The 115,343-nt window shown below is 37.6% G+C and carries 110 protein-coding genes, 2 pseudogenes and 1 riboswitch (2 of these 113 cut by a window edge); of the genes and pseudogenes, 30 read left to right on the top strand and 82 right to left on the bottom strand.

Features of this window, described 5'->3' with window-relative positions; translation table 11 throughout:
* The 3 genes from CWO92_RS13395 to CWO92_RS13385 all read right to left on the bottom strand — a co-directional run.
* A protein-coding gene (locus CWO92_RS13395) for a M20/M25/M40 family metallo-hydrolase (RefSeq protein WP_101354732.1) crosses the window boundary here: on the bottom strand, positions 1 to 1,053 show its 5' portion. 597 nt of this gene lie to the left of the window's left edge; the window shows 1,053 of its 1,650 coding nt (coding positions 1-1,053); the start codon lies at positions 1,051 to 1,053; its stop codon lies beyond the left edge, outside the window.
* 144 nt (positions 1,054 to 1,197) lie between these two features.
* Positions 1,198 to 1,641 (bottom strand): DUF2512 family protein, encoded by a 444-nt coding sequence (locus CWO92_RS13390; RefSeq protein WP_101354716.1) that lies wholly within the window; start codon positions 1,639 to 1,641, stop codon positions 1,198 to 1,200.
* A 114-nt stretch (positions 1,642 to 1,755) separates the two neighbouring features.
* Positions 1,756 to 2,148, bottom strand: coding sequence for a hypothetical protein (locus tag CWO92_RS13385; protein ID WP_101354715.1), 393 nt, complete (start codon positions 2,146 to 2,148; stop codon positions 1,756 to 1,758).
* A 580-nt stretch (positions 2,149 to 2,728) separates the two neighbouring features.
* Here CWO92_RS13385 and CWO92_RS13380 point away from each other — a divergent pair.
* Positions 2,729 to 3,244: a ferritin family protein gene (locus CWO92_RS13380; protein ID WP_321207802.1), complete on the top strand. Its 516-nt coding sequence runs from the start codon at positions 2,729 to 2,731 to the stop codon at positions 3,242 to 3,244.
* Between the two features lie 199 nt (positions 3,245 to 3,443).
* On the opposite strand, the gene CWO92_RS13375 is transcribed toward CWO92_RS13380, so the two are convergent.
* The gene (locus tag CWO92_RS13375; RefSeq protein WP_101354714.1) at positions 3,444 to 3,713 is read right to left on the bottom strand and encodes a hypothetical protein; all 270 of its coding nucleotides are present in this window, start codon (positions 3,711 to 3,713) and stop codon (positions 3,444 to 3,446) included.
* A 604-nt stretch (positions 3,714 to 4,317) separates the two neighbouring features.
* Here CWO92_RS13375 and CWO92_RS13370 point away from each other — a divergent pair.
* Together CWO92_RS13370 and CWO92_RS13365 are read left to right on the top strand one after the other, a co-directional pair.
* Entirely contained in the window at positions 4,318 to 5,355 is a 1,038-nt protein-coding gene (locus CWO92_RS13370; protein ID WP_101354713.1) for an alpha/beta fold hydrolase, read from the top strand.
* Positions 5,356 to 5,416: 61 nt separating this feature from the next.
* Positions 5,417 to 6,007 carry a TetR/AcrR family transcriptional regulator gene (locus CWO92_RS13365; protein ID WP_101354712.1) on the top strand — a complete coding sequence of 197 codons (591 nt, stop codon included), beginning with the start codon at positions 5,417 to 5,419 and terminating at the stop codon, positions 6,005 to 6,007.
* 72 nt (positions 6,008 to 6,079) lie between these two features.
* Here the strand turns inward: CWO92_RS13365 and CWO92_RS13360 are convergent, their stop codons facing one another.
* Positions 6,080 to 6,997, bottom strand: coding sequence for a DMT family transporter (locus tag CWO92_RS13360; RefSeq protein WP_101354711.1), 918 nt, complete (start codon positions 6,995 to 6,997; stop codon positions 6,080 to 6,082).
* Positions 6,998 to 7,123: 126 nt separating this feature from the next.
* Here CWO92_RS13360 and CWO92_RS13355 point away from each other — a divergent pair, with 126 nt between their 5' ends.
* Together CWO92_RS13355 and CWO92_RS13350 are read left to right on the top strand one after the other, a co-directional pair.
* Positions 7,124 to 8,554, top strand: coding sequence for an aminotransferase-like domain-containing protein (locus tag CWO92_RS13355; protein WP_101354710.1), 1,431 nt, complete (start codon positions 7,124 to 7,126; stop codon positions 8,552 to 8,554).
* A 797-nt stretch (positions 8,555 to 9,351) separates the two neighbouring features.
* A complete protein-coding gene (locus CWO92_RS13350; protein ID WP_101354709.1) occupies positions 9,352 to 9,816 on the top strand; it encodes a DinB family protein in 465 nt (154 codons plus the stop codon).
* A 141-nt stretch (positions 9,817 to 9,957) separates the two neighbouring features.
* On the opposite strand, the gene CWO92_RS13345 is transcribed toward CWO92_RS13350, so the two are convergent.
* Positions 9,958 to 10,467: a DinB family protein gene (locus tag CWO92_RS13345; RefSeq protein ID WP_101354708.1), complete on the bottom strand. Its 510-nt coding sequence runs from the start codon at positions 10,465 to 10,467 to the stop codon at positions 9,958 to 9,960.
* A 185-nt stretch (positions 10,468 to 10,652) separates the two neighbouring features.
* A riboswitch (SAM riboswitch) is annotated at positions 10,653 to 10,756 on the top strand.
* A gap of 67 nt (positions 10,757 to 10,823) precedes the next feature.
* On the opposite strand from CWO92_RS13345, the gene CWO92_RS13340 reads away from it, so the two are divergent.
* On the top strand, positions 10,824 to 11,027 hold the full coding sequence (locus CWO92_RS13340; RefSeq protein WP_101354730.1) for a Fur-regulated basic protein FbpA: 204 nt from the start codon (positions 10,824 to 10,826) through the stop codon (positions 11,025 to 11,027).
* A gap of 57 nt (positions 11,028 to 11,084) precedes the next feature.
* Here the strand turns inward: CWO92_RS13340 and CWO92_RS13335 are convergent, their stop codons facing one another.
* Positions 11,085 to 11,984, bottom strand: coding sequence for a 3-hydroxyacyl-CoA dehydrogenase (locus CWO92_RS13335; protein ID WP_101354707.1), 900 nt, complete (start codon positions 11,982 to 11,984; stop codon positions 11,085 to 11,087).
* A gap of 138 nt (positions 11,985 to 12,122) precedes the next feature.
* Here CWO92_RS13335 and CWO92_RS13330 point away from each other — a divergent pair, with 138 nt between their 5' ends.
* Both CWO92_RS13330 and CWO92_RS25460 read left to right on the top strand, forming a co-directional pair.
* Complete coding sequence (locus tag CWO92_RS13330; RefSeq protein WP_101354706.1) at positions 12,123 to 13,016, top strand: LysR family transcriptional regulator; 894 nt, start codon at positions 12,123 to 12,125, stop codon at positions 13,014 to 13,016.
* 184 nt (positions 13,017 to 13,200) lie between these two features.
* Positions 13,201 to 13,338 carry a hypothetical protein gene (locus tag CWO92_RS25460; RefSeq protein WP_165786683.1) on the top strand — a complete coding sequence of 46 codons (138 nt, stop codon included), beginning with the start codon at positions 13,201 to 13,203 and terminating at the stop codon, positions 13,336 to 13,338.
* Positions 13,339 to 13,904: 566 nt separating this feature from the next.
* On the opposite strand, the gene CWO92_RS13325 is transcribed toward CWO92_RS25460, so the two are convergent.
* Entirely contained in the window at positions 13,905 to 14,603 is a 699-nt protein-coding gene (locus tag CWO92_RS13325; protein ID WP_101354705.1) for a YjjG family noncanonical pyrimidine nucleotidase, read from the bottom strand.
* A 261-nt stretch (positions 14,604 to 14,864) separates the two neighbouring features.
* Here CWO92_RS13325 and CWO92_RS13320 point away from each other — a divergent pair, with 261 nt between their 5' ends.
* A complete protein-coding gene (locus CWO92_RS13320; RefSeq protein ID WP_101354704.1) occupies positions 14,865 to 15,620 on the top strand; it encodes a class I SAM-dependent methyltransferase in 756 nt (251 codons plus the stop codon).
* 74 nt (positions 15,621 to 15,694) lie between these two features.
* On the opposite strand, the gene CWO92_RS13315 is transcribed toward CWO92_RS13320, so the two are convergent.
* From CWO92_RS13315 to CWO92_RS13280, 7 genes are all read right to left on the bottom strand, one after another.
* Positions 15,695 to 16,417, bottom strand: a complete 723-nt coding sequence (locus tag CWO92_RS13315) for a DsbA family oxidoreductase (RefSeq protein ID WP_101354703.1) — start codon at positions 16,415 to 16,417, stop codon at positions 15,695 to 15,697.
* A 126-nt stretch (positions 16,418 to 16,543) separates the two neighbouring features.
* A complete protein-coding gene (locus CWO92_RS26060; RefSeq protein ID WP_233270083.1) occupies positions 16,544 to 16,705 on the bottom strand; it encodes a VOC family protein in 162 nt (53 codons plus the stop codon).
* A complete protein-coding gene (locus CWO92_RS26055; RefSeq protein WP_233270080.1) occupies positions 16,702 to 16,899 on the bottom strand; it encodes a VOC family protein in 198 nt (65 codons plus the stop codon). Before CWO92_RS26055 ends, CWO92_RS26060 begins: the two co-directional genes overlap by 4 nt.
* A gap of 1,373 nt (positions 16,900 to 18,272) precedes the next feature.
* A complete protein-coding gene (locus CWO92_RS13295; protein ID WP_101354701.1) occupies positions 18,273 to 18,608 on the bottom strand; it encodes an ASCH domain-containing protein in 336 nt (111 codons plus the stop codon).
* Entirely contained in the window at positions 18,601 to 18,936 is a 336-nt protein-coding gene (locus CWO92_RS13290) for a rhodanese-like domain-containing protein (protein WP_101354700.1), read from the bottom strand. Before CWO92_RS13290 ends, CWO92_RS13295 begins: the two co-directional genes overlap by 8 nt.
* 117 nt (positions 18,937 to 19,053) lie before the next feature.
* Entirely contained in the window at positions 19,054 to 19,428 is a 375-nt protein-coding gene (locus CWO92_RS13285) for a nucleotide excision repair endonuclease (protein ID WP_101354699.1), read from the bottom strand.
* A gap of 66 nt (positions 19,429 to 19,494) precedes the next feature.
* Positions 19,495 to 20,016 (bottom strand): dihydrofolate reductase family protein, encoded by a 522-nt coding sequence (locus tag CWO92_RS13280; RefSeq protein WP_101354698.1) that lies wholly within the window; start codon positions 20,014 to 20,016, stop codon positions 19,495 to 19,497.
* A 308-nt stretch (positions 20,017 to 20,324) separates the two neighbouring features.
* Between CWO92_RS13280 and CWO92_RS13275 the strand changes: the two genes are divergently transcribed.
* On the top strand, positions 20,325 to 21,449 hold the full coding sequence (locus CWO92_RS13275; RefSeq protein ID WP_101354697.1) for a GerAB/ArcD/ProY family transporter: 1,125 nt from the start codon (positions 20,325 to 20,327) through the stop codon (positions 21,447 to 21,449).
* A 312-nt stretch (positions 21,450 to 21,761) separates the two neighbouring features.
* Here CWO92_RS13275 and CWO92_RS13270 read toward each other — a convergent pair whose 3' ends face one another.
* The gene (locus tag CWO92_RS13270) at positions 21,762 to 22,043 is read right to left on the bottom strand and encodes a hypothetical protein (protein ID WP_101354696.1); all 282 of its coding nucleotides are present in this window, start codon (positions 22,041 to 22,043) and stop codon (positions 21,762 to 21,764) included.
* Between the two features lie 288 nt (positions 22,044 to 22,331).
* Here CWO92_RS13270 and CWO92_RS13265 point away from each other — a divergent pair, with 288 nt between their 5' ends.
* Positions 22,332 to 23,594: a WD40/YVTN/BNR-like repeat-containing protein gene (locus tag CWO92_RS13265; protein ID WP_101354695.1), complete on the top strand. Its 1,263-nt coding sequence runs from the start codon at positions 22,332 to 22,334 to the stop codon at positions 23,592 to 23,594.
* Positions 23,595 to 23,853: 259 nt separating this feature from the next.
* Positions 23,854 to 25,122, top strand: a complete 1,269-nt coding sequence (locus CWO92_RS13260) for a metal-dependent hydrolase family protein (protein ID WP_101354694.1) — start codon at positions 23,854 to 23,856, stop codon at positions 25,120 to 25,122.
* A gap of 188 nt (positions 25,123 to 25,310) precedes the next feature.
* Here CWO92_RS13260 and CWO92_RS13255 read toward each other — a convergent pair whose 3' ends face one another.
* From CWO92_RS13255 to CWO92_RS13200, 13 genes and pseudogenes are all read right to left on the bottom strand, one after another.
* Entirely contained in the window at positions 25,311 to 26,474 is a 1,164-nt protein-coding gene (locus CWO92_RS13255) for a hypothetical protein (RefSeq protein ID WP_101354693.1), read from the bottom strand.
* An 822-nt stretch (positions 26,475 to 27,296) separates the two neighbouring features.
* Positions 27,297 to 27,914 carry a transposase gene (locus CWO92_RS13250; RefSeq protein ID WP_101354692.1) on the bottom strand — a complete coding sequence of 206 codons (618 nt, stop codon included), beginning with the start codon at positions 27,912 to 27,914 and terminating at the stop codon, positions 27,297 to 27,299.
* A 191-nt stretch (positions 27,915 to 28,105) separates the two neighbouring features.
* Positions 28,106 to 28,594 (bottom strand): hypothetical protein, encoded by a 489-nt coding sequence (locus CWO92_RS13245; protein WP_101354691.1) that lies wholly within the window; start codon positions 28,592 to 28,594, stop codon positions 28,106 to 28,108.
* 40 nt (positions 28,595 to 28,634) lie between these two features.
* Positions 28,635 to 29,099 carry a hypothetical protein gene (locus tag CWO92_RS13240; protein ID WP_101354690.1) on the bottom strand — a complete coding sequence of 155 codons (465 nt, stop codon included), beginning with the start codon at positions 29,097 to 29,099 and terminating at the stop codon, positions 28,635 to 28,637.
* 151 nt (positions 29,100 to 29,250) lie between these two features.
* Positions 29,251 to 30,111, bottom strand: a complete 861-nt coding sequence (locus tag CWO92_RS13235) for a proline iminopeptidase-family hydrolase (protein ID WP_101354689.1) — start codon at positions 30,109 to 30,111, stop codon at positions 29,251 to 29,253.
* A gap of 43 nt (positions 30,112 to 30,154) precedes the next feature.
* Positions 30,155 to 30,907 (bottom strand): Cof-type HAD-IIB family hydrolase, encoded by a 753-nt coding sequence (locus CWO92_RS13230; RefSeq protein ID WP_437177547.1) that lies wholly within the window; start codon positions 30,905 to 30,907, stop codon positions 30,155 to 30,157.
* 146 nt (positions 30,908 to 31,053) lie between these two features.
* On the bottom strand, positions 31,054 to 31,566 hold the full coding sequence (locus CWO92_RS13225) for a DinB family protein (RefSeq protein ID WP_101354687.1): 513 nt from the start codon (positions 31,564 to 31,566) through the stop codon (positions 31,054 to 31,056).
* 2 nt (positions 31,567 to 31,568) lie between these two features.
* Positions 31,569 to 32,117 carry a DUF1697 domain-containing protein gene (locus tag CWO92_RS13220; RefSeq protein ID WP_101354686.1) on the bottom strand — a complete coding sequence of 183 codons (549 nt, stop codon included), beginning with the start codon at positions 32,115 to 32,117 and terminating at the stop codon, positions 31,569 to 31,571.
* A 1,241-nt stretch (positions 32,118 to 33,358) separates the two neighbouring features.
* Positions 33,359 to 33,580, bottom strand: a complete 222-nt coding sequence (locus CWO92_RS13215; RefSeq protein ID WP_207767799.1) for a hypothetical protein — start codon at positions 33,578 to 33,580, stop codon at positions 33,359 to 33,361.
* A 43-nt stretch (positions 33,581 to 33,623) separates the two neighbouring features.
* A pseudogene (locus tag CWO92_RS13210) lies at positions 33,624 to 34,470 on the bottom strand (class I SAM-dependent methyltransferase).
* Positions 34,467 to 34,619, bottom strand: a complete 153-nt coding sequence (locus CWO92_RS26050; RefSeq protein WP_235851607.1) for a 30S ribosomal protein S6 — start codon at positions 34,617 to 34,619, stop codon at positions 34,467 to 34,469. The pseudogene CWO92_RS13210 and the gene CWO92_RS26050 overlap by 4 nt, the downstream one beginning before the upstream one ends.
* A gap of 92 nt (positions 34,620 to 34,711) precedes the next feature.
* The gene (locus CWO92_RS26045) at positions 34,712 to 34,909 is read right to left on the bottom strand and encodes an NUDIX domain-containing protein (protein ID WP_235851606.1); all 198 of its coding nucleotides are present in this window, start codon (positions 34,907 to 34,909) and stop codon (positions 34,712 to 34,714) included.
* Between the two features lie 11 nt (positions 34,910 to 34,920).
* On the bottom strand, positions 34,921 to 35,466 hold the full coding sequence (locus CWO92_RS13200; protein WP_235851605.1) for a class I SAM-dependent methyltransferase: 546 nt from the start codon (positions 35,464 to 35,466) through the stop codon (positions 34,921 to 34,923).
* Positions 35,467 to 35,573: 107 nt separating this feature from the next.
* Between CWO92_RS13200 and CWO92_RS13195 the strand changes: the two genes are divergently transcribed.
* The gene (locus tag CWO92_RS13195) at positions 35,574 to 35,837 is read left to right on the top strand and encodes an excalibur calcium-binding domain-containing protein (RefSeq protein ID WP_101354683.1); all 264 of its coding nucleotides are present in this window, start codon (positions 35,574 to 35,576) and stop codon (positions 35,835 to 35,837) included.
* A gap of 146 nt (positions 35,838 to 35,983) precedes the next feature.
* Here the strand turns inward: CWO92_RS13195 and CWO92_RS13190 are convergent, their stop codons facing one another.
* Together CWO92_RS13190 and CWO92_RS13185 are read right to left on the bottom strand one after the other, a co-directional pair.
* Positions 35,984 to 36,442, bottom strand: a complete 459-nt coding sequence (locus tag CWO92_RS13190; protein ID WP_101354682.1) for an inorganic phosphate transporter — start codon at positions 36,440 to 36,442, stop codon at positions 35,984 to 35,986.
* A gap of 5 nt (positions 36,443 to 36,447) precedes the next feature.
* A complete protein-coding gene (locus tag CWO92_RS13185) occupies positions 36,448 to 37,236 on the bottom strand; it encodes a hypothetical protein (RefSeq protein ID WP_101354681.1) in 789 nt (262 codons plus the stop codon).
* A gap of 852 nt (positions 37,237 to 38,088) precedes the next feature.
* On the opposite strand from CWO92_RS13185, the gene CWO92_RS13180 reads away from it, so the two are divergent.
* Positions 38,089 to 39,006 carry a DMT family transporter gene (locus CWO92_RS13180; RefSeq protein WP_101354680.1) on the top strand — a complete coding sequence of 306 codons (918 nt, stop codon included), beginning with the start codon at positions 38,089 to 38,091 and terminating at the stop codon, positions 39,004 to 39,006.
* Positions 39,007 to 39,193: 187 nt separating this feature from the next.
* Here the strand turns inward: CWO92_RS13180 and CWO92_RS13175 are convergent, their stop codons facing one another.
* The 11 genes and pseudogenes from CWO92_RS13175 to CWO92_RS13125 form a co-directional block, all read right to left on the bottom strand.
* The gene (locus tag CWO92_RS13175; RefSeq protein WP_101354679.1) at positions 39,194 to 40,054 is read right to left on the bottom strand and encodes a nuclease-related domain-containing protein; all 861 of its coding nucleotides are present in this window, start codon (positions 40,052 to 40,054) and stop codon (positions 39,194 to 39,196) included.
* 330 nt (positions 40,055 to 40,384) lie between these two features.
* Positions 40,385 to 41,560, bottom strand: a complete 1,176-nt coding sequence (locus CWO92_RS13170) for an MFS transporter (protein ID WP_101354678.1) — start codon at positions 41,558 to 41,560, stop codon at positions 40,385 to 40,387.
* A gap of 754 nt (positions 41,561 to 42,314) precedes the next feature.
* Positions 42,315 to 43,144: pseudogene (locus tag CWO92_RS13165) on the bottom strand (phosphotransferase).
* Between the two features lie 35 nt (positions 43,145 to 43,179).
* Positions 43,180 to 43,665 (bottom strand): hypothetical protein, encoded by a 486-nt coding sequence (locus CWO92_RS13160; RefSeq protein WP_101354677.1) that lies wholly within the window; start codon positions 43,663 to 43,665, stop codon positions 43,180 to 43,182.
* Positions 43,666 to 43,857: 192 nt separating this feature from the next.
* Positions 43,858 to 45,324, bottom strand: coding sequence for an N-acetylglucosamine-specific PTS transporter subunit IIBC (gene nagE, locus CWO92_RS13155; RefSeq protein WP_101354676.1), 1,467 nt, complete (start codon positions 45,322 to 45,324; stop codon positions 43,858 to 43,860).
* Between the two features lie 264 nt (positions 45,325 to 45,588).
* The gene (locus tag CWO92_RS13150; RefSeq protein WP_101354675.1) at positions 45,589 to 46,416 is read right to left on the bottom strand and encodes a PRD domain-containing protein; all 828 of its coding nucleotides are present in this window, start codon (positions 46,414 to 46,416) and stop codon (positions 45,589 to 45,591) included.
* Between the two features lie 40 nt (positions 46,417 to 46,456).
* Entirely contained in the window at positions 46,457 to 46,948 is a 492-nt protein-coding gene (locus CWO92_RS13145) for a PTS sugar transporter subunit IIA (protein ID WP_101354674.1), read from the bottom strand.
* Between the two features lie 206 nt (positions 46,949 to 47,154).
* The gene (locus CWO92_RS13140; protein ID WP_101354673.1) at positions 47,155 to 47,679 is read right to left on the bottom strand and encodes a P-loop nucleotide/nucleoside kinase family protein; all 525 of its coding nucleotides are present in this window, start codon (positions 47,677 to 47,679) and stop codon (positions 47,155 to 47,157) included.
* A 12-nt stretch (positions 47,680 to 47,691) separates the two neighbouring features.
* Positions 47,692 to 48,603: an aminoglycoside phosphotransferase family protein gene (locus CWO92_RS13135; protein WP_101354672.1), complete on the bottom strand. Its 912-nt coding sequence runs from the start codon at positions 48,601 to 48,603 to the stop codon at positions 47,692 to 47,694.
* A gap of 12 nt (positions 48,604 to 48,615) precedes the next feature.
* Positions 48,616 to 49,155 (bottom strand): GNAT family N-acetyltransferase, encoded by a 540-nt coding sequence (locus tag CWO92_RS13130; protein ID WP_199256861.1) that lies wholly within the window; start codon positions 49,153 to 49,155, stop codon positions 48,616 to 48,618.
* A 235-nt stretch (positions 49,156 to 49,390) separates the two neighbouring features.
* Positions 49,391 to 49,996 (bottom strand): TetR/AcrR family transcriptional regulator, encoded by a 606-nt coding sequence (locus CWO92_RS13125; RefSeq protein ID WP_101354670.1) that lies wholly within the window; start codon positions 49,994 to 49,996, stop codon positions 49,391 to 49,393.
* 170 nt (positions 49,997 to 50,166) lie between these two features.
* Between CWO92_RS13125 and CWO92_RS13120 the strand changes: the two genes are divergently transcribed.
* On the top strand, positions 50,167 to 50,928 hold the full coding sequence (locus CWO92_RS13120; protein ID WP_101354669.1) for an SDR family oxidoreductase: 762 nt from the start codon (positions 50,167 to 50,169) through the stop codon (positions 50,926 to 50,928).
* Between the two features lie 204 nt (positions 50,929 to 51,132).
* Here the strand turns inward: CWO92_RS13120 and CWO92_RS13115 are convergent, their stop codons facing one another.
* Positions 51,133 to 54,195, bottom strand: coding sequence for an efflux RND transporter permease subunit (locus CWO92_RS13115; protein WP_101354668.1), 3,063 nt, complete (start codon positions 54,193 to 54,195; stop codon positions 51,133 to 51,135).
* 52 nt (positions 54,196 to 54,247) lie between these two features.
* On the bottom strand, positions 54,248 to 56,608 hold the full coding sequence (locus CWO92_RS13110; RefSeq protein ID WP_101354667.1) for a bifunctional YncE family protein/alkaline phosphatase family protein: 2,361 nt from the start codon (positions 56,606 to 56,608) through the stop codon (positions 54,248 to 54,250).
* A gap of 407 nt (positions 56,609 to 57,015) precedes the next feature.
* On the opposite strand from CWO92_RS13110, the gene CWO92_RS26540 reads away from it, so the two are divergent.
* Together CWO92_RS26540 and CWO92_RS13100 are read left to right on the top strand one after the other, a co-directional pair.
* Positions 57,016 to 57,144 carry a DUF3951 domain-containing protein gene (locus tag CWO92_RS26540; protein ID WP_101354666.1) on the top strand — a complete coding sequence of 43 codons (129 nt, stop codon included), beginning with the start codon at positions 57,016 to 57,018 and terminating at the stop codon, positions 57,142 to 57,144.
* Positions 57,145 to 57,245: 101 nt separating this feature from the next.
* Positions 57,246 to 57,683, top strand: coding sequence for an SRPBCC family protein (locus tag CWO92_RS13100; RefSeq protein ID WP_101354665.1), 438 nt, complete (start codon positions 57,246 to 57,248; stop codon positions 57,681 to 57,683).
* Between the two features lie 260 nt (positions 57,684 to 57,943).
* Here CWO92_RS13100 and CWO92_RS13095 read toward each other — a convergent pair whose 3' ends face one another.
* From CWO92_RS13095 to CWO92_RS13065, 7 genes are all read right to left on the bottom strand, one after another.
* Positions 57,944 to 58,399, bottom strand: coding sequence for a GNAT family N-acetyltransferase (locus tag CWO92_RS13095; RefSeq protein ID WP_101354664.1), 456 nt, complete (start codon positions 58,397 to 58,399; stop codon positions 57,944 to 57,946).
* 158 nt (positions 58,400 to 58,557) lie between these two features.
* Complete coding sequence (locus tag CWO92_RS13090) at positions 58,558 to 59,496, bottom strand: alpha/beta fold hydrolase (protein ID WP_233269750.1); 939 nt, start codon at positions 59,494 to 59,496, stop codon at positions 58,558 to 58,560.
* 30 nt (positions 59,497 to 59,526) lie between these two features.
* Entirely contained in the window at positions 59,527 to 59,970 is a 444-nt protein-coding gene (locus CWO92_RS13085; RefSeq protein WP_101354662.1) for an NUDIX hydrolase, read from the bottom strand.
* A gap of 37 nt (positions 59,971 to 60,007) precedes the next feature.
* On the bottom strand, positions 60,008 to 60,703 hold the full coding sequence (locus tag CWO92_RS13080; protein WP_101354661.1) for a Type 1 glutamine amidotransferase-like domain-containing protein: 696 nt from the start codon (positions 60,701 to 60,703) through the stop codon (positions 60,008 to 60,010).
* Positions 60,700 to 61,368, bottom strand: a complete 669-nt coding sequence (locus CWO92_RS13075) for an HAD-IA family hydrolase (protein ID WP_101354660.1) — start codon at positions 61,366 to 61,368, stop codon at positions 60,700 to 60,702. Before CWO92_RS13075 ends, CWO92_RS13080 begins: the two co-directional genes overlap by 4 nt.
* Positions 61,369 to 61,382: 14 nt before the next feature.
* Positions 61,383 to 61,955 (bottom strand): nucleotidyltransferase family protein, encoded by a 573-nt coding sequence (locus CWO92_RS13070; protein ID WP_101354659.1) that lies wholly within the window; start codon positions 61,953 to 61,955, stop codon positions 61,383 to 61,385.
* Complete coding sequence (locus tag CWO92_RS13065; RefSeq protein ID WP_235851604.1) at positions 61,942 to 62,646, bottom strand: class I SAM-dependent methyltransferase; 705 nt, start codon at positions 62,644 to 62,646, stop codon at positions 61,942 to 61,944. The genes CWO92_RS13070 and CWO92_RS13065 overlap by 14 nt, the downstream gene beginning before the upstream one ends.
* 318 nt (positions 62,647 to 62,964) lie before the next feature.
* Between CWO92_RS13065 and CWO92_RS13060 the strand changes: the two genes are divergently transcribed.
* The 3 genes from CWO92_RS13060 (at position 62,965) to CWO92_RS13050 (ending at position 65,282) form a co-directional block, all read left to right on the top strand.
* Complete coding sequence (locus CWO92_RS13060) at positions 62,965 to 63,594, top strand: class I SAM-dependent methyltransferase (RefSeq protein WP_101354657.1); 630 nt, start codon at positions 62,965 to 62,967, stop codon at positions 63,592 to 63,594.
* Between the two features lie 135 nt (positions 63,595 to 63,729).
* Positions 63,730 to 64,563: a UDP-3-O-acyl-N-acetylglucosamine deacetylase gene (locus CWO92_RS13055; protein WP_101354656.1), complete on the top strand. Its 834-nt coding sequence runs from the start codon at positions 63,730 to 63,732 to the stop codon at positions 64,561 to 64,563.
* 35 nt (positions 64,564 to 64,598) lie between these two features.
* Entirely contained in the window at positions 64,599 to 65,282 is a 684-nt protein-coding gene (locus CWO92_RS13050; protein ID WP_101354655.1) for a WbqC family protein, read from the top strand.
* 225 nt (positions 65,283 to 65,507) lie between these two features.
* Here the strand turns inward: CWO92_RS13050 and CWO92_RS13045 are convergent, their stop codons facing one another.
* A complete protein-coding gene (locus tag CWO92_RS13045) occupies positions 65,508 to 65,981 on the bottom strand; it encodes a GNAT family N-acetyltransferase (RefSeq protein ID WP_101354654.1) in 474 nt (157 codons plus the stop codon).
* A 201-nt stretch (positions 65,982 to 66,182) separates the two neighbouring features.
* On the opposite strand from CWO92_RS13045, the gene CWO92_RS13040 reads away from it, so the two are divergent.
* The 4 genes from CWO92_RS13040 to CWO92_RS13020 all read left to right on the top strand — a co-directional run bounded on the left by CWO92_RS13040 (position 66,183) and on the right by CWO92_RS13020 (position 71,078).
* Entirely contained in the window at positions 66,183 to 66,656 is a 474-nt protein-coding gene (locus CWO92_RS13040) for a MarR family winged helix-turn-helix transcriptional regulator (RefSeq protein ID WP_101354653.1), read from the top strand.
* A 14-nt stretch (positions 66,657 to 66,670) separates the two neighbouring features.
* Positions 66,671 to 68,170 (top strand): MDR family MFS transporter, encoded by a 1,500-nt coding sequence (locus CWO92_RS13035; protein WP_101354652.1) that lies wholly within the window; start codon positions 66,671 to 66,673, stop codon positions 68,168 to 68,170.
* Positions 68,171 to 68,707: 537 nt separating this feature from the next.
* On the top strand, positions 68,708 to 70,159 hold the full coding sequence (gene pdxR / locus CWO92_RS13025) for a MocR-like pyridoxine biosynthesis transcription factor PdxR (protein ID WP_101354650.1): 1,452 nt from the start codon (positions 68,708 to 68,710) through the stop codon (positions 70,157 to 70,159).
* A 1-nt stretch (position 70,160) separates the two neighbouring features.
* Positions 70,161 to 71,078 carry a D-alanine--D-alanine ligase gene (locus tag CWO92_RS13020; RefSeq protein WP_101354649.1) on the top strand — a complete coding sequence of 306 codons (918 nt, stop codon included), beginning with the start codon at positions 70,161 to 70,163 and terminating at the stop codon, positions 71,076 to 71,078.
* 653 nt (positions 71,079 to 71,731) lie between these two features.
* On the opposite strand, the gene CWO92_RS13015 is transcribed toward CWO92_RS13020, so the two are convergent.
* The 3 genes from CWO92_RS13015 to CWO92_RS25455 all read right to left on the bottom strand — a co-directional run bounded on the left by CWO92_RS13015 (position 71,732) and on the right by CWO92_RS25455 (position 74,841).
* Positions 71,732 to 72,439, bottom strand: a complete 708-nt coding sequence (locus CWO92_RS13015) for a DUF2161 domain-containing phosphodiesterase (protein WP_101354648.1) — start codon at positions 72,437 to 72,439, stop codon at positions 71,732 to 71,734.
* A 20-nt stretch (positions 72,440 to 72,459) separates the two neighbouring features.
* Complete coding sequence (gene abc-f / locus CWO92_RS13010) at positions 72,460 to 74,247, bottom strand: ribosomal protection-like ABC-F family protein (RefSeq protein ID WP_101354647.1); 1,788 nt, start codon at positions 74,245 to 74,247, stop codon at positions 72,460 to 72,462.
* A 324-nt stretch (positions 74,248 to 74,571) separates the two neighbouring features.
* Positions 74,572 to 74,841, bottom strand: a complete 270-nt coding sequence (locus CWO92_RS25455) for a hypothetical protein (protein WP_101354646.1) — start codon at positions 74,839 to 74,841, stop codon at positions 74,572 to 74,574.
* A gap of 199 nt (positions 74,842 to 75,040) precedes the next feature.
* On the opposite strand from CWO92_RS25455, the gene CWO92_RS13000 reads away from it, so the two are divergent.
* Complete coding sequence (locus tag CWO92_RS13000; RefSeq protein ID WP_101354729.1) at positions 75,041 to 75,541, top strand: DinB family protein; 501 nt, start codon at positions 75,041 to 75,043, stop codon at positions 75,539 to 75,541.
* A 484-nt stretch (positions 75,542 to 76,025) separates the two neighbouring features.
* On the top strand, positions 76,026 to 76,478 hold the full coding sequence (locus CWO92_RS12995; protein WP_101354645.1) for a hypothetical protein: 453 nt from the start codon (positions 76,026 to 76,028) through the stop codon (positions 76,476 to 76,478).
* 245 nt (positions 76,479 to 76,723) lie between these two features.
* Here the strand turns inward: CWO92_RS12995 and CWO92_RS12990 are convergent, their stop codons facing one another.
* The 3 genes from CWO92_RS12990 to CWO92_RS12980 all read right to left on the bottom strand — a co-directional run bounded on the left by CWO92_RS12990 (position 76,724) and on the right by CWO92_RS12980 (position 80,438).
* Positions 76,724 to 78,691: a methyl-accepting chemotaxis protein gene (locus tag CWO92_RS12990; protein ID WP_101354644.1), complete on the bottom strand. Its 1,968-nt coding sequence runs from the start codon at positions 78,689 to 78,691 to the stop codon at positions 76,724 to 76,726.
* A gap of 170 nt (positions 78,692 to 78,861) precedes the next feature.
* Positions 78,862 to 79,830, bottom strand: coding sequence for an alpha/beta fold hydrolase (locus CWO92_RS12985; RefSeq protein WP_101354643.1), 969 nt, complete (start codon positions 79,828 to 79,830; stop codon positions 78,862 to 78,864).
* A gap of 218 nt (positions 79,831 to 80,048) precedes the next feature.
* The gene (locus tag CWO92_RS12980) at positions 80,049 to 80,438 is read right to left on the bottom strand and encodes a GNAT family N-acetyltransferase (protein WP_158175553.1); all 390 of its coding nucleotides are present in this window, start codon (positions 80,436 to 80,438) and stop codon (positions 80,049 to 80,051) included.
* A 439-nt stretch (positions 80,439 to 80,877) separates the two neighbouring features.
* Between CWO92_RS12980 and CWO92_RS12970 the strand changes: the two genes are divergently transcribed.
* On the top strand, positions 80,878 to 82,680 hold the full coding sequence (locus CWO92_RS12970) for a S9 family peptidase (protein ID WP_101354640.1): 1,803 nt from the start codon (positions 80,878 to 80,880) through the stop codon (positions 82,678 to 82,680).
* Between the two features lie 209 nt (positions 82,681 to 82,889).
* Here CWO92_RS12970 and CWO92_RS12965 read toward each other — a convergent pair whose 3' ends face one another.
* The 21 genes from CWO92_RS12965 to nagA form a co-directional block, all read right to left on the bottom strand.
* Complete coding sequence (locus tag CWO92_RS12965) at positions 82,890 to 83,285, bottom strand: VOC family protein (RefSeq protein WP_101354639.1); 396 nt, start codon at positions 83,283 to 83,285, stop codon at positions 82,890 to 82,892.
* Positions 83,286 to 83,349: 64 nt separating this feature from the next.
* Positions 83,350 to 84,027 carry a phosphatase PAP2 family protein gene (locus tag CWO92_RS12960; protein ID WP_101354638.1) on the bottom strand — a complete coding sequence of 226 codons (678 nt, stop codon included), beginning with the start codon at positions 84,025 to 84,027 and terminating at the stop codon, positions 83,350 to 83,352.
* 347 nt (positions 84,028 to 84,374) lie between these two features.
* A complete protein-coding gene (galU, locus tag CWO92_RS12955; RefSeq protein ID WP_101354637.1) occupies positions 84,375 to 85,250 on the bottom strand; it encodes a UTP--glucose-1-phosphate uridylyltransferase GalU in 876 nt (291 codons plus the stop codon).
* A 29-nt stretch (positions 85,251 to 85,279) separates the two neighbouring features.
* Entirely contained in the window at positions 85,280 to 86,446 is a 1,167-nt protein-coding gene (gene tuaH / locus CWO92_RS12950; RefSeq protein WP_101354636.1) for a teichuronic acid biosynthesis protein TuaH, read from the bottom strand.
* Positions 86,447 to 86,454: 8 nt separating this feature from the next.
* Positions 86,455 to 87,213 carry a teichuronic acid biosynthesis protein TuaG gene (tuaG, locus tag CWO92_RS12945; protein WP_101354635.1) on the bottom strand — a complete coding sequence of 253 codons (759 nt, stop codon included), beginning with the start codon at positions 87,211 to 87,213 and terminating at the stop codon, positions 86,455 to 86,457.
* Between the two features lie 15 nt (positions 87,214 to 87,228).
* Positions 87,229 to 87,915, bottom strand: a complete 687-nt coding sequence (locus tag CWO92_RS12940) for a hypothetical protein (protein WP_101354634.1) — start codon at positions 87,913 to 87,915, stop codon at positions 87,229 to 87,231.
* Positions 87,902 to 89,362, bottom strand: coding sequence for a teichuronic acid biosynthesis protein TuaE (gene tuaE / locus CWO92_RS12935; protein WP_101354633.1), 1,461 nt, complete (start codon positions 89,360 to 89,362; stop codon positions 87,902 to 87,904). The genes CWO92_RS12940 and tuaE overlap by 14 nt, the downstream gene beginning before the upstream one ends.
* A gap of 24 nt (positions 89,363 to 89,386) precedes the next feature.
* Complete coding sequence (locus CWO92_RS12930) at positions 89,387 to 90,331, bottom strand: NAD-dependent epimerase/dehydratase family protein (RefSeq protein WP_101354632.1); 945 nt, start codon at positions 90,329 to 90,331, stop codon at positions 89,387 to 89,389.
* 13 nt (positions 90,332 to 90,344) lie between these two features.
* Positions 90,345 to 91,679: a UDP-glucose 6-dehydrogenase TuaD gene (gene tuaD / locus CWO92_RS12925; RefSeq protein WP_101354631.1), complete on the bottom strand. Its 1,335-nt coding sequence runs from the start codon at positions 91,677 to 91,679 to the stop codon at positions 90,345 to 90,347.
* A gap of 46 nt (positions 91,680 to 91,725) precedes the next feature.
* A complete protein-coding gene (tuaC, locus tag CWO92_RS12920; protein WP_101354630.1) occupies positions 91,726 to 92,910 on the bottom strand; it encodes a teichuronic acid biosynthesis protein TuaC in 1,185 nt (394 codons plus the stop codon).
* Positions 92,911 to 92,912: 2 nt separating this feature from the next.
* Positions 92,913 to 94,370, bottom strand: coding sequence for a teichuronic acid biosynthesis protein TuaB (gene tuaB, locus CWO92_RS12915; RefSeq protein WP_101354629.1), 1,458 nt, complete (start codon positions 94,368 to 94,370; stop codon positions 92,913 to 92,915).
* Positions 94,371 to 94,388: 18 nt separating this feature from the next.
* On the bottom strand, positions 94,389 to 95,048 hold the full coding sequence (locus CWO92_RS12910) for a sugar transferase (RefSeq protein ID WP_101354628.1): 660 nt from the start codon (positions 95,046 to 95,048) through the stop codon (positions 94,389 to 94,391).
* A 574-nt stretch (positions 95,049 to 95,622) separates the two neighbouring features.
* Complete coding sequence (locus CWO92_RS12905; RefSeq protein ID WP_101354627.1) at positions 95,623 to 96,438, bottom strand: lipid II flippase Amj family protein; 816 nt, start codon at positions 96,436 to 96,438, stop codon at positions 95,623 to 95,625.
* Positions 96,439 to 96,556: 118 nt separating this feature from the next.
* A complete protein-coding gene (locus tag CWO92_RS12900) occupies positions 96,557 to 98,167 on the bottom strand; it encodes an FMN-binding glutamate synthase family protein (RefSeq protein ID WP_101354626.1) in 1,611 nt (536 codons plus the stop codon).
* A gap of 144 nt (positions 98,168 to 98,311) precedes the next feature.
* Positions 98,312 to 99,088, bottom strand: a complete 777-nt coding sequence (locus CWO92_RS12895; RefSeq protein ID WP_101354625.1) for an alpha/beta fold hydrolase — start codon at positions 99,086 to 99,088, stop codon at positions 98,312 to 98,314.
* Positions 99,089 to 99,119: 31 nt separating this feature from the next.
* The gene (locus CWO92_RS12890; protein WP_101354624.1) at positions 99,120 to 99,944 is read right to left on the bottom strand and encodes an MBL fold metallo-hydrolase; all 825 of its coding nucleotides are present in this window, start codon (positions 99,942 to 99,944) and stop codon (positions 99,120 to 99,122) included.
* A 532-nt stretch (positions 99,945 to 100,476) separates the two neighbouring features.
* The gene (hflX, locus tag CWO92_RS12885) at positions 100,477 to 101,736 is read right to left on the bottom strand and encodes a GTPase HflX (RefSeq protein ID WP_101354623.1); all 1,260 of its coding nucleotides are present in this window, start codon (positions 101,734 to 101,736) and stop codon (positions 100,477 to 100,479) included.
* 458 nt (positions 101,737 to 102,194) lie between these two features.
* The gene (locus CWO92_RS12880; protein WP_101354622.1) at positions 102,195 to 103,907 is read right to left on the bottom strand and encodes a methyl-accepting chemotaxis protein; all 1,713 of its coding nucleotides are present in this window, start codon (positions 103,905 to 103,907) and stop codon (positions 102,195 to 102,197) included.
* Positions 103,908 to 104,076: 169 nt separating this feature from the next.
* Complete coding sequence (locus CWO92_RS12875; RefSeq protein WP_101354621.1) at positions 104,077 to 104,787, bottom strand: GntR family transcriptional regulator; 711 nt, start codon at positions 104,785 to 104,787, stop codon at positions 104,077 to 104,079.
* Positions 104,777 to 105,505 carry a glucosamine-6-phosphate deaminase gene (gene nagB, locus CWO92_RS12870; RefSeq protein WP_101354620.1) on the bottom strand — a complete coding sequence of 243 codons (729 nt, stop codon included), beginning with the start codon at positions 105,503 to 105,505 and terminating at the stop codon, positions 104,777 to 104,779. Before nagB ends, CWO92_RS12875 begins: the two co-directional genes overlap by 11 nt.
* A 5-nt stretch (positions 105,506 to 105,510) precedes the next feature.
* Positions 105,511 to 106,656, bottom strand: coding sequence for an N-acetylglucosamine-6-phosphate deacetylase (gene nagA / locus CWO92_RS12865; protein WP_101354619.1), 1,146 nt, complete (start codon positions 106,654 to 106,656; stop codon positions 105,511 to 105,513).
* A 286-nt stretch (positions 106,657 to 106,942) separates the two neighbouring features.
* Here nagA and tagU point away from each other — a divergent pair, with 286 nt between their 5' ends.
* Positions 106,943 to 107,869, top strand: coding sequence for a polyisoprenyl-teichoic acid--peptidoglycan teichoic acid transferase TagU (gene tagU, locus CWO92_RS12860; protein WP_101354618.1), 927 nt, complete (start codon positions 106,943 to 106,945; stop codon positions 107,867 to 107,869).
* A 139-nt stretch (positions 107,870 to 108,008) separates the two neighbouring features.
* Entirely contained in the window at positions 108,009 to 108,830 is an 822-nt protein-coding gene (locus tag CWO92_RS12855) for a DODA-type extradiol aromatic ring-opening family dioxygenase (protein ID WP_101354617.1), read from the top strand.
* A gap of 18 nt (positions 108,831 to 108,848) precedes the next feature.
* Here the strand turns inward: CWO92_RS12855 and CWO92_RS12850 are convergent, their stop codons facing one another.
* Both CWO92_RS12850 and CWO92_RS12845 read right to left on the bottom strand, forming a co-directional pair.
* Positions 108,849 to 109,418, bottom strand: a complete 570-nt coding sequence (locus CWO92_RS12850; RefSeq protein ID WP_235851603.1) for a uracil-DNA glycosylase — start codon at positions 109,416 to 109,418, stop codon at positions 108,849 to 108,851.
* 72 nt (positions 109,419 to 109,490) lie between these two features.
* Positions 109,491 to 110,438, bottom strand: coding sequence for an aldo/keto reductase family protein (locus tag CWO92_RS12845; RefSeq protein WP_101354616.1), 948 nt, complete (start codon positions 110,436 to 110,438; stop codon positions 109,491 to 109,493).
* A 129-nt stretch (positions 110,439 to 110,567) separates the two neighbouring features.
* On the opposite strand from CWO92_RS12845, the gene CWO92_RS12840 reads away from it, so the two are divergent.
* Positions 110,568 to 111,497, top strand: a complete 930-nt coding sequence (locus CWO92_RS12840) for a nuclease-related domain-containing protein (RefSeq protein ID WP_158175564.1) — start codon at positions 110,568 to 110,570, stop codon at positions 111,495 to 111,497.
* Between the two features lie 674 nt (positions 111,498 to 112,171).
* Here CWO92_RS12840 and CWO92_RS12830 read toward each other — a convergent pair.
* Positions 112,172 to 115,343: the 3' portion of a S8 family peptidase gene (locus CWO92_RS12830; RefSeq protein WP_101354613.1), read on the bottom strand. 1,178 nt of this gene lie beyond the right edge of the window; the window shows 3,172 of its 4,350 coding nt (coding positions 1,179-4,350); its start codon lies beyond the right edge, outside the window — the gene reads right to left on this strand; the stop codon is at positions 112,172 to 112,174.

The following is a 115,343-nucleotide window of genomic DNA, read 5'->3' as shown; positions in this document are numbered from 1 at the left end:
TGGTAATTCACGATAACTTTCCCCGCTTCGTTCACAAAAAGTTCGATGACGTTGCGTTAGCGTATTCAAGGCATTATCAAAAGCAATGTCAGCTTGTTCCTTCATTTTTTCTAAAACATCTTTGGGTGACCAGGACTGGATGAAAAAATTATAGTATACATAAGCAGACAGGGCAGTTTGTATCGTGTAACTCGGCTTAAAATCTGTCTGTTTTAGTGATACAGGAGGCGCCGGGAATTCACCAAATGCATCATCTACTAAATCAGGATTGTAACTAATTTGCCTTGTCAATTCTGCCGCAAGAAAATTAGGATCAAGTCCCTCAAACGCTGAACCAGCATGTGTTTCATGGCCTGTTATAAAAAATGACGGCAATAGCTTTCCAATGGATCCCTTATAAATATAACGATTCTCATCCCCTTCAAAACGCGGTGCAACAAAATCAGAATTAATAAGCGCTATATAATCAAAGTTTTGCTCATCACGGAGTCTCTTCAAATCTTTCAAAGCGGATAAAACACCATGTGAACTGTCTTCCTCATCACATTCAGCCAACAATAATAAGTTTCCTGCTAACTCTTCGGGATGCTCAGAATAATATTTTAATAGAGAAAAGTGACTTGCTACCCCGCACTTCATATCAAGCGCTCCACGTCCAAAATGCCATTCGCCTGATTTTAATTGAGATTTCACTAATTCAGGCAATGATTCATCCTGTAGAGCCTGCATCAATTCATTCGGTTTACACGCGATATCTTTTAAATGGGCATAATCATCGATACCAACAGTATCCAGATGCCCCATCAAGATGACCGTTTTATTACTTTTTGTCTTCGTACCCTTAACAAAAGCCAACACATTATAACGTTCCACCTCGTCCTGTATTGTTTGCGATTTAACAACAAAGGAAGGGTGCTGTTGAAAATATGGAAGAGACGCTATTTTCTTATTTAAAAAGTCAGCAATCTCCATTTCCCCTTTGGTGTTCACTACACTTTCCACAGCAACTAACTCATTAGTCATACTTAAAATTTCTTCACGGTTTGAGACAATCGACTCCACAATTTAACACTCCCTTTCTCAGAACAGAAGAAAACCCTTACATAATATAAAAGCTTACTTGGTTGTTCGAGCTTTTACAACTTAAAAAGTAATAAAAAAGTGAATCGATTTGAAATCGACCCACTTTTTGCAGACTTACTTCTCATTATCCTTATCACTTGGATTATCTAGTTCTTCACTAAATTCAGTACTATATCGTGAGGTATTGATTGGAGTAGGACGGTTATTGTCATCCTCCTCAAAATAGCGATGAATAACAAATCCGTGATACAAAGCCTCGGCGCCTGTAATAAAAACAGAGGTAAAAAAGGCAGAATACAGTGTCCTGCTCAAGGGTAGCTGAAAATAGAAGTACTCAATTACAGCAAGCATACCGAAATAAAGTATAAAATCTGCAACAACAGCTGTTACACTTCCTAATCGATAGATCAATAAATCCCCAATAAGATAGGATGCAAGCGTTAGAACGAGGGCAGTTGTGAAAATAGAGGCAATGGAGAAATTAAAAATTCCTAATACAGAAAAGGTAAAAATAGCAACAAAGATAAATTTAATGATAAGCGAAATAATATGTCTCATTCTAGTCTCCTTAAAAAATAGATTTTATCTATTTTTTATGATGTTCACTAAATGAGAAAATATGTAAGGAATAGGAAAAGAATATTTCTGATATAGACAGGTTAATATTAAAAACTATCTCCTTCTATATGCCAAATATCCTAGTAAAAGATACAGCATTCCCATACATAGGATAAACAGTTCATATCTAGTTCCTAGTGCACCAATGGAAATAAAAAAGCTGATAACAAGACCAAACCCAATCAGATAACAATATCCGATAAAAAAGCCTCTTCCTGCTTTCTTTTTTAACCAAAAGCTGCCGATGAGTGTGATGATACCCAAAAGAAGGCAAATAAAAGCGATAATAATTGGTAAACCATCGTGGACGGAATACTCATATTCTGTGTTTAGCGCATTTGCTAAACCTATTCCTAATAGTGATAGTAGTCCATATCCAATAGCACCAATAATGGTTAATACGCTCATAAAAATGCCTAGTAGTTTTGTATATGTGTAGTCTTTCATTGGTTCCTCCTCTAGAGAATGTCGCTGCCTTGAAAATGTTACATTTTTACACCAAAAATTGTGGAGGGTATAGCGTCATTTATCAAGAGTATAAAAAGGATAATAACAGCTGCTTCGAAAGGCGGCTCCTCTTGATATCCACAACTCCTTTACGCTTTTACCAATCCGCATTATAAAAATAATAAAATTTGTCTGCAACACGATACAGCATTATTGCTCATTCAGTAATGGCATTATGAATCTCTTAGCACTTGCCATGTTTAACCGTTCTAAGCCTGATTCATACTTTTATCCAGCACCTAAAAACTATCACTTCTGAAGTTAGCATCCTTTTCAAAATTCTATGCAGACATGTTCTTTCCCATTCTCTTGAATACTCTAGTATAAACGTTCTATATATAATAGAAAAATTCCTTTTGGCATAAACTAGCTTCTTCATGGATGAAATACCTAATCTAATATATGCTGACGGGTACATGTTTTATATCGATATCAGTCATCCCTTGGTTTCAGTAAGAAAGGAACGAAACCACCCATTCGTCATATTATAACCCAAAGCATATTTAGGAGGTGTGAACCTTTGGTTACCCACTCAATTATAATGAGACCATATAAAGATTATCCTAGGGCTTACATCGCAAAGCATGATAATAATACTTTCGAATCTCATAGCGATCCGGGACATGACACGTCTACTGTCACAATGGAAGTAATCTCAGATATTTCGAAGGCAATTAATGGTGAGTATGACGCCATTCACTGTTATGAATTTTTAATTTATCAAACTGCTAATTCTGAAATGCGAAAGCAAATAATTGAAATCAGAAAGGATGAAATTAGGCATTACCAAACTTTCTACAATCTCTACCTTACTCTCACCAACACTTATCCCCAAGTAACCCTTAGCAAACAATGCCCTCCCAATGTAAAAAGCGGAACGGTTGCTGCATTTACAGACGAACAGGAAACAGTGGATTTTTACCATGAGATTGCAAGAAAGACCAATGATCCACATATACAGGAAGCTTTTCTGCAGGCTGCCTTAGACGAACAAAATCATGCCGTTTGGTTCCTATATTTCATGAAGGATTTGTAATGGTGGTGACAGCACACCATTTTTTTGTGCCTAGCACCACTAAAAAAAGCCCAATTCTTAATAGAATCGGGCTTTTTTTCTAGTGAATTTATCCACATTACTCCCCAAAATTGAGTTTGGATAAAATTTTTGTCACACCTAATCGGCATTCCAAATAAACATAGTAATGAGAGTGAAAATCAATATTTTTTATACCACATTAATTGTGCATCATCCCTGGCGCCATCATGTTAAGAGACATGGATTGAGCTTGCATCTGTGTATTTTGTGGATGCCAATGATGGTGGTGTCCATGATAATGCGCGTGTGGATAATGTACATGTGGGTAGCAGCCACAGTAAGGATCGTACATCATGCCATAGGAAGGATATCCCATCATATGGTGCCCCATACCGTAAGTTGGATATCCATATCCCATCATATAATGACTTCCCGCCATTCCATGGTCATTTCTAAAATCAGGATACATGTTTTCACCTACTTTTTAAGAAGTTTCTAGCCAATTACATGCTATGCCATTTACCTAGGAAAGGAGCTTATTTTTATTAAAATGGGTATTCACCTAACTGACATTACTAATAATCATTGCTTTTATATACAAAAACCCCCTGAAGTAGGATATATCTGTCCAACTTAGGGTATTACTTCATTATGGTGATTTTTGTCCATGTGGAGTGGACACTTTTGCGTTTTGTCCACGAGTGGTGCCTGGCACCACTTTAAGATTCAATTTCTTGTAGATTTTAAAATAAACGCGGATTGTGTTTATTAGGAATAATGCACTGGTAGTAAAAAAACACTGATTTTATCCGACAATATGCTCCCGATAGTCCTCCTATAGTGGAACCTCTAAATACGCCCAATAACTTGCTGACATTGTAAACCCAAAGACTCTCCCCGAAAGAAAATCCGGGTAAGCGATTATCTTCAATTGTGCAATCCAACCCCTATAAAAATATTTTTCTATTTTTTTGTTTATCACAAATCCTCCTATTGACTCCAACTTAAAAATACCTTACGCTAACATTGAGTGAGTTACTCACTCATAAATATACGAAAGAGGGTAAGTAAAAATGGGAGAAAACAATATCCTTCAGCAAATCATTATGAGAAAGCATTATCAAAATAAAAATGCAAAATTACTTCAGATTAATGCACCTAACAGCATTGTTGAAAGCAGTTTTGTTAAAATTGGCGGCATTGACCAGTGGATTACCATCCGCGGTGAGAATCGGAACAACCCCGTTTTACTATTGATACATGGCGGACCGGCTTCTACCTATTCCATTTTTAATCCATTATTGCGTTCATGGGAAAAACATTTCACGGTTGTTCAATGGGATCAGCGTGGAGCAGGAAAGACTTTTGGTAAGAATGGAAAAGACGGCTGTGGAACTATCACTTTTGAACGCCTTGCCAAGGATGGGATAGAGGTGACGGAATACTTGATTGCAAAGCTTGGCCAGCCAAAAGTCGTTCTCATCGGAAGCTCTGCAGGTAGTCTAATTGGTATCATGATGGCAAAACTTCGTCCAGAACTTTTTCATGCATATGTCGGCACAGATCAAAATGCCCCGGACTCCCAAAATCTTTTGCATAAAATAACCATAAATGCTGTCCAGGCATCCGGAAATACGAAGGGTGTTAAATTACTTGAAAAAATGGGAGCGAATCGATCCCAGATAAGTCGTAAGGATGTCGATAAGCGTAACCGAATTCTTGTAAAGGCTATTAGAGATGTGCCTAATATGATTACAGACATAATATTACCTTCTATGATTTCATCCCCAGAACATAAAATACGTGATATTATGGATATTTTTAAAGGCATGAGTTATTCTCTTGACCACCTATATACCGAATTAATCAACTTTGATTTTAAAAAAATCGGAATGATATTTGAACTTCCTGTCTTTATTATCCATGGAGATAATGACATTATCACTCCAACCCAATTGGCAAAACTTTATTTCAACGAAATAGAAGCTCCTTATAAGGAATTTGTTCTCATCAAGAACGCCGGCCATTTAGCATGCTTTGCCCGTGCCGATCAATTCCTTGAAGAGCTGTTAACGAGAGTTCGACCTCTAGCTGCCCCAACTTCAAACTAATCCTTTTTTGATTAATGGTATAATGAATATAATATTTTTAATGATTTGGAGGTTGGTATGATTGTCTCCATTAAGCAAACAGCAGCTTAATCAAATTCGTGATGAGCGCAGAGATCAAATTAAGCAGGCGGCTCTTAAAGTGTTTGCCCGTCGTGGATATACAGGAACGAAAACCAGCGCCATTGCAGAAGAAGCAGGTATTAGCGAGGGACTAATTTACCGCTATTTTCAATCTAAAAAGGAGCTCTACACCACCATTGTCCAAGAATTAATGGAGGAAGCAAAAAGGGAACTTGCGCAAGCTCCATCCTTGCCTGGAACACCCTTTGAGCAAATTAGAAACTTAACTAGGAATATGATGGATGAAAACAATATGTACGCTTTTATGCTGATGGAAAGGGCTCGAACGGCGAATGATGTCCCGGATAAGGTTAAGCAGATTTTTTCACAGGTTTCCACAAGCGTTCTGATTGATCCGCTCATTCCGACCTTTGTTAAAGGTCAGGAATCCGGTGTGTTTTCACCTGGGGATCCGAGAAAGATGCTGTCCTGGTATTTCACCATCATTAACAGTCTTCTCACTCAAGATGAGGTGGATGAAGAGTATGGGCTGCCAGACGTGGATGTGTTGATGCGGATATTGACAAAGTAATTTTTTTATCTTTCATAGAATTTCCCTCAAAGAAAAATGCTCTAGCCCCTAGAGCATTTTTTAATCCTCTTTTCATAAATTGCTTTCTTTCGTTCTCCTGCCTATCAGGTGCTTTAAATTATTTATATTGACCATAATGGTTCCAATAATAATGATGATGCCCCCAATTACAGACAAGAGAGTTATAGGCTCATGATATAACACCGCTCCAAGACAAAGGGCAATTAATGGAGAAATATACAGCCAAGTGGCTGGAAAGACTGGATTGGTTTTAGCTACAAGCCAATAGAAGATTGTGTGTGCCACCATGGATCCAGCGATAATTAAGTACAGCAGTGATAAGATAGCACTTGTTGTTAGAATCGATTTCATATGCACTTTTTCCGTGAACAATGATAAAAAAAGAAGCATAGCCCCACCGTACATCATTTGTGCCGCATTCAAGGCAATTGGTGATATTCCTTGAAAACGTTGGATAACTCTGCTGGAATAAACCGCACCAGCAGAATAAAAAAGTTCACTTAATAAAATTGCTATACAGCCAATAATCCACAGCTTGCTGAACGATGTGCCCAATATACCTGGTAGAAGCAGCAAAACAACGCCGGAAAAGCCTGTCAGACAGCCAACTAAAGAACTGACGGAAAGCTTTTGCCGATTAATGCAGCTTTGAAGCAGCAAGACCATCAGCGGTCCTGTAGCCGATAAAACCGCCGCTATACCAGAGCTTAAATATTGCTCAGACCAATACAAGGCTGCAAAAGTTGCAAAAGTTAATCCTGTTCCGGTCAAAAGCATTTCTTTTCTTAATAAAAGTGAAAACTTCGCCTTTCCTCTTGATACCATCCATAAAAATAAAATACTTCCTGCCATTAGGAAGCGAATTCCCGCCGAGAAAAAAGGCGGCGCTCCGGCATCTACCCCTACTTTTATAGATAAAAAAGTCGTACCGAATATGAGACACATTAAAATATAATTAAATAACACCATTTTTCTCTCCTCCTTATCTTCTCTCCTCCACATCTCCATCATAAGGTGTAAAGAGTAGAACAGATAAAAACGAATAGAACAGTTATCGAAATTATCCTGTATAATAGCAGAAAAGGAGGGTACTTCATGAAGAGAAAAGCACTCTCAAATGTTCATTCGGATAATCTTTACGAGCAAATTTATGATTATATTATAGAAAGAATCGGACGAGGCGTATGGGGAGCACATGATAAGCTTCCTTCTATTAGAACATTAGCAACGGAGTTCAATGTACATCGGCTAACAGTCTTTAAAGCTTATCAGCTGCTAAAACAAAACAAAAAAGTATATGTGAAGGATAAATCCGGATACTATGTGATGCCGGAAAATATGCTTTTGATAGATTCCCAGCAGAACCCGATTATTTCCGCTCACGTTCAAGAAAGCAGCCTCTCAGAAATTCATCAGGTTCGGGCTGATTATCAGTTTTCCATCGCACTGCTTGATCCTAATCTGTTGCCTAATCATTACTTTTCCGAGTATATAAAAAAGGTATTTAACCTTTACCCTAAAGTGCTGGGAACCTATTCATCCATCCAGGGAGATCCGGAGCTGCGCGAAGCTCTTAGCCGCTATTTTACCGATCAATCACATTTCTACCTAACTCCCGATGAATTATTGATCACATCCGGATCCCAGCAGGCTATCGATTTGATCGCCAGAGGATTGATCAAACCTAGAGATACTGTTTTTTTAGAGAGGCCCACCTACAGTCCTGCAATCGATGTTTTCAGAAGACAGGGTGCGAATATTATTCCGATTGAGATTCATCCGCATGGCTATCAATTAGAGCAAGTAGAAGGACTCATGCGGGAGCATAAACCGCGCCTTTTCTATCTCAACCCTACTTTTCACAATCCGACCGGTTATACAGTTCCGGCCGAACAAAGAAAGACTTTAGTAGAGATGGCTAATAAATATCAATGTTTGCTAATTGAGGATGATCCTTACCCGGATATTTATTTTGAGAAAAAACCTCCGCTGCCGTTTTTTTCATATGATACAGCAGGGTGTGTTATTTATATAAGGAGCTTCAGCAAATACATTGCACCAGGATTGAGCATCGCTGCCGTTGCATGCCGGCCATCCATCATGAAATACCTATTAAATACAAAATCCCTTTCGGACAGCGGGACGCCATTGCTTAACCAAAAAATCTTTCTGCATTATTTCTTTTCAGAACGTTTGCAAAAGCATGTGGAAAAGCTACGGATAGCTCTTGAAATTCGCAGGAACATTATGGAGGAAGAATTATCTGCTACAGGGTGGAAATGGGCAACTCCGATGGGAGGATTTAATTTATGGATGAAATTGCCAGAGTCTACTCCAATGGATAGACTTCTTGAAAAAAGCATCGAAAAATCGATTTCCTTTGTACCTGGATCTATCTTTGATTCGCTTAAAGAACACCAATCATGGATTCGGATGAGTTATTCCTATTTAAACGAAACTCAATTACGGGATGGATTGCAGCGATTTGTCCACATATACCATTCATTAACTTCTACACAAATATGAAAACCTTTCACCATTGAATAGGTGGAAGTTTTTTAGAGAAAACATTTCATGAAGAATGCTTACATTTTTCGTATCCAGACTTCTCAAATGCATTTCTCATAGGGATATTTTCAACATCTGTATTCTCCAAACACCAATATCTTATTGCTCTTAAAAGTAAATCGTTAATAAATCCTTTTCCACGAAATTCAGGAATGATTAATGCTCATAACCCGAAGTAAATGTCGTAAATGGAGGGGCTGCACAAGCTCCTCCAAGGTGATCTTATCATTATGACGAAAAGATATCTATCAAACTTATATAACCGCCAAACATACCACTATAAAGGTTTCCCGTATGGAGGCAGTCAATCATTGCTTATTAACTGGAAAGGAATTAAAAGCCTTCATCAGTAAAAAGGAGCTATCTGGAAAAATAATCGTTCCAGATGATGGCCCATCTTATTCATTTTAATGGTAATACATCCCCTAAATAACTATAATGGCGTCTGAATTTCAAAAGCCTCGTACATACACAATAAAACAACTACATTATTTCATTAGGGATAAAGTATCGGTTCGTTTATTGAACGAAAGGATTAACTTTTATAATCCTTGAAAAAAATTGGCTGGAATAATACGGATATAGCATCTATTATTTATTCTAGTTTCCTCCATCTATTTCAAAAATTCTTCTCCTCAAACACGAAACAATACATATTCCGTAAAATTTAGGAGCTATTCTTTTTTCACTGACTGCTTTTGTCAGGGATGCCGTTTTACAATGAAAGGGATAATGAATGAAGGAGGCGACCAACAATGGTCATGACAATGGAGCAATTTCGCGAAATTTTAGATGGGAATCGTCGTTTAACCATTCGAACACTTGAGGCTTTTCCTGAAGACAAGTTATTCACCTTTTCACCGGTTGAACCACTGCGGCCTTTCTCAAAAATGATTTTAGAGATACTGGATATCGAAAGAGCATACATACGCGGTATCGCTCTTAATGAATGGGAATATAGCCCATCTTTTGATGGTATTTCGACCAAAGAAAATCTATTAAAAGGTTGTCACGAAATAAAGGAGAATGTGCAAAAATGGTGGCCAAAAATTACTGAGGAAAGGTTGGATACCGTAGAAAAGGATCCCTTTTTTGGTGGCGAAATGAGTCATTTCGAACGTCTGCATAATGCATTGGAAAATGAAATCCATCATCGTGGCCAAGGTTTTATTTACTTACGGTTACTTGGGATTGAACCGCCAGCGTTTTGGGAGCGATAATAAACAGGAATATCATTTACTAGAAGTAGACAATTTTTCAAAAGGTTATCCACATGATTAAATTTTATCATCTTCATAACAAGAAAAATAGCCGATATCTTTATTTGCAAGATATCGGCTTTTATATAGTACTTATTCCAGTCATTTAACAGCCTTCTTTAGCTTTTGCTCTAATTCAGCCTTCTGGCGGAGGTGATGACGGAAATGCATTCCTACTAAATCGTACCACTCTCTTGCATGTAGCCAACCGAAACCGCCATGTTGAACTTTGTAATTGGGATTGATCGAATCTACTTTTATTTCCCATAGACTCAGTCTGCTAATTAACTGATCCAGTCTACTTATAAGTTCATCCTTGCTATCCGAGTTATTAGGAGGAGCATTTAATTCATCTGGTAATTTTATTTTTATTGGTGGAAACCCTCCCATTGTAAATAATTTCTCTCCAAATTCCGTTTTTCCAAGGGTACACTCCTCATGTGATGCTGCACAAGTTTCCGCATTATCCAGATACTCATGTGCAACCACGATTAAATGGTCATACATTTGTCCAATAGACCATACTCCCTCAGCTGAAATATGTCTTAGCTGGTCCAATGAATAGTTTTGCAAGTCGTTTTTGAATGCTTCTACTACCTCCAAGTTACTCAATTTACATACTCCTTTTCTGTTTAGTTTTCATGATTCAAGTCCCATCTAATATAAGCTTCCACAGTCTTAATTATTTCCCTTTAAAGATAATTGTGTTTTTTTATAATTTTTTAAATACTAGTTGACAAATAGGAATTATAGGATTTATGCTAATAACAACGCAAAATATTTTAATATGTCATGGAAACTTATCAAGAGAGGTGGAGGGACTGGCCCAACGAAACCTCAGCAGCAGATTCTACTGGAATTCTGTGCTAATTCCTGCAAGCTTATGCTTGGAAGATAAGTGGAGGTCCTCGACCAATCAAGTTATCCTCTTCTTATCTGTATTCATTAAAAAAGGAGTGGATTTTTTTATGGGCAAATTGTTGAAAGATGCGGTAGAAGCAAGAAGGAATGAATTAATTAACAAGTTGATTGAGCTTGAGCAATTCAAGAAAAACGACAAGCATCTATTTGAATTGACCTTATCTGACTTAGAACATGAATACTTTAAAATCCAATCCCAAAACCATCCTCACTGCGGTTTCGACTCCATTCGATGGAAAAATTTCCATTAGATTTTTCACCAAAATAAAAAAGAAATCTCCTTCAAATAGAAAGAGATTTCTTTATTTTTATGCTTTGATAAAATCCGGGTTCATGAAAGGAGGATTTGGATATTTATAGAATCCCTCTCCTGTTCCTCTGCCAAGCTTTCCTTTATCGATATACTCTGTTTTCAATAAATCCGCAAGTTTTTTATAATCAGGGTCGCCTGTTGCTTCCGCTTTAGCAAGGGTAATATTATAAGCAGTTGTTATACCGACCACATCTAGAATGGCAAACGGACCCATCGGTGCCCCAGTTGCAACCATCCATGTTTTATCGATTGTTTCTGGGTCAGCAACTTCTTTTAATAACAGCATTTGAGCTGCATCTAAAAGCGGAACCAATAGAGAATTCAAAATATAACCTGGTTGTTCTTTTTGTAAAGGCAATGCAACCATTCCAATGGCCTTCGCAAATGCAATGACCTCTTCAAATACCTTATCATCCGTTCCAGGGTGCTTCATAATTTCGGCTGTGTTGTTTTTCCATATTTCATTAGCAAAGTGCAAGTTTAAGAATTTTTGCGGACGGCCCGTAGCTTCTGCAAATTGGCTAGGGAGTAAGGTAGATGAGTTGCTTGCAAAAATTGTTTTTTCAGGAGCTATTTTTGCTAATTCCTTATAGAAATTGGATTTTATTTGCACTACTTCAGGTATTGCTTCAATAATAAGATCTGCGTCTGCTGTAGCTTCTGCTAAATCACTGAAAAAGGAAATTCGTTTGTAAGCAGCATCTACCTCTTCTTGGGTTGCTCCTAAATCTTCTTGATAACGTTGTTTCAATTTTGTCATTCTTTCTTTTGCTCGATCTAGCACTTCATCATTGATATCATATACATTTACATTAAATCCTTTAAAGGCAATTTGGAAAGCGATTTGACTTCCTAAAACACCGCTTCCTGCGACAGTGATATTTTTATAATCCATTATTATTCTCCTCTTTTCTAAAAGAAGCATTGTTATTAATATCTTTCATTTCTACTTCATTATAACAATGTATTATATTTAATAAAAATTAGATATACTAATTAATAATTAACTAAAACTTAATTTAGGAGTAAAAAGATGAATCTGGAACAATTACAATATATCGTCGAAGTAGCCAAATCCGGGTCCCTAACGATGGCTGCACAAAAATCACATATTACATTGTCTGCGATTAGCCAGTCCATTTCGTTATTAGAGCAGGAATTGGGCGTGACACTGTTTACGAGATCCCGCGGTCAAAGTGCTGCACCAACAGCTGAAGGAAAAGTAATAATTGAAAAGGCTACGGACATCTTAATGAAAGTGAACGAGCTGAAAGAGGAAGCCAATCAGTTTAATCATACTTTATCAGGTGAATTAAGAATCGCAACGATTCCCGGCCCCACCCACTTACTTGTGGAAACCGTTGCTCGCTTTAAAAAGGATTTCCCAAATGTTAGAATTGAAATTTTTGAAAAAGGACCAAAAGAAATCATTGAGACTATTTTATCTAATAAAATGGATATCGGATTAATGGTGATGGATGAGGATTTCCTTCCGAAAAGCAATGATCTAGTCTTCGCAAAAGTACTAGAGGGGAAAATGGTGGTTGCGGTTAATAAAGAATCCCCATTATCGACTGAAAAATCCATTACCCCAGAAATGTTAATAAAAGAAACACTAGTCCTTTATGAAGACGACATTATTCTAAATTTTATGGATAAAAATATTGCGAAATACGGAGAGGCGGACGTATTATTTGCAACCAATAATACATTTGCTATTGAGAATGCCGTGGAAGAAGGAATTGCAGTTACGATTGGGTTAGACTTTTCCTTTCAAAAAAATCAACGTAACAACCCAAATCTTATCACCATCGACTTAAAAACGCGCGACAATAAACCAATTCCATACGGATGGGTACGCCACAAAAGCAAGCCCTCCTCCCAAATCGCCAAAACCTTTATCAACAGATTAACCCTCGATATCTAATTGGTGCCTGGCACCATCCGTGGACATTTTACGCTTTTGTACGCATGGGGTGGACAGTTCGCATTGTCCTCCTCTGAAGGACACTTTCCCAATTTGTCCACGAGTGGTGCCTGGCACCATCTTAAATTCATAAGTTTACGAAAAAGAGACAAACTGTATTTGTAATAGGAAAGGAGTGATAGGCATGACAAAGAAATTTAATAAAGGCAGCAATAATCAGAATTCCCCTTCCTTACATGGGCAGTCTCCTGTCAGTGGGGATAACAGTAAAGGCAACAAAAGGAATAAGGATAAGCGTGATAAGACTGATGGTGTAATATAGTAAAGGAAACCGATCATTCTCTTGATCGGTTTCTTTCTATCACGAACAATTCGTAAAAGATCCCCTTCCCCACACAATACGAGGTTAATGTTATCAACCATCACCTATGTAAATCATCGCCATAAAAATACGTAAGCATAAAAGTTTATTTATTTAACTCTAATACATTTTGAAAGTATCCTCAGTTCATAAGCGAAACGCATTTTTTGTGGCTTGGCAATAAAAATTTCAGGGAAGAATACTGCAATTGTTTTCATAACTGTTATTTTGGAAATCAATTTTCCACAGGGAATACCCCAACCATACAAGTCATGTTAACAATTTGTTAGGACGATGAAATACATAATAAAGAATAAATGGTTATGCTGTATGAAACACCAGCCATATGCACTTGTCTAAGTTGCAGAGCTTCTAATACTTCGTCTATCCATCTGTCCGAATCAAAGCTTTTGTAAAAATTCCCTCAAATTAATAAAAAGGTTGCCAAAACCACATTATTTGATAATAATGACTGTTTAGCTAACCTTTTTTAAAGAATGAAAGTATTGAATGAAATTCCTTCTTACTTATACCATTTTTACACTAGTAATAGTATATAATTTGTTAAGACTGTTGATTTCGTACGTTGGCAAGATTCCTGTATTATTCGCATTTTTTTCAGGGTTAAACCAGCAAGTATCAAGTCCGTACAGATTGCCTCCTTTAATATCTGCATTTAAAGAATCCCCAATAATAAGCCCTTGTTCCGGTGATAAATTCGGAATGCGATCAAACACATAATCGAAAAACTCCTTCATTGGCTTCTGATATCCCGTGTCCTCCGAAACAAATATTTGCTTAAAAAACGGATATAAACCGGCAGCACGCAAACGTTTATCCTGAGTTGCGGAATCACCATTGGTCACAATATATAAATCATAATGATCCTTTAGTTCCGTAATTAAATCCAGTGCTCCATCCATAAGCTGATGTCCTTCTTGCAGATAGTTACGATATTTATTTTCCAATAAAACACCATCTACCTCTTTCCCATATACCTTAAAAAATTCTGCAAATCGGGTGTTTACCACATCATCGCGGCTTCGTTTCCCCTCTTCGAACTCTCTCCAAAGTTGTTGATTTATGTTTTTATATTGTTGTACCATCTCTGGAGTCAATTCTATTTGCTCATCTTCAAAAAGCTGTCGCAATGCTTCACGCTCTGCAGCACGAAAATCCAACAGCGTATCATCTACATCAAAAAACAGTGCTTTGTATGCTTTCATTGGTATCGTCCCTCTCGATGCATTTAATAAGTTACTAATCTAATAAGAAGTCTACCTTTCCAGTTTAAAAGTTTTTCCCTACCTTGAAAACCATTTCTCCGATCCCAACATGAATTTTTCACTTGTACTAGCCATCTTTAGAATATATAATAATTTTCGAATTATTTTGACTTCCAAGGAGGATTTCCGTGGGATTATTATTTTATTAATATTAAAAGCCACTTCCGGACAAAAACTTTTATCCTAAAGAGGTGCTTTTAAATGAAATGGGTTAAAGACTTTTATGATAAACAATTTATTTGGTCCACCACACAATACGATTTTGATTTGAATCACTTGATTGAGGAGCACGTAGATAAAGTAGAACATTTTAGCGACCATCCAATCACGAGGATTCTAGAATTAGGTGGTGGCAATGGACGTTTTGCAGTTACCGCTGCGAGACGCGGATATGATGTTACTGTCATTGAACTAGCCCCTTCATGTGTAGAAAATATATATAAACTTGCTGAGAAACATAAAATAGGAAGTAATTTACGAATTATTCAAGGGGACTTTTATCAAGTTGATTTAGAGGAACAGTTTGATATTGTTTGCTATTGGGATGGATTTGGAATCGGAGAAGATACCGACCAGCAATTATTACTGAAGCGCATATCGGATTGGCTGCAGCCAAATGGGGTGGCACTCATTGATATTTATACCCCTTGGTACTGGGCTAAGGTAGCCGGTCAAGAAATGGAATTTGGCAACATTGTTAGGCGATACGACTTCGATGCAAATGGATGCAGAATGTTAGATACTTGGTGGCGGAAGGAGCATGAGGGTGATCAGATAACACAATCATTAAGATGCTATTCACCTGTTGATTTTAAATTATTAATGAAAGATATTGATTTAAATCTAGTTCACTGTGAACCTGGCGGGGAAATGAACTACGAAAGTGGGCAGTATACCGAACAAGTAGAGCTAGGCAAAGCGATGACTTTTATGGCAAAACTAAAAAAATTAGCATAATAAAAGCAGTGAATTGAATCACTGCTTTTTTCATTGGGGGTGGGAAACAAAATTGAACCTACTCTTAACGAATATTATTTATCGGTAGGCACTTCACACCGTCCATCCGCACAATACGCATCATTAGCATCAGTTTTATTTTCATTTAAAATGGTAAAGGAACTCTCTTCTTCACTTGCTTTGTGTAATGCATTTAAAAATACCCCAATCGGCTGCGCACCTGATACAGCATACTTACGATTGATGACAAAGAAGGGAACTCCTTGAATTCCAAGACTTCCAGCCTCTTGCTCATCGGTACGAACCTCATAAGAAAACTCTTCCCCGTTCAACATTTCGCGTACTTTTTCCGAATCCAAACCAACTTCTGCTGCTAAAGATATTAATGTATCATGCTCACCGATATGCTCCGAATCAGTAAAATAGGCTTTGAACAATCTTTCCGCCATTTCTGTGCTTTTTCCATACTGTGCTGCAAACTGCGTTAAACGATGGGCATCAAATGTATTAGTGGGCTTCATCGTATCGAAATGATACGTTAATCCAACCTGCGCAGCTCTTTCTGCCACGCTCTCATTCATTTCCTTCGCCTTTTCCACACTCATGCCATATTTCGCCGCAAGCAATTGGTGCATGTCTTCGTCATAATGTACTTTTGCATTCGGATCCAACTCAAAACTTTTAAAAACGATTTCTACATTAGATTCGCCTCCAAACTGATTCAATGCTTCCTCAAAATGACGTTTACCTATATAACAAAATGGACATACAAAGTCTGACCATACTTCAACTTTCATCTTAAAACCTCCGTTAACAATAGTATTAATTCATTATTATCCTTCACGAATAGAAATACAAATATTATGTCTTAAAAAACCGTAAACTAAAAAAAGCCAATGACAACGCATCAGCTTTCATATTTGTTATTCCTTAAAATGGCAAACTTCTAGCGGATTACCTTCTAAATCATAAAACTGAAACCACTGGATACTTCCTCCATCCTGAATTGGTTCCACCTTTACCTCACAATCTACTAAATGCTGGTGTGCTTTTTCCACATCAGGTGTGTAGAAATTAAAAGTCACCTGTTGTGAATCTCTTCTTCTGATTTTCTCACCAACGTTAAAGGTGTTTCTCCAATATTTAATGCTGCATATCCAGATAAATCATCCCTCCACCGAATCGTGAAACCAAGCACTACAGAATACCATTCAATCGCCTTGTCAAAATCCTTCACCGGTAAAAAAACCGTATCAATTCTTTTAAATAGATTAGACATTTTGGTCTCCTTTATAACATTCTTTTATCATAATTTCGACGCTATATCTCCAATTCCTGCAAACCTTTATCACAAGCTCCCAATGGGGGATTGTGAAGCGTATACTGTATGGACTTTTTGGAGAAATTTCAAAATGGTGTGGAAAACATATATTTTATGATGAAAAAACCTGAGAGATGTGGAGAAATTTCCGCGAATTATGTGGAAAACTCTTACCGGTTTGGGGAATTTCTATTAGAGTGTAGAATTTTTTCTGATTTTTGATGAAAAAACTAAATAATGTGAGGAATTTTTCACGAATTATGTGGAAAACCCATACCGATTTGGGGAATTCCTATTAAGGTGTAGAATTTTTTCTGATTTTTGATGAAAAACCTTGGAGTTGTGCGGAATTTTTCACGAATTATGTGGAAAACTCTTACAGGTTTGGGGAATTCCTATTTGGGTGTAGAATTTTTTGATGAAAAACCTGAGAGATGTGGAGAATTTTTCACGAATTATGTGGAAAACTCTTACCGATTTGAGGAATTCCTATTAGGGTGTTGATTTTTTTCTTATTTTTGATGAAAAACCTGAGAGATGTGGAGAATTTTTCACGAATTATGTGGAAAACTCTTACCGATTTGAGGAATTCCTATTAGGGTGTGGATTTTTTTCTTATTTTTGATGAAAAACCTGAGAGATGTGGGGAATTTTTCGTGAATTATGTGGAAAACCCATACCGATTTGGGGAATTCCTATTAAGGTGTAGAATTTTTTCTGATTTTTGATGAAAAACCTTGGAGTTGTGCGGAATTTTTCACGAATTATGTGGAAAACTCTTACAGGTTTGGGGAATTCCTATTTGGGTGTAGAATTTTTTGATGAAAAACCTGAGAGATGTGGAGAATTTTTCACGAATTATGTGGAAAACTCTTACCGATTTGAGGAATTCCTATTAGGGTGTTGAATTTTTTCTTATTTTTGATGAAAAACCTTGGAGTTGTGCGGAATTTTTCACGAATTATGTGGAAAACTCTTACCGGTTTGGGGAATTTCTATTAGGGTGCGGAATTTCTTCTTTTTTATGATGAAAAACCTGAGAGATGTGGAGAATTTTTCACGAATTGTGTGGAAAACCCATACCGATTTGGGGAATTCCTATTAAGGTGTAGAATTTTTTCTGATTTTTGATGAAAAAACTAAATAATGTGAGGAATTTTTCACGAATTATGTGGAAAACTCTTACCGATTTGGGGAATTCCTATTAGGTTGTGGATTTTTTCTTATTTTTGATGAAAAACCTTGGAGTTGTGCGGAATTTTTCGCGAATTATGCGGAAAAACCCACACTGTTTTTTTTAAATCGAAAAAACCTCCACAGATTGTAGAGGTTTACAGCGATTTAAATTCATGTACCCATACTTTCATTTTCGGTACCCAGCGCATTCCAGGGTGTATGGATAAAATGAATTCTTTATATTCTTCTAAATTCGCAAATCCTTCTTGATGCGCATTTTCTTCTGTCATATCTCCGAGCTGTTGCGAGTAAACATTTTCAACCACAAATTTTTTACCGTCTAGTTCCATGATTTCACCAACATCGGCATATCTGCCGTTTCGGCGAGTAGCAGTTTTCTCCCCTGCTAACACCTTTTTGACATCCCTTTCCACTGTTACTAAGCGGTCGACTGAGCAGGTTTTTGGAGGTAAAGCGTTGTTTTCACTCATGTTTCTCTCCTCCTTTTTTTTGATTGTAGTCTTTCCATGCGGTAATGCCACCTTCAAGCAAGGTAACCTGATAATTCTTATCTGCTAAAATTTGCGCACATTTGGCTGCGGAGTTTCCGGTTGTACAAGTTACTATAATTTCCGTATCTTTTGGTAAGGTGGATATTACATCCTCTTGATTTTCCAAAATAACTGACTTAGGAATGTTGTACGCGTTTTCCACATGATAGTCTTGAAACTTTTCTTCTGCACGGACATCAAGAACAAATGGTTTCTTGTTTCTTAATTGTTCCGCTAATTCTTGGGGCGTGATCTTTTTTATTTCCACCTTTATCCCTCCGATTCCTTCTTTCATCCTATCATTTTACCGTATAAAATCACACTGCTTTACTAACCATTATTTTTACTTTCTACAGTAAAAAAAACAATCCCCAAAGAGGATTGCTTATTTAAAAAATACCTTATCGATATTATATTTTGCTTGAAGCTTGTTAATGATATAGGTTTCATATATTTCACGTTCCGTTGGATCTTCTACATAGAAGACAGCAATTTTATGAACTTCGTCTCGATGGTTCTTAATAGGAGATACATTATCCTCAAAGTGTTTAGTTACGCGTTGACGAAGTTTTCTAGCTTTCCCGACGTATAATAACTCCCCGTCCGCATTATAAAACAAAATAATGCCACCTTTTTCCCTTGAAATCAATCGAAAATCAACAAATCCATATTGACTGCTGATTTTTGCGTCTTTCGCGTCTCCTGTTAGTTTTTGCTTTGTCACGACTACATCCGGTTTTGGAATTTCTATTTTAATCAAAAGATCACTTCCTATTTTTTTTATCATGAAGACTTATTATAGCATTTTTCCCTTATTCAAGTGATCTTATTTCACTTCATATTGAAGTTCTACAAATTGATTGTATTTTTTTATTCCTTTTAATACTAAATCCATCTCATAGTCTCCCTTTTTAAACAAAGGAATCCCTTTCCCGATTATGGCTGGTGCAACCGTGACTCGTATTTCGTCCACTAATTTTTCCTTCAAAAAGAAGTGCAGTAACTCCCCGCCGCCTTCAATCCAAATGTTTTTACCTTTTTGTTTTTTCCATTCATTGACTAATGAAACAATATCCCCATTAACAAATTCAACATTCTCATTGGATCCGGTAATCGTATGTGAAAATACATAGCATTTTTTATTCTGATAAGGAAATTTCCCGTTTTCTAAAATAAGCACCTGATCATACGTCTTCCTCCCCATCAAAATCGTATCCACTGTCTCATAAAATTCTGAGTACCCATTGTCCCCTTCTCCTTCTACTCGAAAGAGCCAATCTAATGAGTCATCCTCACCAGCAATATATCCATCTAAGCTTGTTGCAATATATAAAACTACTTTTCGCATACTATTTCCCCCTTACTACTTTTTGAAACTGCCTTCATAACCCTTGGGTGTAACGATTTTACAGAGTTGGTTTCGATGCAGTGCGTAAAGAATAATTTGCAAATTACCTTCTTTTTCCTTTAAAAACATATTAACATAAAAATCAGAATAGTCATTTATCCCCTGTTGTTATCTTTATACATAGGAAACTTTGAACTCCTTATCACTACTCTTCCCAAAAAAGCCGCTCACAAGTTTCATATTTCCCCTTTTTTTGGTAACACTAACCTTCATGACTAGTAAGAGATTTCCCAGCTGGAGGTAGCTACATGCAGCCGCAAACCGTTCCTGAATCCCAAAAGTTTTCTCCTTATTTTATATTTTACGTTATTGTCACAATGCAAGTAGGTATCGGATTACTTGACTTCGAAAAGCATGTTGCTAAGTTTGCGGGGTACGATGGTTGGCAGGCTGTCATCCTTTCAGGGCTGACAACCAATGTAGTTATGTGGCTTATGATTAAACAATTGGAAATGGTACAGGGTGACTTTTGTGATATACATTGGAGTGTTTTTGGAAAACGGGTGGGGAGTCTTCTAAATATTCTATTTGCCATCTACTATTTATGGTATGCAATCACGGTATTAAGAAATTATATCGAAATTGTTCAGGTCTGGATGTTCCCTGATTTAAGTACTTTTTGGTTTGCCTCCGGATACCTATTATTATGTATCTATATTATTTTGGGCGGAATCCGAACCCTTGTCGGTATTTCATTTTTTGCCTTTACTCTACCGTTTTATATTATCTTTATCCAAGGGTTTACCATCCCTTTCGCTGATTTTCGACATTTTTTTCCATTATTTGATCACTCCCTTAATGAGATTTTTGTCTCATCAGAGAATATGTCGTTGTCAAACATGGGTTATGAAACAATCTTAATAATATATCCATTTATTAAAAACAAAAAAAAGGTGAAAAAATGGTGTCAGTTATCACTTATTTTTACAACATTATTGTATCTATACTTAACGTTCATTACATTTGCATATTTTCCAGTCGATCAATTGGAAAAAGAAATCTGGCCAACATTGACCTCCTTTAAAATCGTAAATTTACCTGTTGTTGAACGATTTGAATTTATCGGGATTGCCAACTGGTGTCTCATTATTTTGCCAAGCATCTGTATATCCCTCTGGTGTTCCAGCAAGTTGATTAAAAGAACGATAAAATTTAAAATGAAATACAATATCTTTTTGTTAAGTATTCTTGTCCTGCTTGGCTGTATCTTTTTCGAAACCAGGCCACAAATCAGTATATTAAATAGTCTCATTAATAGTATAGGCTTTATTATTGGGAATATCTACATTCCGATTCTGACTGTATTATTATGGCTCACCATGAAAATCAAAGCGAAAAAGAAATCAAAAACAGAAAAATCTTCTACTGTATAGTGCACCCTTTTACTATTTGAGACAAGTAAAAGGGGTATTTTTCATACGTATCAAAGGCAAGGTTGTGAGAAAATAGGTAATGAATAATTTCTATTTAGTACTAGGCCAATTTTATTGGATTCGTTTTTATAGGAACGTTTATCAAAGGAATCACACAGTGGCAAAAATTCTACCAGCACAACCTATTATATAACGTTTGAATTAGAAAGTGGTTCGGGCTCTGAATTCGGCCATTTTTTCCCTTTCAAGGATCAAGATGTCTGGGATTTGAGAGTAGGATTGGAAATTGTAGATAGACAGAGGTGAATATTTTCATCTTGGTTTTACTTTGTTTTTCACCGCTCGTAACATTAGTAAGTTTAATAAAAATAGCAGAATTAAAATGCCTATACTGGCAAAGTAAGAAATATCGGGCATGTATTCGAAGCTGAAAAGTAAATAGGCAGATATTATTGCTAGGACTAGTAAAAAAAGCTCAAAAACAACTCCCATGATTAAAAACAACAAGTAAGGAATCACTATGTCTCTTTCAGAAACATATTTTAAAATTAAGCCATCCCAAAGAAAATCCGCAAACTTATGAAAGACCTCCATTTTATCCGCCTCCTATACCTTCCCCTGCATTGTTTATTATCTAAGCCTCTAGTTATAGATATAGTATGTCCATCAAATGGATTATTTAACGGTTATATGTTATTTTAGTACAGAGAATTTTAAATATAGGAATATCTTTCTACTAAACTCGCATATAATAGAATTTCGAATATATATTTACTCAAATTTTTAAAATAGGCGTTCCAAAACGTAACACTTATAAAGATAGAATCGTCTAATGTATGTAAAAATTTCAAGGTAACAATTAATTAATTGGGGGATCAATACATGATATATATAAAAAGGTCCATATTGACGGCATTGGGGTTGGGGCTTTCTCTTGTTCTAGCTGCATGCAGTTCGGAAGGTAATCAAGAATCCAAGCAAACGAGTAATGTTTCCATAGCAGATAAGGAATCATTAAAATCGCAGACATCGAAAACAAATCATTCTTCGGATAAAAATTCTGAATCAACCTCAAGTGCATCTTCTGGATCACAAGTAAATGGCGGGAAAGGAAATGCTATTACTTCACCTCCTGCCAAAGCAGATAATAAAAAAGTGGATATGAGTGCTGTTACTGCAGTTCGACTAGCAGACCCTCAAACAGGCTGGGTTGGAGGCAATGGCTGGATTGCAAAAACAGTAAACGGCGGGTACAACTGGGCTGTAAAATACAAAGGGGTCGGAAAGGTACAACAAATTTTCGCCTTAAATCAACAAGAAGTTTGGGCGACCTTAAATCAAGGAGGAAATAGTTTAAGATTGTTGCAATCAAAAGATGGCGGCGAACACTGGACATTAATAGGCACTTCACCTAATAAAGGATTTCTTCATTTTATCTCAAGCAACACTGCTTTAAGCGGAAATGCCTATTCATTAGATGGGGGCAGAACTTGGCGACCATTCGAAACGCCAAAAAACATAGTAAACCAGGCGTACTTTCACGATTTAAAAAATGGATGGGCAGTTACTCAAAGCAAACAGGTGTTATCCGTTCAAAAGACAACTGATGGGGGGAAGAATTGGTATCCCGTTTTATCGAAAAAGCTTGTTTCCCCATTAGAAGATGCCATCATTCGTTCTACAGGGGTGAATGATGCTTGGATTGAATGTATTGGTGATTCCGGAATGACACAAACCTCCTACTCGGTTTTCCATACGATGGATGGAGGAAATTCTTGGAATACCGTTATTGCTAATTCTACCTCTGGCGGTGGTCCAGCTCCGGGATTTACACAAGAGGATAGAAATGGGCCAAAAAATAAAGGAACGAAACCTGGCCCGTTCTATGTAGTCAATCCCAAAGTAGCCTTCATGGGTGGCTCTTGCCCAGCTTGCGACGATCCTAATTCAATTGGTTGGACGAAAGACGGCGGAAAAACATGGGTTAACAGCAATGAAACCTTTACTGGATACGGTGATTCATACCTTGCCATTGCGGACGAAAATCATGGCTGGTGGATCATCACTGAAAACACCAAACCAAGTGTTATGTACACCACCTCTGACGGCGGCACCCACTGGGGAAAAGTCCACATCTTCCGTTAGGTGCCAGGCACCACTCGTGGACAAATTGATAATTTGTCCACAGAGGGTGGACAGTTTTTTTAAAATTCAAGAAGAATTGGCCATTAGCCAATTCTTTTTTTATTATTCCTTTGGTTGTTAGATTGCTTTTTCCCTTTACACGATTAAAAAAATATTTAGCTTCACGAAATTTTTTCTGAATTTCGGCAGGACATCTATCAAATAGTATAGAATATTGTTAATTGATAGAATAAATAAACAAAAAGGAAGGGATACTAACATGACTTACGTACTTGTCAAAAACGGAACACTTATTGATGGAATTGGCGGGGAGCCACTTCAGGATGCAGCGGTTTTATTGAAGGACAACCAAATTAAACAAGTAGGTAGAGCCAGCGAAATTCGTCTCCCAGATGAAGATGTGGAAATTTTAGATGCACAGAATGGGTATATCCTGCCGGGATTATTTGATACACATGTTCACATGATGATGGAGTTTTCTAATCTTGAAAAAACCGTCTCCACTCCATTTTCCTATCATTTTTACCAAGCCATTGAACATATGAAAAAAACTGTAAACGCAGGAATTACTTCTGTACGTGACGCAGGGTTTACAGATGTGGGAGTAAAGCAAGCAATTGAGAATGGCCTTGTGCTCGGACCTAGAATGCAAGTGAGTATTAATCCGCTAACCATTACAGGCGGCCACGGCGATAGTTGGACAAGATCCGGCATCGACACAACTAGACCTACCTACCCAGGCATGCCGAGCGGACTTTGTGACGGCCCTGAGCAAGTTCGCCAACGTGTAAGAGAAATGCTAAGAGCCGGCGCAGATATCATTAAAGTTCATGCAACTGGCGGTGTAATGAGCCCGACAGACCATCCGGAATTTACTCAATTCTCTTTTGAAGAGTTAAGTATTATCGTAGAAGAAGCAAGATTCCGCCGCGGAATTAAGGTAATGGCCCATGCTCAGGGTGCAGAGGGAGTAAAAAATGCCGTTCGTGCAGGAATTCACTCTATTGAACACGGAATTTTCCTTGATGATGAGGCAATTGAATTAATGCTAAAACACGGAACTTACCTAGTGCCTACCCTACTCGCTCCAGTAGCAGTTCTAGAACAAGGGAAAAACAGCAATAATATGCCTGCACATGCTATTCAAAAAGCACTGGAAGTTGTGGATATTCACCACGAAAGTGTTACGAAGGCATTTAAGGCTGGAGTTAAAATTGCAATGGGTACAGATGCAGGGGTTATGCCGCATGGCACAAACCTTCGCGAATTGAACTTAATGTGTGGTATCGGCATGAGTCCTATGGAATCTATTGTTGCAACTACAAAGGTTGCCGCTGAATGCCTTGGCTGGGAGGATAAATTAGGAACAGTCGAGGACGGAAAGCTGGCTGATCTCGTCATCACAAAAGTCAATCCATTAACAGATATCTCTTCTTTAGAAAATCAAGATAATATCGTCATTGTTGTAAAAGATGGTAAAGTAGTGAAAGATTTAAGGGTAGGAGCCACAAATCTAGTGACCCAATAAGTTTTTCATATAAGATTGAACACGGACCAAATCGAAAACGATTTGGTCTTAAATTTGGAATGTCGAGAGTTTGCCACCACCAGTTCCATTATGTGTAATTAATCAGGGGATTTTCTGCGACTGCCTTTTTACAAACATCTTTGAAATATTAAAAGCCCCCTGTCCACACAGGAGGTTTTTTACTCATTTTACAAAGTCTTCATTAATATACTTGCTAGAACGACCGAGGCTACTGTTACAGTTGTAAATCCACCGATTAATAAAGGAGTCAACAACTGTGAAAATAACCATTCCTCTTCTTTTTTATTTCGTGCAAGGGAACGACTAATTTCTGAACAAATCATATAATCTCCTGGAAATCCGAATAGCGCTGTTAATGCAACAGGTATACCAAGAAATTTGTCCCATTTAAAAATTTTCGAACCTACAATACCGCCAATAATAATCCCAATTGCTCCTACTATAAGGATAAGTAGAACTGCTGGCAAGTTTTTGAGGAAAGCTTCAAAAGTCACTGAATTCAATGATGGCAATAATGCAATGATTAGACCAGCATTGGCAATACCAAATGTATTGGCTCTTTGCATCATGTTTTCACGATAGAACCCAACTTTAATACCGACAAAACCAATAATAAGGGACCATAGACTGTAATGAATGCCAGTCCATTTTCCAAGTAATACGGCAATTGCTCCACCTATAAATAATTGAAAAATCAGGACAGCAGAAGTTGCATATTTCTCCGGGATCCATGATTTAGTGGTCTCTGCAGTTGCAACCGCTACTTCGTTTGCAGCAGTATCACTCATATTGTGAGAATCGCGAAGTTTTAATCCATATTTTCTTAAAAAGTTAGAAGCTAATGGTAAACCGATAATACTTTGTAAAGCTAATATAAGTGCAGGTATAACAATAATGGAGGTCATCCCAATTGCCTTTAGTTTTTCTGATGTAATAACAAAAGCGATGATTCCCCCGGTTAATGGCCCGATTCCTGATGCGGCTGTTTTATAGCCCAGTATAGGGGTTGCTATAGCGAGAATAAGAATAGTAGCAAAAATAATACCAGTGATAGCAATAATAACAGATTTATATTGCGCCTTTAATGTTTTGAACGGTATAAGAGTCCCCATATGGACTATCAGCGGAGCTATCATCAGTCCTCCAAATACCGTTAGTGGTGTTTTGTCTGTAAGATTGGTTGGAAATATCCCTGCCCAAAGACAAAGTAGATATCCTAAAAAAACAACGAAAAGCATTGGAACTCTTGCACGACTAACAATGGAGATAACTTCTCCGATCATTACTAAGGCTAACACGATGACGCTTGCGATGATTGGTTCATCAAGCATCTTTCATCCCCCCTAAATGTCTTGGCTAGTAGCAACGGGATATACTCATACACTCAACAGTATCTCGCGCACTCTTTTATATTTCTAAATTAACAAATTATTATGAAATTACACTTAATTCTATTGATTCTCCTAGACAAAGTCAACCCCTTCGTCCCACGAAATATAAAAAAATTTCTGAAAACGTTTGCATCGGGTGCCAGGCACCACTCGTGGACAAATCGAGAAAGTGTCCTTGTAGGAAAGACACTTTGTGTTAAAAGACAAAAAAAACCAAGTGTGAAAAACAGCTCGTTTTTCCACTTGGTATTCCCTAGGCAATCTAGTTTATATTTTTACATCAATTTCACGAACCGACAGGATGACTACTTTTTATTAATGCCTCTTTACATATCCAAGAAATTCAATCCCTTTTACTAATTAGCTTCCGCAGTATATTCCTTCCAGTACTACGATTCAGTTTGTTATTCCTGTTTCCTTTGCTTGCATTTCATTGGAAGCACCCCCGAAACGGAAGAATCGTTGAATGTAGGGGCCTTTCCTGTGGTTTTGCCCTCTTAAATGACGCCAAGTCGAAGCACGTGCCTATCTTATTCATATCAGACGGTGCCAGATTGAAAACCCACTTTTCGAGTAGGGAACATATAATTGGTATGTCCTATTACTGCCTCGTGCCTCTCCTTTTGCGTCTTTTACCGCTTTATGCGCTAACCACCAATAAATGCATACGAATGAAGGATTAACGCGTCCATTTCCATTTCCCCTACACACATCATTACAGTAAAAGCAGGAGCTGTATACCATTAACGCCATATTTCATCCCTAACCGTTAGTTGACGAATATGGAGGTTCTGCATCTGTAATAGCAGTATTTAACTTACCATTTGGAAAGAATGTTAGTTTAGAATAATTGGTGTTTAGATAGCATTGATAGTTTTCATCAAGTGGAGAATGAAAGTAGGAAAAGATCTGTTCGGTTGTGATCAGTGGATTTTTTTCACTGAAGAGATACGTGCGGTAACTGCTCCATGGATAATCCTCTGGATGCTTAACGATATTGGCTCTGAGTGGGTTTAAGTGAATATATTTATTTACTTCCAGTTCATATTCGGGAGTATCAATAAGCTCTGCTCCATACCTGCTTTCAAAGACATGACCCGTATAATTATACCGATTATTAAAGTATTTAGCATATTGGGAATGCAAATAATTCATTATTTCACTTGGGGAATGCTGGATGGTTTTTAATTGAAGGTGAATATGATTGGTCATGAGGCAATATGCGTATAGTTGAAAAGGGTATTGTTGTTTAACTTTTGTTAAAAAATCAAGGTATTTCAAGCGGTCGTGGTCGTCCAGAAAGAGGTCCATTTTCCGAATTCCTCTACTCGTAATATGATACTTGGCCCCTGGAGCCCAGAAACGTCGTTTGCGGACCAATAAAAATCACTCCTATTTAATTTTTTCTGGTAGATGAGAAAGCGAGAACAAAAAGATGTTTGTATACAGCTTTCTTAACACAATTCGACTAATCCTACAAAAATCCTTCTATTTTTTAATACTTTTAGTTATCTGCAAATCTACACTCAGTTCCATACAGCCAAACTGTCCACCCCACAAGGACAAAATCCCTAATTGTCCACGGGTGGTGCCTGGCACCATTTGTATAGAAACAGGGTTAGGGTTTGGATGATGAGGTAGACGGTGAAGGAGTATGCTAGGTGCCACCCGTTATAGTTAAAGACATGAAATTGCTTTGTTAGCCATTCAACCATGGTTCCGCCCAATGTGCAGCCAATGATGTAAAATAATGTTCCAAAGCCCTTGATACCAAACTTTTCAAAAAAGTATACGAAGAAATAAGAAAAAGGGGCGTAAAAAAGATATAAAATAAGATCAAATAATTCAAAGTTAGGAGTATCCATTAAATTATATAGGTCGACTCCTGGACCAGCCAATAGATGATCAGAAAATCTTGCAACCACAGATCCAAACATCATTAAGAGAATCGTTATGTTGATAGGAAACCTTTTTGGCAAGAGAAAGAAGATCGTATACGAAATAATAATACCGATTATTACAAACCATTCATTTTCATCAAATTTATGTGGAAGTGGCAACTTTCCTCTCTCCTTTTTTATTAATTATACATCTACAGGTCTACCGGAACTTTTCTCCCAATAACTGATATCCTTTTAATAAGGCACGAAGTAGAATAATTAAAAATAAGGATGTAATCACAGACTGCCATGCATGCCAATTCTTATATATAATCACCTTCCACTCTACCATCCACAATTCCACGGACAAGAGAATTCCTATAAATAGAACGGTAAATCCAAATTGCGAGAAAAGTTTCTTCAGCAATGGAAGTAAATTGAAATATAGCAAAAATAACAAAGGAATAAAAAATACTTCATATATTCGAAAAATGATAAATCTCTCGGTACCTTTTGAAATCGTCCATAGGTCTAAGTTGATATACAGAATAGCATAGTAACATAACAATACAAATTCTGCTGCCATCAACATAAACAGATTCTCAAACCTATTATGATTCTTTTTCAACAGGCAAAATGATATCAGAATAACCATAGCAACATCTATAAAAAAAGAAAGTTTCATAACCACCCACTCAAAGAGAATTTAATCTACTTCCTTATTAAGTTGGATATATCTGTGATTTTTATACCTATAAAAAAAACCAAGCAAACCATGATGAACTTTGTGTCCAATCATGGCGTGTCTGGTTACTTAAATGTGTTAAACCATCGCATCAATCTGCACTTGCTAAAAATTCGCTAACTACGCGAAGATATTCCTCTGGTTCTTCTAGATATGCTAAGTGTGCACTGTTTTCATATACATGGAATTTTGCTCCCGGAAGTTTGCGACTTTGTTCTTCTACAGTGCTTGGAGCTGCCTCATCGTAGCGTCCACATGTAAATAACGCCGGAATCTGTATTTCCTTTAAGCGCTTGGTTACATCGAAGCTTTTTAGATTACCCGTTGTGCAAAACTCGGAAGGCCCCCACATCGTGTTATAGACTACTGGATTCGACTTCGCGTACTCGGTTTCCGTTTCTTTTGGCTTCGATTCAAGACGATAGACAAAACGTTTATTAAATTCCTTCATCGCCGTTTTATATTCTTCCGAATCGGTTGTACCTTCACGCTCATGCTTCGCTAAGATATCCTGAACATCCTGAGGAAGCTGCTTTAAATGAACCTCTTGATCCCGCTCCCATTGTGGTGCACTTAAACAAGGACTTGAAAAAATAACACTTTTTACCCCTTCTGGCTTTGTTAATAAGTAGCTTGCTGCGAGCATGGTTCCCCAAGAATGTCCTAAAATATGTAGTTGCGAAAGGCCAAGGGCTTCTCTTATTTGGCCAAGTTCCTCCACAAAGCGACTTACATGCCATAAAGATAAATCATCTGGTTTGTCAGACCTACCCGAACCAAGCTGATCGTAAAAAATTACTGGACGATCATTTCCCAGCTTTTCTAAATTAAAAAATGGAACATGGGTCCCTCCTGGTCCTCCATGTAAAACGATCACTGGTGTTTTATTGCCATCCCCAACTTTTTTATAATAGACTCTTCCACCCGTAACCGAAACATAACCGTCTTTCATTCTCCCTCATCCCTTCCTTTATTAAAGAATCGTTGCGTTATTTTTACAAAACCCACTGCACAATTGCTTTCGCAACGCCATCTTCATTATTCGTGCTTGTTACCCAATCAGCCGCCTTCTTCACAGTTTCTTGGGCATTGCCCATGGCTACACCTAACCCGGCGCCTTCAATCATGGCAATATCATTGAGACTATCGCCTACCGCCATTACATTATCCATTGTGATGCCGATACGCTTGCACACCTTTTCCAGAGCATTTGCCTTGCTAATGCCATAAGGATTTACTTCAAGATTAGTTGGACTGGAATTGGTAACCTGGAGCTTACGTTTATTCAGCTCCTCGATAATCGTATTGCGAACATCATCATCGTCTACATCAAATCCAAATTTGAGCCATTGATGTTGGTTTAATGCCGTTTCCTCAGGAAAATCTTCTCGGAATACCTTATCTACTGTAAGTGCCCAGAAATTCGTTTGATGGAGATTTTTCAAATTCCACATCATTTTGATTTCCTCAACGGTAAGTAAGTTTCTTTCCAGTAAATTTCCGTTTGAATCCCAAATTTCACCGCCATTCACCGTTATTATAAAGGAATTCAATTCAAGTGAACGCGCATAATCCTCTACATGAATAAACGGCCGCCCTGTACTTAATACAACATGTATTCCATTTTCTCTTGCCTTTGTAATTGCCTCTCTATTTGCTTGCGAAATTTCCTGATCTTCATTCAGAAGCGTGCCATCCATATCCAAAGCAACTAAACGTATGTCTTTTTTAACTATATTATTTTCCAATTCCATCTACCTCTCTGCACTGCCTTTTTTTCCTCTCTATTTTAGGCATAAAAGCTCGTCCATGCCAACCAATTAAAAAGTAAAGGTAAAGTGTCCACGGGAGGCGTACAAAAATGCAAAATGTCCACGAGTGGTGCCAGGCACCATTACAGGTAGCGTTGTTGGATGATATTGCGGTGATGTAGTTCATGTCCGGCAATAATATATGCAATAGCTCGGACAGTTGCATCGGAACCATTTGCATTTCCTCTTCGCAGCCAAGCCTCTTCCTCTAAGCCATTGAGTAAATGAATGGTAGAGTAGCGAACCGCTTTCAGATTTTCAAGCAGTTCCTCGATTGCCAAATGATTGAAAGCGGCATAATGTACATAATCTGCTTCATTAAACCCAGGCAATGTCATTTTTTCACCTCTTGCAAAGCTTAGAAGACGGTAAGACATTATTCTTTCCGTATCTGCAATATGGCCGATTACTTCTTTTATCGTCCATTTGTCAGGGGCATATCGAAAATGAGCTTGTTCTTCTGTTAACCCTTTCAGTTGTTCCACTGTCTCCTTTATTTGTTGGCTTAAAATATCTACAATGTCTCCTTCTCCAACAAGGTTTATGTATGTCAAGTAGTAAGGATTATACTCATTCGTTTCTGGTCTTTTTTTCATTTTCATCTTCCTTTCTTTATCTCTTTTGCCATGGCATTAAGCTTAAAAGTTGTTCTCCAATTTCGAACAGTTGTGTTCACCCCAAGCGTTTTAAGCTGGTTCGCAAGCTTAGAATCGCGAATACTTTTACGAAAAAATAAGTAGACATCTTTACCTATTAACCGAAACTGCTCTTCATCACTTTCAAATTCTCTTAAACGTATAATCGCTTCTTGAGTAGGTTCTTCCTCTAAATACGCAACATGAACACTTTCTCCCTCTTGCAAATGCTCCACTGGAAACGGGCATTGCTGAATCAACTTTTCCAATTGTCCAGATGTTCTAAGGATAATCGAAACAGGAAAGCCAAATGTTTTTTCCACTTCATGTTCCAATCGACCTTGCAAAGTTCCTTCCTCTTCTTCCGATTCAAACACTACATTGCCGCTCTGAATATACGTCCTTACATTTGTAAGCTTCATTGTATGAAATAGATTTCTTAGTTCTGCCATTTTTATAATATTATGGCCACCAACATTAATGCCTCTAAAAAGCGCAATATAAATGGTCATGATCGATAAATTACCACCTTCCTAGATTAAAAATTCTTCATATATTACCTAATCACCTTCAAAAAAGCTTACCCAATTTTTTGTAAAAAAGTTTGGGCCTAATATCTGATTCTGATTCTGATACGAATGGAGTTAATGAATTATATCCTCTATTATTGTGAAAAATTGTTAATCATCCTGAGCATATCGTTACCGTTCGTTTGCCTTCCTTCGAAGTTTGGGCTACGATTGTTACCTTTCTTCTGCTTTTTTCCTTAGTTCGGGCTCTTTCCTCGCTGGATTGTTACCTTTCTTCTGCTTTGTCCCTCAGTTTGGGCACTTTCCCCGCTTGATTGTTACCTTTCTTCTGCCTTTTTCCTAAGTTCGGGCTCTTTCCTCGCTTGATTGTTACCTTTCTTCTGCCTTTTTCCTAAGTTTGGGCACTTTCCTCGCTTGATTGTTACCTTTCTTCTGCTTTGTTCCTTAGTTTGAGTACATTCTCCGCTTGATCGTTACCTTTCTCCTGCCTTTTTCCTAAGTTCGGGCTCTTTCCCCGCTTGATTGTTACCTTACTTCTGCTTTTTTCCTCAGTTTGGGCACTTTCCCCGCTTGATTGTTACCTTTCTTCTGCCTTTTTCCTAAGTTCGGGCTCTTTCCTCGCTTGATTGTTACCTTTCTTCTGCCTTTTTCCTAAGTTTGGGCACTTTCCTCGCTTGATTGTTACCTTTCTTCTGCTTTTTTCCTTAGTTCGGGCTCTTTCCTCACTGGATTGTTACCTTTCTTCTGCTTTTTCCCTCAGTTTGGGCTCTTTCCTCGCTGGATTGTTACCTTTCTTCTGCTTTTTTCCTTAGTTCGGGCATATTCCTCACTGGATTGTTACCTTTCTTCTGCTTTTCCCCTAAGTTTGGGCTCTTTCCTCGCTTGATTGTTACCTTTCTTCTGCTTTTTTTCCTTAGTTTGGGCTCTTTCCTCACTGGATTGTTACCTTTCTTCTACCTTTTCCCCTAAGTTTGGGCATATTCTCGGCAACATTGTTTCCCATTCATGCCGATTTCCGAGGCTCGAGGACAATACCTGCACTTTTATTACACCAGCCTGTTATTTTCAAAGTAACATTCACTATCTCATCATTATCGAGTCCCATATCCAATTGACTACTTCAACCTCCACGTTTTCCGTGTTATACAGAAAAACTGGGCTTTCGGTAAAATTTTGCATAAGAAAAAAGTACTTTTCCAACAGCGGGGAAAGTACTTTCTGATTTATGACAAGAAGCTAAACAACAATGCTAAGATCATACCAACCACGATAAAAGCAATAATGGTATAAAAATTTTTATACCAATGCTCGACGAGCTGCTCTGATAACACCTCTTCCTTCTTTGCTTCATTCAATTCTTTATTAAATTTATATAAACGGGTTGCGGGTATTAGAAATAATACGAAAGCAATAATACCTATTAGGATCCTAAGGCATTCTTTCATCATTTTTCCTCGATTCATTAGTGTTACCTTATTTTATCATTTCCTAATTTTTGATACATATAGCATTGAAGAACGTTCGAAATTCTGTCATTTTTAGGACAGGCTTTATTTTAAGAAGGCATCCTTGCAATGATGGTAAAAAGACCGGAATCTTGTTCTCTATCCCATTCGGCGCATTATCAGGAAAAGCCCACCTCCCCCCTTTTTCTTCTTCCAAACTTCTTATCTCCAAGCCGGCTTGAACGATGGAAGTAACAACTTCCCCTAATGTCCAGCGACGAATCAGTACCTTTTCTAAAGTAGATTGCTCTTTTTCATCTAGAAGAATGCTATAAGCAACTTCCTCTTCCATCACCGTTTCATCAAAGTAATTCCCGTTTTCCTCCCTATTCACAAACTTAGAGGCAAAAGGATGATAATCCCTTAGAATAAAAACTCCTCCAGGCTTCAAAGAATCACTTATTAACGTAAAAAGCGGTTTCAGGTCAAAAAAATAATGTAATACTCCTAATTCTAAAAGAATAAAATCAAAATCGACGAGCTTCTCTGCTTCTGGAATTTCAAGACATCTGAAACAATATAGTGAATTTTCACCCCTGCAGCATCAGCAAGCTCTGTCGCATATCTCTGATTGTCCAGTGATATATCTACCACTGTTACATCTGCACCCAATAATGCAAAGGAAACAGCCTTATTTCCTTTAGATCCGAGTAAATTTTCTATTTTCTTCCCATTCACATCTCCTATAAAAGGCTAATAATAGGAAACTCCTTTAACAGGATCCTTTATTTGGGCGTATGCTTTGGTTCTCCATATCGATTTACCCAAGCTTGGTATGCAGATTGACCCCAGCTTCTTTGATTTTGTGCATTGATTTTTTCTTGGTTCATAGAGTCACCTGTTTCATACATTCTTCTGCTAATGTTAAAATATCAATCCGAAATCGATTATCCGCTTCTAACTGTTTTATCATCTGCCGCGCTGTCTCAAAATTAAAAATAACATAACCCGTTTTCTCATTCTTAAAAGGATATGGCACAAAATGATCTACTTTTGCTAAAAACCATACTGTATAAGTATCCGTTGATTCCCAGTACCATGCTGAAAAAGGGTATCTTTCTTTTCCAATGATTAGCCCACTTCCTCCATCAACTCACGATCAAGTGCTTCTTCCAACGTTTCTATTCCTTCTATCCTTCCACCAATGGTCGTTAATACTTGCTCTTCTTTATCCCAGGCCATGACAATATTGCCATCAGCGGTAATGGGAACGCAATGGACTCCAGCGATTCTTTTGTCAGTTGGAAGCTCGCTAATCTTTTTTAGCATAAAGATTCCTCCTATATATCATCGATAATGAGCGATGGAGCGGCGATAGTTTCTCGATTTCGCGGATCATATTTTTTAGAGCGAAAAATACTGCCCTCTTCCCCTTTCCATTCGGTTTCTTGAAAAATTCCATTTTCGTCAAAATACTCCAGTAACTTTACTTTAAATCCCACACTCTCAAAAAGTTCTGATAACTTATGATAATCATAGACTATTTTATGACTAGCTGCGGGGTGATCCTTTGATCCCGCCCCCCCTACCTTCACCATATTTTGATAAGCTGCGTTTGAAAAAAAGCCGTCCGGAACGGCACATCGTACATAACCATTCGATCTTAAATATCGGTAACATATTCGTGCAGCTTCCACTCCCTCTTGATACGTAAGGTGTTCCCAAACATGTTCCGCCAAAATGGCTGTTATCGTGTTTTCTTTAAATCTATTGCTCCATGTCTCTTCATCTAGTAAATTAAGTTCCTGTTCCTGCTTATGTATCCATCCGGGATTATTTTTATATTCTCCTGCCCCTACCACGATTTTTAATTCTTGATGCTCCATTGTACCCACCTCCATGTAATATTTTCAATATTTTTATAAAAAATTCCTTTTTATCTTGAAAAACGGTCTAAAATCCGTTTATGATTTAAGTAAAAGGAGGGATTTATATGAAAAAGGTTTTTGCTATTTTTTTATCTATTGGTCTCATTTTTTCCTTTTTAGTGTCAGAGGAAGCGTCCGCAAAGACAATTGTCAAAAAGTATAAAAACTGTGCCGCATTAAACAAAGTTTACAAAGGTGGAGTAGCTCGTTCCTCCTCTGTCAAAAACAAAGGCGGGAAGACTCACTATAAACCATTTGTATCAAAAGCACTTTATGATGCAAATAAAAGCAAAGACCGGGATCATGATTTCATCGCATGTGAACGCTAATAAGGAATGTTTAACAAGGATTGAGAAGTATATTATATGAAAAAGGCTATCCAACTATGGCTAGCCTTTTTTCCGTTCACTTTACCAAAAACTTTCTATTTCAACCTGGTTAGGACTCTGAACTTCATGCCTCAATATAGTTTCAATCATTTTATTTTGGCTACGCCTAAAGCAAAATGGCTCCAAAGTATATTCTCGATTAGTTCTGCCTGTGATTCTTCACAATCAACAATTAGAATGATTTCAGAATGCTTACCTTTTAATACTCTTTTCCTTTTCTTAACAACCAATTCAAAAAAAAGCCGAATAAAAAAGCCAATAACAAACCCAATAAAGGCACTGATTAACCCCCAATAAATGGGACCCCATGCTAATTTAAATCCGATACTTGCACCAATAACAGCGAAGGCAGTGGCAAGCCCCATGCCAATATCAATTAAGGTTGTCCCATCTGAGCGATGCATGGAATCAAAAATCTTACGGTCTTCTTTTCTATTATCAAGAGGTACTGCAAATATATTCTCTTTTGGAATTCCTTTCTTTTCCAACGTAGAAATGGCCATTTCTAAAAAAGTATTAGTTTCAAATGTTGAAAAAAGCTGCATATGGCTCACTTCACCTTTTGTCCTTTTAAAATTTGGAATTCCCTCGCCTGATAATTGTTGGTTAAATGTTTTCTTAACTCTTTTTCGAAAAGCTTATTATTTTCGACCGTATTAATATAAGAATCATAAGCGGCAAACCCATAAAGCGAAGGCAGAAAAAGGAGCCATTCTGGTTTTAAAACGGAGGTAGCTTCTTTTACGTTCCCTAATATCAAAAGTAAGACACCTTCCGCAAAATGCGAATAATAGTAAAACACAACTAACCAGATGATTAGAAATATAGCCGTTAAAATTCTATGAATATAGAGCTGTCCTAAACCAGGAATAAACATTGACCACATCAAAGCAACTACTGGATTGCGTTTATCCAAATAATTAATTTCTAACGCTCCAATTGAATAAAAATTAAAACGGTGATCCTCCCTTTCTGCTAAAAGGTACACTCTATTCATATCTACTGTTGTCCGATAACTATCCCAGATACCGAAAAGGTAGACAGGGATATACATAAGAACCCACCTTGTGTTTAATACCTCTCTTGCCATGTCTATATTCCCTTGAAAGGAATAAATCATGGAAGAATTCACATGGGCCTCAACATTGACGATAACTTCCCAAATAAATAATGCATATCCTCTAAGATATTTTGATAAAAGCATATGCCCAAATCCCGGAAACGCTGCGGACCACCAAGCAATAATATAAGGATTTCTTAAATGCAGTTGTGTTGTTCCTAATATACTAACATGTGCTTTATATCGTCTGGCTGTATTATCAGTTGTGTAATTGTCCATTTAATCCACCCTTAGGAATTATTAATGTTATATTTCCAAATGTAGGTAGCATTTATACTTAGTTAATTAGCTCCTCATTTCACTCACAAGATTTCATCATCCTCGGAATAGTATTTTAAGGGAAATAAAGCTAGACAGAATGGATAAAGGACTAGCTACCGCTCCTGTATTTCACTATGAAATCCTGCGAAAAAGTGAGTATTCGCGAGAAAAAATAATCTTTCTTGTAGATGAAGTGTTTTATAAAACTTATGGCGTGTCAGGTGTATTGCTGGTACGTTGACAATCGATTTAGGCGTACAACAATCACAGTCCTTTAAAACTATTATGTTTTTTGCCGTTATTTCCCTATAACAAGTAAAAAAACTTGTTATCAATTCGTATGCCATTGCTATGCCTATTGAATGTATCGCACCAACTTTTGGTTGTTAACATCTCTTCTATAATTCTTTTTTTCAACACCCATGACCCGCCATCGTCTTCGTATTCTTATTGCTTAAGGACTTTGCCACCAAGTACCAAGTGGCACAAACAATTTTTCGATGCCCATTCCGCGTGCATCAGGGATTCAATGCCATCCCAAGCTCTGGTGTGTACTCATTCACCACCACCCTCTTTATTACCCCGACTGGTAGTTCTTTCAGCCCTAATCTTTGAGATATTTTTCAAAAGCAGGTTCCTTTAAAATATCTCTGCTTGGGGCTGTCTCTCCATGTTCGCATCATCCTTTGCTTAACAGTCCTACATAAATACCTCTTACATTTGAATTGCCTCTTTTTATAGCATGTTTCCCAGCTGTATGTAATAATTTGATTATTATGAAATTACCACTCAAGAATGGAGGTAGCAAAAATGCATCCTAAGTTGCCATTGATTCTAGTTGGAGCAGGTGCTTTTTTTTGGGGAATCATTGGGGTTTTTGTGACAAATTTATATACTATCGGCTTCACGCCATTACAGGTCGTTGCCATTCGTGCACTTTTCGCTTCCATTGCACTAGTTTTTTATTTGATATTTAAAGATCCAAGCATGTTAAAAATCAACATCGCGGATAGTAAATATTTTATAGGAACTGGAATTATCAGCTTTGTACTATTTAACTGGTGCTTGTTCCGTGCTATGGAAGTAACCTCCATTTCCATTTCTGTGATCTTGCTTTATACTGCACCAGCCTTTGTCGCTATTTTTTCCAGATTTCTTTTTAAAGAATGGTTTACAACCCGTAAAGTAGTCGCATTAGTTACGACTTTTATCGGCTGTGCCTTTGTCATCGGTGTTCTGCCGGCCTTTCATGGATCGATTTCTTTCTTGGGTCTATTATTTGGTCTAGGTTCCGGTCTTTTCTATGCCCTATACAGTATTTTTGGAAAGTACGCACTTCAAAAATACAATACGCTAACGGTCACGGTTTATACGTTTATTTTTGCTGCCATAGCCGCCACACCGTTTAGTAAATTATGGTCTGCTGACCATCTATTTTCAAACTTCCATGCCTGGTTTAACATTATTGGTCTCGGACTTTTTTCTACCCTATTAGCCTTTTTGCTCTACACAAAAGGTTTGACCAAAGTAGAATCCAGTCGCGCATCCATCATGGCAACCATTGAACCAGTAGTCGCATCGATTATGAGCTTTCTCGTATTCGGTGAAACCTTACTTGCCTGGCAATATATTGGGATTATTATAGTCCTTGCAGCGGTTTTACTTGTTCAGGAAACAGGGAATAAGCGAATAACACATGCAAAGGAGTCTTCTCTAGGTAAGAATTAAACAGATGTGGAGAAAGTGGAATGGACCGAAAAGTACGGTAAACGGACCGAGATGAGTGGTCAACAGACCGAAAATGCCTCAGAACGGACCGAATTTAAAGTTGAATGGACCAAATTAGGTACTTAGACCCACATAAATAACCAATCCCTGCAATGCACTTCAAAAACAGACCAGACCACGCTCAAGTTCACAACAACTGTTGCAAATGATAGATTCTTGCTTTCCCAACACCAGTGTGGGGCAGATTCATTGATTTCGCAATATTGTTGACTATATTTTTAGATGAGAGATGAAGAAATTGGCGGATACCCTGGTTGGTAATCGATGTTCCGATAATAAGTGCGTAATCTCTTAGTGCAGACATATGGGCTGTTCTTGAAATATAGTGGCAGGACGGACATAGCCATTTTCCATATATTCTTTCCATAGGTATTGGAGAACAATTAGGACAGTGGACACCGGTGAGGATTTCATTTTTATGAATATTGAAGTTTTCCAATACGTTATATTCCTCAGGTGTATGTTTTTTAATAAGTAGTTTTGAAAGTTTTGTCCATTCCTTTACGGTTATTTTTTCTTTAGTGTAAATTTTATCAAAATTACTAATCTCAAAGTTAATATGAACTGCCTTTGTAATCATTTGAGAGTCTTTAGAGTTGCCGATTTCTTTGATTATGGTAGAAGAATTACTGATGACAACACGTGGGAGAATGGGGATATCCGGAAATTTATAATGGTTCAGCCATTCTTTTAATTGGAGCTGGTGCCGTTTTACTTGGGAAATAGGATCTTGATATGCCCTTTCTATATCTCCATTTTTCTGGATAAGTTGATGAAAGTGATGATCGAATAGGATAGTTCCACTAATATTTTTAATATCGATAATTGTTATGAATTTGGGGGTCGAAAGGAAGGTATCGATTTGAAAATGCTGACCGCGGATATTTTCAAGCCTAAGATCATGTAATATATGATACTTTTTATCTTCTAAGAAACTCAAGTGGTAGTTGACTGATTTCTCCCCATTATAACCTGCCCTCCTTTTCATTAATTCTTCGTTAATTATTGCCTATTTGGGATGAGTAGATGAGATACGTCGATCCAATGCTTCCAACTTTACTAGTTTTATAGGAACTTCCCGTTCTTTTTTTATCATGTAATCAACTCCTTTAGTTTTCTATCGACTATATTCTACATAAGTTGGGGTATTCCTTTTTGAATGGACCGAAAAGTGAGGGCAACGGACCGAGATAGCTACCGAATGGACCGAGCTCCTTGCTCAATGGACCGAAATGGACATCGAACGGACCGTTTTGGGTATTAAGACCCAAAACCACACCATCAAATCCGTCCGAATCGCCACTCGAACAGCCCCAATTTAAACAGGCACCTCTACCCTCTTCATATTCCCCCACGTTAAAAAGCTCAGTAAAATGAGGACAACAAAAGCTAGCAAGATATTCTGAATGCCAAGACTACTAATAAGTGTACCGGTTAATAATGCTGAAGACATTTTGACAAAGGATGCTAGAATGGTCCTTAACCCTATAACTCTCCCAATATATTCTTTCGTTGTGTTTAATTGTATGAGCGTTTGCACAATGGTTAAATGTGCCATGGTGAATAGTCCTAAGATGAAGATGCAGATGACTGCAGCAATTTTGAAATCATTCACATATAAAAGAAACGCAGAAATCATCATGCCTGCCATCGTCACCAAAATCACTTTTCGTTTGAGTTTTTTCAAAAAATACGTAACCACCAGACCTGAGACAATTCCCCCAATAGAAAAAGCCATTTCAAACGAAGAATATAACGCGCTGCCACCGTGAAACTGATGAGCAAGCGGCAGCATTAAAGTAGTGGTCATTTGGATACTGATGCTATTTATAATCGATAAGAACAATAAAAACTTCATCCCCGCCTTTTGATTAATAAACTTCCATCCTGCCACCAATTCAGGTATATAGTGAACCTTACCGCCTCTCCATTGTTTTGGACGAACCCTTTTTATAAAAAAGTACAGGATGGCGGCTACTAAAAATGTAAGGGAATTAATAAAAAAACTAGCGGAAATAGATAGATTCACTAATAACACACCAGAAACTGCCATACCAGCAAGGGCTGCTGCTTCACTTAAGGAAGACGAATTTGCAATCACCAATGGAATATCTTGATTGGAAAAGGATTCTTTTATAAACGATTGAGATGCCGGTTTGTAAATGGTATAGCATATGGCAAGGATAAATTGCATCAAGTAAAACAAGACGGCTGATTCCACATGAAAAAATATCAATACCGCCATAACAAAAACAAACAAAAAACGAAGAGCGTCCGTTGCAACCACAATATTTTTCGAATCATGATGATCTATATATACAGAAAGAAATGGCGTTAGAAGCATGCTTGGCAAATAATAGATGGCTATCATTAGCCCAATCGAAGCCGCTTCACCAGTAAGATGAAATATATACCACATCAATGCTATTTGCTGAATTCCATCCCCAAATCCCGTAATCGTAATCCCTAATAAATAGTTCCGTTTATTTCTCATAAAAAGGACCTCTACTCCCGTTATTTTCCTACAGTTTAAAATAATTTTCCTATAAGTGAAATTATAAAAATTCTATAATTAACCATAAGAATTACTTATAATATTTTTTGAAACCGAACTGCCTACCTCTATGGAAGATGCTCTCGATATTGTTCAAGAAACAGCTTATAAAGCTTAGATATCTCTAGAAATTCTAATAAAACCACTCTACTTTAAACCCGGCTGTTGCGAATCCTTCTCAATACAGCCTACGAAATGTTAAAAAATATAATATGGCAGCTAAATGATGGAAAATCAGATAGGAAGTATTCCATCCGAACTAGCTATTGATTTGCACCTAGCGAGGATGAATACGAAGTTTATCACTATTTATCCATACAGACATTCTTGGGATTCAATCATTATATACTCCTACCCCTTTTGTTATGAAAGGCACAAGAAGTAATCTTAAGGTTATAGGGATATTCCGTATAAATAAGAAGAAAACGGGTTTTGTGGTGTTTTTCAGAATAGAGGATGCAAGTAAAGAGAAAAGCGCAATTAATGCGAGTAAATTCGGATTTAAATCGACCTTCAATTGGGTGGCGAGGGATATACATATTACCGATTAACCAATTTCACTCTTAAAGGATATTCATTACCAGTACTATTCGCACACGCACTTCCTGAGAAAAATTACCCCTCAAAGTAATAATTCCAGACTCCATTAAAATAATACTTCATACCCCAACCACTCATCCAAATCAGCATCCCCCTACACTGACAACAGTCTATAAAAATACCGATAAGGAAGTCTTACCTTTTGCAAGTCAGGAAAAGGCATAATTTTTTCATAGCCACGTTTGAAATCTTGAGCAGATTGCTTATCCAATATATACTCTAATCCAATAAAATCAAACTCTCTTGGGGATATAACATATGCCTCTGTATCTACCAATCCTGTCATTTCCTTTCCATTCGATAAAAACTGTGAAGGGTCAATATCCACTAATACAAACGCAGAGGTTTCTGGATAAGGCAATGAGCTTAGGAGTTCCGTAACCTCCGGCAGCATGGCAGCTATTTTTTCATTGTCAGAGTGAAATTTAGACACAAGCTTGGCAGCACCCTTACTTAAATGATGATGAAATTCATGCAATGACACTTGAAAAGTTCCAGATGGATTTCCGGCATAGTTTTCCCGATGTTGATGAATTCTTGCTAACCCTTCCCCTAGACTCTCCAACACAGAAGAATCCTGGCCAATAAAAGTCTGAACAGCTTGTCCTTCCAGCTTCTCCACTACGACGTATTCCCGCAAGGACCTTCCTTTTTCATCACTTTCGGAACCGGGAAAGAACTAATTTCGCTTAAAGTATTATTCACGTTTTCTAGTGTAAATACCATTCTCGGATCGATCCCAAAAACGTTCTTACAGCCCCGCCAGAAATCATTGTTAGGATCTTCCTTTAATCTGGAGGCACGCACTACAGCCTCTTGACTGGCTGTTTTAACGAGCCAAACATCACTTGCATGATCAGAATAGCCAGGAGTTAGTTCGCAAATTTCTAATATGGGTTCTTCGAATAAAAACTGCAGTTCCATGAAAAATACCTGCTTCCTCTAAAATTAACCTTCCTTTAATTTCGAGGAGGTATTTGATTACTCCTTCTCTTCTCTATGCTTTCTTTCATAAATTGAAATCCGTATAATACCAATGCTCTAAATAAAAGGACAAAGACAAGCTGAACACGATTCATTTTATCTAATGAAGTGATTCTTAAACGTTTCAAGATCGACATTCCGATTGTTGCAAATGCAACATGTAAAAGTAGATTACTCATTATATAGGATGCAAATTTTCCATAAGTATTTTTCAAACTCCATAAAGCCGATGCGAAGAATGGACCGAGTACTAGTGGCATGCTGCCCTTTAACAACGGATGAATGGTTGTATAATATTTCCACCATTTACGTTTCTTTGCGATAATATCTATTACTTTGGATACAATACTTATAAAAATGGCTGCTGGAAGAAATCTTTTTATCGCCTTTCCACCCAAAAATGGCAATGTAAACCAAGGTAGGATCATGATCAAAAATAAAAGAAACTTCGGTCTTTTCATCTGCACACCTCCTGTTTTAGGATGTGCATTTTTCTTCTTTTCATGAAAAAGAGGCTGGGACAAAACGCAGTGAAAATCAAAAAAACACATGAAATCAAATTTAAAAACCGTGATTTCATGCGTTTTTGCTTTCGTAGATTTAACCTATTTCAATGAGTTTTTTACTTATGTCCCAGCCTCTTCCTCCATATGTTAACTGCGGATTCTATGAATCTCATCCGCTACAAATTGAACATTTGTGCCCACGATAACTTGTATGCTTGTTGCACCAACCACATTAATTCCCGGAACACCTGTGGCTTTGATTTTATTTTTATCCACTTTATTCATATCTTTTACTTCTACTCTAAGACGTGTAACACAGTTATCAACAGATACAACATTTTCAGCTCCGCCTAAGCCTTCATAAATTTTTTCAGCCATTGCAGTGAATCTATTTGCTTTGTTAGTAGCTGTTGCTGCTACTTCTTGTTCCATGACACTTACGCCCTCATCCATTTCTTCTCCTCGCCCAGGGGTCATAAGGTTAAACTTTGTAATAATGAAGCGGAATACAAAATAATAAATGACCGCAAATACTAAACCTTGTACTAACAACATTAAAGGCATATTCGCAATTGGTATTCTCAGGCTCAACACGAAGTCAACAAATCCCGCACTAAATCCAAATCCTGCTGTCCAATGGAAAAGTGCCGCAATCATTAAAGAAAGTCCTGTTAAAACTGCGTGTACTACATAAAGTGCTGGAGCTACAAACATGAATGAGAACTCAAGTGGTTCTGTAACCCCTGTAAAGAAGGAGGCAAAACCGGCTGCCATCATCAAGGATGCCACTTGTTTTTTGTGTTTTGTTTTTGCTGTGTGATACATTGCAAGTGCTGCCGCTGGTAAACCAAACATCATAACTGGGAAGAAACCTGCTTGGTACATACCTGTAACACCTTTTGTACCTTTGGATGCCCAGAAGTTTTTAATATCATCAATGCCAGCAACATCAAACCAGAATACAGCGTTTAAGGCATGGTGTAAGCCAATTGGAATTAATAGACGGTTAAAGAATCCATATAAGCCAGCACCAACTGCACCCAACTTACTAATTCCTTCTCCAAATGAAACCAAACCAGTATAAATGACAGGCCATACGAAGAACAGCACAACAGAAATCACAATCATTGCAACCGCTGTCATTATAGGCACTAAACGTTTTCCACTAAAGAAAGCCAGGAAATCCGGTAATTTTACTTTACTAAAACGGTTATACATTACAGAAGCAACGATACCTGAGAGAATACCAATAAATGCATTATCAATTTTTCCGAATGCAGGATCGACGCTTTTTTCTTCTATTCCTTTTAACATTGCTACAGCATCTGTTGAAAGCAAAGTAGTTGCAACTAGAAAAGCAACTAACCCGCTAATTGCTGCCGATCCATCCCTCTCTTTGGCCATTCCTAAAGCAACCCCAACAGCAAATAAAATTGGAATATGATCAATGATAGATCCTCCAGCTTTAATCAAGAATGCTGCTATTGGACTTCCAGCACCCCAACCATCCGGGTCAATCCAATAACCGATACCCATTAATATCGCTGCAGCTGGTAAAACGGCTACTGGCAACATTAAGGAGCGGCCAATTCGTTGTAAATACTTCATTACCATATTTTTATTCCCCCTAAAATTTTTTCTTAAGCCTCTTTTTTTGAAAAGCTAGTAATCTTCTTTTTTTGGGATTAGAATCATCCACTTTGAAACAAGGAATTCGGAGTGAATATGGTAAGGATAATTGAAAAAATAATATCTAAGGCGTTTCTTATTACTCCGTCCACATGTTACTTTCGGCTGGTTCCATCTCCCGTAGCAACACTCCTTTCCGTTTTTCTCAGATATACGCTAGAAATTTCTTTCATGGAGAAAGCTTATTACTTATTCAATCCATTGTTTTCTTAACCGTTCAATATGCAGGGTGATATACCCCAATTCATGTTCTGGCAACGTCATATCATAATTCGCAGATAGGTCATTTGCTACTGCTAAGGCACATTGGTAAGAAAGCGGGAATTTCTTATTAATCATCTCAAGCATTTCATCGTCCATTGTGTGGGTTTCATCCTGATTCATTCTTGTTAAGGCAAATCTTAAATGAGTTATAAGCCGATGATAGGATATATCATCTTCCTTCACCTGGATATGAAGAAAGTTCATGATTGTTTCTACAATGTCACGTATGATGGTCGTCTGGATTATGGTTTGGCGCATATCGCCGCCTTGCAGCTTCATCGTATGGATATGGAGAGCAATATAGCCTGCCTCATCCTCAGGCATTCTTATTTGAAAGGTTTTTTCAATAAAATTAATTGCCCACAAACCAATTTCAAATTCCTTCTTATATAGAATTTTAATTTCATGCAAAAGCTTGTTTTTCAGTTGAATACCTTCTGTTTCTCGCTCCATTGCATAGGATAGATGGTCTGTTAGAGCAATATGAATATGTTCATTTAACTTAGTACCCAGATATTCTTCTGCATAAGAAATAATTTTTTCTGAGATGATAAAATGCTCTTCCGGAATTCTGCTAAGGAGCTGCTGAAGCTTTTCGTTTTCCTTCATAACAAAAAGCTTTTCTATCTTTTTTGCATTGACGATATCATTTCTCTTCTTGCCAAAGGCAATTCCCGCTCCAACAGCAATTTTTTCCTGGATGCCGTCCTTTACAATGACAGCATTATTATTCAGGATCCTCGTTATTTTCATCCGAAGTCATCTCCTTGTATTCACAATATATATATTGTCATCATTTTCCGGATGCTGTCATGATAACGGTCTGGCCTTGAATTCCTTCTTTCTCCTCCGTGAATGTAAACTGTTTCGATCCATCATGACTATTGGTTATGATGATGGGAGTTACTGTGCTACTTGCATGGGTACTAATATAATCCCAATCTACTTCGATTAAAAGCTGACCCATGGAGACTTTATCTCCTTCTTTTACGCGAACAGTAAAGCCTTCTCCCTTTAAAGCAACCGTTTCTAATCCAATATGAATCAAAATTTCCGTACCATCTTTTGCTAAAATTCCTACTGCATGCATAGTTGGAGCGACCTGAATAATGGTCCCTTCCACAGGGGCATGAATCCCGCCATTCGATGGCATAATAGCTATCCCTTCCCCCATCATTTTTTGGTTAAAAACTGGGTCCGGTACCTCTTCAATTGGAATAATTTGTCCGTTTACAGGCGCATACATTTCTAATGGTGTTTTTTTGAAAAGATTTTTTTTGAACATATTCATAGACTCCTCTATATTTAGTCGCAAAAAGGCATGGCGGTATAAAGAAGGGGGAATATTAGGACCTTCCAATTACCACCATGCCTGATCGGATCAGTAACATGTGATGTATTATTAAAGTATTAGGTACATATTATCATGATTTTTTTTCGTATTCAAGTGGAAGCGGTAACATTTTTTTATCAGAAGTTTTTCCCTATGTATTATTCTTGTAAATAATTTATGACATCCTCAATATAATATTGATTTGGCCTTGATGTATCCACCTTTATGAATGCTGTATCTTGCGGCCGCTTACTATTATAAATCGACGCTTGCAACATTTCCTCTGATTCTACTTCCTGAATTTGACTTATCATTCGCTGTCTAGTTTTTAACCTTTTATTTATTTCTATGTAATCATCTAAATAACATTCTATATATTTATAATTTGCTTGATGTTTTTTGGAAAGGCCTTGCCCCTTCTCCAACATTTCCTGATAGAAACACGGACTGTCAAAAATTACGCAATGTCCTTGCGATAAATAGAAATCGATTAATGCCCATTCAATATCGTAAGAAACACTTCCCGTCGTTCTAACATCCAAGTTTCTTGCATCCAATGATTTCAACAAAGCCGATTTCACAATATCGTGATCGATTACAATTGCACCTGTCGCCTTTCCTATTTGTCTTGCAAGCGTTGATTTTCCCGATCCAGGCACGCCAGACATTTGCAGAAAAAACATAAAAACCTCCTCTTAACTTGGAGTTGAAAACCAGTTGGGTTGGAAACTCTCAAAATTCTTATGTTCCTCCATCACCCGATACAATCGCTCCATCATTTCATCGATGGTGCCTGGCACCACTTTCAAAGTCCAGACAATGGAAGAAAATATCGTCATGGCTAAATAAATGGAGTAAACTCTCCAAAAATGAGGAGGAATCTCTCCATTAAAATATCCTGTTACTTGTCCTATCGAAAAAGGAATGCTTATTTCACATGAGAACATTCCTACTTTTACAAAGTCATGAATCGGATCTCCCCAATCAAATCGATCAAAATCGATTACACCACTATATTGCTTTTCCTTCACGATGATATTTCCTAAGTGGAAATCATCATGCTGGAAACGACTTGGGCGATTTTTTAGATAATCTATATTGGTTTCAATAAAATCCATTAGCTTTTCGTCATACTGGATTCTTTTACCGCAGCTTTTATAGGCATCTATGTATCTCTTATGTTTCTTCGTGATCCTATGAAACCATGAGCCAATATATGGCGGTGCATTTAGGGAATGCATGTGTTTAAGATCATGGCTAGCTGCAACACCAATGGAATACTGCTCGTTAGGGGCATAAGCCGGCAACAGAGACTTTGCATCTTCTCCTTCTACATAGGAATATATGCTATAACATATTTCCAAATCCTCTAGTACCCCTATCTCCACCGCTTCAGGAGACCGAACGTTCAACTGCTTCATTTCTTTCAAAATAGCAAACTCTGTTGTTTTTCTTGCATATTCTTGAACGTTGCTTGTACGCAATAAATATTTCTCATGTTTGTTGACGACAACCAAATACTTCTTATCAAAGGAATATCCCTTTCTTATCTCTTCGATTTTTTGTGCTGAATGAAGTCTTGGAATCCTGACTTTTAACTCTTCCATGCCACTCCTCCCCTATTTTTTATATTCCATTAACCAGCTATCCCGAAGTTCTCCCTCATGCATTTCATGTTTTGGCAGGTATTTTACTTTTTTCATCCCGCACTTTTCATAACAAGCAATCGCACGCATATTCCAACTTTGCGGATCCATTACCACTCTGTCAGCCCCTTTTTCTTTCACTAAAAAGTCAATCATAGATGAAACTAGCAGCTTACCAATTCCTTTATTCCAATACGAAATTTCCCCAATGAATTGATCGGTACCATATATCGTTTCGCAGTTATCTGCATACCCATACACTTTTTTCTCGTCCTCTTCTAATGGGTAAAATTGTATATAGCCAATTTCCACCCCTTCGTATTCTATGATACAGCCTGCTATTTCTCTATTTTGTCGATTATAAAAGTGCTTCGTTACCATCTCTATATCATGTGGCCTATCCCTGCCTTCATAATATTCTAGGACATGTGGATCGGATAGCCATTTTGCTAATATATCTTTATCTGTCTCAACTAGCTCCCTTACGACTAATGAATCTTTCTGAAAAATCATCATTTATCTCCTTTCGAAGGTATATTAATAAGGATTTCCCCTATAACAGACATATTTCCTGCTTTTCTTTTAAACTTGAAAAGACAGTGAATCCGTTAATCTACTAAAACCTTCTTAAATGAAGAGGGCTGCGGAATCTGGATCCGTTAAAATGGAAAATTATTAGGAAATGATAAACAGCTCCTAGGTCCGCGAAAAAGGCCAAATCACATTATACGATTTGGTCTGCAATAAACTACTCCTTTATATGTAACTTCACAACAGCATTTACTTGGCTGTACTTAATAATTGCCAATAATTGCTCCGCCATATAGGTAGAACTGTATTTAAATCCTTGCTGTATCCACTCCACTATCATGCCGAAAATCGCATATGCTTGAAAACTGGCATGTAGATTGGGGGCTATATTTATTTCGGGCCGGTGATCATACAAATCATGCAAGACTAATTCTTTTAACACATCACATATCTTACTTTGAAAACCTAACATTGCATTGGATTGCACAACTAGTGTATAAAATTCCTTATATTTATCCACGTGGTCAAAAATTTTAATTGTCGATGAAGTAAGTTCTTTCACCTCAAATGTTTCCTTGTTTTTATATGGCTCCCGATAAGAGAGAATTAAATTAGCTATGACATCGTCCATCATTTCTTCCAGCAGATCTTCTTTATATTGATAATGTTTGTAAAAAGTACCGCGATTTAAGTCTGCTAATTGTACAATTTCTTTTATCGTAATTTCCTTAAAATCCTTCTTTTGCATTAACGATATTAAAGCATCCTTTAAAGCTTGTTTAGATTTAGCGATTCTTCTATCAAGATGAATATTATTAGACATAAGGAACCCTCACTGTTCGATAAAAAAAGATAATATACATTTAATAAGGATAGTGTTGATTTTTCAACAAATTGGCCTTCATTTGCTGATTGTACGCTCCATACTTCGATTATATTATAGTAAGTAGAAAGATAACCAACAAATGTTCAATATGAATGGAGTGACTTACTATGAAACTACAAGATAAGGTTGCAGTTGTAACGGGAGCAGCGTCTGGTATGGGTAAAGCGATTGCTGAGTTATATGCAAAGGAAGGGGCAAAAGTCATCGTTGCAGACCTTAATGTGGAAGGTGCGAAAGCGGTTGCTGACGGTATTACCCATAACGGTGGTATTGCAAAAGCAGTTCAAGCAAACGTCGCGAAATTAGAGGATATTGAGAATATGATTGATACTGCCGTAAACGAATATGGAACTTTAGATATTCTTGTGAATAATGCTGGAATAATGGATGGTTTTGAGCCTGTTGGTGACATTAGTGATGACAGATGGGATCTAATTTTTGATATAAATACAAAAGGTGTTATGCGGGCGATGCGTAAAGCAATCCCTATTTTCTTAGAAAAAGGCAAAGGCGTTATCGTAAATATTGCCTCCACAGGTGGAGTAAATGGTGCTCATGCAGGTGCAGCTTACGGTGCATCGAAACATGCTGTTGTTGGACTTACAAAGAATACTGGATATATGTATGCAAACCAAGGTATTCGCTGCAATGCTATTGCTCCAGGCGGAGTGGAAACAAATATTGGTGCCTCTATGAAAAACATTAATGAATTCGGATTCGGTCGCACACAAGCAGTACAAGCTGTTATGCCACGCACAGGTAAACCAGAAGAAATTGCAAATGTTGCTTTATTCTTGGCTTCAGATGAATCAAGCTTTGTTAATGGAACTGTAGTGGTAGCTGATGCTGGTTGGACTTCCGCATTTTAAAGTCAATAGATTAGGGCTTCCTAATGGGAAGCCCTTTTATAATGGAAACATGATTTATTTTGTATAAGAAATACATTCCAACATGTCCATGTCAATTGTCTAATTTCGCATCGTAGCATCCATAATATGAAGCTTAGTACGTTTTATTATCCATTACTCTATTAAAAGTAAGAATTTATCCCAAAAAAGGCATTCCCTTCAAAGTTAGTCCCCGTACGAGAGAACATTGATTTGTTTATGTGCCTTTTTTCGCAGGCCGGAGTTCCACATCCAATAATAAACGGTTGGAATCACCAAAAGGCTTGCAATGGTGGAAGTAATCATACCGCCAACCACTACCAGTCCAAGTGATTGAGAGATAAGCGTATCCGACTTTCCCGAGAATGCTAATGGCAAAAGTGTCAGGATTGTGGTAGCTGCTGTCATAAGTACTGGCCTTACACGGCTTGCAGTACCTTCAATAATGAATTTTTTTAATGGACCTCCAATCGCTTGCAGCCTTTCCAATCGATCGACAAGGACGATTCCATTTGTTGTGACAATCCCAACCAGCATCACCATTCCAACTAATGCACCCAAATTCCAGGACTGCCTAAATAGGAACAAGAAAAGAACCGATCCAATTAGCGCAAACGGCAAGGAGGATACTACCGCTACTGGTCCCCGAATCCCTTTGAAAATACAAGAAATAATAAATAGTACTAGAATAATAGATACGACTCCGGCAAAACCAATATTCCATATCATTTCCTGAACTTGTTGAGGGATACCGCCAAATTCAATTTGGATTCCTTTAGGCAGGTCGATTTTGCCCAGTGTATCTATTATCTCTTTTGTAACCCCTCCGATATCACTTGTGAGTATGTTTCCAGTCACAACCGCAATTGGCTGGTCATCTTTCTCACTCCACAATATCGGCGAATCCACCTTGAGTTTTCCCACTTCCTGAAGCTGAACATCCTTTCCATCCTTATCCTTAAAAGTGACATGTCCTAATTGAGTAACCAGTTCTTGCTCCGAATCAGTCCCTTGAGAATATGAAAGCGAAACAGCAGAAGGCTTGCGAAGTTCCACTTCAAAAGAGGAAGTCGAATCTGCCATTTGGATATCCTCGCGTTTATCTATAAATGTTTCCAACTTCGCCAGAATAGATTGCTTATTTACACCTAAGGCATTGATTTTCTCCTCGTCCAGCTCAATAGTAAACCGTTCCTGATCCGATTGATCTGCATCACCATAAATTTGCAATCCTTTAATCATTTGTAGTTTCCCTCTTAATAAGGCTGCAGTCTTAGTAAGTTCATTAGGATTTTCACCAGTGAGAACTAAGTTAATTCTTGAATCGTCCCCAGCAATTTGCTGATTTGTGATAGTGTAATTCGAGCTTGCAGAAAGATTTTTAATATCCTGTCTTAAAAGATAAGTTAATTGATCAATTTTCACACCTTTTGTAGGAGTAATATATACATTTGCAATATTCGGCTGCTGAATCCATCCCCCACCTTGGTCGAATACATCATCAAAGGCAGGAGCGAAAATAGAGCCAACGGTCGAAGAATAACCTGCAATCTCCTTATGCCATTGTAATAATGATTCAAGTGCCCTAACATCAGCGTCAACCTGCTCAAGTGTTGCCCCTTCTTTTGCTTCCACTTGAATAGTAAGATCTTGTGCATGGGTACGCGGCAGAACATTTACGGGTATAAAAATGGCACTGATAATCGCCAAAATAAGAACAACCACTAACCCGCTAAACCATTTGCCTCGGTGTCCCCATACTTTTTCTAGGAGGATTATTGCCCACATTTCTATTTTCGGTGCTTTAGCGTGAAAACGCCCTGTCCACGTTCTTGCTACATATGGAGGTAAAATAAGGAGTGAAACCACCAGCGAACAAAACAGCGAAATGGTCACAGCCCAACCAAGTCCATATAACGCTTGACCGACCATGTTTTTAGTCAGAGCTAATGGTAAATAAACAGCAACCGTGACCAAGGTGGAAGAAACCACTGCGGGTATCATTTCCTTTACAGCTGAAGCCAGCAAATCCAAGGAATAAGAGCCATTCTTTTCAAGTTTGCGATAAACATTATCAAGCACCACAATGGAGTCATCCACCACCCTGCCCATGGAAACAATTAATCCTGACACTGTTAATAAATTTAAAGTAATCCCCATTGCCTGTAAAATCGATATAGTCACAAGAAAACATATTGGAAGTGTCACAGCAATTGCTGTTGTAGCCCTCCATTCACGAAAAAAGAAGAACACACATAGTATTGAAAATACACAACCAAGTGCACCTTCTTTCCATAATCCATTTATTGCATGTGATACTGACTGTCCCTGATTAGAAAGAATCGTAAATGTTACATCTGGATCTGATTGATTCATCTTCTCTAGCATCTTCATCACATCTTCACTTACTTTGGTGACATCTGCTGAGCTCGTTTTATACAAATCCAAAATAACACTTGGTTTTCCATTTGTTCTGACCTTGGTTTCGACATTTATCGTTCCTTCTTCAATGGTCGCTATGTCTTTCAAAAATACAGGCTTATTATTATCGGTCTTAACCATTGTATTTTCAAGTTCTGTCTTTTGATTTGCCGTTCCTTCTACCTTCAACAGCATCTGAAGATTTTTCGTTGTAATGGTTCCTTCCGGCCATAAACTCCTATCATTCTTCAGTGCATTTTTCACATCCTCAAACCGAAGTCCGTGATCTAGCAGTTTTTGGTTGTCCAACTGAACGACCAATCCTTTTTGCCCGTTGCCAGTTACATCTACTCTTTTTACACCATTTATTTCGCTGAGTTGTTTCTCGATATTTGCAGAGGATGCGCTAATTTCCATAAAGGGAAAGGCATCAGAGCTAATCCTTTGAATCTCAGGCCTGCTGGAATCTGCAGGTAGATTTACCCGTTGGATAGCGTTCTGGATGTTTCTTTCTGCTTGCTCGATATCCACATTTTGTGAAAAAGTTAAACTAGAAAACAATCCCTGCTTGTAAATCGTTGATTGAATTGATTTCATTCCCTCCACTTCTTTCAGGGATTGAATAAGATTGTTATTGAATTGCTCAATCTTAACGTTATCCACTTCAGCCGGTGATTTCCATGTGACCATAACAGTAGGATTATTGATTTGCGGAAGATACTCGGTCTTCATTTGTGCTGCAGAATAGATGCCCCATACAAATACAAGCACTACCATTACGGAAAGGAGTACCAAACGCTGAGAAAAGAAACGAATGAACTTTTTCATACTTATCTCCTTCCATGTATAGATAAAGCCCCCCAAATAGGAGGCTTATCTATTATTTATTCTTGCTGGTAGGATACTTTTTACCCTTCATTGTTTGTTCCCACAATACTTGGTTTAACTGATCCTCATTTGCATGATCTGCTCCGGAGAAGTCGAGTTTAGCAGAAATTTGTGCTCCCGGAGCGTTACTTCCGTTTATCTCAACCAATGACGTACGTGGTTCTTCATATTCATAAGCGGTAAAATCAGGCTTATGAGTAAAAGCATTATACATTGGAATACTGGAAGCATCATATTGGGACATTGGCTTCATTCCAAGGATTAATTCCATCGTACGGATCATAGACGTGGTGTCATAAAAAGTGCTGTCAACTTTTCCAGTTTGGGTATAGGGGCTAATGACCAACGACTCTGTTCGGTGGGCATCAACATGGTCCCAACCGTTTTGTGCGTCATCCTCGGTGATAAAAATAGCTGTGTCCTTCCAATATTTCGAGTGACTTACTGCATCCACCAGTTTTCCGACAGCAGCATCATTTTGAGCAACCATTGCTTCTGGTGTTAATTTTCCAACCTTTGTACCTTGTGTATGGTCATTACCTAGCCGAACAATTTGTAACTGTGGAAGATTATCATTTTTTACAAACGAATTGAACTCTTTTTTCCATTCTGCTACCCGATCTAAATCTGAAATGTCCAGATTCCACCCTGGGAATTCTGGGTCAAATCGGTCACCAATACTTGGATCAGTAGCTACCCATTGTTTTTTTACTTTGTCATAATTAACGAATTCACCATAATCACGGAAGGAGACTCCAGAGCGGTGTGCATTATTCCAAAGGAAGCCTGCTTTTGGATATGCAGCATCATTATCCCCTTCAAAATCATAACCCCGATTCCTGCTCGAATAGTTAGCCATCCAGTTCTTTTCGGTATAATCATTTGCTTTTGCCGCAGTAGACCAGTTATGACCTTGTGCACTGATTTCGGCATCTGCATAGAAGTTATCAAATGTCACAAATTGATTGGCAAGCTTATGAAGATTTGGCGTAATATTTTCACCAAAACTTGTTAAACTCGGGTCCCCATTTCCCTTTCCTAAATCTCCAAACACTTGATCATATGTACGGTTCTCTTTAATGATGTAGATCACGTGTTTAATCGGAGATTTCCCTTCCGGATTCATTGGAATCGGATTATTGCCCGCTCTTTTCGCTTCCCCTTTATCCGTTAAGTTTTTATAGACCTGTTTTGTATACTTACTTAGCTCACGATTATTCGGTGTGTCAAATACAGAAAGTGTACCTTCTATCATACTGCCAATATATTGGCCTTGAGCATTCGGACCCGCCCCTAATCCTTTTGCATTTGTAACCATTACTTTATTTTTGTCCAAGTAAATACCGGTAGGATACCATGCAGTTGGGATAAGCCCTCTTACCTTTGCTTTTTTCGAAGATAAGTCAATCATGACAATATCATTGTTTCCTGCATTAGCCACATATAACGTTTTTCCATCTTTCGATACGGACAAGGCATCCGGCTGACTACCGGTAGGAGATTGCTTAAATGGCTTAACAGATAGGGTTTGAACGACTTTCTTTGTATTAGCAGATATGACCGAGATAGAATCATCATCAGAATTGGAAACATATACATCTCCTGAAACCGGATTTTCGGCAATGGCATTCGGGTGAAGACCTGTTGAAATGTTTTTCTCTACTTCCAGTGTTTCCGGGTTAAGTAGTGTAATGCTGCTTTCCCCCCAATTGCTGACATACAGCGATTTCCCATCCTTTGTTAAATATGCTGTGTAAGGATTCTTTCCGACAGATACTGTTTGAACAATTTTTTGAGAAGCAAGATTGATTTTAGACACTGAATGGTCTAGATTATTTGCCACATATAGATAAGCACCATTTGGTGATACGGAAAGTCCAGCTGGATAGAAATTACTGTTTTTACTATCTTTTAACTGAATAGCAGGTTTTTCTGTCAATTGCCCATTTATAAAAGTATATTTACGAATTTTGTTATTTCCGCCAGCTGATGCATATAATGTTTTCCCGTCCGGACTAAACGCGACCCCAAGATATAGGGATTCCGGAGATTTATACTCGATAGTTTGAACTATCTTGATCTTTTTGGTATCCACTACTTGAAGTGACTGTGTTCCTTGACCATCATTGGAAACAATTAAATAATTGCCATCTGGGCTCAAGGCACCGCCCATTGGAAAATTCCCTAATGTGATTTGCTGGCCGACAGGAGTTAAGGCGGTATTATAAGGTGTATACCCCATATTATTTTCTCCTGGTCCTGCCGACCTGTTCAAATTCATGGCAGCATAAGTCGAGCCAGTTGTAATCATTAGTGCGGCAACAGCTGCAGTAATAACTGTCTTCTTTTTCATTCCAACTCTCCCTTTCCTTTATTTTTTGTCTTACAGATAAAATGGTAGGAGAAATATATGAATATAATGTTTTGCTAAGGTTAAGAAAGTAATAAGAATTTTATGAAAATAGTCCTGTTCCTTTTGTCTCTTATTTTCCCTTTAATTTTATGAAAATGTGAGAAAAGAAGGGTTTACATCACTAAATTATAGAAGGATTTATTATTATCCTATGATTATTTTATTAACAAAATAAAATATGGGTAATCCTTGTAAATGTAGTCAAAAGAGTAATAGATCCCAAATATTAAATGTAAAATAATAAATGTACTTAATCATTCTCTTCTGAATACTCCTAGTAATGCATGCAGGATTATGACATTTTTTAACGAATAAAAATAATAAGGGACTAATAGGAGGTTAATCTAGTGGGATACGTATTTACGCTTTTCATTATGGTCGTGCTTGGATTTATTTGCTATCGGATTTTCAAAGGAAAATCAGTACCATCGAACCAATATACCCCCTATGATGATATAACTGTAGGAAAAAGGTAGATATAAAAAGAGTAAACCCACTACATGACACTAAACATGAAATCCAATATGAAGAAAAAGATGTTTAAGCATTACATAATCAATATGAAGGATGATGAGAAATGAACAATCTTACGAAAATGAAAATTTTAAAGCCAGCACATGACGTATACGAGGCCTTTGTTGATCCTTCTAAAATCAAAAATTTTTGGTGGTCATCCAGCTCCGAAAGATGGGAGCAAGGCAAAACGATCCGTCTAACATATCTTGAATACAATGCAGAGCTAACGATCAAAATAGTAGAAGCGGTTCAAGATAGAAAAATTGTATTCTTATGGGGACCAGAGGGTGCTGAAAACACCGTTACCATTACGTTCCAGGAGGCAGACCCTTCGACCACTATTGTGGAGGTAAACGAAGTAGGCTTTGATGCCAAAGATCCCGAGCTAATATATAAAATGGTAGACAATAAAGAAGGATGGGTTTTCTTGTTAACTTGTCTTAAGGGTTATTTGGAGTATGGTGTGACGACATTACGAGGTGGATTAGTTAAGAATTAAACTATTAATAGAAAATATCTCTATAAATCGTATATTTCAATCATTTTTTTCTAAAAACTGTAATCGATCTCATTACAAAAAATTAGGTCTAACCATCCCCCTAATGTTTTACACGGTTTAATGTGTTAACTTGAGAAAAGAGCCAATTGGCTCTTTTTTAGTTTATTACTCTATGGTTGTATTTTAATGTCTAGCAACTGCTCCTTGATGCTCTGTATTCCTCCATCTCATGACATTTCAAATGCAAAAACGCATGCAGTTTATTTAATTTCATAAAACAACCATGGAGATATTTCACCGCCCATTTTTTTATAAAGTGATTGAGCAACCACATTATCCTGTGCCGTCTCCCAGGTCATTGAGCAAAAGCCATTCGCCCGTATGTATTCCAAACAAGTTTGAAATAGCTTTTCCCCTATTTTTTGCCCACGTATACCGACCTTTACAAATAAATCATTTAAAATGGCTTGTCTCTTTACCCTTAATGTGCTGAAAGTAAAATATAAAGTGGCAAAGCCTACTAATCTGCCCCCGTGCTCGGCAACAAATTGAAGTCCGCTGGAAGTATTTGTTAATAAATGCTCTATTAATCCTTTTAGATCCTCTTCCGCTGGTTTCGGTTCTTTATAGAAATCTACGATATATTCAATCATTAATTGGTAGAGTTCAGGGATATCTTGATGTGTGGCTTTCCTTATTAATACTTCTTGGTTCATTGTTTTTCCCTCCTTTATTAAAAAGCTTTACTAAGATTTGATTCTCTTTAGTGAGGATATCTTTGGTAACGCACGAAGCCTAAAGCTATCTTTGGTGATCGCTTTCCAGACTTGTTGACCATAATCCCCCTACATGTACCGGGCACGTATCCCTCTTTTCATTTACTTTGTACTCCTTGAAAATGATTATTTCCTGAATCAATAACTTCACTATTTAAAAATTGACTAACCACGTCCGTAAACCTGTCTTTTTCTTCCATATGCGGAAAATGAGCACTCTGATCAAAGTATTCTACGAAAGGATGCTTTACTGCTTTTAAAAAGAATTCAATCTGTTCCTCTGATGCCACCCAGTCATACTTTCCTTTTATGAGTAATGCAGGGTGGGCTATCTTTTCTAGCAAAGGTAAAAAGGATTCAAACAATTCATCCTGCTGATAAAGTTTTTGCTGGAATACTCCTTGTTTATTCCATCCCTCGCTCGGCGGACCATATACTTCCTCATAAATGTGATGGAATACATTCGGGGATAAATTTTTAAAATAGAGATTCTCTCTGTCTTCCCCCAGCTCATTTGTAAGGTGCATCAACAATTCCCACGTTTCTCTTGAAGATTGATCGCCACGAATGCATTTCAAGCAGTTTTCAACCATAACATGATTTTCCTTTTTCTCATATTCTCCAATTGCTCCTTTTAAGAGCGACTTCGCTGAAAGTTTCAAATCAAAAGTAGGACACTCAAAAATCAATTTTACCAATGCTTTCGGATATCTTACCGCATATAAGACTGCTAATATGGCACCGAAGGAATGGCCTAAAACCGACCACTTCTCAATACCTAGCTGTTTTCTAATTTCCTCACAGTCTTCAACCAGATCATCCAGCGTTAAATTATCGGTCTCTGCTAATCCCTCTGAACGCCCTATCCCTCTTTGATCCAATGCAATAAGTTGGACTTTCTTTGCTAGATTACTAGCTTGAAAATGGGTAAAATCTAAACAACCCGAACCTGGGCCGCCATGTAAATAAAGAAGTTTTGGCAAATGATCGGCCCCATTTTTTTCAATGTAAATATTCTTCCCTCTTACATGAAGCATCGTCTTCAAGTAAACCATCCCCTTTGGACTTCAAACTAACCCTAATGCATGCTGGATTGCCCAACTCTGATGTTTATGAACCAGCTTTTCCATTGCTGTTTCAATTTCCACCATCTCATAGATATGATCTTCCTCAATTGGCTCCATGATTTTTTTTCCTAATTCACATATATAGAAATGCCCAATGTTAAGATAATATGCCTCATAGTGCTTGGAATAAAAATATTGTTGAGCTTTTCCAATATATTGGTCTATTTTCACCTCATGCCCCAATTCTTCCAACACTTCTCTTTTAAGGCAATCAGCATCACTCTCGGTCCCTTCTTTTCCGCCCCCAGGCAGAAAATAGCGATTCTTAATATTGACAATACCTACTTTGGTTCTATTCTGATTAAAAATAATTCCATAACATCCTGGTCTTGGTTGGTATTCAATCGATGCTTCCTTTTCTCCGAAAGTCAACATTACAGGCATGTCATCACCTCACTTCAAAATAATGCTATGTTCCCGATTACTCCCCCAAAAATACCGTTTCCAATGTTCTCTCCCGTACCGTTCCTTCATGTAAAATCTGATATGCCTTTGCGTTTGGTCTTGAGCTGACAACTTTCACAATCTCTTGTTCTACAAAATGGGTGGCAACCCCATCGTCCGCTGCAATACCTGGTTTCAATTGATTCGTTTCGATAAAATGATGGTATGCTGGTCTTCTTTCCGCTTCCTCGTCATAATGCGGGCAATTACTTCCCTTCAAAAACCCAAGTGCTTTAATTGGTTCTAGTTGGTCCCCAAACGAATCCGTTACGCCTTCTTCAAACCAACAAATCGAACCAGCGCTAATTCCTGCTAGTACAACACCTTCATCCCATGCCTTTTTTAATATCCGATCCAATCCCCATTCCTTCCAAAGAATCAGTAAATTCTTCGTATTCCCTCCGCCAACATACATAATATCCTTTGATAGAATAAAATCCTCTAAGTCTCTTGTCGGTGGCCGAAATAGGGAAAGGTGTGACGGCTTGCATCCATGTTGGTGGAAAGAATGATAAAAATTAGCAATATAGTTTTCTGCATCACCACTCGCTGTCGGCAAAAAACAAACGGATGGATTGGATTTGCTAGCCTGTTTTAAAATATATAAATCTAGTAACGGGTTCTCCGGTTCCATGGAAAATCCGCCGCCGCCAAGTGCAATGATTTGTCTCATAATTTTATGCCCTCTATCTCTTTTAAAATCTCTTTTATCTGCATTAAGTCATCAATAATAAAGTCACTATAATTAAGCTCTTCATCTTGAGCAAAGTCGAATCGGCACCCAATCGCATGAAAGCCATTTGATTTTGCTGCTTTTATATCTGATAACCGATCCCCAACGACTGCACCTCTTTGTATGTTGTATTTTTCAATAATGGACCTTACGAGATCTGCTTTATCCTTCGATTGTATGTGCTGAATACTAAAAACTTCTTTTACCCATTGATCGAGATGAAAGTATGTAACAATGGATTCCAAATAGGCGGGCAACCCATTGCTGGCGATAAAAATAGGGATATTCTTAGACTTGAGATAGGCAAATAATTCTTCTACATGCTGGTATAATTCACCGCTGCCGTTTTGTATATTTTCGATTAACTGATTTTGAAAAAATGCATCAGCCATTGCGCGTATTTTTTCCGATTGAGCTGGAAGAAGCGTCTCCCATACTACGGACAAAGGAACCCCCATAATCTGGCGGTAATTTTCAATTGGTGTTTCTTTTTCCCATAAATCTTTTCTTCTTAACTCTTCAAACGTGTTTTCCAGACTTATTTCTAAAATCTTATCCGTTTGAAAGAGAGTTCCATCCATATCAAATATCATAGCAAAATTCATTTTTATGACCTCATTTACGTTGAAATATGGGTTATGTTGATTCTATGCCAAATGGACTTCCAGTTCTTCTTCTTGATTCGCTCCTCGTAAATAGAGGCATATTCCTTTGTTGCCATAAAAAATGGCGAAGGTTTGACTTGTAAATGTAGGACATCCTCCAGACCACAAGGTGCTGTTAAAATAAGATTATCCTTTTCATCTAATTTAAGCCCTAATGCTGTTGCAGTTTCAGGAAATTTGGCTATCGCATCCACAGCAGATTGGTAGGGTTGGAAATTATTTTTCACATGCATTCTTGCTTCGTTCTTAACGGACCACGGTATATTAGGGTGCAGGTTCCTCAGTTTTTCTTCTAATCTCTTTTCTACTGATTCATCTGTGGTTGTTGTATCAAAATAGATTACATCAATATCTGGAATGGGAGTCCGCTTCTTATAACCATGGAGGGTATCCCAGATTTTAGACCGAACAAAACCTGCACAAACCCACCAATCCGGCAGATTCAGTTTTTTTGCTGTGCGCAAAATATCCATCATCCATGTATCTTCACTAACAATCTGTAGAATATCCTTTTCATTCTGTACCATTTTTTACTCCCTCTGTTGACTGTCCTTCTGTGGAGGACAGTTTACACATTTGTCCACGAGTGGTGCCTGGCACCCGTTGGGGTTCTATCAACTTCTCTATTGAAAAATAAGCAAGTGTTTCGTTTAGTATTTCATGGAGCGGACGGCAATAGTAAGGAACTTCAATGAACTTTCCTTGTCTTTTCCACTGATCAATAATAAGTTCCGTTGCAAAATAGTCATTGCTGGGTGATCTGCGAATATCCATGAAAGGATGGTGGACAGAAAATAGCAGAATCCCATCTGGTTTTAATATCCGTTTAAACTCCTGAAATGTCGGACCCCAATCCTCTACATAATGAAGAACCAGCGAGCTGACAATAAAATCAAAAGAATTATTTGCAAACGGAAGCTTATCTGTAAGATTTAAACAGAGAACCTCTGCCTGATCCCCAACTCTTCTCTTTGTTGCCGCAACCATTTCAGGGCTCAGATCAATTGCTGTTACCCTAGCTCCGCGTTTCATAAATTGTTCCGTATACCATCCAGCTGCACAGCCTGCATCTAGTATCGTTTTCTCCTTTATTTCGTTAGGAAGCTGAGTCATCATCGCTGGTCGCTCATAGGCAATATTGTACAAGGAATGATTATCTACTCGATGCTCATAATCAGAAGAAAACGCATCGTAGGCTTTTTGTACGAGATGATTCATCATTATCCTCCTTTCGTAAAAAACATTACAATCTTTAAAACATTCTTTAGAGAAGGGGAATAATCCTTTTTTATTAGGATGATTATCTGAGATGATCAGAAAATGTTGTAAAAAGTAATACTTCAGAAGTCAAAATTCGATCAATACAAACGGTTCTAAACTGTCATTTCTCGACTATCTTAGTCCAATAATTTTTCCTATTTGTCTTTGTCAAAAAACGAAATATCTACATCTACTAATAAAGACCACTACAATAACCGTAATTCTTTATAAAATAACCTACTTAATTACCCTTTGTATCAAAAGGAGGAATATATAATGGATAAAAGTACAAATGAGAAATTTAAAGCTTTCACCAATAAATTTTTTGCAACCAAAAACATAACTGACTCGTATAAGGACGTTCAATGGGGTAGTACGGAAAGCCAGAAAATCAGATTTCAATATATATGTAAACTGTTTGAGAAAGACCAATCGAATGATATTACTTTACTAGATGTTGGATGTGGTTTAGGCCACCTATATGATTTTATTTTAGAAAAAAACTACAATAATATCAGATACTCCGGATTAGATATCCAAAAGGATTTTATTGAATTTGCAAAGAAAAAGCACCCTGAAGGTAATTTCATGAATAAATCCTTATTTGAACTTGATGCCGATAAACACTACGATTATCTAGTTGCCTCGGGAACTTTTAGTGTAACAGTACCCAATGAAAATATGAAAATTTTTCTAGAGGAAAGTGTAGAAAAAATGTTTGCATTATGCAATAAAGGGATTGCCTTTAATTTACTAACAACGAGAATGCCTAGCGAATATATTGGAACGACAGAAACACATTTTAATCCAGTAGAGATTCTCGATATGTGCTTTAAACTGACCAACAGAATTAATCTATATCATTCGTATAAACCTAATGATTTCACCATATTAATGTATAAATAAAGTCTAAGTTAGGATAGGGTACACCAGTGATATCCACATTCTTTCAAGAAAATATGAATCATAAGGTACTAATTTTTATCCTTATTCATTTCACACGCTGATATAAATACCTTACTATATTGAAGGTGGTATGAGGTGCAAAAAACCATTACATTTAAATCGGAAGTTTCAGGCACTGCAGTTAACGGAAAATCTCCAGCTAAAGTGGTGTTCGAAGGGGCTGAGCCTGATACTGGAATAGTTTTTATTCGCGATGATTTACCGAATAGACCTGAAATTGAATGCTGTTCTGAATATGCAGTGAAGAATAAACGTTGGTCATCGTTAGAAAAAGATGGAATATGTGTCGAACATACAGAGCATATTTTAGCAGCAATTTCTGGATTAGGTATTACGAATATACGAATTCATTTAAATTGCCCATATATACCGATAGTATCAACATTTAGCAGCTGGGAATTTATAGTTGCTCTTCTAAAAGCTGTGCCTATTACTCAATCTGTTCCTTTACAATATAAAGTGGTGAAACAACCACTCTGGGTGCTGGACCATTTCGAAGCATTGAACCGCAAACGATATGATTCATTCCTTCTTGGTCTTCCATCTGATCATTTTTCCATAACCTATTTCCTCCATTATCCAGAAGAAGAAATCCCTACTCAGGTTGCCCATTTCTCCGCTATAAAAGATGAAAACTTTATATCAGAGTTGGCAAAAGCTAGATCCTTTATTTTGGATCAGGACTATGACTCTATGCTTGAATATTTCGGCGAAAATATCAACAATTGTTTATCTATCCCCAGCGGAAATGCGACTTTACGATGGAGCAATGAGATTGCAAGACATAAAGTATTAGATCTAATAGGAGATTTAATGTTGACCGGTCAGCAAATAAAAGGGCATTTTATCGGTTTTCGAAGCGGACATAACATGAATATTAAGATGGTGCGCTTATTAAGTAACACTTGACATTGGTTGTTCATTGTAAAGGAAGTGTTCATTCCATGATTGTAGGAATCCATCAGCCCAATTATATTCCCTGGTATGGCTTTTTTCATAAAATGCTCTCAAGTGATGTCTTTGTCATTCTAGATGATGTATTATGTTCCAATAAAGAAGAAAGAAGAAATGTAATAAAGGGTTCCAATGGAATGATTTCTTTAGCTATTCCTATTATAAATAAAAAAGCAAAAATAAAAGAAGTCGTGATGAATAATCAATTAAATTGGAAACATAGACATATTTTCACTCTGCAGGGTTGCTATCAAAAAGCAAAATATTGGGAAGATCTTTCCCCTTCTTTCATTGATATATATCAACACTCCGGTACTAAATTAGTAGATTTAAACTTAGCGTTTATCGAATTCATTCGAGAATACTTAGATATAAGGACCCCAATTATACGTTCTTCTGAAATGAGTGAAGTATATGGGGAGAAGAATACAAAACTTATTAGTATCTGTAAATCGTTAGGTGCTCATATCTATTTATCCGGTTTAGGCGCAAAATCATACATGAACGAAGAGGATTTTAGAAAGAATAATATTAAGGTAGTTTATCAGTATTTTAACCATCCCGTCTATCCACAACGGTGGGGATCGTTCATCTATAATTTATCCATAGTAGATTTATTATTTAATTGCGGTCCTAATGCAAAAGAATATGTAGAGAGACAAATTATTGTGTGATTTCTGACCATAGAATGAGCAATCCATCAATATTACCTATGTCAATTATCTAAAAAGAAATTTCCCCGTTATTACTGTCGTTTCAGTTACTAAAAAAACGATTGAAATTGGGCTAAGCCCCGATATTAAAGACGTATGAAGTCAAGGTTTTAAATTTGATTTCATACGTTTTTTTTGATTTTAACTAGGTTTTGTCTCTGCCTCTTTGCATATAATTATTTTGCTTTAAGTTAATCTCCTAACAAATAACACCCTACTTCCCCCACGTCCATCATAGTCAGAATGAATGGATACTCCATTTAAAACGGTATCACCATCCTCTACTTCAAACCCCAAACGCGTATGAAAATCAATGGAAGTTTTATTTTTAGGAGAAGTTACACAGCGCACAGTATCACAGCTGCTCTGTTTTATCGTTTCAAAGAATAACTCGTATAGCTTCCTTGCGATGCCTAATTTCCTATAATCCGGATGGACCCCTATAAAATGGATATAGGCTTCATTACGCTTTGTTTGGGAGAGGAAGCCAACTAGAAATCCTATGATCTCTCCATTTTCCTCTGCTATAAAACTAGTAGATTGAAAATGAACAAAGAATAACTTAGGCAGCATATCCGCCATATGCCTGCCACCCCACCATTCATCAATAACGGAAATAACCTTTTTATAATCAGAATCTTGTATGTTCCTAATCATCATAACAGCAACCTACCTTTTTTATCATACTAAATAGACATTCTCTTAGAACATTAGAATGTCCTCCCTCTAAGGTGAAACCAAACGGAATGAAAAAAATGTTTGACAATGTATAAGCACCTCCCCATAATTATCTTAGCAACTAAGATAATTAGTAACTAAGTCTTTTTTATCTATATCTTAAATTTGAAGGATGGGATCTCATTGACAGACGAAACAGGAAATACACAAGAATTGTTGTCTTCCCTCATTCAGGAATTGAGAAAGTTCAGTACAATGAATCTTTTTTTTATGGAAGCAGTTGCCTCTAAACTCCATTTAAATGCCACCGATTTAAAATGCCGGGATTTGTTAAATTATACAGGGCCAGTAACTGCTGGAAGACTCGCCGCCCTCACTAACTTGACAACGGGGGCTATTACTGGAGTTATTGATCGTTTAGAGAAAGCGGAACTAGTTGAGCGAGTTCAAGATCCTGAGGACCGCAGACGTGTGATTATTCAGCCCATTTCACGTCGAACGCAGGAAATCCGCCGTTTATTTCAACCATTGAACGAATCCGTTTCCGAATTATTTAAGCAATATAATGAAAAAGAATTACATATAGTACTAGATATTTTAGTAGGGCTTAATACGCTTTATCCGAAAGAATCACTAAAATTATCAGACAACAAGTAAAAAGGGGGATTTATATGGTATCAAACGAAAGCAAAATAGGGTTTGTTGTAGCAGGCCTGCTTTTAGGAATTTTAATGGGGGCAATGGACAATACAATAGTAGCCGCTTCCATGCCAACAATTGTTGGAGAACTCGGCGGACTGGATAAATTTATCTGGGTTACTTCCGCTTATTTAGTTGCAACCATGGCAAGTATGCCAATTTTCGGTAAGTTATCCGATATGTACGGGCGAAAACGATTTTTCCTATTTGGACTAATTATTTTTCTTATTGGATCTGCCCTTTGCGGAACAGCACAAAGTATTACACAACTTAGTATATATCGTGCTATTCAAGGGATTGGCGGAGGCTCATTAATGCCAATTGCGTTTACGATCATTTTTGATATCTTCCCGCCAGAAAAGCGCGGTAAGATGACGGGATTATTTGGAGCAGTATTTGGATTGTCCAGTGTCATCGGTCCATTACTTGGTGCTTATATTACAGATCAAATTGATTGGCGTTGGATCTTTTATATTAACCTGCCTCTTGGTGTTATTTCATTATTTTTTATTGTGCAATTTTATAAAGAACATCTTAATCTTAAGAAGCTTAAAATTGACTGGATTGGCGCGATTACACTTATTGGGGCTGTGGTCAGCTTAATGTTTGCGCTTGAACTAGGCGGAAATCAATATGCATGGGGTTCGAGCATGATTATTACGCTTTTTGCTATATTTGCCGTCCTATTCATTATTTTTCTCCTGGTGGAAAGAAAGGTGGCAGAGCCCATTATTTCTTTTAGCCTCTTTAAAAGCCAATTATTTGCAGCAACACAAGGAGTTGCCTTTTTCTATGGTGCCGCTTTTATCATAACGACTGTCATGATTCCGATTTTTGTTCAGTCTGTTTATGGCGGTTCTGCTACGAATTCAGGTGTAATTTTGATTCCGATGATGATTGGTTCTGTTATTGGAAGCCAGTTAGGCGGACAATCGGTAAGACGTTTTAGTTATCGCGGCATCATGCTTGTTTCCGTTGTTTTATTTTTTGCAGGGATGCTCCTTTTGAGCACAATCGATGTGGGCACTCCGCGATACCTTCTCACCATTTTCATGATTATTACTGGGCTTGGAATGGGATTCAATTTCTCTTTATTAGGTATGGCGACGCAGCATAATATTGAACCGCAAAAACGCGGTATTGCCACATCAACAAATAACTTTTTTAGAACGCTTGGAATGACACTCGGCGTTACAATATTTGGTACCATTCAAAATCATGTACTGAATAGTAAGTTAAAGGATGCATTCAGTCAAATGAAGGGATTTACTGGACATATGGATTCACGTGCCTTGCTATCTGCTGATACTAGAGCGAAAATCCCAACGGAAATCCTTCATAAAATCACCGATGCAATGGCCCACTCCGTCTCCACAACATTCGGCTGGGCATTAATCCCGATTGGACTAGGGTTTATTGCTATACTATTAATGGGAAAAGAAAGGCTAATGACCCCAGCAAAAGGAAAATAGGGTGCCAGGCACCACTCGTGGACATTCCGGCATTTTGTCCGCGAGTGGTGGACACCTTTCCTTCTATAGTTATTACTGCTTTGTAGACGTTCGCACACTCCATTTCTCATTAAGAACTTACCCACTTTTCCCCTATTTACAATTCCTCATACTCCCTGACTTATAAAAGAAATATACTACACCCCATTCTTCTATGAGGTCATTCTTTTCTTCTCTCTTCCCTTTTTACCGCTGAGACTAAAATGAAATAGGTGAACTGCATTATTAAAGAAATACAACCATCCTTTCTAACCTTTCTTTTCTTTAATGTTACCTGTAAAGTTAGTACAATGAAAATATCAATGCACCAAAAGTGTCTGCGCAGGAAAAACAAAACTGCAAATTGTCCACGAGTGGTGCCAGGCACCATTTTCGGGACAATAATCGTCCCGTTTTTGGTGCCTGGCACCACCAACCACTGGTTTGGAAAAATGCATAGGTGGTGGACCTTTTGGAACAGATGCGGTTATGTAAAAATGATAGCAAGGGGTTGAAGGCGTGTTTAACGATTTTAAGCCTGTGGACGGTCGTCCTGTCTATATTCAACTAAAAGAATATTTGAAGAAAATGATTACGAATGGGCATTTGCTTGAGCAACAAAAGCTGCCTTCCACCCGTGAACTAAGCACTTTATTATCTGTCAGTCGGAATACAGTGCTAACTGCGTACGCGGATTTAGAACAGGAAGGGCTTATTTACGCGATAAAAGGCAAAGGAAATTTTGTTGGGCGGGTAGAGACCGCCAAAGCAGCTTCCCTTCAACTGAACTGGGAAGAAAAAATCAATGAATTAACCATGCTTGCGGACGAAATGGATCTAATGAAACATGGTGTACGCTGGGATAAAGGTATGATTGCATTCAATAGCATTGCACCCGATCAAAAGCTTTTTGATGTAGAAAATTTTAAAAGGGCTTTTCTAACTCGGATGTCCATTGAAGGCCATATCGTTCTCAACTACGGATATGCCAAGGGCTTCAAACCCCTAATCGACTATCTTTTGCATTACATGGAGATCAAGGGTGTAGACATTTCGAACAAGGATGTTCTGATTACGAATGGTTTTACGGAGGGACTCGATATTGTATTATCTTCTCTATCGAAAAAATCCGCTCGTATCCTTTGTGAGAATCCAACCCATCAATCTGCCCTTAAGCTATTCCGGCTACACGGGTTTGAAATCCATGGAATTGAAATGGATGATGATGGTATCAACATTCCAAAACTAGAAGATACCTTGTCCAATACAGATTTTGATCTTGCCTATTTAATCCCGTCTTATCATAACCCCACCGGGATTGTGACCTCCTCTGAGAAAAGAATGGAGGTCATGAGGCTAATGTCCAAATATCAAATACCCATTTTAGAAGATGGATTTAATGAGGAATTACGCTATTCAGGTTCCCACCTAGCCCCTTTTGCAGCCATTGCGGGAAAAGGTAATAATGTTATCTATTTGAGCAGTTTTTCCAAAATCCTTTTTCCAGGATTGCGTGTTGGTTGGGTTTTAGCAGACAAGGAACTGATTTACTACCTGGAAAGCATGAAGCGAGCACGAACAATTCACACTTCTACGCTGGATCAGGCAGTATTATATCAATATTTGCATGACGGCCATTTTGAAAAATATTTAAAAAGGGCCAGGTCCGTTTATAAAAAAAAATACGAGTTAGCTGTGCATACATGCGAACAATACCTTCCTTTTAAAAGAATGACCGGGGACGGCGGACTTCATCTTTTTATTGAATTAGAAAACCATATAGATTCGCGACATTTATTGAAAAAATGCTATCAAAAAGGGGTCGTTTTTTCACCGGGTGATGTTTTTTATACAAACGGAAAAGGAAGCAATACCTTCCGTTTAGGATTTTCCAGATTAAAAGAAGAAGATATTGTACGCGGAATAAAAGTAATCGGAGATATATTAAAAAAAGAATATGGAGGTTCATAAAATGAAGGTTGGCGTCATCATGGGAGGGGTTTCCTCCGAAAGACAAGTGTCTCTTATGACGGGAGAAGAAATGATTGCACATTTGGATAAAAATAAATATGAGGTTATACCCGTTCAGCTTCACAACAAAGAAGATTTAGTGGAAAAGGCCAAAGATCTTGATATGGCGCTATTAGCCCTACACGGAAAATATGGGGAAGACGGAACCATCCAGGGCACTCTAGAAACCTTAGGCATTCCTTATACAGGAAGCGGCATGCTATCCAGCAGTATTTGTATGGATAAAAATATCTCGAAAAAGATTATGCGATTTGAAGGGATTCCCACCTCGGATTGGATCTGCCTTTCGAATATGGATGAGCTTCAGTTGGATGAAATAGACAAAATGGGATATCCGGTTGTGGTAAAACCAAATTCCGGCGGTTCAAGTGTTGGTGTAAAAATCGTATATGATAAGGACTCTTTGCTTTCATCCATTGCCGAAGTCTTTGAATGGGATTCCGAAGTGATGATTGAAAAGTATATAAAAGGCGATGAGATTACTTGCTCTGTTTTTGATGGAAGACCTTTACCTGTCATTTCCATTCGCCACAAAGCAGAGTTTTTTGACTACAATGCCAAATATGATGATGCTGCTACGATTGAAGAGGTAGTGGAACTCCCTAACGAGTTAAACGAAAGAGTTGTTGCTGCAGCTCTTGCATGTTATAAAGCCTTGAAATGCAGTGTCTACGCAAGAATAGATATGATGGTCAAGGACGGCATTCCATATGTTATGGAGGTTAATACCTTACCAGGCATGACAAAAAATAGCTTGCTACCAAAAAGTGCTCAAGCGGCTGGCATAGCTTACAGCGAACTTTTAGACATGATTATCGAAACCTCGATGCAAGTAAGGAAAATGGAAGGCTTTAAATAGGAGATTAATCATTCGAAACGTGATTCAAATTACTTGTAATCCTGCTTTGGCAGGATTTTTTTCATCTAAGGAAAAAGTGGTCTCCACCTAATATATGGAATGAAATGATTAGGTTTTAAAAACGGTGGCGAATGAGAAATTTTTAGGAATGATAGATTTTCTTTATATATACCTATTCAAAGAAACAAGTGTATTCGGTATTTATGAGTATTTTGCAGAGCGTACCTACGACAGCACGTGGAAATGCTTTGGTAAATGCAACTATGTATGGTGGGACGACAGTATTGGAGGGGGTTCTTTATAGTCATATGTCTGGATTTACAGCAATCTCATTTTAAAGCGCTTCTCTATTGGATGTTGCTTTAGTGATTTATAAAAACAGTGCTTATTTAAGGGAAAAGGAGACTTCCTCCGCAAAGCTATACTTTAAATGAAAACCATCAAATGATGGCTTATTTTTTATAAGGTTATAAATCCGGAAAGTTTGTATTTATAAATAGTCAGAGCCGTCGTACAAACAGATCTTTTTTTAAAACGACGACCCTTTTTATGAACATAACTGTCGAAATTCTATTGTGCTAATAAATTCATGCTAAACTGTCCACCCCACATGGACACTTTCCCATTTTGTCCACGAGTGGTGCCAGGCACCCTTAATTCAAATAATGTTTGAGGAGCTCTGGGTATTGTTTTATTTCTTCTTTTCCTTTTTCGGTGATGGTGTAGATGCCGCGACTGACTTTTTCGAACCAGCCGTAGTAGTTTTGGGTTAGGATGGATAAGGTTTTTTCGCCCGTCCCCATTTTGCGCAGGGTTTTCGGGGATGTTGGCCCTTCCCGATCCAAATAACAGGCAATCTGAATGCAATTTTCCTTATATGCCGTCATGATTTTTGTTTTATTGCTGCCTCCGATATTATAATCGCCACTCCGCCCATTAATTTCCGTCAACAAACTCAATCTCTTTTTCTTATTCATCTGCATAGTTCTTTTCCTATCAAAAGGGGCAGGCGACAAAATAATTTCTGCCTTTGCCCCGCTTTTCAAGAAAGATACGATGATTAAACCAAGCTCCAGTCTTTTTAACAAGTGGCACATATCATGCCATTTCTTTGAGTACATCTTATACTTTGGCTTTGGAATAGCTATAAAGACGAGGTCTGTTAATTTCTGTCGATTCGCTGCTTGTATTAAGAGCTCCACTGTCAAATTCTTTTTCATTTCCACGATGATAAGCTCTTCTTCCTTCACAGCTGTTAAATCACAATCCTTTACCTCTCCATTCACCTCATACCCTTCCCGTACAAACAGCCTCCTGACTGGCTCATATAAATCCGCTTCATAAAGTTTCTTTTTTTCCATAGAAATCCTCTTCTTTTATCCTACATAGAATCTTTCAATTCCTGCAATTTCCTCTTTATCTCTTTTATTTTATCTAAGTTCTCTCCCTCTTGACCATATAAATCAACAAGCTCCATCTCTAGCAATGATATTTCATTTTCTAATTTTTGCTTTTCAGGACTAAGCTTCCGGCTGACCTCCCAATCTGTATAACTCCCTTTATAATGAGAAACCTGGCCTGCTTCTATTTCTATCACCCTATTCGCAACCTTTCTAAGCAAATAAGGGTCATGCGAAACAATAACCACTGAACCTGGGTATACAGCCAGAGCTTCCTCTATTTGTTCACGCGTACGAATATCTAAATAGTTTGTTGGCTCATCCATAACAAGCAGGTTTGCCTCAGAAAAGTACAGCTTCACAAACGCAACTCGGCATTTTTCCCCCATACTCAAATCCTTTATCTTCTTAAAAACATCCTCGCGGCGGAACAGGAAACATGCCAAAATCGTTCTAGCTTCCTCCTGCGTTAAATGTTCCAGTTCAAGAAGCTCTTCAAGAATGGTATTTTCCATATTTAATTGATCCAACTCTTGCATAAAATAACCAATTCTCAATTGAGGATTTCGTCGAACTTCTCCTTCTAGAGGATTAAGAATACCCGTTAAAAGCTTTAATAAGGTTGTTTTACCCGATCCGTTCTTCCCAACAACCGCCAAACGGTCTCCGCGCAAAATCTCCATCTCCAGGTGTTGGAAGAAAGGTGCATCCGCATGATATGAGAAAGACACATCCTTCATCCCTATCATCCGTTTTCCTTCAAAAGCCTCCGCATCAAAAACTGCCTCAATCCCCTTATTTTCTCTCGGTCTTTCCATTTTTTTATTATCTAATCGTTCCAACGCCTTTTCCTTCACCTTCACCTGCTTCGCATGCCGGCCAGCTTGTTTTTTAGCAAACGGGTTCCGTTCACTTGCCGAGTTCGACGCTTTTTGATACCACTGTTTATAGGTTTGAATAACTTCTAATAGTTTTTTTCTTTCTTGATTGTATTTTTTATACAATTCTTCAGCAGCATGCTGCTCTTCGTCATGCAACTTTTTATAAAAAGAGTACCCTCCATTGTACCGCTTAGTTCCTTTATCTGTTAGTTCATAGGTTATGTCCGCAACTTTGTCGATAAAATCACGTTCATGTGAAGTGAAAAGAACAGTACCTTTATATTGCCGAAGCCAGCCGACCAGCCACTCTACCGATTCGATATCCATATGGTTGGTCGGCTCATCTAATACAAGCATCTGAGGCTCCTTTATAAGTAACCTAGCTAACCTCACACGTGTTTTTTGTCCCCCGCTAAGCTCACGGAACGGAATATTCCACCATTCCTGCTCAATCCCAAGTTCTTTGGCCACCCTCTCCATCTTCATCTCCCACTCGTAACCCTGGAGATCCATATATTGCTGTAAAGTATTATTGTACTCCTCAATAAAACTAGCATCATCCTTCCAATGATCCTGCATATTTTCTAATTTATTTTTCACTTCATAACACTGTTCATTTTCCATGTATAGAAATTTTATCGTAGTGAGACCGACATCCACTTGTTCATCCATCATCCAGCCAATTTCCTCACGACTAATTCCGAATTCTAATTTTCCGCCTGTCTGCGAAACTTTTCCGCATAATACTTTTAACAAAGTGGTTTTCCCTACTCCATTATCACCTATTAAAGCAACATGATTTCCTCTTTGAATATCCAAGTTCACACCTTGAAAAATAAAAACTCCGTTTAATTCCACACTTAGATTATCTGTTTTTAATACGTACATATTGATCCCTCCATCTATAAAAAAATGAAACAAAAAAGCACAGACGACTGCCTGTGCTAAAATAGATGGATTCAATATATAACAAAAACAAGTAAAATCCCATTAGGAATCTTACCTCTAATAATCCGAAAAGACATATAAAAATAGACATACTAATCCCATCACTCTGACCATGCACAGGCAGAGTCCTTTTATGCTATAAGATTGTGTAGCGTAAAAGGTTATAGAATCATATCGTCTATTTTTGATGCCTCCTTTAAGAAATTACCTTTATTATAACATGATTTTTTGCAATCGCAATATTTTAATTGTCAAAACAGTGAGTCATTTCTTGCTTATCAATGTCCGACGCATATATGCATGCATCGCGATATTGCCAAAACTAGTTAGATTTCTAAATGCGGTGACTAGATCTGATATTGTGTTTATATAATGCAGATTGTCAGGTTTTTCCGCTCGGCAGACCAATGACTCCTCGATAGAACCTGCACGTACATTCAAATTCACACCATCAACCGCACGATTATCCCAAATGTTTGTAGAAAAACCGCCTGATTCTAACGCCCGCTTGTCAGGGTACACTTTTAATTTCATTTTTCATCGTAATCCCTCTTCTGAAACACAATCTCCTATAGGCAATCCGCTAATGAAAGGCATCGAGCATTTGTGAACGGAATAGGTACGAATTTTGTCACTTAATTCAAATATACATAGGCATAAAGCGGATGGTATAATATTCCACATAATAAGAAACAAGGAGGACAACTGTTTGAAAAAAAATCCCACGCAAGATATGTATGACTACAATGTCTGGGCAAACAAAGAAATCATTAATCACTTAAAAAAACTTCCTCAAGATATTTATCATCATGACTTACAAAGTGGCTTTACTTCCATTTCACAAGTGTTTACCCATATTTATCTGGTCGAACAGTTATGGTTCGAAATTATGGCAGGAAAAACAATGACTGAGGCCTTCGCACACGCAAATCAGCTTCAAAAAGAGCTAGAATCAAAGAGCCTTGAAGAAATGGAAAACCTCTATGACGACTTATCCCTCAAAAACAAGACATTTCTAAGCCAACAAGAAAATATGGACCAGGTCATTATCGTAAACAATCCTTATGCTGGTAAGTTGGAAACATCTAATAATGAATCCGTCCTTCATATTGTCACTCATGGCAATTACCACCGTGGAAATATTGCCACCATGCTAAGGGAACTTGGACACCCATCGGTGATGCAGGATTATGGGCTCTATTTATATAAAAGAGAGCATATTAATGCACAATAGTTGCATGTTTTTCAGAATATTTTACATTAATCCCTTTAAGTTCAACTTTTGCTTGCCGATGAAAACAATAGCATTAGTATTTATGCCGATAAGATTATTGATTTTCGGATAATGAATATCAAAAGCTATTAGAAAGTATTAACGTTGAGACTCTTTCAACAACTAACATAAGCAATAAAAGATGTTCGCGGAGGCATCTAAACCTTCACAGGAGAGTACTGATTGGGGAATTTTATACTCACACAAGTAGTGGCGGTATACGGGCAGTATACTATAGCGGAAATTATGGTGCTGAAAAAAACAATTTAGCAGAATCGGCTCTGGTGAAGTTAACAATATGTAAAAGGGATGAGGTAACCTTTGTAAAAAGTACCTCTAATGGAGCTGTTGCGCTATATACGAGTTCAAGTTTGACTGCTGGTGCTGTAAGACCTACTTAATCATTCATGAATTTCTTGGATATTAATCTAATGGAGAAACGCTTATGACAACAGAAAAACTAATTATTTGGGAACCTTTAGAAGATAATCCGTTTTGCAGGTATGATAATGAAATGTATTTTGTAGATGTGCATTATCAAAAAGATTTTGTCCTTATTTTTGAAGATATAAAGAACTTTAAAGAATATAGGTTCACTTATAAACAAGATAAAGCACAAACATATGCTATCATATCATTTCGCATCTTTGATGAGTTAGGAAGACCTGATATTGACGATCTTATCGGAAATGCTTGGAGAGAGAATGAAGGTACTCTCACTTATAAACCAACATTTTATAAAGTGGAAAACTCAAGTTGGATATCTTGGTATGACAGTATTTATCCTGCTAGGGTGGGCCTTTATCCTAACGCTGAACATCATTTGTATGTTACATCAGATTTTATGTTGGAAGTAATTAGTGAAAATGAACCCGTAATCACTGTTGAAAAACAATAAAAAAATAAGAAAGGTACAATGATGTACGTTTGTACTGATTGGGGTTTTTCCTTAACATTCCATTCATTATTTGAAAATGTCTAAAACGCAAATACTAGCGTTTTAGACGCACTTTCTTTTTTATTGGTCTTTAAAAAAAATTAGTCAGTCCTTCCCCAGTAAAGAGAGTAGGACTGACTTTAGTAATTTTATCGATATAATGTTGATTGGCTAAAACAGTACCTTTCACCCATTATATGGCAGCATTAAAGTTTAAATTTCTTTAATAGTGTTTGAAGGTCTTCTGCCATGTTTGATAGAGCATTCGCTGCATGAGAGATATCCCCCATGGATGCTACGTTTTCCTCCGTTGTGGCCGCAATTTCTTCTGCAGATGCAGAGTTTTCTTGGGCAATCGTAGCAAGTTCGTTCATGATAGATGTTATTTCTTGTACACTTGCCGTAATTTGTTGGGAGATTGCTGCAACATCTTCCATCTGTGGTGCTATTTTCTCCATGCCATTTAAAATGTCTTCAAATTTTTGAATGGTCTCATTGGAGACAGATAGACCCTCTTCCACCTTATTGGTTGCTTCTTCCATTGATTCGACTGATACGACCGTTTCCTTTTGAATTTCTATTACTAAATCCGCTATTTCCTGTGCAGAGTGTCTTGATTGTTCTGCAAGCTTACGAATTTCATCCGCCACTACCGCAAAGCCTTTTCCATGTTCACCTGCCCGTGCTGCCTCAATGGCTGCATTCAAAGCTAATAAGTTCGTTTGGTCTGCAATACCAGTAATCAATTCGATTATCGTTCCAATTTGATTAGATCGGTTAGATAAGATTTCCATCTTTTTATTAGTTTCACCGACTGTGTTATAAATATCCTTCATTTGTTCGACCGTACGTTTGACAAAAACCCCGCCTTCTTCAGCTACCTGTGTGGTATTCCTTGTTAATTCAGTAACCTGTGTCGTATTCTCTGCAACTCGTTGAATACCTTTAGAAATTTCATCCATTGATCTTGCATTACTTTTAATACCTGAAGATTGAATTTCGGCCCCTTTGGCTACCTGTTCAATCGTCGTAGCTACTTGCTCCGTTGCAATCTTTGTCTCTTCAGCACCAGCTGTCAGTTCCTCAGCCGATGCGGATAATTGAACAGAACTATCATCTATTTGTTGTATTAATTGTCTTAAATTTTCAGCCATTTCATTGAATGCATTTCCTAAATCTTGAATTTCATCTCTAGTATGAATCTCAATTTTTTGAGTTAAATTTCCTGCACTTATTTCTACTGCTACATTTTTCAAGCGGTGAAGTGGATTCGTTATAGAACGAATAACGAAAAATATGATAATTCCTCCGACGATAAAGGTAATAAGAATATCGATTCCAGTTGATATTAAAATTGGCATTGAAGCATCTGTCGTCTCCGAGGTATCCATAGTCCCGGCAATTTTCCAACCAGTCAACTTATTCGTAGCAAATAGCATCTTCTTGGATTGTCCATTTATTTCATACTTAAATTCACCGGATGCTTTTTTATAAAGATCATTGTAAAAGGATTGCTTAACCGAAGAACCTCCTTTGTTCATTGGACTGGCAATGAAGTTTTTCTTTCCGTCTAAAATCATTGCATACCCTTTCTTGCCAATGTTAATTTTATCGACTATGGTATTAAAGCTTTTTAAAGAAATATCAATACCTATTACACCAGAATTGTCATTTAGGGTTTTGGCAACTGTTACCACAACATCTTTTGTACTAGAAGAAATATACGGATCTGTAATAATTGTTTTTCCAGGATTATTCATTGCATCCTTGTACCAGGAGCGCTGTCTTGGATCATAGCCTGGTGCTACTTCACTATTCGGCGATTTAATCATCAATCCTGTTTCCGTTCCCACATATACTAGCTGAACATTTTTATGAAGATTTAAGTATTGGTCCAACTTGGTTCGGATACGCGGACTTTTGGCTCCTTGATAATCCTTAGCAGTTATTTTTCCCGAAAAATAGGTAGCATCATTGAAAAAGGGGGAAATAGTTGAATTGATTAATTCATTAAGAGTATCAACATTTTCATCTGCTGCCCTCATAAGCTGCTTATCAATATTTTGTTTGGAACTTTCATAGGAAATTAAACCGCTAATAACAAGTGGAATAATTAATATTAGTGCAAAAGAAATAATTAACTTTTTGCGGATAGAAAATCTTAATCCTTTCATTTATCGTAATCCTCTTTTCTTGTTGTTATTAATCTTAAAGCATTTTAAAATGGTCCACCTCTAACCTTATCGGACATTTGTGAAAAATAATTTAGTATTTATCATAAAGACAGAATTAGGTGAAGTTTCAATACTTTCCTTTTAATAAAGAAAAAGCCAGGTTTATGTAGTTACCTGGCTTTTTCAACGAGTATATCAGTAAATTTTTTTATCTCTTCAAACAGCGGTGAGTGCGCAGAATTCTCAAACCAAATCCATTGTTTTTCATCTGCGTCAATGGATTGAAACAATTCTTCAGTTAATTTGGGTGGGACGGTTAAATCATATTTTCCCATTAAAAAGTAAATCGGGATAGTTACCCTTTTAATGGCTTTTTTTAAATCAACTGTTTTCAGTTCATTGTGAAGAGCCTTTTTGCTAAAAACCTGTCCTGCTAAAAAGCGATGATAATCATGAAACTTATATTCCGAACCTTGTATGACATGTTTTATCATTGTTTTTAACAGTCTCCCTTCACGTGACATGCCTCCGCCTAACAAGTTCAAATATTTATTCAAAATACGTTCCTTTTTCGGATGTGTCCACGGTGGTTGCCCAATTTTGGTTAAACCTTTAATCGCCTTTTTATGATTTTGCTTTTTCGCCTTTTCCAGCAGAAGATGATAAGAGGCTTTTTCATTCTCTAAATAATTCGCTATTTGGGCAATCCCAAAATATTTATAAAAGAGGTCAGGTCTATGTTGGACAGCTAGTAGACCAATGATGGAGCCCCAGGAATGGGCTGCAAGATAAACTTTATTTTTCTTAAATCGTTCACGTACGTATTCCGTCAATACAATTAGATCATCTACAAAATGCTGGATGGTCATGGATTCTTTCGGGATAACAGGGGAATAGGACATTCCAGACCCCCTTTGATCCCAATTAACCACTATAAAGTGCCGTTCTAATTTCTTTTGAAAATGACGGATAAAACCAATTTGACTGGCACCTGGTCCCCCGTGAACCATTAATAATATTGGTTTTGTTGAATCCTCGCCACGAATATATATCCACTGCTTGATATCATTGAGTGGTAGTTCAAATAACTCTGAGATGGAATTTTCTTTATTTATGGGGAAAGCTTTTCCTCTAAACATAGGTCCGCGACCTTTCTATTTTTTAATCATCCCTTCTATTTTAAAACGAATGTTTTTATTTTACCAAGGGAATGAAATCCAAGGGATGATGTGGTAAATAGAGAAAGAGTATTTTTCCTATTATGCGGTTAATGGTCGCTCAAGACAATGATTGTTCTCATTTCCTTATCCAGCACAATCCACTAATAGCCAAAAAAGCCAGCCCTAGGCTGACTCTATTACAATTCAATATTAAAACGCTTTTCCTCTGACATTTCCTTAAACCCAACCGATTGTAGATATGTCAGCCCGGAAGTAAGCAGATTTCTTCCCAGGCCCAGTTTTCGATAAGTCTCTTTTACAAAGAGATCTTCAATCACTCCCACTGGTTCTTCTAAATCCTCCCAAGCCATTATACCTCCTACTATATCCTTTCCGTCGAATGCTGTAATCGCAGTCCAATTTGGTTTTCCTTTAAATTCCAACAATCTTTCCATTCCCAGCGGATTGTCTGGCCAAATTTCTTTTTCTGTCTGCAAATATTGATTTTGTTCTTCTTTATTCATCTTCCAGTGTCGTATCTCAATTCTTTGCAGTGAATTTTCGAATGCATTAACCTCCTCCGTCATATCCTGCGCCATTCCATATAAACTGTTGAGAGGTTTAAAGCCTTATGATAGATATATTGGTGGCCGAGAAAAGAGGCATATACGTGGAATTTTTGCGACAGTACAGCCGATTGTTGTTTTGGAGGAAGGCAGCAGTCCTGATTTAAAGCATAAAATTTTTATCAATATTAAAATCCACCCTGATGTTTTTGTTGGGGAAAAGCTTATTGGCAAAGGACATTTCCTCATTAATAACTGTTCCAATGTTATCCTCCATTTTCACAAATCTTTTTATAGCGGACTTGGCGACCAAACCATTTAACATATTACTATTAGGAGTCTTTAAACTATCTAAATTCACTCATATTTCAGTATACTCAGAACTTCCTACTAGACATTTCAATCTGTTTCCTTTAAATTTTCAGTATAGGTAGAAATTTCTAAAAGGGAGTGGGTTCATTTGGTAACTTTTAAAAAACCGGACATCGAGAATTTTTATCGTACATTCAGTATTCAAGCTTTCACCGTGAGTCCTGATGAAAAGCAATTAGTTTTCAGTACCAATTTGACAGGGAAATACAATCTTTGGGCAATGGATTTGCCAAATCAATATCCTTATCCACTCACATTTGTTAATCAAAACTGCCATGCGCTGACCTATTCACATGACGGGCGTTTTCTTGTTGTGGGCTTTGATCAGGATGGTGATGAAAACGCACAGCTTTATGCGCTTCCTCCCGCTGGCGGTGAGCTTGTTCCGCTTCGCACAGCAGAAGGTCATCGTCATATGCATCCTATATTATCAAAGGATGATAAGAGGCTGTATTATACTTCTACGAAAAACAATGAAACGTTTCTAAATATTTACCGATATGATTTGGAAAAAGAAGAAGAGAGTGTTGTCTTTGAAGGTGAAGATGCTGCCAGCTTTTTGTTGACTGTAAATGAAGAGGAAACAAGCTTTGTCTACATAAAACAATTTGCCAATACTTATGCACCTGGCTATCTTTATCAAGATGGAAAATCCTATTCACTTACACCAGAAACAGAGGAACAATTTACGGTTGGGGATGGTATATTTGTAGAAAAGCAATATTATTTTGTCACGACATTTGGAGAGGATTTTTCATACTTAGCAAAGTTCAACCTAGAAACACATGAATTTTCAAAGGTTCTTTCTTTGGAAAAAGAAGAGCTTGGCAGTGTAAGTCACGATAAAAAATCAAATTCTCTTTATTTACTTTCTTCCAAAGGTGTAAATGATTATTTATACCAATATGATTTGGCATCCGGTTCCTTGCAAAAAGTGGAATTGCCTGCAACGGTTGTAGTAGGTATCAAAGTAGCCGAAAGCGGAAATGTCTATCTTTTAGCTGGTACGGCTAATAAACCGTATAATATTTTCTTAAAAGAAGCAGGAAGCGAAGACTGGAAACAGCTAACGAATCTTGGGGTGCCTGGGGTTAAGGAAGAGGATCTTGCTGTTCCGGAAGTCCTCACTTATCCTTCTTATGATGGCTTAGCTATTGAGGCACTATTTTTCAAACCGAAAGACGATGTGAATAATGGGCATGTGATTCTTTGGCCGCATGGCGGACCGCAAGCTGCAGAGCGAAATAATTTCCGCGCGATGTTCCAATTCCTCGTAAACAGAGGCTATAGCATTTTCGCTCCTAACTTCAGAGGATCTACTGGGTATGGCCTAGCCTATACAAAAATGGTTGAAGGTAACTGGGGAGAAGGTCCTCGCTTAGACAATATAGCTGGCCTGGAATATCTTTATGAAAATGGATTAGCAGACAGAGATAAAACATTGCTGCTGGGTGGAAGCTTTGGCGGTTATATGGCATTGTTGTTACACGGTCGTCATCCAGAGTACTTCAAAGCCGTTGTCGATATCTTTGGACCATCCAACCTGTTCTCGTTTATTGAGTCTGTTCCAGCTCATTGGAAGCCAATTATGAATCAATGGGTAGGAGATCCTGATAAGGATTACGACAAGTTAACTGAATACTCTCCTATCACTTACTTGGATAATATGACCAAACCAATGCTTGTCATCCAAGGTGCGAACGATCCAAGGGTGGTAAAGAAAGAATCCGACCAAATTGTAAAAGCCCTTCAAGATAATGGTGTAGATGTAAAATACCTCGTTCTCGAGGATGAAGGCCACGGATTCTCGAAGAAGTCTAATGAGATTTTGGTGAACCGTACTATACTAGAATTTTTCGATCAATTCGTTACTGAGAAGGTAACAAATTAAGCTGAACAAGGAGCGCAAGCACCTTGCTATAACGGCGTACAGATGAGTAACATTTTGAAGTTTATTTTTCCCTACGTAGTCACAGGCAAGACAAATTAAAAAGCTGAGCGATGTTTCACTCAGCTTTTGACTTTTCCTAAGAATTCCTTGTTCTCTCCCATTCGGTCTTCTATTTCAAAGCCAGGTCCCTCATCAAATCCATTCATTGTTCATTCTTTCCCTCTTTGCGGTCGAATCACTTGATATAATTCGATTACATTTCCATCCGGGTCACGGAGATGAGATACTCTGGATCCCCAAGCAGTCTGATCATGCGGTAGATTGATGAATTTAACACCTTTTTCCACTAAGTTCTTGTAAGTTTCGTCCACATCATCTACTTCGAATTGAAGCAAGAACTTTGAATAGATATCCGTATTTGCAGCACCGTCTTCTCCGATAACACTTGTTATTTTTGAGCGAGAAAAAAGGGCTAATTGTTTTTCTTCAAAATAAGCATATTCTTGTTCATCATTATGCCATTCCGAAAATCCGAGAACATCTCTGTAAAAGATTAAGCTTTCCTGAAAATCATTTACCAACAGCCTAACTGCATGAAATTCCATCGAACTCCTCCCCTACCAATAGTAAACAATCTTTATATTCTTTATGAACTGAAAATATCCTTCTTTATGAGTTCTTAACAGACTCTTTATTTGTTCCGTTCCGGTTCTGCCAAGCTAGATGGATGCTTTTTATTTTTGCTGCACCCCATTGATGAAGAAAATAGATGGCTTCTACAACAGCAACACCGCCAATTAAGTCAAACAATACATGCTGTTTCACAAATAGAATGGAAACCATGATGAGAAGCGACATAAGGGAAACACCGATTCTAATTGGTCTTGGAATATTTTTAGCTGATTGAAATCCTTTTAAAATCAAATAAGATGTTAGAACATGTGTACTCGGGAAGCAATTATACGGTTCATCTAATTGATAGACAGAGCGAACCATATTTGTTAGCAAATCATGACCGGATAAAGTTGGTCTTGGTACATGCGTTTGGAAGATGGAATAAATTCCGTAACAAATCAAAAGCCCAATGTTGAAATATATTAAAGTCCGATAATACATTTGGCGATTCTTTACGCAGAGGTATACTAACGCAGCCAAAATAAACACAAACCAAGAAACATATGGAATGATAAAAATTTTAATAAACGGAATATGACGGTCAAGATCAGTAACCAAGCTATATGCCTTAATGCTTTGATGATTTAATATAACATATAAGGTTCCTAACAATGGAATGGATATTAACCAGCATAGTGCCATCAATTGGGATGAAATGGTTTTGCACTTCATTCAATGTCACCCTCTTATTATTTTATGAATATAGCATAACTTGTGGAAAACAGTTCACCAAGGAACCTTTTACATATTTTTCAGTACATCTCAGGGCGTAGTTACCCCTTTTTAGTATTTTATTTTTAAAGACCAGGATTGTAGATAGGATACCGCCCGTTTTTTTAATGAACTGCAATTACTATTGTATAGGGGGAAAATTAAAATTGAATGAAAGGATATTATGGAAGAAAAGAAATTATGTTGAATTAATTTTCCAGAGATACAAAAGCAAGCATTTTGTGGATGCTTGCTTTTGTTTCCTTCTATAAAGTTATGCCTTCTACATGTATTACCGATTAAAATGTTCATTGTATCTGCTTAGCTAATATATCTTCTAAAAACAACCTTAAATCTTCTCGTAATTCCTCCTTTTTAAGTGCCATTTCAATTGTTGTCTGAATAAACCCGAGTTTATCACCAACATCATACCTCTTACCTTCAAATTTATAAGCAAAAACTCTTTGAATCTTATTTAAAGCACTTATTGCATCTGTAAGTTGAATTTCTCCGCCTGTACCTACTTCTTGATTCTCTAAAAACATGAAAATTTCTGGAGTTAAGATGTATCTTCCCATGATAGCTAAATCTGACGGTGCAGAGCCCAGAGGTGGTTTTTCTACAAATTGTCTTACTTGATAAATAGAACCGTCCTGTTCAATAGGGTCCACAATTCCGTATCGTGATGTTTCCTTTTCCGGAACGTTTTGGACACCAATTACAGGTGCTTGTATCTTCTTATAAACATCCATCATTTGTTTTAGACAAGGTGTTTCAGCCTGGACTATATCATCCCCTAACAAAACTGCAAATGGTTCATTTCCGATAAATTTTCGTGCACACCATACTGCATGTCCAAGTCCTTTCGGGTTCTTTTGCCTAATATAATGTAAGTCAACTTTGGATGTTTCCTTAACCTTTTCAAGGAGATCAAATTTCCCTTTAGCCAGCAAGTTTTCTTCCAATTCCAAGGCATGATCAAAATGATCCTCTATGGCTCTTTTTCCTTTACCTGTTACAATGATGATATCTTCAATTCCCGACTCTATTGCTTCTTCAATAATATACTGAATGGTCGGCTTATCTACGATAGGAAGCATTTCTTTTGGCATTGCTTTCGTAGCTGGGAGGAACCTTGTTCCTAATCCAGCAGCGGGAATAATTGCTTTGCGAATCTGTTTCACTAGACTCTCTCCTTTGATCAAGTTATTTTTTACATGGAACAAATCATATTCTCGAAAACACTATTCCAATCTTTCGTTTTCGCGAGTTGCTTTCGTAATCGTACATTCGTTTCTTGTCTTTTATTTTTCTCCAACTGCTCACATACCTGAATAAATTCTTCCGGATTATCTTTTTCTAACAGATGATATACAAATTTTTGTGTATATTTTTTAGTTGACGGTAAATGAACGCCAATAACAGGTTTACCAGATGCAAGAAACTCAAATAATTTAAGGGGAAATACCGCCTGATTATATTGCGATGGTTTATAAGGCATAATCCCTATATCAATCAAGTTCATATATTTTGGAACATCTGTGGGTGGAACACTGTCTATCCATACTACATTCTCCTCTTTTATAACCTGTTTAAATTCAGAGTCTGAATTTGTTCCATCTGGGCCAACAAATAAGATAAGCCAATCCCTTCTTTTTCTTGCTACCTTCTGAATCAATTCAAAATCAAGCTTTGGTTTAATACCGCCAATATACCCTAGAACAGTGCCATCAAAATCTGCGGGCAAAATCTTTTCCATTTTATCTTGTTCACTAGCAAATAATTCAAATTCCACACCATTTTCTAAGGTATAAACATTTTCATGTATTTGCCGTTTTTCAACAATTCGACTCCGCAAATAATCGGAGGTACAATAAACAGTGTCAGCCTTTTGGATAATTCGATTTTCTGCTTTTGAAATTAGCTTTTGTCTGAATACAGAAGTGAGAGAGCTTTTTCCACTAATCGGTGCAGTCCATAAATCACTGCAATCATACACCACCTTATTCCATGAAAAAATGTCAGAAAGCAAAGGGAATCCAGGAAATGTATACCACAGATATATTTGATAGTTTCGATGATATTGTTCCAAATATAAAACAAGTTGCCGCATTTTAGCTTTGTAAAAGCTGTCTATATAGCGTCCAAAGCGAAATAGTTTATGCGGTAATATATCTTGGATTAGGTATTGCGTAATATTGTTAGATAATTTTTGAAAATTAGTATCTACCTTGCGCGGCGTCGGACATACCCAAATTATTTCTTGGGTATCCGGTTGATGGGATAAGAACTCTGCAAACCGATGCCTTCGATATCGGAGATGATCTGTCTCCCATTCTCCTGCAGCTACAATAATATGTATGTTTTTCATAGGTTCCATTCCCTCTTTTATATTCTCTTTACTACAGCATGAAAAGCATAATGCGAAAAGCACCATAATGCTTTAAACCAATTAAGCTTTTCCAATTTACGATAAACATACCAATTCATTTTGGCAGCTTTCCATTTATTTTTGGAGATAGAAGGTTGCCCAATTCGATATTCAGCTAAAGTTTCATTTAGACCATAAGCAAAAACACCTTTTTTTAATATCGCTAGCCAAGTTGCTAAATCCTGCCTCGTCCGTATATTCGGCATTTGAAAGGAACCAATCTTTTTTCGGTCAATCATAACCGTTAAACATCCAATAATAGTATTCTTTAACATATCATTATAGGAAATTTGTAAAGGCACAGAAACTTTCTTTTTTAATAAGACTCCATCATGCGAAATATATTCGTATCCTGTATATGTAAACGCGTAATCATTACTTTCCATAAAGAGAAGTTGTTTATCAAGTTTTTCCGGCTTCCAACAATCATCACTATCCAGGAAGGCAATATATCTTCCCCTTGCTTTTTCTAATGCGATATTTCGGGCTAGCGCTGGACCCTTATTTTCTTGTAAAAAGATCGTATGGATTCTGTCATCCTCTTCCTCATATTTAGATAATATGATCCTAGTATTATCAGTTGATCCATCATCAACAATAATCATTTCCCAGTCTTTAAATGTCTGATTCCTTACAGATTCAATCGTTTTTTCTATGAACCTTGCAGAGTTATAGGCAGGTGTGATAATAGAAACGGTTGGATGCTTTAAAGGCATGAGATTTTCCTCCTTTTAATTTGACTGGTCCCGAATAAATTCAGGAATCAAAATAAAGAATAAGGCAAATGTAATTCCTAATAGTCCACCTAATACCGCTCTTTCCTTTGAACTTATAGCTCTATTTTCTAGCTCTACATTTTCTAAATCTGCGGACTTTAATAGAGATGCTGGTTTGATATCTTGAAGATCATTCTGTAATTCATAGAGGAATCGTTGTTGATCCACAATGGTATCCTTGCTTACCTCTGCATTTTTCACCGTTTGGATTGTTTTTTGAATGATATTTTTTTTTTCAGTAAATCTCTCATGATCGTATGTTAGAAAGGAATCCGTAATTTCGCTTAGTATTTGGACTGCTTTTTCTTTTGATTTTTCCGTATACGAAAGCTTTATCCTATCCTCCGCTACATCTAATACTTGCAGATTCCCTACAATCTGATTTTGCTTTTCATTCCATAGTTCCGTTACATAGTTCTGGTAGAAAGGTATATTAGTTAGTAAGGTATTCACTTGTTTTGAACTATTTAAATCCGCGTTTCCGTAGTTTCCTAATGAAATAGTCGCCACTGCTGTGTATAACGAATTTTCTTTTCCTACCGGCAAAATCCAGCCAATTCCCGCTAAAATTAGGGGGATTATTACAAGTAGGATGAAGTATTTTTTGTAATGTGCTTTTACCCTGTTCCTAATAAGTTCCATTTAAACCTTGCCCCTTAGTGTTAAATTTCTGTTTGGATTGATTGTTTTTCAGTACATTTACAGTCGAAATGACAAATCCAAGAAATACCCAATGAAAGTACAGGTTACTGACAGAACTAGGACTAATACTTGAGACTAGAAAGGAAATAAGTCCCAGCATGCAAGCCTCCATAATCCCTTTTTGTTCCAAGCCTCTCTTTGCTTTATATACTTTATACAGACTATAAAATAGATATAAATATAGGGTAATATAGCCACAAAATATGACTATGCCAAAATTTCCTATAATTTCTGCAAGCCAATTATGTACTTCTAAAACATGGTTTGTGTCGTAGATGGCTTCATTTTTTAAATAAAATGGAATATTCCCAGCACCTACTCCAAAACCGAAAGTTTCTAATACAAAGTGCAAGTCATTCTTTAACAAATTTAGCCTAACCATATTGGAGGATGTCTGGTTAATCGGATTGAAGAATAATCCTAATAATGATGTTATTTTTTTCAGAAAGATGACTGAGCCAGCAATAACCATAAACGAACAAACGAACACCGCAATCTTCTTGATAGTTCTAGGAAGGATAATAAACAGATAGGATATAACTCCAACCATTATCCCGAGCAAGCTTGCACGGGATTCCGTTAAATAAATGATGTATACACTAAGTAAACCTAGCAATATCGATAAAGATTTTATCCATACACTCTTACTATTTATTGCCGCAGAAAAATAGAAAAAGAATGATATGGAAAGAAAAGTGGCAAAGTCGTTTTGATTAAAAAAAACGGCAGTCGGATACGACATTTTGTAATCCGGCCCACCATAAAGCGTTGAGGTGGGAAGTTGGACATGCCCGAAATGGTTTATCAAACCTAATATCAATAGAACCGTCGTCATCAACATCCAAATTCCGTAAAAAATATTTAGATGGGTATACTTTTGAAAAATAAAAACTGCCAGATAGACAAACAAGACCCCGGTGCCAATCAGTACCATATATTTAAAACCATCCAACACGGATTTGGACCATAATAATGAAACAAAACCATAGGCCATCCAAAACAATAAAAAGAATAATATTGGTTTCACATTGACTCGATTCCAATTCAAGACACCATTCTTTTCCTTCCACCAAAAGATAAGAAAAATAATTGCCTCCAATATTAACACTATTCTGTATAAGAACAAGTTGAAGAAACCAATATGAATACTTAACACTGATTGGTTAAGAAAAGTCGTCATGACCAAAAAGTACATCATACCGATCAGTAGCCTACCGGGATTCACATATTGTTTTGCAATAAAGATATATAATAGTAGCACTCCAACCAGGAACGGAAGAAAATAAATCTGACTCTTCAGTTTTATAAATAAAATAGCATCCAAAATTCCTATTAATAGGAAAGTTGCAGCAAATACCGCTTGTATAATTCTGCGATTATCCGTCATCTGACCAATAGCTCCCTTTTTTCTTTAATTATGTAAAAGCGGCATTTTTCGTTTCTTTCCATAATATTGAATTGTTTCGTTCAACCCATGTGAAAGATTGATTAATGGCTCCCAATTTAATAGTTCCTTCGTTTCCTTATTCGAAAGAATACTATGCCGAATATCTCCAGGACGATCTTCTTGATGGATTGCTATTACATCAGATTTTGCCGCGTCCCTCATCATTTGGAATAGCTCATTAATAGAAACGGATTGGCATGATGAAACATTCACACATATATTATCTTTTACGAAAAGGGCCTTTACATTTGCCTTGGCAACATCCTTAACATAGATGAAATCTCTGGTTTGCTCTCCATCTCCGTATATTACTGGCGACATATGTTTAGTTAAGCGGTCAGAAAAAATCGCCACTACCCCGCCTTCTCCTTTAGCATCCTGTCTAGGTCCGTAGACATTGCTGTATCGCAGAATGCTGTATGGCAGTTTATATAGTTTGTTTGACATTTGAAGATATTGCTCAACGGTCAATTTACTAATTCCATATGGAGACTCCGGATTAGTAGAATGATTGATTTGCACTGGTAATGTAACAGGATTTCCGTAAACAGCTGCAGAAGAAGCAAAAACAATCTTTTTTACACTACATTTTATAGCTGCATCGATGACGTGCAAGGACCCCTTTATATTTACATTTTCATCAAAAAGCGGATTTTGGACTGATTCCGATACACTTACTTGTGCAGCTTGATGAATAATATAGTCTGGTTGTAGTGAAACAATGAAATCTATTATACTTTCCTTAGTTATATCATGATAAAAAAGCTTAATAGGGAGCTTTTCAATATTCATTCTATTACCAGTTGAAAAATTATCGATAACAATTACTTCAAAATTTTGCTGAAGCAATTCCTCTACTATATGTGATTCTATAAAGCCAGCACCGCCGGTTACAAGCACTCTATTCATCAGAAAATACCTCCTAAATGGCCTTCGAAATGATTGTTCCCTTATTGATTGGTTGTCTACCAATCGATAAGTAGGTAAACCCGAATTCCTGCATAGTTTCCAAATCAAAGATATTTCGACCATCAACAATAAGGGGCTGTCTCATTAATTCTTTCACCTTATTTAAATCTAAATGCTTTACTTGCAACCAATCCGTTAATATTAAGCAGGCATCTGCATTTTCTAATGTTTCATAGATATCTTTAAAATATAAACACTGATAGCCAAGTTGTTTTTTTGTTTCCTCTACTGCAATTGGATCGAATGCCCGAACGGTTGCTCCATTCACCGACAAGTAAGGAATAATATCTAATGCCGGCGACGATCTAATATCGTTTGTATCAGGTTTAAAGGCTAAGCCTAGAACACTAATTGTTTTTCCATTTAATGTGCCTAAGGCATCCTTAAGTTTCTCTACAATTTTTACCCGTTGCCCCTCATTAGTTTCCATAACAGCTTTTATTAATTTAAAGTCATAGCCGCATTTTTGGGAAATATGTACGAGAGCAGCAGTATCCTTTGGAAAACAAGAGCCTCCAAATCCAATGCCAGCCTGCAGAAATTTATTACCTATTCGACTATCTAAACCAATTCCTTCAGAGACCTTTGTAACATCAGCTCCAACTCGTTCACAAATGTTCGCGATATCATTAATAAATGATATCTTTGTAGCTAGAAATGCATTTGCTGCATATTTAATGATTTCAGCAGTTTCAAGGGAAACTCTCAATATTGTGGATGTAAAGGGCTGGTGCAATTCTGAAATGATTTGATATGCCATGTCACTTTCCGTACCGATTACTGCCCGTTCCATATTCAAAGTTTCTTTAATAGCCGCACCTTCCCGCAAAAACTCAGGATTAGATACTATATCAAATGGATAATCTTCACGTAAATGTTGCTTTATTATCGATTCAATCAGTCTTCCTGTACCTACAGGAACTGTACTTTTAGTCACAATAACCTTATAACTATTCACATTTTCACCGATAGTTTTTGCTACTTGTTCAACAAAGGATAGGTCTGCTTCACCTGATGGTGACATTGGTGTACCAACAGCTATATAAATCACTTCAGCTTCCCGAATAGCCTGCTTTATGTTAGAGGTAAAGCAAAGTGTTCCTTTCTTAACATTTTTCTCAATTAGCTCTTTTAATCCCGGTTCATAAATAGGGACTCCCCCTTGCAAAAGGTTATTGATCTTCCTTTCATCATTATCACAGCAGATAACTTGGTTTCCTGACTCTGCAAAGCAAGTTCCTGATACAAGACCTACATACCCTGTGCCAATAACAGTAATTTTCTTCATAAGTTACTCCCCTTTCTAATTGGAAAAACGTAATCTTTTTCAGAAATCAATTAGTAGATTTTATCGCTTGTGTATATACATCCATAAGCAGAGAAGCATTTTTCTGGGCATCATAATTTTTATTCACTATTTCAAGAAGCTCTTGTTGAGATTCATCGGTGTATAGATTTCGATATAAAACATCTTGAATTCGTTCCACAAGACTTGATACAGACTTTTTTTCAATTAAATAGTGAGGGTACGTACTAAATAAGTCAGGAACCCCACCAACCGCAGTACTAATGACAGGAACTTTGGATGCTAATGCTTCAATCACAACAGTTGGCATTCCTTCTGAGTAAGATGGAAGTGCAAGAACATCGCTCGCTAGTAAATATTCCTTCACCCTTTCATTTTCAATCTGTCCAGTCAAAAATAGTCGCCTATTTAATTCCGGATTCTGCCGCAATTGTTCTGCAGCTGAACCGTCACCAACATATACAACAGCAACTTCATCCGGAAGCGATTCGAGAGCCTGAGCAAGTTCAAATACCCCCTTGTTTTCTACCAGTCTTCCAACAAATAAAATAAGTTTTTTGTCGATTGGTATCCTTAACCTTCTCCTTAAATCCTGCTTTCGATATTCCTGTTTTTGATACCGCTCTAGATCTATTCCAATTGGAAGTACAATACTGTCTCTCCCTGTTACATCATTTGTTTTCTTTTGAAGATTTACATCAACAGCCATAACATGATTAGCTTCTATTACTGTATTAACAAACATTTTTCTTGCACTCTTACTAAAATTGGGGTATATGTTCACATCACTGCCATGTAACGTTAATACCCAAGGGATTCTTTTCTGTTTAGATACTACACTTGCTGCACCTCCTGAGGGCATTGCAAAATGAGCATGAATTAAGTCGAACTCTATATCTAATACGGACAAAGTCTTTAAGATAGATTGAGCAATACGGTTATGCGGCTGAGCCCATCTAAGTTGACCAGGAAATGCTAGATATATTGGACGGTAGACTGTTACACCCTTTCTTATATACCTAAATGGAATATTAGATTTAGCACGATATTGCTTTCGCATATATCTAAATAGTGAAAGATTCCTTGGAATAGGGCTTATGACAGTAACTTCTACACCCAACTTTAGAAGTGCCTGAACCTGTGTCTCATGAAAAACTCCGCTTCCAGGCTGTTCATCACTCGGGTAATTACTTGTTATCCATAAGACTTTCATAGCTATCTCCCTCTTAATTGTTTTTTAAGCCATCTTGTAAAATAGTGAGGATATATTCGGATTAAAAAGGTAATATACAATCCTGCACTAATAGATACAGAGATTATTAACGGCCCCATCGAGTTAGTCGAAACGTATTGATTCACTATTTCCTTTACTAAATATGCCGTTACCGTAATGATGAGGGATAATGCAAACGGGACTTTTATGGATTTTATATAATTCCTCCAACTCAGCTGAATTAACCACTTTAATAACTGTCTTCCAAAAAGAAAGTTAACTATACTCACTAACACATATGTACATGCTACTATCACTAAACTATTTGTGCTTACTGCCACCAATAAGGCTACCCCATAAAGAATTAGCACTCCTGCATCCCAATAAAATGCGATTTTCGCCATTCCCTTTGCAAGAATAATAGATCCATTTGGATTCATTAATACTCGAAGAATTCCTACAATCGCCATGATTTGTACAATTGGAATTGCTTGCACCCACTTTTCTCCAAAGATAGTAAGGATAAAAACATTTGACACAGCAACAAGACCCATCAAGATTGGAAACGAAACAAGGCTTAACAGCTTTGTCATATGCAAGAATCCTTCGTTTAAAGCTTCACTGCTTTTTTGATTCTTTGAAAAAACAGGGAATGCTACTCTCGTCAAAATCGGATTTATCTTCAATACCGGAATCGTTACAATTTGATAGGCAAGATTATAGATACCAAGAGCCTCTGCCCCCATGTATTTCCCAATCAATATCACATCCATATTGGAACCAATACGATTGACTAATCTTGAGGCCAACTGGAAACCGCCAAATGTTAATAATTCCTTGCATTCTTTAGGGTCAAAAACAAAGCTGGGACGCCATGTTTTTTGGTAAGAGATAAAATAAAGAATTCCTTTTAATGAAAATAAGACAACTTGTGAAATGACATATGCATAAATAGTTCTAATGGTAAAAGTCAGAATCAATAGTGTTAAAAATGACACAATAGTAGATGCCGCCTCAATTGCTCCCAATAAATTAAAACGCAATTCTTTTTGCAGTAAATATTGACTTTGCTGGCCTAAGGGGGCAATCAAAAACAAAATTCCTAATATGCGAAGCAATTCAACTAATTCATTCCGATGAAAGTAGTCTGATATTAAAGGGCTAGCAAGCTCGAAAAAAATAAATATAATCATACCTGCTATCATGTTGAGCCAGAATAAAGTAGACATTGAACGTTCCGTTATGACTTCCTTTTGAACAACTGCTGCACCGACTCCCATATCTAAAAATATTTGCGAAAAGGCAACAACGGTTGTGATCATTCCTACTAATCCAAAATCAGAAAGGCTCATGATCCTTCCCAGTAATGCAAATTGTACAATCTGAAATATTGTAACGATTATCGTAGAAAGTCCTGTCCACTTTATTCCTCTCAACATTTGACTTCTTATCGATGACATTTTTTTACCTTCCTTTATTTAACGTGCTCCTTCCCCTGTTATGACAACTTTAATCGTTTTTAAAATGATTTTAAGCTCAAGAGTAAAGGAGAGATTTTGTATATATTCGATGTCATATCTAAGCTTTTCTCTCGGTGAAATATCATAGCCTCCATTTACTTGAGCTAATCCAGTTAGCCCTGGTTTTACGATCAATCGGTTAGAAAATCCTTTAATCTCACGGTCAAACTTTTCTGTGAATATGGGTCTTTCTGGCCTCGGACCAACTATCGACATATCCCCTTTCATTACATTAATTAATTGAGGAATCTCATCAATTCGAGTTTTCCGGATAAATGCCCCTATTCTTGTTACCCGGGAATCATTTAATTCAGCCCATTTAGCCCCCTCTTTTTCTGCATCTTTTTTCATCGACCGAAGTTTTATTAATTTAAAACATCTTCCGTCTTTTCCTAGACGCTCCTGTATATAGAATGGTGAACCCGGTGTTTCAATGGCGATCATAATTGCAAATAACATTACAATTGGGAATGCCACTATGATTCCAATCACAGAAATAATAATGTCAAAAATTCTCTTTAAATAGAGATACTGCCTTGACTGCTTAGATAACGTTAGATTGGAGGCATGGACTGAAAAATAATGTTGATAGGTATCGAAACTATGTCCAGTGTTCATACTAGCCACCTCATAAGTTGAAGTATTAGGAAGACTTGCTATCCGATACGTAAATTATAGGTACAATATTTTAAGGGAATATTGAGAGTGCATTAATACTCCGTGAATATTATTGAATATTTATTAACTTTTAAAATAATTTGTAAATTTAATTTCAATTATTAACAATTCCAATTTTTTCGATGCGGTAATTGTTTAGGCTAATTTCCAAGGACATTAGCTTCTGATTATTTGGAGGATTGTATAATTTGCATTTAAACGGGAATAAACCATATAGAAACATTACATATTAATTTCAACTTTTGCATTATTGTAAAGCACAAAGAAATAGGGGGTTTGAAGAATTAGAGGATGGAAGGAACCAAAATCATAGATAAACAGAATAAAAAGGTCATTAAATGGACTGAAATATCCACCAATCAGAGCGATTTAGGACCTTTTTTCCATTCGAACTATCTTCATAAAGAGAAAGACAAACTGTCGCTCTCACATACGACGAGAGAAGAATCAATGCTCTTACTCGCTATAGCAGGCAATAAATTGCAAGAAAAAAAGCCATCCTATCTGATGGCTTTTAAATCCAGTGAGCAAACCATGCAATGTATAACGCCGCTGGAATAAATAAAATTTGCGCCAGTACGGTTCCAACTAATTTGGAGCTTACCATAGCGAAAGAGTGGCTTTTTAAATACACGTATTTATTTTGCTTTTTCACAACCTGATCCGCTAATACGGATGCTTTAGGATCTACGAAGAGTGTTAATAAAATCGTGGCTACTCCGTTAATGATTCCAGATGACATAATAGCCGCTGGAGCATACTTGGCAGGCACAATTACAGAAGCATATAATGCGGCCAATACTCCTACCGTGTAAATGGATGTAATAATGGCATTTATTACAAATATCCGTTTAGGAAATGTACGCCTGTTTATCCCTTTCAAATAGGATAAACGCGGCAATCGAATGCAGGCAATGACCTTCTGCAACCCTTGTTTATTACTCCATTTTTTTATGACGGAAAAAATAGATCCCTTTTCCTCAGACAGTTGTGTGATAGCTCTGGAAAAAATCGCAATAAATGTTGGGAATAAAAGAATACCTACACAAACACCTATGGTTGTGACTCCAATTAATATACGATATTGGTCTTGAATGAAATCGAGTGTATTCACTTTCGGTGCTTCCCCAATTAGCTTGCCTGTCATTGGCTGCTGAAACATAGTTGAAAATCTGGAAACGATAATCATTGTATTGAATAAAGATAAGGCAGATGCGATTAACCCAACTCTTGCACCTGATAGCCTTGTAGAGTAGGCCAGTGTTTCAATGGTTGTAACTATTAGTAGAAATACAGAGATGATAATCAATTTCGTTGAAAATAATTCCATTGTTTATCCTTTTCCTTTTCCTTATTTTAAGACTATTATATCTGTTCAATTAAAAATAGAAAGCTATTTTTACCTAGATGGTTAAAAAGAGACGAGTAAATCAACTCGCCTCTTACCTCTATAAAGCCATTTTATCAAGCCTTGGCCTCATTAATCCTTGCATATATTCTTTTCCAGTATACAGCTGACCATCCATTGCCCGGAACATTACATGTTCTTCCGTGAATTCTGTTGGGGATGATAAACCTGCTGCACCAGCAAGATTGAACAGCCCTTCCCTAGTTGAGACAACATAGTTGCAAACACGGTACATTTTTTCCTCAATGACCAATGCCTTTTCCCGTTTCGGATCGGTTGTGGCAACGCCAACTGGACATGTATTAGAATGGCAGGTTTGCGCCATGATACAGCCAACGGAAATCATAAAGGCGCGTGCTGTGTTGATTAAATCCGCTCCTAGACAAAGGGCATATGCCATTTTATCTGGAGTAATTAATTTTCCAGAAGCAATTATTTTTACACGATCCCTGATTTGATATTTCTCCAGCATTTTATGCAGGATTGGAAGTGCTGTATATAACGGTAAACCAGGTCCATCCGCAAGCTCTTGGTACGTTGCTCCTGTTCCACCTTCACCGCCGTCAACAGTGATAAAGTCAGGAAATTTTCCTTCTTCCGCCATCACTTTGATGATTTCTTCCACTTCATCGCGGCTTCCGACAACTATTTTAAATCCAACTGGCTTCCCGCCAATTTCTCGCATTTGCTCCACGAAATCTAGGAGCCCTTTTGTATCATGAAATTGCCGGAAACGATTTGGACTGTCAATTGTCTTCCAAGGTGTCACATTACGAATTTCTGCAATTTCCGGCGTAACTTTCTCGGCCTCAACATGGCCTCCGCGAATTTTTGCTCCTTGTGCCAACTTTAATTCAAATGCCTTTACCTGATCTATTTGGCTTTTTCGTTTAAATTGTTCCCACGAAAATTCCCCGTCTTCGGTTCGATAACCGAATAATCCAGGCCCGATTTGAGCAATAATATCCACGTTTCCGGCCTGGTGATGCTTGGATAGTCCGCCTTCTCCAGTATTCATCCATGTACCACCGGCAAGCGCAAGTCCTTTTGACAATGCCGTTATCGCATTTTTCCCCAATGCTCCATAACTCATCGCTGATTGGCCGATTAAACCTTTTACATAAAACGGCTTTTTACATGTATCCTTACCAATGATCACTTGATCCTGTTCTGATAAGTAATACGGGTCAATTTCAGCATGTTCTGAGTGCTCTTTTCTGCTTATAAGTTTTTCATTATCAATCTTATAAATCTGTGTTTGGATTTTGGGAGACTGATGGATTCGCAGTTCTTCCCTTTGCTTAGGAAACATTGCGTTTCTTAAGTAAAATCCAGAATCCTCAAAATTTCTTTCGGAACCAAATGCTGTAATTCTTTGCTTGTACTTTCCCGATTTTACAACACCTTCATACTGATTCCTTGAAAACGGCTTTCCTTCATTATTATTCAGAAATAAATATTGCCTTAGTTCCGGTCCTACCTTTTCTGCTATGTAACGAACCCGGCCGAGCACCGGGAAGTTTCTTAATACCGCATGTTCCTTTTGACGGGAGTCTCGAAATAATATGTAAAAATAAAACCCAAGCGGTCCTAATATAACCGCCACCAACAAAATAAATATCGCAACAATTAACCCCTCTGACCAGTTCATCCTTTCACCATCCTCCTCATTTTCTACCATTCTACCATTTGGTGCCAGGCACCACAAATGGACAATTCGGCACTTTGTCCGCCCTGGGTGGACACTGACTTATGCATTAAACCCTCCATGCAATGCCATGAAGGGTTTATATTTCTACTCGATTAGAAAGTTTCTTATAATATTTATAAATTTTTCTGGTTCTTCTGCGTTAGGAACATGACCTGATTTTTCAAATTCTACGAATGTTGCATTGGGAATGAGATTGGCTATTTCTCTACCTAGGATTGGAGGATTAAGTCCATCGTGTTTACCGCTAATCACTAATGTTTCGGCGGTAATTTTATGCAAGTCAGAGCGGAAATCGAAGCCTTCTAATGCCTTATTGGCAGCCGCTTGTTCTTGCGGTGTTAAAGCATGTCCTTTCGTTTGGTACTCCATCAAATATTCCCGAGCAGCATCAAGATTATAGAATATATATTGGGATAAATGGGCTATTGCTTCATCCATATTAAGCCCTGCTATTTCATCGGCATGTCGCTCCATAAGTTCTTGTGTTGAAGAAGTTTTCCCATGCGATTTTGCTACTACTAGAATCAACTTGTTAATCCGATTGGGAATAGTAATCGCCACTCCTTGAGCAATATAACTCCCCATTGATGCCCCAAGGATATGCGCTGAATCTATACTCAGATAATTCATTAAAGCTTTAACGTCTTCGATGTGATCGTCTAATGAATAACCTGCAGGTTTTTCTGAATCTCCATGTCCCCTAGAATCTAAAGCAATAATACGAAATTGGCTATTGAATTGTTTTATGAATTCCTGAAAACTATATCGATTTCCGCCTAGACCGTGCAGTAATATGATAGGTGTTCCAGTTCCCACATCATCATAGACTAGCCTAACTCCATTCGAAACAAACTCCGGCATTTCCTATCACCCCTTATATATTCAAAAAATTTTATGTTTGAAATAACTCCCCTTGTAATGCTTTAATGTACCTCTCCGCTGATTTTTGAACGGCATCATTTGCATTTTCTGATACAACTCTATGAAAAGCATTATATAATCGCTTAAATTGTATATCCTTGACCTTGTTTGCCATTTCCGCAACTTTTTTTGCTGGTAAAGGGATGAGATTAGGGTAACTATACATGAAGCTGACCCACCTGGTATCTGCTACAACCTGTATAATATCTCCTGATAATAAAATGCCATTCCCATCATTCCCCTGCTCCCAATGCAAAACAGCTCCGCCTTTATAATGACCCCCTAATCTATGAAGGGTAATCCCGTCAGCTAGTTCAAGTTCCTCCCCTGACCAAAATACAATTTTTTCACTTGGACGCATGACCCATTCCTGGTCATCTTCATGAATATAAATAGGTATATTTAGCTTTTCCGCCCATTCGACTTGGGTTGAATAGTAGTGGGGATGAGATAAAGCCATGGCATGAATGGGCCCGTTTTCTTTTAAAAAGGCAAGCGTTGTCTCGTCAAGGTAAGTCACACAATCCCATATTACCCCGAATCCATTTTGCTTTATAACATACGCAGTTTGCCCAATAGCAAATGAAGGTTTCGTGGTAATACTGTATAAATTCTCTTCTTCTTTTAAAATTTCATTATAGTATTTACTACTTTGCAGCATTTCCTCTAAGGTGGTCCAGGATTGTCCGTTCGGATGAACATACTGACGCTCCTCATTACAGATGTGACATTCGTGGGGCGGTTCTTGTGTGGAAGGATATTGGGTACCACATGTAATACAAATAAAATTATCCATAAACGTTCCCCCTACTTACAGCATTTTACTCCAACATTATTAATATGAAGCTTTGCCATATCCATGCATTTATTTTTTAAAAGATTTCAATTACCCATGCGGTTTCCATGCCCTATTTTTTCAAAAAAAAAACAAACCACTTGCTACTTGCAACTCTGTTATGAATGGATATAAAACAATGTTATTAAGTTTGTCGTTAATTCTTGAGCGTTTAATAAGCTAGGCTTACAAAGTTAATAAATAATTCCATCATATAGTAGCGATATTGCTACTATATTTTTATGCCCTTTCGACTTACTAAAAATAAAGTCAAAACAAAAACAAATAATTTCACACTAACAGAATCAGTTAGCGTTTTATTTTGTGATGAAAAGTTTACTATTGTAATAATAAGTAAATATATCACTCCTATTAAAGGTACAGCATAAGCCAACAAAATGAAAGTGCTCTCAAACTATCGGCTGTTTATATACATTTATGGTGCCAGACACCCCACTGACACCATAACATTGCAAGCTACTCTAACAGACTGCTACACAACAAACTCTTGAAATTTTTCGAAGTCTGCTGTTCTGCACTCCAATAGCAGCTTTGTTCCTTCATTTTCGTAGCTCGTTGAGAAAATCTCCGCGTTTTGATTGAAATAAGAAACAATATTTCCTCGATCATACGGAATCAGCATTTCACATTGGACATAATTTGTGAAAATCTGTTTGCGAATCATCTCAACTAGATCCTTGATGCCAATCCTTTGTTTCGCAGAAAGATACACACCGTTGGTGAATACAGAAGGTATCTCCATTTTCAACATATCTGCTTTATTAAAGGCATAGATGGTGGGTATATTTTCAACTCCTATCGCTTTTAATGTCTGCTCCGTAATATCCATCATTTGTTTATGATTCGGATTCGAATAATCTACAACGTGAATTAATAAATCCGATTCAGCTACTTCTTCTAAAGTGGATCGAAATGCTTTTACAAGATGATGGGGTAGCTTATCGACAAAACCAACCGTATCCGTTAATAAGAAAGACTTTGCATCTGGAAGTTGTATGTTTCTCACAGAAGTCTCTAAGGTCGCAAACAACATGTCTTTTTCAAATACTTGCTTATTGCCAGCAGGATGAAATAATTCCACCATGGCATTCATAATCGTTGACTTACCTGCATTTGTGTAGCCTACTAAGGAAACCACGGGAACATTATTTTTCCTGCGCTGTTTCCTCTGTGTCTGCCGATGAGAAACAAGAATTTCTAACTCTTTATTAAGCACAGTAATTTTTTCCTCTATCTTTCTACGGTCCAACTCCAGTTTTGTTTCTCCTGACCCACGATTTTTTAATCCAGAACCGCCACCTTGACGGCCAAGTGATTCACGGAGCCCAATTAAGCGAGGAAGCATATATTGTAATTTCGCAACCTCTACTTGCAGCTGGGCTTCCTTCGTTTTCGCACGCTCTGCGAAAATATCAAGGATTAATATGGTGCGGTCGATTACCCTGCATTCTAGTTCCTTCTCGAGATTTCGAATATGCGAAGGCGACAATTCATCATTAAAAATAACGGTTCGCGCATTCGTTGCTGCTAGTAAGGCAGCTACTTCTTTTATTTTTCCCGTGCCAATATAATGTGACTTGTTTACACGTTGAAGATTTTGGATAATCACTCCAGCCACATCTATCCCACAGGCATCTGCTAAGTTTGCCAGTTCCTCCATGGAGTATTCAAAATTTACTTGCTGTCCAAGATGAACTCCGATTAATATTGCCTTTTCACGTTCTGCCATCATATATTTATATCCCTCCGATATTACATGTAATAATAATTTATCCGCTCAATACAGAGGGGAATCAGGAACAGGGACAGCAAAATCAACCATACCAGGTATGATGAAAATGCACATCATCATCATTAGTAATCTAGAATTTTGAAGACACAAAAAAGAGGGCTATTCGTCCCTCCCTCTTTTATCATAAATATGAAATTTATTAGAGTTCCATAAAAATAGGCAGACCAATTCCGATTTCCCCTGCTGCATGAGCAGAACCATACACACTATTCAATTAGCGGCATAATAAATCGAAACGTAGTCGCACTTCGGAACCCCTCCGTTCTGTTAAGTTATTTGAATTTTACCATAACTACCTAAAATTAGCAATGGCCCAATAATTATTTTCGTGAAATTTCTAAAAGTGTCCACACACAGAGGACACTTTCTCAATTTGTCCACGGGTGGTGCCTGGCACCCTATAGGGTGAATTTGTTGACGATTTCTTTTAGTTCTTCTGCCATGTTTGCCAGCATTTTGGAGGATGAGTTGATTTCTTCCATGGATGCAAGCTGTTCCTCTGTGGAGGCAGCTACTTCTTCCGAGTTTGAAGCATTTTCTTGTGAATTGTGTACGACCTCTTTTGCTGTATGTGAAACTTCCTCAATACTTGCCGATATTTGCTGAATTGCAGCAGTCATTTCCTCTATTCTCGGTGTTATATTCTGTGTTCCGGAAATAATCTCTTTGAATTTCACAGAAGTTTCCACCGTAACCTTCATACCATTCTCTGCATTATTCTTCACTTCGTCCATAAATTGGATAGATTGATTAATATCAATCTTTGTACTATTAATTAAATCCGCTATCAGTTTTGTTGATGATTGGGATTGTTCAGCAAGTTTCCTTACCTCATCCGCTACGACCGCAAATCCTTTTCCATGTTCTCCAGCTCTTGCCGCTTCAATTGCTGCATTAAGAGCAAGCAGATTCGTTTGTTCGGATATATCATTAATAACCTCAAGAATTTTTTCTATTTCTAACGAGCGACTGGAAAGAGAGCGAATAACATTATTGGATTTTTGAACAGATTCATTTATGTATTTCATCTGAGTCAGATTTTCCTCTATGGAACGTCCTCCTTCTTTTGCCTTTTTAGATGTTTCGTTAGATAATTCTGAAATATTTTCGGTATTCTGCGATATATTTGTTATTCCGTCTTTAATCTCACTTAGTGAAAGAGAATTACGTTCAAGCTTTACCATAGATTCTTCCGATGCGCTTGCTACTTCTTCAATTGCGGAAGCGACATGTTCAGTAGCCTCGGTAGTTTGTTCTGCATTAGCGGTAAGTTCCTCCGAAGTCGCTGCCAATTGTTGTGATGCATCCTGTACCGTTTCCATTGTTTTGCGCAAGCCCTCTACCATATTGTTAAAAGAGGACATGAGCATTCCCATTTCATCCTTAGACTTGTAAGAACCTTTTACTGTTAGATTGCCATTTTCAGCTTCAGAAAGTAGCTTCATCATTTCCTTAGTTGGTTTGACAATTAATCTTGTAATCAATACCCCAAGAATGATCGAGATTGCCAAAGCCACAATGATAATAATAAAAGTGATGGAACTTGCGGCTTTCATAGATTGTTTATTTTCATTTTTAGATTGTTTTGCAAGGTCATCATTTATTTTCTGCAAATCTGATAACAAGCTATTTACATAAGTACCAATAGGGAGCACTTTATTAGTATATAACTGATATGCCTCTGCATTTTTGTTTTCGATTGCCAGTTGAATTACTTCTTCCCTTGCTTGATTTAATTCTGGAATCTTTTTTTGATATTCCTGTAATTTTTGCAATTCCTTTGCTGATAAATGAGCATGACTAAGCTTGTTAATGCTCTCTTCGGTCTGCTTTTGAACTATTCCAATACTTTGTGTTAGATTCTCGTTTTGTTGATCATCGGTTGTAAGCATTAGCTGCAATATATCAGAATTGATTGCTGTATTAAACTGTGATACCTCCCCTAACATTTGGTTTGGAACTAATCGATTTTGATAAAGGGAATCGGATTTCTCAGCCATATCTGAGATATAGTATAGTCCACACCAGCCAACAACAACGAGTGAACATACTTCAATCAGAATAAATATAAATATTTTTCGAGAAATCCTTATATTACGTAATAATTGCATGACTATTCTCCTTTTCTTGATGTTTTAACGCAGTTGTTTCTACACACCTATTTTTTATCGGCAACTAGTTGGATAATTTATAGTTTTTTGAAGATGAATTTTTCAGGCGGGCAAAAATTTTTTATATTTTTTTCATAAAAAAAACACCAACAAATGTTAGTGTATTTTTTTACATATAAAATTTAAATCTGCTCCCCGCATAGTGAGAGCGGACGTATTCAAACGGAGTTCCATTCTTTAGTGTTGTGACCCTTTCGATTAAGAGGATTGGAGATCCTGTTGGGACTTCTAATTGGCTGGCAGTTTGTTTATCTGCACCAATGGCTTCAATAGATTGGCGACCTTCTCCAAGATCTAGTCCTTTTTTCTCTTCAATAAATACATATAAAGAATGCTCTAAGTCTTCTACCGTGATACCCTCCGCAAAAGGCCATGGAATTATGGTTGTTTCTATTGCAATTGGTATATCATTTCCAAGACGAATTCGCTCAATGTGCAGGACATCCACTGCTTGGTCCATTTCCAAATGTTCTGCTTCCGACTCTGTCGGCTTTCTTTTCAAAAAAGAAATGATCTTACTGGACGGTGTCATTCCGCGCTGTTCCATCAGTTTTGTAAAACTGGTAACGCCTTTTAAAGGCTGTTCTACCTTTTCATTACTTACAAAGGTCCCACTCCCACGTTTGCGAGTAAGCACCCCTTCATCCACAAGCCCTTGAACAGCCTGTCTAATAGTCATCCGACTGACTTCGAACTGCTCAGATAATATACGTTCAGAAGGAATTGCCTCCCCAACGGACCATTCCCCCTTTTTAATCTGTTCCTTTATTATTTGTTGAATCTGATAATAAATCGGAACGGGCGAACCCTTATCGATCACTTGTTATCCCTTCCTTTAGCAGAGAGGCAGCTTCCTCATCCGCAAGGACTATTACATTCGGATGCTTTTGCAAAACGGATGCAGGACAAGATGGAGTAATTTCTCCTTCTACCATTTCCTTAATTGCCTCTGCTTTAGATCTGCCAAATGCTAATAAAATTATTTTTTTCGCTGCTAAAATTGACTTAATGCCCATCGAGATTGCGTACTCAGGGACATCCTCTTCTTTTTCAAAAAAACGTTTATTCGCTTCACGTGTTGATTCTGTTAATTCAACAATATGAGTTTCCGCATCAAATGATGTACCAGGCTCATTGAATCCAATATGTCCATTCGCACCAATCCCAAGAATTTGAATATCCACAGGATGTGTTTTCAAGATTTTCTCATATCTTCTGCACTCTGCTTCCAAATCCTTTGCCATTCCATTAGGCAAGAATGATTCTTTAAAATTCATATGAGAAAACAGTTCCTTCTCCATATAATAATGATAACTGTTTGGATTTTCTTTTTCTAATCCAACATACTCATCCAAATTAACAGTAGTGATGGAGGATACATCTAAATTAGATTGACGCATCTTCTTATAAAATTCAACAGGTGTACCTCCTGTAGCAAGTCCAAGTGTAGATACATTTCTGCTCTCCACACCTTCACGAACAATCTCAAATGCCTTTTGCGCTGCATCTTTATCTGATGTAAAAGTTAAAATTTCCATGATGATTATTCCCCTCTCTGATGTTTTCTTCCTAAATGATAGGTTTCGCGCACACGAAAGCTGTCATCCATGATAACGAAATCAGCATCTTTCCCAGTAGATAGCACACCTTTTGAAGCAAGTCCAAACTCTTTCGCTTGATTAACAGACGTCATTTGTACTGCTTCTGCAATGCCACATCCTGTAAATTGCATAATATTTCGGAAAGCTTGGTCCATCGTCAAAATACTTCCAGCGAGTGACCCATTCTCCAAACGTGCCTCTCCATTCTTCACATATACTTTCTGTCCGCCAAGCTCAGATACTCCGTCAGGCATCCCTTTTGCTCTCATCGCATCGGAAATTAATACCATTCCTGATGCTCCTTTTACTTTGTATGTTAAGTTCACCATATCAGGGTGTACATGTATTCCATCCGCAATCATTTCTACTTGAATTTGCGGGGATAATAAGGCATGACCCGCAACGCCAGCTTCACGGTGATGAAGTCCTCGCATCCCGTTATACATATGGGTTGCATGTGTTGTTTTACTTTGTAGAAGTTCCTCACGAACAGCGTCCGAATGTCCCATAGATGGTACAATTCCACGCTCTATCATCACATTTTCAAATTCACGTGCCCCCGCTTTTTCCGGTGCATATGTCACAAGCTTGATGGAGTTTCCTGAAGCCTCATGCCATTTTAAAAATAAGTCAATATCAGGAGCCTTAATATATTCTAATGGCTGAGCACCTGCTCTTTTTTCGGAAATGAACGGACCCTCTAAATGTACGCCTTCTATGATAGTTTTACCTGATTCCTTTGCGGTCTTAACAGCTCGTAATGCCTTTTCAATAGAAGGATAATCTTGCGTTATCGTTGTAGCAAAAAAAGTAGTTACTCCTTCATCTAAAAGCTTGTTACTCAAGTAAACAAGTTTTTCAGGGTCTGCGTCCATCACATCCACGCCATACCCTCCATGTATATGGACATCAATCATTCCAGGAATAATTATTTTACCCTGAGCATCGATTATTTCTTCATCACTTTGCTTTTGATATTGATCCATCGAACCGGTCTCGATGATTTTATCTAGAAAACGAATGAATCCATTTGATATTTCTTCTTTACCAGTAAAAATCTTGGCATTGATTACAACCTTTTGTACCAATGCTCCCCACCTCGGTTTCATAATTAATATAGTTGTCTATACCAATTATCTATTGGAATAGATCATTTGTCAATTATCTTTGTATGTTGAAACTTTTTTGCATTGATAAAAGTCTAATTATTAAATAGGTCTAGACGAAATAGGAATATCATAGATTTATTTTTGTAAAACTAGTGCAAAATATTCATGACATACATCGACAAATTTTTAAAATTTTCTATGCAATTATTCCAAGATTTGCTATGATATATTTAATAATTTTTCCAATTCGGAGGAACATAAGCATATGCGGGCAGATAAATATCAACGTAAAAAGAAACGGACATGGCTAAAGGCGATCGGGATTATCTTACTGCTTCTAATTATTGGCGGAGGGGTTTTTGTCTATAGTATTTATCATTCCATGCGGTCTGCTGTGGAAACAATGCATAAACCCGTCAAATCACAAAATTCGCGTGCTGGAGAATTAAATTTTGGCAAGCAACAGCCATTCTCGGTATTATTGTTGGGTGTTGATGAAAGAAAAGGCGATGTGGGACGATCCGACACAATGATTGTGATGACGGTAAATCCAAATAAGGAATCTGTAGAAATGCTAAGTATTCCGCGTGACACACGGGTTGAAATTGTCGGAAAAGGGACGCAGAACAAAATTAATGCCGCCTACGCATTTGGCGGTGTAGAAATGTCGATGAATACTGTCCAGAAGTTTCTCGATATTCCAATTGATTATTATATTAAAGTCAATATGGAGAGTTTTTCCGATATCGTTGATGCATTAGGCGGGGTGACGGTCAATAATACGCTTGATTTCAGCTATGGCGGCTACCATTTTCCGAAAGGACAAATTAGTCTTAACGGAAAAAAAGCAATCAATTATGTGAGAATGCGAAAAGAGGACCCTCGCGGGGACTTTGGACGTGAAGAACGTCAGCGTGCTGTTATTCAAGCAATTATTGATAAGGGAGCGAGCTTTTCTTCCATCACACATTTTAGCAGTATCTTTCAGGCATTGGGGAAAAACGTAGAAACAAATCTTACCTTCGACGAAATGGTTAGTATTCAAAAGAATTATAAAAACGCAAGAAAGCATATCGAAAAATACCAGATTCAGGGGCAGGGTCAAATGATCAATAAGATTTATTATTATATTGTTCCAGAATCCGAGCGTATGAAAGCAAGTGACCGATTAAAATCACATTTGGAACTATAGGTATTAAAACACCAGGCACTCACGCCTGGTGTTTTAATATGCAATAAATGGTTTTTTTTGAATTATAGCAATTTTTAAAGGGAATTGTCTTATTGTTATCGAATACTTTTTATATAAATTTGTGAAGTGAGTGATGAGGATGAATCCATTTGTGTTCGCATGCATTACCCCGCACGGAGGAGAAATCATTCCGGAACTTGCAGGAGATAAACCAGAAAGAATGAAACTAACTAGAGATAGTATGGTGAAGCTTGGAAAGAAAATGATGGCCGCAAATCCAGATACAATTATTGTTCTTACCCCGCATGGAACAAGAATCGACGGACAATTTTCGATTTCCAACAGTGAAAGAATGTATGGGTCCTTTGATGAAAATGGCAGTGTATATGAAATGGAAAGAATGGTTGACCGGGACTTAGCTCTTCGAATTACGAAAGCTGCAAGAGATTCCGGGCTTGGTGTTGGCTCTATTAATTATGCAACTGCTGCAGGACCGCTTTCCTGTTTGCCGCTGGATTGGGGTGCCATTGTTCCGCTAGCCTTCATGCCTGATATTCCTATTGTAGTGATTACTCCTTCAAGAGAAGTAACACTTGCAGACCACTACAAGTTCGGAGAAGTGGTACGTGAAGTAGTTCAAAACACATCGAAAAAAATCGCTCTCATTGCAAGCTGTGATTGGGCCCATGCCCATGATGAAAAAGGCCCATATGGATATGATCCAGCTGCTGCTATGCTTGACGAGGAGGTAGTTGGCTTGTTTCGCTCCAATGAGCTGGAGAAGATGGCACAATTTGACCCAGAATATGTAGATGCTGCTAAGCCGGACGGTATATGGCAAACAATGATTTTAGCCGGTGCCATTCCTAAAGAAAACAGAAGTATTCATTTATACTCGTATGAGGTGCCCACTTATTTTGGTCTGATTTGCGCTGAGGTTAGCTACGTAGAGGATAGGTGAAGGTGAGCTGTTATCGTCTCACCTTTTATTCCATCTATCAAAAACCATTTTCCAATCCTCTAAAAAATAGGAAAATAGATGTTTATTTCTTCTTACTGCCAGCGGATGATAAGAAGTTGCCAGCGGATAACCATTTATCTCATGCCAATGCTGCCTCCATGCTTTTACTGTAATTTCCTCATTATCATAAAAAGATTGCAACGCTACATTCCCTAAGCAAATTAGTAATTTTGGTGTGTGTTCCTCTAGCTGAAATTTCAAATGCTGTATGCAGATGCTTCGTGTACATGTTTTCTCATAAGCACGAGTTGGCCGTCTTTTTAAAATAAATGTGACATAAACCTTGTCAATCGGTATATTTACTTCATGAATTGCCTGTTGCAAAGTTTCACGTGTACCACAAACAAATGGATTTCCTTCTCTATCCTCGCGCGCACCTGGGTTATCGAGAATCACGTAAATATCACCATTTGGATTGCCTTCGCCCCAAATCATGCGGGAGCCATGCTTATATAATCCACATTTTTCACAATCCGCTATTTCTTGTGGGACTGGGTCTTCTTTTAAAGTTATAGGTTGGAATTTCAAGGTGGTCACCTCTGGACTAATTAAAATAAGAAACAGTGCACTTTTGAATATTGTGCACTGCTAATAAGAAGTTTATTTTAATATGCCCTCAATTTTTTCCATCACATCATTGGTAAGTTCAATATCAATAGCTCTAACATTTTCCTCTACTTGCTCTGGTTTACTCGCACCAATTAATGCACTCGCAACGTTTGGCTGACGCAAAATCCATGCTAAGGCTAGTTGTGAAAGTTTTACATCTAATTCTTTTGCTACATTCTCCAACTGCTTTACTTTTGTAAGTACATCCTCTGTCAGCATTCTTGATAAAGAGCCGTTGGATTTTGGATCGGTTGCACGGGTGCCTTCAGGCAGATTTTCTAAGTTCGTATATTTTCCTGTTAAGATTCCCTGCGCAAGCGGTGAGAAAACAATTTGGCTAAATCCTGTCTGTTCTCCAAGCGGAATTATCTCTTTTTCGATGTAACGATTGAGCATATTATAGACAGGTTGATTAACCACAATACGGTCTAGCAAATAGCGATCAGATGTACCAAGTGCAAGTTGAATTTGTTGAGCTGACCACTCGCTGACACCAATATATAGAATTTTCCCTTGGCGAACTAAATCATCTAGAGTTCGAAGCGTTTCATCAATTGCTGTTTGTGGGTCAAAACGGTGGCAATAGTAAATATCTACATAGTCTTTGTTTAGTCTTTTTAGACTAGCATTAATTTGCTCAGTGATATGTTTTCTGGACAAACCTTGGTCATTTGGTCCATCGCCCATTTTTCCGAACACCTTTGTAGCAAGCACATAGGACTCTCTTGGGTATTTTGCAAGAGCTTCTCCAACGATTTTTTCCGCTTCTCCTCGGGCATATACATTCGCTGTATCAAAGGAATTGATACCTAACTCATATGCCTTTTCAATCGTTTTAATTGCAGTTTCCGCCCCGATGGAATTTCCATACGTAAGCCAGCTGCCTAAACTGATTTCACTAACCTTTAAGCCTGTTCTCCCAAGTTTGCGATATTTCACTATAATCGCCCCTTTTTTAGAATATGTACAATAACTATTATAAAATTCTAAAAAAATAAATTAAACAAATATGCATTACAATTATGAATATAGGTAATATACACTATAAAACTAAAAAGGATGTGCATTATGCTAATCAAACCTCGATACGAGCCCATTGAATTGAAGCTATTAAGATTTTTAAACATGAGGATGAATTTATCACCTAAGGAAGCAGGATATTTATTAAACCTAGAAAAGGGATTAGAAGGTGAGTCAGTTTTTGATAAATGGCTAGAGGGACTTTCCAACAGTTGGCTGATCATGAATGACCTATTATTAGAAGCCAATAATTCTACTTTTCAGATTGATTCCATTGTTATTTCTCCCGACACTATTTACTTATTCGAAATAAAAAATTACGAAGGAGATTTTTATATTAAGGACGACAAATGGTTTACAATCTCGGGAAAAGAAATTAAGAACCCCCTCCTTCAATTGAAACGTGCAGAATCTCTCTTTCGAAGATTATTGCAGGATTTGCGATTTTCCTTTTCAATAGAGGGATATGTAGTCTTTGTGAACCCCAACTTTTTCGTATACCAAGCTCCTTTGAATCTACCATTTATTTTTCCAAACCAGATACAAAGATTTATAAAAAACATAAATCTACGTTCTCCAAAACAAACTACTAAAACCACCAGATTCGTAGAGATATTGTCATCTGTTCTTTTAAAAGAAAACCCATATAATAATTTACCTCAGTATACGTATGAGCAATTGCAAAAAGGGATTACTTGTTCGCGTTGTTATGCGTTTGTTACAAGGATTAATAGAGACAATTTGCTTTGTAAAAAGTGCCGAAAAACAGAAAAGATTGAATCTGCTGTTTTGCAAAGCATCGAAGAATATCAATTACTTTTTCCCGATAAAATGATTACCACGAATTCCATATATGAATGGTGTAGTATATTCGAATCGAAAAAAACTATTCGCAGGATTTTAAGAAAGCATTTTCTCCTAATGAAACATGGGCAATCCGCTTATTTTGAAAGCCCACAGGACAAAGGTGATATATAATGTATGGGTTATTAAGGCGTAATTTTTAATTTGACCCACTTATCTAATTGCAATGGGGACTTCCTACCATGATTATGAACTTTCTTCTCTTTTTTCTGCGACTTCGGGCACTTTCCTATCTTGATTGTGCCCTTTCTCCTCTTTTTTCCGTGACTTTGGGCACTTTCCTATCTTGATTGTGCCCTTTCTCCTCTTTTTTCCGCCACTTCGGGCACTTTCCTACCCTGTTTGTGCCCTTTCTTCTTCTTTTTTTGCGATTTCGGGCACTTTCCGAACACGATTGTGCCCTTTCTTCTTCTTTTTTTGCGATTTCGGGCACTTTCCTATCTTGATTGTGCCCTTTCTTCTTCTTTTTTTGCCACTTCGGGCACTTTCCTATCTTGATTGTGCCCTTTCTCCTCTTTTTTCCGCCACTTCGGGCACTTTCCTATCTTGATTGTGCCCTTTCTTCTCCTTTTTCCGCCACTTCGGGCACTTTCCTACCTTGATTGTGCTCTTTCTCCCCCTTTTTCCGCCATTTCAAGTACTTTCCGAACACGATTGTGACATTTTTTGCAAATAAGAAGAGCATATTACAACTGATTTGTTCACCTGTCCGCTGCTAACAAATCAATTTGAGAATAAATACCTCTACAAACAAAACAGGGTGGTGCCACGCACCACCCCATTACTTCTTACTTAATATAAAGCTTTCCAGCAGCAAGCTTAGTCGAAACATTGCCATAATCATCCACGACCTTAACTTCGATCAAAGCGCCATCTGCTTTTGTCTTGTTTGGTACTGTCCAGTAGCCGACATAATGCCCTGCTGATGTTTCCGCCATAGGTAATTCTGTAGCGTTATCGCTTGTTACATTCGTTAACGGCATGTGGATAGCAAATGTTGCTTTTAATCCAGGTTCACTGTCAAATTCAATTTTGACAGAGTCACCTTTTTTCAAATTCTTGTCTTTGTCAGGCAATAGATTTTGAATTTCTGGTGCAGTATACTTCGCAAAGACCGTAACTTTCTTAGTTACTTTGTTTCCTGCTTTGTCTTGTGCTACTACGTTAATCACATTTTCGCCTGTATCAAGCATAATGCGTTTTGAGTATTTTCCATCTGTTACAGTTGCCTTTTCTCCATTTACTTTTACAAAGTCAAGGTTTGCATCTGCAACTTTTCCTTCAACCGTTACAGTTTCACGATTGGTTTTATCGTTATTTTTCGGACTGTCGATGGATAGCGTTGGTTTCGTCTTATCGTAAACTACTTTCACTGGTGAAGATGCATCAGTGGTGCCAGCCTCCACGGATGCTTTCGCTGTTAACACATTTTCACCTTCTGAAAGTGTAACATCAGCGGAGAATTTTCCATCCTCTGTTGCCTGTGCAGTTCCAACTTCCTTTCCATTATTGTATAGATGAACATCTGTCGTTGGAGAAGCAGTACCTTCAACCGTTACTGTTCCCTCATTGGTGAAGAAACCATCTTTCGGAGAAGTAATAGCTGGTACATCTACCTCGTAGCTTACACGGGCACGGATCATGTAATTTCCTTCGTCTGCTGGTGATTGTGACCAAGCACCGCCAACTAACTGCCAGCTGCGTTTTGCATTTGTACCACTTTCATCTGTTGCAAGTCCTGGAGTATTTGGATTTGGATTTGTTTGAATGTACACCATGTAGAAGTCTCCGTTCACAGAAATTCCTTGAGAAGAGAGATCCACTACTGTCCAATCACCATTCCGCAGTGCCTTTGCATTCACAGGTCCTGCAATCTTCTTGCCTGGTGCACCATTATTACCAGATGCATCCCAAACTTCCACTTGGAAATCCGTTCCGCCTGGCGTTGGCCAATCTGTAGTCCAGAATCGGAATACACCAGCTGTTACGATTGCTGATTTTTTGCCTTCTGGTAAAGACATCTTCACAGCCCAACCATTACCTGCATCATAGAAAGCATGTGCATTTTCTGCAGTACCATCATCATAGCCGATTTCACCGCCAGGGTAGCTGATGATTGGCTCTAAATTAATGTTTTTCTCGGTAGTTTCATTACCATTCACAGTTACAGCGATTTCTTGACTATGATAGTATGGAGCTAAAACTTTTAACGTATAGTTGCCTTCATATGCAGTGATATCATAATGACCGTTCTCATCCGTTTGAACAGGAGTAACGGCTGCATCTTCTACAAGAAGAAGGGTTGCGCCTTGTAAAGGTTCACCAGTAGATTTGTTTTTAACTGTACCGCTGATATGACCTTTTGCTATTTCATGTAATACGAAATTAGCTGTAGCAACGCCATCACGTTCAATGTTCACACGTTGTTGTTCTGATTGGTAACCGTATGCTTCAGCTTGTAAAGTATAGGTACCAGCTGCATGTGAAAATTGATATTGACCATTTGCCGGGTCTGTATAGACAGAGCGCCCTGTTTCTAGAACACTTACTTGCGCACCCATAGGCAATAGTGTAGGATTAACTTGTTCCTCTTTCGCCGGAGGAGCGTCCTTTTTTGGTAGTTCTGGCTTAATAGAAGCTGGATCTACCTTTTCTTTTTTTAGTGAATCTTTGTCACCGCTTTGTTCTACTCCTAGTTTTTTTACTCCAGTCTTAGAGCCTGCAGTCCCTAATGGAGTTGCAGAAAGTTTCACATCATCTAAATACCAGCCTGCTTTTTGAACACTTCCATCCGTTGTCACATTGAAGCCGATATAAATTCTTTGCCCACTGTAGTTGGAAAGATTCACTTCTTTATCTGTCCACCCACCGGATTGGCCATTTACTTGTAAAAGTTGTGTCCAGTTTTGACGGTCAGTGGAGACAAATACAGAACCAAAATCGTATCTTGTCTCTAAGTCATACCAGTTTTTAAATTGCAGATATGCATTTCCTGCAGGTAAATCGATAGGCGGCATTACAAGCGTCATGTTCGCACTATTATCATAGTTTCCTGCTAGATTCGTAGCATATACTTTTTGCCCTGAAGCAGCACTGTTTGGTCCGGATGTCGGAACACCCCATTGCCATGAATCTTTTGTACCAAAAGAAGACCATCCAGTTGGTGTAGACTCAAAGTCTTGGGAGTAGCCAACGGTGATTCCCGGTTTTACAGTTACTCGATACTCATCGCTTGTTACTTCGTTATTACCAAAGTCATTAACTTTCCAATGATATTTTAAAGATGGTGCTGCAATTTGATTCCCTGGAATTACTGCTTGGTACTCACCGGATTTGTAGTCACCGGAAATACGATTCGCATCAACATCTTGCCAGTTGCCAGCTTTATCTTGGTATTGAAGCTTAACGGAAGAAACACTTACATTATCAGAAACATTTGCTTTCAGTGTTAAATCCATGCCTGCATATGTTTCTGTTGGTGCTTGATGTGTAATGCTTGGTGCTTCGGTATCATTACCTTCTTTTGCAACCTGGCCCTTCACTGTTCCAAGTCCACTCAAAACGGAGGAAACAGCATCAAATGCATTCACAAGGCCATATCCGTATCCGTTATTTGGAGACTGAGGAAACGTTGAATCAGTCAATGGTGTTGCAGTATTTACTAAAATATCCTCAATTTGGTCTACGGTTAAGGAAGCATTTGCTTGCTTTAACAATGCAACTACTGCCGATACATGTGGACCTGCCATCGAGGTACCATTCCATCCACCCTCATATACACCACCAGGAACAGAAGAACGAATATTTACCCCTGGTGCAGATACTTCCGGCTTAATTTCATTGTATGGAGATGGTCCTTGTAAAGAGAAGTTTGCAAGTTTATTGTTTATATCTGTTGCACCAGTGGCAAATGATTCTGGATAGTTAGCTGGGTTTGCAACAGAACCAGGTCCTCCTGGG

The sequence above is a fragment of the Heyndrickxia camelliae genome (assembly GCF_002844575.1).
Lineage (GTDB): Bacteria > Bacillota > Bacilli > Bacillales > Bacillaceae_C > Margalitia > Margalitia camelliae.
This window is presented reverse-complemented; position numbering and strand designations above follow the sequence as displayed.

Bases quoted from the DNA above. Each gene is read 5' to 3' on its own strand.
- CWO92_RS13390 (WP_101354716.1), bottom strand. From the start codon at position 1,641: ATGAGACATATTATTTCGCTTATCATTAAATTTATCTTTGTTGCTATT.
- CWO92_RS13385 (WP_101354715.1), bottom strand. From the start codon at position 2,148: ATGAAAGACTACACATATACAAAACTACTAGGCATTTTTATGAGCGTA.
- CWO92_RS13375 (WP_101354714.1), bottom strand. From the start codon at position 3,713: ATGTATCCTGATTTTAGAAATGACCATGGAATGGCGGGAAGTCATTAT.
- CWO92_RS13370 (WP_101354713.1), top strand. From the start codon at position 4,318: ATGGGAGAAAACAATATCCTTCAGCAAATCATTATGAGAAAGCATTAT.
- CWO92_RS13360 (WP_101354711.1), bottom strand. From the start codon at position 6,997: ATGGTGTTATTTAATTATATTTTAATGTGTCTCATATTCGGTACGACT.
- CWO92_RS13355 (WP_101354710.1), top strand. From the start codon at position 7,124: ATGAAGAGAAAAGCACTCTCAAATGTTCATTCGGATAATCTTTACGAG.
- CWO92_RS13350 (WP_101354709.1), top strand. From the start codon at position 9,352: ATGGTCATGACAATGGAGCAATTTCGCGAAATTTTAGATGGGAATCGT.
- CWO92_RS13340 (WP_101354730.1), top strand. From the start codon at position 10,824: ATGGGCAAATTGTTGAAAGATGCGGTAGAAGCAAGAAGGAATGAATTA.
- CWO92_RS13335 (WP_101354707.1), bottom strand. From the start codon at position 11,984: ATGGATTATAAAAATATCACTGTCGCAGGAAGCGGTGTTTTAGGAAGT.
- CWO92_RS13330 (WP_101354706.1), top strand. From the start codon at position 12,123: ATGAATCTGGAACAATTACAATATATCGTCGAAGTAGCCAAATCCGGG.
- CWO92_RS25460 (WP_165786683.1), top strand. From the start codon at position 13,201: ATGACAAAGAAATTTAATAAAGGCAGCAATAATCAGAATTCCCCTTCC.
- CWO92_RS13325 (WP_101354705.1), bottom strand. From the start codon at position 14,603: ATGAAAGCATACAAAGCACTGTTTTTTGATGTAGATGATACGCTGTTG.
- CWO92_RS13320 (WP_101354704.1), top strand. From the start codon at position 14,865: ATGAAATGGGTTAAAGACTTTTATGATAAACAATTTATTTGGTCCACC.
- CWO92_RS13315 (WP_101354703.1), bottom strand. From the start codon at position 16,417: ATGAAAGTTGAAGTATGGTCAGACTTTGTATGTCCATTTTGTTATATA.
- CWO92_RS26055 (WP_233270080.1), bottom strand. From the start codon at position 16,899: ATGTCTAATCTATTTAAAAGAATTGATACGGTTTTTTTACCGGTGAAG.
- CWO92_RS13295 (WP_101354701.1), bottom strand. From the start codon at position 18,608: ATGAGTGAAAACAACGCTTTACCTCCAAAAACCTGCTCAGTCGACCGC.
- CWO92_RS13280 (WP_101354698.1), bottom strand. From the start codon at position 20,016: ATGCGAAAAGTAGTTTTATATATTGCAACAAGCTTAGATGGATATATT.
- CWO92_RS13275 (WP_101354697.1), top strand. From the start codon at position 20,325: ATGCAGCCGCAAACCGTTCCTGAATCCCAAAAGTTTTCTCCTTATTTT.
- CWO92_RS13270 (WP_101354696.1), bottom strand. From the start codon at position 22,043: ATGGAGGTCTTTCATAAGTTTGCGGATTTTCTTTGGGATGGCTTAATT.
- CWO92_RS13265 (WP_101354695.1), top strand. From the start codon at position 22,332: ATGATATATATAAAAAGGTCCATATTGACGGCATTGGGGTTGGGGCTT.
- CWO92_RS13260 (WP_101354694.1), top strand. From the start codon at position 23,854: ATGACTTACGTACTTGTCAAAAACGGAACACTTATTGATGGAATTGGC.
- CWO92_RS13255 (WP_101354693.1), bottom strand. From the start codon at position 26,474: ATGCTTGATGAACCAATCATCGCAAGCGTCATCGTGTTAGCCTTAGTA.
- CWO92_RS13240 (WP_101354690.1), bottom strand. From the start codon at position 29,099: ATGAAACTTTCTTTTTTTATAGATGTTGCTATGGTTATTCTGATATCA.
- CWO92_RS13235 (WP_101354689.1), bottom strand. From the start codon at position 30,111: ATGAAAGACGGTTATGTTTCGGTTACGGGTGGAAGAGTCTATTATAAA.
- CWO92_RS13225 (WP_101354687.1), bottom strand. From the start codon at position 31,566: ATGAAAAAAAGACCAGAAACGAATGAGTATAATCCTTACTACTTGACA.
- CWO92_RS13220 (WP_101354686.1), bottom strand. From the start codon at position 32,117: ATGACCATTTATATTGCGCTTTTTAGAGGCATTAATGTTGGTGGCCAT.
- CWO92_RS13215 (WP_207767799.1), bottom strand. From the start codon at position 33,580: ATGAAAGAATGCCTTAGGATCCTAATAGGTATTATTGCTTTCGTATTA.
- CWO92_RS26045 (WP_235851606.1), bottom strand. From the start codon at position 34,909: ATGCTAAAAAAGATTAGCGAGCTTCCAACTGACAAAAGAATCGCTGGA.
- CWO92_RS13200 (WP_235851605.1), bottom strand. From the start codon at position 35,466: ATGGAGCATCAAGAATTAAAAATCGTGGTAGGGGCAGGAGAATATAAA.
- CWO92_RS13195 (WP_101354683.1), top strand. From the start codon at position 35,574: ATGAAAAAGGTTTTTGCTATTTTTTTATCTATTGGTCTCATTTTTTCC.
- CWO92_RS13190 (WP_101354682.1), bottom strand. From the start codon at position 36,442: ATGCAGCTTTTTTCAACATTTGAAACTAATACTTTTTTAGAAATGGCC.
- CWO92_RS13185 (WP_101354681.1), bottom strand. From the start codon at position 37,236: ATGGACAATTACACAACTGATAATACAGCCAGACGATATAAAGCACAT.
- CWO92_RS13180 (WP_101354680.1), top strand. From the start codon at position 38,089: ATGCATCCTAAGTTGCCATTGATTCTAGTTGGAGCAGGTGCTTTTTTT.
- CWO92_RS13175 (WP_101354679.1), bottom strand. From the start codon at position 40,054: ATGAAAAGGAGGGCAGGTTATAATGGGGAGAAATCAGTCAACTACCAC.
- CWO92_RS13170 (WP_101354678.1), bottom strand. From the start codon at position 41,560: ATGAGAAATAAACGGAACTATTTATTAGGGATTACGATTACGGGATTT.
- CWO92_RS13160 (WP_101354677.1), bottom strand. From the start codon at position 43,665: ATGAAAAGACCGAAGTTTCTTTTATTTTTGATCATGATCCTACCTTGG.
- nagE (WP_101354676.1), bottom strand. From the start codon at position 45,324: ATGGTAATGAAGTATTTACAACGAATTGGCCGCTCCTTAATGTTGCCA.
- CWO92_RS13150 (WP_101354675.1), bottom strand. From the start codon at position 46,416: ATGAAAATAACGAGGATCCTGAATAATAATGCTGTCATTGTAAAGGAC.
- CWO92_RS13145 (WP_101354674.1), bottom strand. From the start codon at position 46,948: ATGTTCAAAAAAAATCTTTTCAAAAAAACACCATTAGAAATGTATGCG.
- CWO92_RS13140 (WP_101354673.1), bottom strand. From the start codon at position 47,679: ATGTTTTTTCTGCAAATGTCTGGCGTGCCTGGATCGGGAAAATCAACG.
- CWO92_RS13135 (WP_101354672.1), bottom strand. From the start codon at position 48,603: ATGGAAGAGTTAAAAGTCAGGATTCCAAGACTTCATTCAGCACAAAAA.
- CWO92_RS13130 (WP_199256861.1), bottom strand. From the start codon at position 49,155: ATGATTTTTCAGAAAGATTCATTAGTCGTAAGGGAGCTAGTTGAGACA.
- CWO92_RS13125 (WP_101354670.1), bottom strand. From the start codon at position 49,996: ATGTCTAATAATATTCATCTTGATAGAAGAATCGCTAAATCTAAACAA.
- CWO92_RS13120 (WP_101354669.1), top strand. From the start codon at position 50,167: ATGAAACTACAAGATAAGGTTGCAGTTGTAACGGGAGCAGCGTCTGGT.
- CWO92_RS13115 (WP_101354668.1), bottom strand. From the start codon at position 54,195: ATGAAAAAGTTCATTCGTTTCTTTTCTCAGCGTTTGGTACTCCTTTCC.
- CWO92_RS13110 (WP_101354667.1), bottom strand. From the start codon at position 56,608: ATGAAAAAGAAGACAGTTATTACTGCAGCTGTTGCCGCACTAATGATT.
- CWO92_RS13100 (WP_101354665.1), top strand. From the start codon at position 57,246: ATGAACAATCTTACGAAAATGAAAATTTTAAAGCCAGCACATGACGTA.
- CWO92_RS13095 (WP_101354664.1), bottom strand. From the start codon at position 58,399: ATGAACCAAGAAGTATTAATAAGGAAAGCCACACATCAAGATATCCCT.
- CWO92_RS13090 (WP_233269750.1), bottom strand. From the start codon at position 59,496: ATGCTTCATGTAAGAGGGAAGAATATTTACATTGAAAAAAATGGGGCC.
- CWO92_RS13085 (WP_101354662.1), bottom strand. From the start codon at position 59,970: ATGCCTGTAATGTTGACTTTCGGAGAAAAGGAAGCATCGATTGAATAC.
- CWO92_RS13080 (WP_101354661.1), bottom strand. From the start codon at position 60,703: ATGAGACAAATCATTGCACTTGGCGGCGGCGGATTTTCCATGGAACCG.
- CWO92_RS13075 (WP_101354660.1), bottom strand. From the start codon at position 61,368: ATGAATTTTGCTATGATATTTGATATGGATGGAACTCTCTTTCAAACG.
- CWO92_RS13070 (WP_101354659.1), bottom strand. From the start codon at position 61,955: ATGGTACAGAATGAAAAGGATATTCTACAGATTGTTAGTGAAGATACA.
- CWO92_RS13065 (WP_235851604.1), bottom strand. From the start codon at position 62,646: ATGAATCATCTCGTACAAAAAGCCTACGATGCGTTTTCTTCTGATTAT.
- CWO92_RS13060 (WP_101354657.1), top strand. From the start codon at position 62,965: ATGGATAAAAGTACAAATGAGAAATTTAAAGCTTTCACCAATAAATTT.
- CWO92_RS13050 (WP_101354655.1), top strand. From the start codon at position 64,599: ATGATTGTAGGAATCCATCAGCCCAATTATATTCCCTGGTATGGCTTT.
- CWO92_RS13045 (WP_101354654.1), bottom strand. From the start codon at position 65,981: ATGATGATTAGGAACATACAAGATTCTGATTATAAAAAGGTTATTTCC.
- CWO92_RS13035 (WP_101354652.1), top strand. From the start codon at position 66,671: ATGGTATCAAACGAAAGCAAAATAGGGTTTGTTGTAGCAGGCCTGCTT.
- CWO92_RS13020 (WP_101354649.1), top strand. From the start codon at position 70,161: ATGAAGGTTGGCGTCATCATGGGAGGGGTTTCCTCCGAAAGACAAGTG.
- CWO92_RS13015 (WP_101354648.1), bottom strand. From the start codon at position 72,439: ATGGAAAAAAAGAAACTTTATGAAGCGGATTTATATGAGCCAGTCAGG.
- abc-f (WP_101354647.1), bottom strand. From the start codon at position 74,247: ATGTACGTATTAAAAACAGATAATCTAAGTGTGGAATTAAACGGAGTT.
- CWO92_RS25455 (WP_101354646.1), bottom strand. From the start codon at position 74,841: ATGAAATTAAAAGTGTACCCTGACAAGCGGGCGTTAGAATCAGGCGGT.
- CWO92_RS13000 (WP_101354729.1), top strand. From the start codon at position 75,041: ATGTATGACTACAATGTCTGGGCAAACAAAGAAATCATTAATCACTTA.
- CWO92_RS12995 (WP_101354645.1), top strand. From the start codon at position 76,026: ATGACAACAGAAAAACTAATTATTTGGGAACCTTTAGAAGATAATCCG.
- CWO92_RS12990 (WP_101354644.1), bottom strand. From the start codon at position 78,691: ATGAAAGGATTAAGATTTTCTATCCGCAAAAAGTTAATTATTTCTTTT.
- CWO92_RS12985 (WP_101354643.1), bottom strand. From the start codon at position 79,830: ATGTTTAGAGGAAAAGCTTTCCCCATAAATAAAGAAAATTCCATCTCA.
- CWO92_RS12980 (WP_158175553.1), bottom strand. From the start codon at position 80,438: ATGACGGAGGAGGTTAATGCATTCGAAAATTCACTGCAAAGAATTGAG.
- CWO92_RS12965 (WP_101354639.1), bottom strand. From the start codon at position 83,285: ATGGAATTTCATGCAGTTAGGCTGTTGGTAAATGATTTTCAGGAAAGC.
- CWO92_RS12960 (WP_101354638.1), bottom strand. From the start codon at position 84,027: ATGAAGTGCAAAACCATTTCATCCCAATTGATGGCACTATGCTGGTTA.
- tuaH (WP_101354636.1), bottom strand. From the start codon at position 86,446: ATGGAACCTATGAAAAACATACATATTATTGTAGCTGCAGGAGAATGG.
- tuaG (WP_101354635.1), bottom strand. From the start codon at position 87,213: ATGCCTTTAAAGCATCCAACCGTTTCTATTATCACACCTGCCTATAAC.
- CWO92_RS12940 (WP_101354634.1), bottom strand. From the start codon at position 87,915: ATGGAACTTATTAGGAACAGGGTAAAAGCACATTACAAAAAATACTTC.
- tuaE (WP_101354633.1), bottom strand. From the start codon at position 89,362: ATGACGGATAATCGCAGAATTATACAAGCGGTATTTGCTGCAACTTTC.
- CWO92_RS12930 (WP_101354632.1), bottom strand. From the start codon at position 90,331: ATGAATAGAGTGCTTGTAACCGGCGGTGCTGGCTTTATAGAATCACAT.
- tuaD (WP_101354631.1), bottom strand. From the start codon at position 91,679: ATGAAGAAAATTACTGTTATTGGCACAGGGTATGTAGGTCTTGTATCA.
- tuaC (WP_101354630.1), bottom strand. From the start codon at position 92,910: ATGAAAGTCTTATGGATAACAAGTAATTACCCGAGTGATGAACAGCCT.
- tuaB (WP_101354629.1), bottom strand. From the start codon at position 94,370: ATGTCATCGATAAGAAGTCAAATGTTGAGAGGAATAAAGTGGACAGGA.
- CWO92_RS12910 (WP_101354628.1), bottom strand. From the start codon at position 95,048: ATGAACACTGGACATAGTTTCGATACCTATCAACATTATTTTTCAGTC.
- CWO92_RS12905 (WP_101354627.1), bottom strand. From the start codon at position 96,438: ATGGAATTATTTTCAACGAAATTGATTATCATCTCTGTATTTCTACTA.
- CWO92_RS12900 (WP_101354626.1), bottom strand. From the start codon at position 98,167: ATGAACTGGTCAGAGGGGTTAATTGTTGCGATATTTATTTTGTTGGTG.
- CWO92_RS12895 (WP_101354625.1), bottom strand. From the start codon at position 99,088: ATGCCGGAGTTTGTTTCGAATGGAGTTAGGCTAGTCTATGATGATGTG.
- CWO92_RS12890 (WP_101354624.1), bottom strand. From the start codon at position 99,944: ATGGATAATTTTATTTGTATTACATGTGGTACCCAATATCCTTCCACA.
- hflX (WP_101354623.1), bottom strand. From the start codon at position 101,736: ATGATGGCAGAACGTGAAAAGGCAATATTAATCGGAGTTCATCTTGGA.
- CWO92_RS12880 (WP_101354622.1), bottom strand. From the start codon at position 103,907: ATGCAATTATTACGTAATATAAGGATTTCTCGAAAAATATTTATATTT.
- nagB (WP_101354620.1), bottom strand. From the start codon at position 105,505: ATGGAAATTTTAACTTTTACATCAGATAAAGATGCAGCGCAAAAGGCA.
- tagU (WP_101354618.1), top strand. From the start codon at position 106,943: ATGCGGGCAGATAAATATCAACGTAAAAAGAAACGGACATGGCTAAAG.
- CWO92_RS12855 (WP_101354617.1), top strand. From the start codon at position 108,009: ATGAATCCATTTGTGTTCGCATGCATTACCCCGCACGGAGGAGAAATC.
- CWO92_RS12840 (WP_158175564.1), top strand. From the start codon at position 110,568: ATGCTAATCAAACCTCGATACGAGCCCATTGAATTGAAGCTATTAAGA.